The organism is Achromobacter spanius (genome assembly GCF_039673305.1).
Classification (GTDB): Bacteria; Pseudomonadota; Gammaproteobacteria; order Burkholderiales; family Burkholderiaceae_B; genus Achromobacter; species Achromobacter spanius_F.
Map to the genome: position 1 here is coordinate 335866 of NZ_JBDJLJ010000001.1, position 96398 is coordinate 432263.

Here is a 96398-nt window from a genome sequence, read left to right on the forward strand (position 1 = left end):
GAAATTGGCAACCTTTCCGGCGGCCAGAAGCAACTTCAGGCTGAACTCGGGAATCTGTCCAACGCCCATCAGCACTTGCAAAGAGAATTCAACGATATCGCCGGCGTCTATCAGCGCGGCAGCGTTCGTCTCGGCATGCGCCTGTTGAAGGCTGCGGCCCGGCGGCGTCTTGCGGCGACGCCTGTTGGCGACGTCGTGCGTCTTGCTCGCGGCCACAAGGCCAAGCAGCAGGCCCGGGCGAGATTGGATGTCGTTGCGCAGGCCGTGGCCCGCAATGATCAGCGCCTCGTGCTCGCATTTCCAATCATCAATTGGGACTTCCGTTGGCAGCGGCCGCAACACATCGTATCTGGACTGCGTGATCACGGTTACGCGGCCTGCTACCTATCGATGAATCTAGATCCTCTGGGCCGGAAGTTCGTCTCGGGCGCCGAGGCGGCAGGAGCGCTCGGAGTGGACGTCCTGGACAAGGATATTTTCCAGATCCGCTTGCAGTCGAGAGATCCGGTCAACGTTTACGCCAACGTGTTGGCCGGCGAGGATCTTGATAACCTGGTTACGTCGTTGACGCAACTTATCCGCCACGCCAAGCCCGCGTCCATTCATTATTTGGTCCAATTTCCGGGATGGTGGCCGGTCGCACAGCGTCTAAAAGAGTCGTTGGGGGGGACCGTCGTCTTTGATTGCATGGATGATCACGCGGGTTTCTTCACGAATACCGCGGATGCGATCAAGATGGAGCAGCAGCTCATCGAGGCGGCGGACCTGGTCGTCGCCTCGTCATTGCTCCTTCAGGACCGCTGTCATGTCTTGAACCCGCGGACTGTCCAGATCAAGAATGGCACGGAGTTCGAGCATTTCGCCGAACCTAAGCGCAATGGCCTGCTGGACAAGTATGCCGATCGTCCCATTGTGGGCTATTACGGCGCCATTTCCGATTGGTTCGACATGGACCTGCTTGCCCATTGCGCCCGTGCCAAGCCCGAGTGGAATTTCATATTGATCGGATCCACCATGGGTGCGAACCTGGAGCCCGTGGACGGACTGTCCAACGTACATTTGCTTGGCGAGATCCCATACGCGCAACTGCCGGGTTATTTCGCGTATTTTGATGTGTGCACGATTCCTTTCAAGCTCGTGCCGTTGACGCTGGCGACGAATCCGGTCAAGTTTTACGAGTACCTCAGCGCAGGAAAGCCGGTGGTCTCGATTGATCTGCCTGAGCTCGCCATTTATTCCGACGATTGCTACCTTGCCCATAACGGCAAGGAGTTTGTTGCGCAATTGGAGGCAGCCATGTCGCAAAAGGACGATCCCGAAAAGATCGCCCGACGCATCGCGCTCGCCAAGGAGAACTCATGGGATGCTCGCGTCGCGGCGTTGCTGCAAGCCGATGCGTTTGCAAAGCGCTAAGTCGAGTGCTCCGCGTAATCAGCTGCCCTTTATCCTGCGATTGACATGAAGAACGCTTCCATCATCGTTCTGGCTTATAACCACCTCGAGGAGACAACGGCACCTTGTCTGGAGTCGATACTCGAGCATACCGACCTGAACAGCAATGAGCTAATTGTTGTTGATAACGCATCTGCGGACGGTACGGCTGCGTACCTGCGCGAGTTCAAGTCAAAGCACCCAGAGGTACTGCTCTGCTTGAATGAAGTGAACAAGGGGTACGCTGGCGGCAACAACGACGGGATTCGGCTGGCGAGTGGGCGCGTTCTTGTCCTGTTGAACAACGACACCGTTGTCGGTCCAGGGTGGCTTGCCCCTTTGGTGGAGGCGCTGGAACAGGACCCAAGCGTGGGCATGGTAGGCCCGGTCACAAACTCAGCAGGCAACGAGCAGCGCATCGTCCTGCCCGATGTCGCGCCCGAGACATTTGTCAGAGCGACCTCGCCTTACCTGGCCCAGCAGGTCGGTGTGTATTCCGAAACGGAGAAGCTTGGCTTTTTCTGCGTCGCAATACGACGGGACGTCATCGATAAGATCGGACTGCTTGATGAGGCGTTCGGCATCGGGATGTTCGAGGACGATGATTTGTGCGTCCGCGCGATTCGGGCAGGATATCGTCTGCTTATCGCCGAGGGTGCCTTCGTGTACCACAAGGGAAGCGTTTCGTTCAGCAAACTGGGCGCAGAGAAATATCAGGGATTGTTCTTCCGCAATCTCGCATATTTCTTTGAAAAACACGATGCGGCGTGGACCTACACCGATATCGCAATGGCAGCCTGGAAGCGTCTCAAGCAAGATGTACAACAGGCCATGTCGGGAGATCAGGCTGCAGCCGCGAGGGTGCGCAGCAGGGTTTCGTTGATGGACGATACCTTGAGCCAGTCTCGGCGACAGGAGGAAGCGGCCATGCAGTCGTCGTCAGTCGAGCTATCAAACCGGATGGCGGCTAAGAAGCATGCAGAGCTTATGGAAATCTCGGATTGGGCAACGTCGCTCAAGGGGGAGAACGAGAGGCTGCGGCAAGAGCTGGATGAGTGTAAGCGCAAACTTGACCCTGACGATAAATCGCTGATGCGGGTGTTGGCGCGGAAGGTCAAGCGTCTGATCGGCTCCTGAGATTCCAATTTCCGAGCATGTTCTCATCCGGACCGTTCGCGGCGTGGGACGAGCCAGTGTTCGAACGCCTTGCGCAGCGGCGTCTAGTGAAGGGAACTATGAACCGACCCAAAAACGAAAAGCGTCCAATTGGACGCGCGTTCATTGATGTTGACCTGTTGTTGTTGAAGATCGAGATAGAGCCATGAAAATAATCCCCACCGCCATTCCTGAAGTTTTGCTCATCGAGCCCCGCGTTTTCGGCGACGATAGAGGTTTTTTCTTCGAAAGTTTCAACAGCCGGTTGTTCAATGAGGCCGTTGGTCGCGAAGTAAATTTCGTCCAGGACAATCACTCCCGTTCAGTCCAGGGTGTGTTGCGCGGCTTGCATTATCAGATCGTTCAGCCGCAAGGAAAGCTGGTGCGCGCGGTGATCGGCGCCGTGTTTGATGTGGCTGTCGATATGCGTAAGGGATCCCCTACATTTGGCAAATGGGTAGGCGAAGTGCTTAGCGCCGAAAACAAGCGCATGCTGTGGGTGCCAGAGGGTTTCGCGCATGGCTTCCAGGTGTTGTCTGAAACGGCTGACTTCCTCTACAAGACTACAGATTTCTACGCGCCGCAGCACGAACGGTGCGTTATCTGGAACGACTCCACACTCGCTATTGATTGGCCCGCTGATGTGACGCCGCGTCTGTCGCAAAAGGACGAGCAAGGTTTGACGTTCCATGAGGCGGACGTTTTTGCTTGATTTTGTGATCGCTAGCGCTTGCGTTGCCTGCGAATGCTGCCGGGGAGACGCCCTGCCATGAAGGCTTCCGTCATTATTCCGACCAAAAATCCGGGGGGCATTCTGCGATCCGTGCTTCCGGCCGTGTGTAATCAGAAGGCAGCCTTTGACTTTGATGTGCTGATCATCGATTCAGGATCCACGGACGGGACTGTGGAGTACGTGCGCCAATATGGCGATCAGCGCGTACGGCTGCATGAGATTGCGCCCGCGGAATTTGGTCATGGTAAGACGCGCAATTTGGGTGTTTCCTTGACCGACGGCGAGTTCGCCGTACTTATTACGCATGATGCTTTGCCCGCGAACGATGAGTGGCTGGCCGCCATGGTGAAACCAGCGGATGAGGATCCGGAGGTGGCGGGTGTGTTCGGGCGACATCTTGCTTACCCTGACGCATCTCCGTTCACCAGACGCGATCTGGAACGGCACTTCGCCCATTTCGAATCCACGCCCGTGGTGCGCCTGGATGACCCCGCACGCTATGAGCGCGACCCTGGTTATCGGCAATTTCTGCATTTCTTTTCCGACAATAACGCTCTGATTCGCCGCAGTGTCTGGCAAAAATTCCCGTATCCAGATGTGGACTTCGCAGAGGATCAGATTTGGGCTGAGACCATTATCAAACAAGGATGGAAAAAGGCCTACGCGCACAATGGTGTGGTGTATCACTCGCATGATTTCCCACCTTTTGAGTACTTGCAGCGTAGCTTCGACGAGTCGTATGCGCTGTTTCGTCTCTTCGGCTATACGCTTGTGCCTTCCTTGTACAGGCTTCTTCGCACCTGGGCTGGCGCCTCTTTGCTGGACTTCCGCTATGCGTGGGGGCAGGGACTGATCCGGCGCCAGCCACTAGCCGTATTGAGCATGCCGATTCGAAATCTGATGCGCGCATTGGGACATTATCTGGGCTCACGCGCTGAAAAATTGCCGGCCGGCTTGCGTCGTGGGCTTTCCCGAGATCGGCGCATGATGGCCGGGATGGCAGTTTCTGTAAGAGCGGAAGAGAAATCATGAATGTAGGCATCCTCAAGAAGCGCTCCGAGAGCGTATTGCGGTTTCGCCGTGATCACGGGACGAAAGCGCTGATTCTGCGAGTGCTGAACGCCTTGCTGAATCCGGACGCGTTCAAGAAACAAAAGGTGGTGGAATCACTCGCATTCACCAAATACCAACCCTTTGGTGAAAGGTCCAAGGGCGAAGAGGCTGCGTCCAATACCGTAAATTGGTTCATTCCGCGGCCTGGCCGAGGTTCGGGCGGCCACTTGAATATCTTTCGCTTCGTGCGCAATTTGGAAGCGCAGGGTTTCGAGTGTCGTCTTATTTCTACCGTCACCAATATTCCTGGCATGACACCGGAACAAATGGAGATGGATATCGCCAATTGGTTTTTTCCGCTTAAGGCCAAGGTTTATATCGGCGCAGAAAGTGCCCCTCCCGCAGCCATATCGATTGCGACGGGTTGGCATACCGCTTACGACGTGCGGAACTTCCAGTCGACGTTGCACAAGTGCTATTTCGTGCAAGACTTTGAACCTCATTTCTATCCCGTGGGTACCGACTATGCTCTGGCCGAGGAGACCTATCGATTTGGTTTCACGGGCATCACGGCTGGGGGCTGGCTGGCGACGAAGTTGGCGGCTGACTACGGAATGCGCGCTTATTCCGTCGGTTTTTCCTATGACCGCGACCTGTATAGGCCGATGCCTGTACCTCATGAGGGCCGTCGCGTCTTTTTCTATACCAGGCCTTCTACACCGCGCCGTGGATTTGAATTGGGGCTGGCCGTGTTGGCCGAAGTCGCCCGACGGCATCCCGATGTCGTTGCGGTGCTCGCCGGTGGGCGCCTGGGGCAATGGGAGATTCCGTTCAAGCACGTCGACAGCGACATCGTCGATCTTGGCAAGCTGAGCGAGCTGTACAACAGCTGCGATGTGGCCTTGGTGCTGTCGTTCACCAATCTATCCCTGCTGCCGCTGGAGTTGATGGCGTGCGGCGTTCCAGTGGTGAGCAACCGCGACGCGTGTACCCAATGGCTCTTGACCGACGAAAATGCTCGTCTGGAATCACCCACTATCGACGCACTTGCGGATGCGATCTGCTCTATCCTGGAGGACGCTTCAGAAGCCGCGCGGCTGCGTGAAGGCGGCTTGCGGCTCGCGGCGTCTACGGACTGGGCGATCGAAGGGAATCGTATGGCGGAGATTCTGCGCCGGATTGCGGATCAACCGGAGAGCGCCACTGCCCCTCCGTCAATGGCGGCGCCAACATGACCGAACTCTCGCAATCTCGTTGCGCGATCCTGGGCGGAGGGGGCTTTATTGGCACCAACCTTTGCCGTGCACTGAATGGTCGCGTTGCGGCTTTGAAGATGTTCAGCCGCCGCCTGTCTTTTCCCCATGCGGTTTCGGGCATCGAGTGGATTTCGGGCAATTTCGAGGACACCGACAAGGTCGAGCAGGCGGTGGCCGGCTGCGACACGGTTTTTCATCTGCTGACGGCGACGACGCCCGCTAGTGCGAACCTCGATATGGTTGGCGACTTGAATGCCAACGTAGCAGGGACGTTGCGTCTGCTGGATGCATGCCGGGCACAGGGGGTTCGTCGCATTGTCTATGTTTCTTCGGGGGGGACCATATACGGAATTCCCGAACAAATTCCCACACCGGAATGCGCGCCGACATCACCCATCACGGCTTATGGTGTGACGAAGCTCGCTGTGGAGAAATATCTACATCTCTATCAGCATCTTTATGGCCTGGAGTATCGAGTGCTCCGCGTCGCCAATCCGTTCGGCCCCTATCAGACCGCCGTCAAGAATCAAGGCGTGATTGCAGCGTTCATGCGCCAAGCGTTACAAGGCGAGCCGATCAATGTTTGGGGAGACGGATCGGTCGTTAGAGATTACATCTACATCGACGATGTAATCTCGGCTATGCTCGCGGCGGCGGCGCATGAGGGCCCCTCGCGGGTCTTCAACGTTGGCACGGGAGAAGGGCGCAGCTTGTCTGAGATCGTGGAAGCGATCGAAGAAGTCTCAGGGCTGGCGGTTCCCGTCAGGTACGGAGCTGGTCGTCCAATTGATGTGCCGCGCAGCATCCTCGACATTACGCTGGCCCGGCAGGAATTGGGTTGGCGGCCACAGGAAGACTTCTTGTCCGGGGTGCAGTTGACATGGGACTGGATACGTAGCCTGTCTCAAGCCCGACGATAGAATTCGACTGAAAAAATGAAGAAGTACTTTCGTGCGTTGCGGACCATGGGAGCCCTGGGTGTATCCGAGGGCGGGCTCAGGGGTTTGCTCCAAAAAAGCGTCCGCATGTATCGCAGCGAGGGCGTACGCGGTTTCAAACGTCTGTTCTCTGCGGCGGCCGGGGGCCACGTTCGTTCCGGCCCGATCCCCAATCGCCCTCGAGACAAGGACGACTTCGCATTCGAAATTCCCTTCAGCTATCCCGTCACCCGAGATCCCTCATTGCGCGCTTGTGCAGTCGTCCATGCCTTCTATCCCGAACTAGTGCCGCAGATTCGGAGCTACCTGGAAAGGGTGCCGGGCCAGCTCGATGTGTACATATCGACGACATCCGATGAGAAGCGACATATCATCGAGTCGGCGATGCAAGGCTACGCGGGGGGGCAGGTCGAGATTCGGGTTTTCCCAAACCGGGGACGGGACATTGCTCCCAAGTTGGTTGGCTTTGCGGACGTCTACAGCAAGTACGACGTCGCACTCAGCCTGCACACGAAGAAATCCCCGCATGGGGGAGAGATGTTGGCGCCTTGGCGCGACTATCTGTACGATCATCTGCTGGGATCCCCGGAGATAGTTGCTTCCATTTTTGAGCTCCTGCGCCAGGATCGGATCGGCATGGTATTTCCTCAACATTTCTTCCCCTTGCGCAGCCACCTGGCCTGGGGACCGAACTTTGAATCCACGCTTGCGTTGCTGGAACCGCTGGGTGTCACGATCGAACCAGACGCGTACTTGGAGTGTCCATCGGGATCCATGTTTTGGTGTCGGACCGACGCTCTGCAACCTTTGCTGAGTCTGCAACTGAGCTTTGACAGTTTTCCCGAAGAGGCGGGCCAGACAGACGGGACATTCGCCCATGCGATAGAACGCGCCTTCCTCTACAGTATCGAGGGGGCGGGCTACAAATGGGCTAAGGTGGTGTTGCCCAATTCTTATCCTTTACCGTCGACGATCCTTCCGGTTCGCAGCGTCGTCGATATTGAGCAGGGTATGTCACGAGTATACCGACCGTTGTTGGGGTCGGAAGTGCCTGCAGTTAGGCGGAAATTCTAAAAATGTGATTTGGAACAGAGTGAGAAAATGAACTGGCTTGCGGACTATCTGCGCGATTCTAGCGTGAGGGATATTAATGTCGACGGTAGTGATCGCCTGCTGATTCACAGTCAGATTTTGGCGCGAAAACCCATGCTGCAATCGGTCTTCAATAGTTTTCACCACACTTTTGAAAGATTGGATCGTCGCTTCCTCACGGCTTCCGGCTTGCGCGTCGAGCTAGGTGCCGGCGTTGCGCCCATTAGAGACAGCTATCCTGACGTTCTCGCCACGGACATCGTCCATGGTCCGCACCTGGATCGCGTGGTGAATGCAGAAGAGATGGATTTCCCCGATCTCTCCGTCAGAACGATATTTGGCCAAAATTGTTTTCATCATTTCCCCCATCCCGATCGATTTTTTAACGAGTTGGTCAGGGTGCTACCTGAAGGGGGGGGGTGCATTCTGCTCGAGCCGTATTACGGTCCGGCAGCGGCTTTCACGTTCAAGCGCTTGTTCAGTACCGAAGGCTACGACAAGGATTTCCCGTCATGGGAGACGCCGGTCGCCGGACCGATGAACGGGGCCAACCAAGCCTTGAGCTATATAATTTTTAAACGCGATAGAAAGATGTTTGAACAGAAATTTCCACAACTGCGCATTGTCCATGAGGAGGTGTGCAATAACTATTTGCCCTATCTCCTTTCGGGTGGCCTGAACTTTCGCCAGCTCTGGCCGAACCGGGCGCTTCCGCTGCTTTCCGGGATCCAGGGTGCATTGAAGCCGTTCTCGCGCGTGCTCGGATTGCATCACGTCATTGTTTTGCGTAAAGAGGCCTGATGCGTTTTGCTCGTTACGTATCGGTTCAGATCGGTGCATATGTCATAGATATGGGCGGCTTCATACTGCTCAGCAAATACCTGCTAACGCCGCTGCTGGTGGCCAACATCATAAGCAAGCTGTGCGCCGGTCTATTCGGGTTTTTTGTACATCGGGTGTTTACGTTTCAGGTAAGCGGTTCGGAACGGACCTTCAGGCAGGCGGTGACCTATTTCGCATTGCTGGCTTTGAATTTGCCGCTGTCCGCCTTCATCTTGCACGGTGTGCTGCAGGTCATAGCGTGGCCGGTGGTCGCGAAGTTTATCTCTGATGTAATTTGCGTATTCCTTAGCTATTGGCTGAGCAAGCGATTCGTTTTTCTGTGAAAACGTGCCAGCTTTGTATGTGCCAGAGTCGTTGGCCCCTGGGGACCATTCAATGAAGTTGTTGATTACTGGAGCGACCGGCTACATTGGACGGCGCTTGGTCGCGTCCGCGGTGGTACGAGGGCACCAGGTGGTGGTCGCAGGTCGCAAACGCCCCGCGGGGATGGACGTCGAATGGACACACTTCGACTTGGCGAATCCTCAGACGGTCGAGTTGCCAAACGGTCTGGATGCCGTGGTGCATTTGGCGGTGATGACGTCGCCGAGCGCTGAGACAGAGAAATCGGAAGTGGCGGCCGCGGAGTCACTGCTCAGTGCGACGGCGCGTGCCAAGGTTCCTATTTTGTTCGTGTCAAGCCAAACCGCGCGCGCGGATGCGCCTACCGCATATGGCCGGAACAAATGGCAAATCGAGCAATCGGTGTTGGCACAAGGCGGATGGGTGGTGCGTCCGGGGCAAGTATATGGTGGGTCGGAAGCCGGTCTGTTCGGTGTTCTCGTGAATGTCGTGCGGCGGCTCCCCATGCTTCCCGCGTTTGTTCCCGCGCCGCGCGTCCAACCGGTGCACGTTGACGATCTGGTGGGCGCGCTGTTGAGCTGTCTTGAGCGTCGACCGAAGTCGGGCATATTTCAAATCGCGGAACCTGACCCGGTCAGCTTCACCACCTTCCTCTCTGCGATCGCACGCGGCCGTGTAAGGCGCAGACGCGTGTTTGTTCCCGTTCCCGTATCGCTGGTGAGGACCGTCCTCAAGGCATTGGGTCCGGAGCGGAGCCGTCGGATAGGGCTGGATCGTCTGCTCTCCCTGTTTGCGCTGCCCCCAATGCAGACGGCGAACGACCTTGATCAGCTAGGGGTCGTGCCCAGGCCTTTGTTTGGCGGAATGGCTTGCGCAGGTTCCACGCGGCGCCGTTGGCTGATACAGGAAGGGCGAGCTATTTTGACGTATGTGCTGCGCGAGGAACCCGGGTGCGAATTGATTCGTCGATATGTGCGCGGTGTGGAGAGTTTGCGCCCAGTGGGCGCCCTGGATTTGCCTTCCTGGTCGCTGCGCTTCCCCTCGCTGATTGCTCTGGTTGAAGGCGGTGCGTTGTTGCAGGTTGACCTTCGGCCGGAGTTGGCATGGCGGCTAAATGCGGCCGTGGCGTTGGCCGAAGCAACGCCACAAGGGGCTCGTCGTTTCCTGTGGCTGGGCGACCGAAGTCAGGGTGGGTTGATCAAGGCTGTCTATGTGTGCCGCGCTCTGGCGGGCGAGGTCCTAGCCCGAATCGGAAGATTGTTGGTGATTCCTTTGGTCGTTAGTCTGAAGGGAAAGAGGGGCGAGCGAGAGTGAATCAGGTTTTTGACGTCGTTATTGTGGGCAGCGGTCCCGCCGGTGTCTCGGCAGCCTTCCCGTTGCTGGATGCGGGATTGCGCGTCCTGATGGTCGACGGTGGAAAAACTTCGCCAGTCCCTGCGCCCACCGGGCAGTATTTGGATTTACGCCAGCATCAACGTGATCAATCCGATTGGATGATCGGCTCGGGTTTTCATGCGTTGCGCCATGATGGCGCGATATCTCCAAAATTTCGAACACCCACCCAAGCCTATGTTTTCGAGGACTATGCCAGTGTCAATCGAATCGAGGCTGAATCCTTCGTAGCCGTCGGCTCTTTGGCCAGAGGAGGGTTGTCCAATGCTTGGGGGTGTGGTGTCGCCAAGTTATCCGCAGACGAGTTGTCGGAATTCCCATTCCCGCCTCAGGACCTTGACGCTTCCTATGAAGCGGTTGCCTTGAGGATGGGGGTAAGCGGCGCGGTGCAGGACGACCTGTCTTTCGAACTTGGGCTGGACCAATACGCACAACCTCCGGTGCCTCTGGATCCCCTGCAGAGCAGGCTTCTTTCGGGGTACGAAACACATCGGAAGATTTCGGTCGCCGCAGGATTTCGCATGGGGCGGGCACGGTCCGCCGTTTTGACTCAGGCCAAAGGCGAGAGACAGGCGTGCGACCTGTCAGGCTCATGTATGTGGGGCTGTGCTCGACGAGCCTTGTATTCCGCGACCGAGGATGTACGCCTTCTGCAACGGTATGCCGGGTTTACGTATCGCCCCGGTTTTGTGGTCGAGCGGGTTTTGCGTGATGCGGAACACATGGTTGTGCAAGGCGACGACGGCAGCGGCAAGACGACCTGGCGTGCGCGCCGTGTCTTGCTTGCGGCGGGAACCATCGCATCCACGCGTTTTGCTTTGATGGCGATGGACAAACCGTTGACGATCGGGATGCAGTCCTGCCCCACGGCGGCGTTCATGGTTTGGGTGCCCCGCGCATGGGGAAGAAGCCGCGTGGCTGCTTTTGGGCTGGGACAACTGGCGTACACACTTGACCTCGGCGCGGGTCAATACAAAGGCTACGGCGGCCTGTTCGATACTACGGGAATCCCTGTGGCTGAGTTCTCGAAATTCATGCCGCTGGGAAAGCGCTTTGGAGTCGACCTTTTGTCGTCTCTGTTGAGTTCTTGCGCCGTGGGCAATCTGTTCTTGCCGGGACACCTTACGAAAGCCGCACTTTCCTTGCGACATCATGATGTCTTGCACATCAGTGGACAGTACGACGACGAAGTGCCAAATCTGATGGCGGAAGCTGCCAAGAGGCTGCAGGCGGCTTTTCGCCGGATTGGAGCCTGGGTGTTACCCCGAAGCTTTACCGCAGGGCGTCCGGGTTCCGATATTCACTATGCAGCCTCGTTTCCCATGCGCCATCGTCCAGATCCTGGGCAGACCGATGCATGGGGCGAGGTTTGCGGTGTACAAGGACTGCACATTGTTGACGGCGCGAGCCTGTCCAGCCTGCCGGCCAAGCCGCATACGCTTACGATCATGGCTAACGCCGACCGCATCGGAAGGCATTTGGCCGCTAGTCTCGTGGGCAACACGCGTTCCTAGACTTCCTTCGCGGGTGCCGGCGTGTAGTCATAAGTCCGCAACGTATGCGAAAACCTGCGGACCCAGGCATCGAGAGTCGTTGAGGATTCCGCATTGACGACGCGTAGAATTTTGCGCATGGTGTTGCGTCGGTTGAACCACAACAATATGCTGGTCCATAGGGCTGCGCCCGATATCGGCGCGAACGATTCCTCGGCGTCGAAGTCGTAGGGGTGGCAATATGTCCAGAGACATGACGCATCTGACGCCTGGCGTAGCAGCCTGTTGATCACGATTTGCGGCACATATCTAAGGTAGAAGCCTCCCAGGTAGGGCAAGGTGGCGCCCGCCAGATTGCCCACGGGGCACGGAAGTTCGACCAAGCCGTTCGGCCATTTGAAGGGGTCTTGCGGCGTGTTTGGAAAACCGTACAAGGGAGTCCTCGTCGGCATGACGCTAGAAGAATAGGTGAAGCCAAGCTGGCGAAGGTCGTCCACGAACCAAGCCGTGCGTTCGACCAGGGAAAAAATGGGTGCGCGAAATCCCGTGACCTCTTTGCCAACACAATCTTCCAGAATACGCTTGGCACGCGCCGTGCTCTCACGCAGCTCTCTGGGTGTTTGCTTGTCTAGAGGTACATGGTCCAGGCTATGGCAGGCGATTTCGTGACCCAGTGCGGCAATTTCCCGCAACAATCCTGGTTCCGTTTCGGCTATGCGGGCAACGGTGAAGACTGTTCCTCTAATGTTTCGCTCCGCGAGCGTTTCCAGCACCTGACGGGTCACGTGCGGATACCTGCTAGTACTGTCGTATCGGCCGAGATGGTCTTCCAGGTCGAGCGTAAAGAGGACTTGCTTGGGCATCATCAAAAAAAGGTGGGGTCTAAGGAGCTCTGACTTCGAGCAGTCAATATGCGTCGAAATCGAGAAATTCGAATGTGCCGAAGGCTATTTCTTCCGGGCCAGGCATTGAGTCGTTCAGGCGCCGGTAAATGAGATTCAGCGGTGAGGGCAACAGCCGGCGTGGAAGAGGTAGTCCGCGAGGCGACGCTTGAGCATTGAACCCCGAATAAACGAAAAATGGGCTGCGGTGAAAGCCGGCGGCCTTGCGCAGCAGCGCCTTGCTATCCACCTGCCCAGAAGGGGAATGCGGAAAGAACTTCAGCGCGACGACAGCCGGTATGCCGGCTGCCAGCGGAGCTGCTGTCGTGACAAGGGTGCCCGTACGGTGCGTGTGAATCGCATATTTGGCGCGGGGGCTTGATAGCCTCCAACGCAGCTTGTCGCTGGTCCAGTTCTGACATACGCCGTTCGTAGTCTGACCTGCCTCGATTGACCCGCAGATCGCACCGAATTCTTGACTCTGCAAGAACTGCGATGTGACAAGGTGGGATGTTGCGTCACCCCGACCCTTGGGTAATACGGCACCGGCAACGACGGGTAGCGGGCAGACGAGTTTGAAGCCAAGCCGCCGCAGAAATCCAGGCGTTGAGTTGGCATTGGCCACCCCGATGATCGCCTGAATGCCCTGTTCGGCAGCTTTCGCATAGGACTCTTCGGCCTGCTTCGTAAACAGTCCCTTACCCCGCGCCTTCACATGAACCGCGGTATTGAGAGAAAGCGCGAGAGGTTTGATAGTCTGCCCGAATCGCCAAGCTTGGGGCACAACCGTGTAATGCCCTAGAAGCTCCCCGTCTTCGACGTAATCGCTAGGGACATGGCGACCGTCTGGCGCAGCGTAATAAAGCCACTCTAAATAATCGTAAGAAAATGCACTTTCAGGGAACACGAGGTTCAGAAGTTGCATTTGGCTTTGAAGCGTAGGAATCTTGTCGGTCATATTAATTTAATTCGCCAAAAAGGGCGGTATCGAGACATGTCCGAAAAATTGACCGCCAATCTTGTTCTAGGCGGTATTCAGGCTGTGCGTACGATGACCGGTCTTTGTCGTCTAAAAAAGGAAAATCTCTCTCGACCTACGCGAGCCGCGATTGGTATGGAACATCCGTTTGGCCAGTGGATCCCCAGGTCAAGATGTGGCTGGCTATAGATTGTGATGTCATTGAATCCCGCTGCTATCAGTTCTCTTATCAAGGACGCTTCGGAGAAAAGTCTCATTTCTAGCGTAGTCCCAGGCCCACCATGGAAACAAAGATCCTCAAATTTTTCGTGTTCACCTTGGCGAGTGATATTGTGCAACACCCATTTTCCGTCAAGCTCTTCGAGCCGCCAATCATGCAGGTTAGGGAACCACTCTCTAGTTTCTGCATTCGCCTCTCCAGGGCGGTCAAACGGAACCGAAATAATGAAGACACCATCTTTTTTCAATAGTCGTCTAGCGTTTGTGAAGGCCGTGGAGATTGGAGGAGCTACGTGCTCAAACACGTCAGTTGATACCACGAAGTCTAGTGACGCCACCATTTTTCTGTCTATGTTGGTGATGTCCAAGAAAGGCTCTTGGTGATAAAAAGTATTGATGTATTTTATTTTGTGCGCTAGGCGATTCGCATACCCGTCCCAGCAACTCATCCCGATTCCTACAATGTCTGGCCGTGGCGGTGATATGTCGTCGATAGACATGCTCTTGCCAAAAAGTTCGGCGGTCAAGATTTGAACCATTGCGCGCATGCGTACCGTTGAGCCGCAATCAGAGCAGGAGGCCTCTTCGCGACTGAGGGCGCTGGAGGGTACTTCGTTCACGGAACTGCAGATATTGCACCTAAATTTTACTCTCTGGTCAAGCTTTGGCATGTTCATTTTAATGGTCCCATTAAATATGTCATACGAAAAAGCGACGCCACAGAAACTAAAACTTCGCGCGAAGTAGAAAACCCTCCTAAGCCAAAAATTGAACTTTCAGATCATTTTTTTTCGCCATTCCGCAGCTTCCTGCTTTTTGAAAAGCGGGTTTGGCGATGAATGACTCTCCTAGGTACTTGAGCTACATCGTGGCCGACAAATGCGAGCAGGAATTGCACTCCCATTAGGAGAGAGACGGTCGCGATCATGATGGTTCCGACGGGGGACGAAACGTTGTGATGGGCTGACGAAATCCAGTGAGATCCACCAAAAAATATAGAGAACAGAAGAAGCGATATGCCCATCGGCAGCTCGAGCGAAGCAAGCGACATGTCGCGAAGGTAATAGTTGTAGGCAATGCGCTTGAAAGCATTTCGCATATGCTTTGCCATGAACTCGCCAATGATCTTGGAGACTTTCAGATTGCTGACTTCATCGCCATAGCTGGCATCCATGGGGACATCCACCACCACGGCGCGCACTATATTCAGGCGGAACAGGATGTCGGTCTCGAAGAAGTAGCGTTCGCTGAGCTTGTGAAGGGGGAGTCGGCGCAGCACGTTCACGTGAACCGCGGTATAGCCGTTTGTGGGATCGAAAAGGTCCCAATAACCGGATGAAAATTTGGCCATGAAGGAGAGCATCGCGTTGCCGAACAGTCGAACTTTCGGCATGCCATGGATTTCTTCAAGATCGTAGAATCGATTTCCCTTTGTGTAGTCCGCCTCGCCGCTGACGATGGGCTCGACAAAGTCGGGCAAGAGTGCTGGATCCATCTGTCCATCGCCGTCGATTTTGACTACGATATCCTGGTCCTCTTCGATCGCAGCGCGGTATCCGGTGATGACCGCGCCTCCGACACCCTTGTTTTTCTCGTGGAAAATAACACGCACCCGCGAGTCCGTGCAATTCTCTTCGACATATCGGCCGCTGCCTTCCGGGCATGCGTCGTCCACGACGTAAATACGATTGCATTCCGGACCGATGCGGGAAATTACGTCTAGAACGTGACGCGTCACTTTGTACGAAGGGATGACGACCGCAATGCGCGGTTCGACTGGGGTCTGGATCATATCAATTGAGTTCCACATGCAAATCCTCCACGATTGCGGAGGCGCCATCACGGGTAGTAATGTAAGGTTGCCCTTGCCGCGCATTCACCGGCACTACGACCGCTTCGGAGAATGTAAAGGTCTTCGTGCGGCAGGCAATAAGTCGATAATAGGGAGTGCCGGCATCCCAGTTCACTTGGGCAACAAAGTACCCTGTATCGCTCGTGCAGCGTAGTTGTACTGTGTACTTGATCTGGTTTGCAATGCCTGTCGAGAACCAGTCAAACGGTCTTGGCTGGGTGGTGGCTTCTATTGTCCGCTTTGAGGTTTGCGGATGTTCGGCCTCAGAGACAGCGAGTGCGGCTTGGAGATCGAATCCATCGTGATGGCGAATGGTCTCCGTGGCGACGCGGTACAAGGTGAGCGGTCCTACCTGGGCAACGGCGCGGCCCTGGTTGGCGAGATACTCACGCAGGATTGCCGCAGGGGTGGCGTCCGCCTCCGTGTTTGCCTGATTGGTGATGACGAAATCGACTTTTTCCTTGGCTAGGAAGGCAGCAACGTCCTGGCTGCTTTTGATCGCCTGATACTGTGCTGCGCGGCCGGGTGTGTACCAGTTCACATATAAGGGGGTGCCATGCAGCGTGGCGCCATACGGTGTCTCGAACGGATAAAGGACCCGCGAACCCGGGGCCGTGGCATTGATCTTGTCGTTCAGCTTAGCCGCGGGCGCGTAGGTGGTGACAAGTCGATCGCGTCCCGCATCGGTATAGGCGGCCTGTGCCGAGCCTTGCATGAGCCAGACAATGCCACGGAAGGCATACAGGTTCAGAGCCACGCAGATAAGCACAAATAGAACGAACAGCAATCGCAACGCGCGGTGCCGGCCCATGAACAGTCCAGCCATGACCACGATGGCGAGAGGCATCACCGGGAAAAGATATCGCCAATACTGGATGGCGGAAAACATGATGATGCCGAACCCCAGCATTGGAATGAGAGCGAGGCGCAGAAGTGGGGATGAGCCCCTGAACGCAAGGGCTACCAGCGCGAAAGGCAGGATGAATAGATATTGCCAGCCCGCCACATAATTCGTCGATTCGAAGTATTCCGACGTGTTGAAGAACGCATTCACGTAACTATGAAACGAAAACCCCTTCGTCCAAGTCGTATCAATGAAATTTTCCGGGCTGAATAAAGGGGAGCGAAAAATTGCGTTATAGAGCGGGAACACTGGATTGCCGGTGATGCGCCATGCAAAGGCATAGTTATGCAGCGCCGCAAAGCTCAAGATCAACAGCGCGAGCAACGCCCAAAGGGCGCCTTCTCGTCGTGGCACCAACTCGCGCACACCGGTGCGCAGGATCAGCGTCATGATGCAAAGTACGCCCAGCGCGGCGGCAGGCAGTTTCACTGCCGCGCACAATGCCGCGCAAGCCAGAATGCCCCAAATGTGCGTGGCCCGTCCTTCACCTGCACTGCATATGAGAGCCATGGCGACCATTGCGATCACGGCCAACGCCAACTCGGTCTGCAGCGAAAGCAGGAGCACGCCAAGCATTGGTGTGCTGGCCATGAGGACAAGAAGCAGCCATTGAATTAGCGGACGAACGCGGGCTAGATGCAGCACGTCCGCGATCAGGACTAGGAGCGACAACGCAAGCCCTAGATTCCAGGCGCCGCGGATGTCGGCGCCGGCCATGAGCGACAGCGCGGCGTGCACCAAATCAGAAGCAAAGGGAGCGAGCGACCAGATTTGGTTCAACGGGTCCAGTTCCGCCTTGTGCAGCGTGGCAAAGCTGGTCCATAGGCGAAGTCGCGTCGCATGATCGTCGAACATCACACTCGGAAAGCTGCTCCAGCGCAGGACCCAACCAATGGCAGCCAGGCCGGGCAGCCACGCCCAGGCAGGGACTGACTTTATCCATCCTCCGGCAATCTGGATCCGAGCGCCGATCGCATGGCGGTATTGGTCGGCGGAATACCGGAACAAGGGAATCAGCGCAATGACGCACAGACCCCAATAGATGCCTCGATAATTGATTCTGTAGTGAAGCATCAAGCTCCACAAACCAATCCATATCGCGACGCCAAGTACGATTGACTCTAACGGATGGCGTAGCGCGTAACCAGGGTCTTTGTGAATGCGATCTAGCAAGAGGCCACCCAGCGTCCAACCGCTGACCGCCCAAATGCTGACGACGGCCAGATTGCCTAATCCCACGCCCAGCCCCAGCCATCCGAGGACGACGACGAGTGTTAGGGATTTGGCGTGCTGGCGCTTCAATATGGAGAGCAGGATGCCTGTGGCCACGACGCCTGCAGCCCATATCGCTCCGTCGTATTGGACGGGCGACGACCAGGCTGCTTCTTGCCATAAATAGCGTGGCGCAAGAAATATCAACGCGCAGAGTATCGGCCAGGCAAAAATCTTGGCAATACTGATAAATGGGCTTTGCACTAGCGGTCTCTTTAGTTAGACGGTGCGAGCGGCGTGGGAGAGCCGCTCACTTGGTACAGCATGTAGGGTCCCGTCTGATCAATGAGACGGCCCCGGCTGACCATGTATTCGCGGATCAGGCCGTTCGGTATTTTTGTCGGGCCCGTGTCCGTTTGGTTGGCAATGACAAAGTCGGGACGCTCCCTGGCAATGAAATCCGCTGCGTCTTGAGCATCACGGATTCCTTGGAAGCGAAGGGAGCGCGCAGGGGCATACCACGGCGTATAAATTGGCTGGCCACGGAGAGTTGCGCCGGCGGGGGATTCAAATGGGTAGAGCACGCGCGCGCCCGGGGCGAGATTATTGACCGTATTGGTCAGGGCGGCGACGGGAGCGAAACTGCGCAGCATCCATTCACGTCCGGTTGAAGTAAATGCACTTTGTGCAGGCACCTGCATCAAACCAGATATGTTGCGGTAGAAGCGCAAGTTGAATCCAATGCAAAGCAAAGCCAGCAACATGATGAAGATGCGCAGCCTCGGGCGTTCGTCGATGAAAAGAGCACCCATCAATACGATAGCCAATGGCATGACCGGGAAGAGATATCTCCAGTACTGCACGGCTGCAAACATCGCAATGCCGAAGCCCAACATTGGAAATAGGACGATACGAAATTGCCGAGCCGGCCCCGGAAGCAAGGCCGCAATCACTGCAATAGGCAACAGTATCAGGTACTGCCAGCCGGCTGCATAATTGCCAGACTCGAAATATTTAGATGTCTGGAAGAAGGCGTCTATATAGCTGCGCAAGGTAAAGCCAGCCGACCACGTGGTGTCACGGAAGTCTTCCGGGGGGAAAAAAGGCGATCGGAAAATGCTGTTATAAAGCGGGAAAACTGGGTTCCGTGTGAAATGCCACGAGACTCCGTACGCATGCAGAGCGACGAAGGTCACCATGAGTAGCGTCAGCCAGCTAGCCGCATTGGGCCAATGTCTTGGTATGAGTGGTCGAATGCCGATACGTTTGGCCAGGGCTAGCATGCACATAGCACCAAGTACTGCGCCAGGAAGCTTGATAGCGACGCACAGGCCGGCGCAAGCCAACACTCCAATAATGTGGGTTGGTCCGGTGCGAGTGGCGCGAATGATCAACAATAGCGCCGTCAGCGCCACGACCGCGAGTGCCAACTCTGTTTGCAGCGATAGCAACAGATTTCCGAACATCGGAGTGCTGGCCAGCAAGATCAACAAGAGCCATTGCCAGCGTGGGCGTATGCTGGTGTATTGCAGAATGCTTGCCGTCAGTCCCAAGGTCATCAACGCGAGCGTCAGATTCCACGCTCCGCGAATGTCGTCGCCCACCATCAACGACAATGCGGCGTGCAACAGGTCGGAAGCAAAGGGGGCCACCGACCAGATCTGATCGGCTGGGTTGAATTCCGCGCGATGTAGATGCTCAAACGTGGTCCACATCCGAAGGTGCAGAGCGTGGTCGTCGAACATCACGCTGGGAAGGCTGCTCCAGCGCAGCATCCAGCCAATTATCGCGATGCCTGGCACCCACATCCATAAAGGAATGGAACGAGCCCACTCTTCAAAAGCAACTAGCCGATTGGCTATCGTCGAGCGGAGTGCGCCTTCAGGTAGCGACGTCAAGTGGACGAAGGGCAACAGGCACAGTCCCCAGTACACGCCTCGATAGTTGATTTCAAAGTGGAGCATGACGCCCCAGATGGCAAGCCAAGCGGTGATGCCCACCATAGTGGCTTCTATCGGAAATTTCAGTGCGTAGGTTCGATCTCTGTGTATGCCACCAAGCAATATTCCGCCCATCGACCACGCAGAAGCGAGCCACACTGGGATCACTGCCAGATGGCGCAAATCCACGCCCAGGCCAACCCAGCCAAGCGCAAGGGTGAGTAGCAGCGCATGGGCGTGGCGACGGGACACGATAGCAAAAGCCAATCCTGCCAGCACGATTCCCGTTGCCCAGATCGCGTCGTCGTGCATGCCGCGTAACGGCCAAGCAGATTCGTGCCACAGGTAGCGCATGCCGAGCAGCACCAATCCACAAAGCAGTACCCCGCCCAGACCCTTTGCTGTGTTGTTATAAGCGTTTTGCAATGGCTTCTCTTTAGCCGATAAATGCCAACAACTGTCTTCGACCTTTCTCCGCCAGTTCGGCAAGTCGTTCGAGCACAACGAAGTTGCTGTCAACCATATGCATATATTCATCGCCCACCGGCAAGCGGCGCTCGGAAAGAGCGTCCATGGACGCGTAGCTCATTCCAAGGTCGACGAAATCGCCTACTTCTGGCGTTCCCATGATGGGCAAAAGACCGAAACTGAGATATTCGATCAGTTTGGTCGGGCATGCGACGCGGTTTAGAACGTGGGGCTCGCGGCAGAGGATGCCATAACTGCTATCGGCATAAACAGCCCTGACTTCCGCCGGGCGCGCTGCATAGATGGAAAGTCTCACGTCGTCAACCGGGCAGCCTCTGGCAAGAAACTTTTGACGGAAAACGTCGGGTTCGTGTGTCAATATCTTTGTCGTGTAAACGGACAAGGATGCGTGGACCGATTCCACAATGCGGTCCACCATTTGCCACGCCTGGGCGCCACCCGCGTAAACCACCTTTCCATTGGGTTGACGGCCCGCAGGCCCGCTTTTCCGACTCTCCGGAAATATCGGGCACACGATACTCAACCCGTGAGCCCATGGATACTTGGCGCTGAAGTGTGTCGACATTCGGCGTGTGACATATATTCGAGCGTCTGCCTCGAGCACCGCCCACGATTCAAGTTGACCAAGAACCTGGGCGTGGTCATCGTCACCCATGAATGCCGTTTCTTCGGGCACCACTCCGTGCATGTCCACAATGAACTTGCCACCCCGCAGGCTTGCCAGGTTGCGGATCTGAGGGAAGGCTAAAGGGAGAATGCTGTGTGAATAGAGCGCGACGGCGCGCCTAAACAGTTGAACGGTCGAGGTACTATATTGGTGCCCGATCTCGAGTTCCAGGCAGCCAACTCCCAGGCGCCGAATATACTGGGCGGATCCGAGCGAGGGGTTTACTTTTACATATATGCGATTGTATGCGCCGAGGTAGGAGTCAACGGTAGCGACGCGCTGGTGATATCCCTCGCGCGGCTTATCGTCCAGGGGATTAACGCCATTCGCTAAAACGATGACCGGATCTTGTATCTGATGCAGAATGTCTTGCATACCATCGGATCGTATTCAGGCATGCCTGGAGATTTGCGTGAGATCCCAGTCCGCGACAGCTGATAGGCCCCCAGGGGTCTCGAAGAGGGCGGCGTGCGCGGCGGCAACGATTCGGGCACTGGCTTGGCCATCGCCGTAGGGCGAATCGCCGCGGCTCATCTGTCGGAAGTAATCTGCATCCTGAAGCAGGCGAGTTGCCTCTCCGACAATGTTCGCCGTTTCGGTGCCGACAATTTTGACGACTCCGGCGGCGACCGCTTCGGGACGTTCGGTCACTTCACGCACGACGAGTACCGGTTTACCCAGTGCTGGCGCCTCTTCTTGAATGCCCCCGCTATCGGTGACGACAAGCGTGCAGCGTTTGAGCAAGCCCACCATTTCGCGATAGCCGACTGGTGGTATGAGCTTTACACGTGGCAGGTCGCCGAGCAGCCCCGATACGACATCATGAATGTTGGGGTTTGGATGGACCGGGTAAACCAGTGTCAGGTCAGGGAATTGATCGTGCAGCTGGCGCAGTGCAGCGCAGATGCGCTTCAACGGCTCTCCAAAGTTCTCCCGCCGATGCACTGTCACGAGAACCAACGGACCCGGGCTACCGAAATCCGCCGGCGCCGTGCGCTTTGCCATGCTCAGGAGCGCGTCGACGACGGTATTGCCGGTGATCTTCACAGACGCTGCATCAATGCCCTCGGATTCCAAGTTGTGCTTCGACAACTTGGTCGGTGCGAAATGCAATGCGGAAATCCGGCCGGTGACAATGCGGTTGAATTCCTCGGGGAACGGATGGTGCAGGTTTCCCGTGCGCAATCCGGCCTCGACGTGGCCGAACAGGATGCGCCGATAGAAGCAGACCACCGAAGCGACCATCACGGTCGTCGTATCGCCCTGCGCGAGCACCAGATCGGGGGCGAGGCTCTCCAGCGCGGCATCAAGCTGAATGAAGAGGCGGCCGGTCAAGGCGGCCAGACTCTGGTTGGCCTGCATGATGTCCAGATCCTGATCCACCTGTACGCCGAAGTCGCTTAACGTCTGTGCCAGGATCTGTCGATGCTGGCCGGTGGACAGCACGATAGTCTCGGCCCAGTCGCAATTTTGGAACGCCTGGATGACAGGCGCCATCTTGATCGCTTCGGGACGCGTGCCTACAATGCAAACGACCCTTTTTTTAAGTTTCATATAGTTACCTTGGCGTTGTGCACGTAGGCTGCGTCAAACGCAGCCATGGGCGCCTCTATCAGCTCGGTTGTTCGCAACAGGAGGGAAAAAGCCTGGGCTACAGCGGGGAGATGCGTTGCCGATTTCTCGGGTGCAATGTTACCATCCTGCTATCTATATCCGCATTTTTATTCAAGGTTTGCGGCACGATCAGGCCTCTCGGCTTTTTTATTTTTGTAAGCGCACAACAGGCGTCGAACTTGAAAAAAAGGGGCGCAGTCGGGCGCTGACAACTCGCGGATTCAAAATTGTCAATTCCCCATAACGAAACTCACGAAATAACGGACGATAGTGACGATCGTTTAAAAAAATCGGTGGCTGCCGAAGTTTTCTATCAAATAGCTATCGATAACCTGCCGCATTGGTTCGTACGGAAAATCCGTAAAGATTCGGCGTCGTCCTGTGACTGGATTTGCGCAACTGGGGAAGGCACAGACCTGCTCGCACAGCGGCTGAATGTTGATGTCACGGGTGTGGATGCAGCGATCGATTTGATCGATGCTGCCCGCAGCAAGTATGTAAAGCCGAATTTCCTGGTGGCTGATGTGGATTCCGTTGGCGACCCCGCCGTCACGGAATATGACGTATTTTTCGTCATCAACAAACTACAGCGATTTTCCAGGCCTGAGCGCGTTCTCGAGAAAATCGCCGCTAGCGCGCGGAAGTATCTGGTCGTGCTGGTCCCCTATCGCGCGTATCGGCGGCCAGTGGGCCATGCCTCGACCTTCGATTCAGGAAATATACCGACTTCGGTGGCAGGTCGTTTTTCGCTCGTTTACTCGCGGGTGATTGCGGGCTATAAGCCGGGCAGCGGGGATGCCGACGGCGAACATATTATTCTTCTATACGCGGCGGACCAAGAAATACCGACGCTCGCCCTTTCTCTGGACGATTTGGAAATTGGGAAGAAGCCACTCTGCCAAGAACTTCAGTTGCAGCGTTTGCGCGACGAACTCAAGTCCGCCAATCAGTTGTTTCTTGATCGCACTTACCTGTTGGAAGGGAAACTTCGCGAGCAGGAAGCAGAGGCGATTCAACGCGGTCGGGAGAACGCCGCCCTCAGGCAAAGCACTTCATGGAGGGTGACCGCGCCGATACGCAGCCTGGGCCGAGCTGCCAGTCATAGCAAGAAGATGATGCGGACTGCGGCGCGCTTGACGTATCGCCACGCGCCCTTGCCGACGGCCTGGAAGCAAGCCTTGAAGCGCTCGTTGGTTGGGAAGGCGGATGCATCGAATCCCTTGGCGGGGGGCGAACCGCAGGTGGCGACAGAAGGCGCGCCAAACATTGTGCCGCGGTTCATTCCGCCGCTTCGAGGCCCCAAGGACCGAGCAGACGTCTTTGTTTGGGGAGCGGCAGATTGGAATGCCCCGCATTTTCGCGACCAACGGATCGCGCTGGACATGGCGCGACTGGGTCACCGGACCTATTTTTTCTCAACGCGATTCGCTGATGAGGAGCAGCCGGGTTTCCGGCTGGAAGCGGTTTCTCGGGATGGGTTACTGAACGTTGTCTACCTGAATGTGGCTAGTCCGCGGTCGATTCATGACGTAAACGCCAGTTCGGAGATGGATGCCTCGTTGCGAGCGAGCTTGGCACTGTTCCTGGTTCAGGCCGCTCCGACTTCCATTATTTCGATGCTGCAGCATCCGTTCTGGTTGACCTTGGCCGACCAGGTGCCGAATCGCCATCTGATCTATGACGTGATGGCCGATTGGGCCGAAGACGAGGACACCGAACTTGGTAAGCTGCACGCGCGTGCCATTCGGACGGCCGACCTCGTTCTGGTTCAGACGGAAGGCCTTGCCTGGTCGGCTCGCGATCAGGGTGGCCAGGTTCTGCTCCTGCCGGGCGAGGGAGAGCAGGATGGCGGTGGGCGGGCACGCGCCATCAGCCTCCATGTGGACCAATACGTCCCGCCGCTAATAACGCTAGTGCTTGTCTCTTACAACAAGCTGGAGCTGACCGACGCCTGCCTGCACAGCTTGGAGAAAAATACGCACTACAAGAATTTTGAGGTAATCGTCGTTGACAACGATTCGCGTGATTCAACGCCTGAATACCTGCGAGAGTGGGCAAGTCGCGGCGAGAATCGACGCATAATTCTCAATGCGGATAATCGAGGATTTGCTGCTGCGAATAATCAGGGGTTGCAGATCGCACGCGGCGAGTACCTGGTGTTGCTCAATAACGATACTTACGTGACGCCCGGCTGGTTGGGAACATTGGTTCGCCACTTGAAACGAAATCCGGCTGCCGGCATCGTTGGTCCCGTCACAAATAACATCGGCAACGAATCCAAGATCCAGATCTCCTATGATTCAATGGCGGAGATGGAGTACGCGGCGCGGGTGTATACGTCCAGCCACATGGGCGAATTCATACCGCTACATACGGCGGCATTCTTCTGCGTTGCATTTACCCGGGAGATATACGAAAAGGTCGGCGACCTCGACGAGGCGTTCGGTATTGGGATGTTCGAGGATGACGATTATTGTCGTCGGGTTCAGCAGATTGGTCGCACTGTTATTTGCGCGGAGGATGCGTTCATCCACCACCATCACTCGGCTTCTTTCAACTTGATGGGTATGGAGCGGCGGATCAAGCTGTTTAACGAAAACCGCGAGGTATACGAAAAAAAATGGGGGCCTTGGGTGCCTCACGAATACCGCGAGGGCTTGAAGGAAAAGAACTGACGTACCCATTTTTGTATTGAAAAGCGCGTGTTCGAACTGTCACGAACACGCGCTTTTCAATTTATTGGTTGTCGATGCAGATCTTGTCAGCAGGCACGGGCTTTATTCTTCAATATACCGTTTCTACGAGCAGGCGCCGCAGATATTTACCATAACCGCTCTTTGCCAGCGGTGCGGCCAGCGTTTCCAGTTCTTCTGGTGTGATCCACTTGTTGCGGAATGCGATTTCTTCGGGGCACGCAACTTTCAGGCCTTGCCGATTTTCCAGCGTGGAAATGAACTGGCTGGCTTCCAACAGGGATTCATGGGTGCCCGTATCGAGCCAGGCGTAGCCGCGCCCCATGATTTCGACGCTTAATTTGCCTTGCTGGAGATAAACGCGATTCAAGTCGGTAATCTCCAATTCGCCGCGAGCCGATGGTTTGATTTGTTTGGCGATTTCGACGACGTCCTGATCGTAGAAATAGAGGCCAGTGACCGCGTAATTGGATTTTGGCTTGGTTGGCTTTTCTTCCAGCGACAGGACAGTGCCATTAGCATCGAACTCCGCCACCCCGTAACGTTCCGGGTCGTGTACGTGATAGGCAAAAACGCTGGCGCCTTGGGCGCGAGCATTGGCGTTGGCCAGCAACTGATGGAAGTCGTGGCCGTAGAAAATATTGTCCCCCAGCACAAGCGCCGAGAGATCGTTCCCGAGGAACGATTCACCGATGAGGAATGCTTGGGCCAGACCGTCGGGCGACGGCTGGACGGCATACTGCAGATTCAACCCCCACTGCGATCCATCGCCGAGCAGTTGTTGGAATCGGGGTGTATCTTGGGGCGTCGAAATGACCAGGATGTCTTTGATACCAGAGAGCATAAGTGTGCTCAACGGGTAATAAATCATCGGCTTGTCGAACACTGGCAGCAATTGCTTGCTGATTGCCAGGGTGGCGGGGTGCAGCCGGGTGCCCGAGCCGCCGGCCAATATGATGCCTTTGCGTTTCATGCGGGAAGTTCCAATGACGTAAGTTGATCTACCGTGCGGTCGACATGAATGGTCCAGTCTGGCAGCTGCAATTTCAGCGGGGCAGTGAGGGCGGTGGTGTTCAGTCGAGAATTCTTGGGTCTTGCTGCAGGCACAGGATACTGCTCGGTCGTAATGGGTTTGATGTTGGCCTCTTCGGCCTTCAAAGCCATGCCATTCTGACGAGCTCGCGCGACCACATGCGTGGCAAGTCCATGCCAAGTCGTATGACCTGACGCCGTCAAGTGATAGACGCCCGTCGAAAGCCGCCCTTGCCGATAGCCGGCAAGGGCCAGGGCTGTGACATCTGCAATCAGTTCGGCCGATGTGGGCGCGCCGTGCTGGTCGGCCACGATATTTAAGGCTTCCCGCTCTTTGGCGAGCCGCAGAATAGTCTTGATGAAATTGCCGCCGTGGGCGGAGAAAACCCAGCTCGTGCGCAGGATAAGAGCATTGCAACCGCTGTCGGCGATGGCGGTTTCGCCCGCGAGCTTTGTTGCCCCATATACGCTCTGCGGATTTGTGGAGTCATCGATATCGTAAGGTGCATCCTTCCGGCCATCAAAAACATAGTCGGTGGAGTAGTGCACCAGGAGCGCGTTGTTTTTTTTCGCATACGCGGCCAGCTGGGCCACGGCATCCGCATTCACAAGCTTTGCGGCGTCCTGATTGGTTTCGGCTCTGTCCACTGCGGTATACGCTGCCGCATTGACGATGATCTCGGGGGCTTGGCTATGCAGCAACTGGCGCAGTCCTTCCAGATCCTCCAGATTCGCGCCTTGGCGGCCGAAGGCCCGCGTGTCTCCCAGCGGCAGCAAAGTGCGCTGTAGTTCATGGCCGACTTGACCATCTTTGCCGAGTAGCAGAATTTTCATAGCGGTAGTCATATTCGGTTGGAAATCGCGGCGGCCACTAGTCCCAGATTACCCAGTGTGGTCTGGCGGTATATGCCCGACCTTTTGATACCCACAATGCGTGGAATCAAACTCCGTTCGCGGGCTGATACCAAGCAGTCGAAAATCCGGCGGTTTGCGGGCGTGAGCTTTGGCAACAGAGGTACAAGCGCTTGGATATGCTGATTTGTCCACGCTTTGAGGTGGCCTTGAAATAGCATGCGGATCCGCAGCAGCCGGGCACCGAGCCCGGCATTTGCCCCGATCAGGTTACCGCCATGCTGGCGGTACCTGAGGGATGGCCGGCTGTCGTAGTGTACGCGGCCCCCGCAGGCGCTGACTACGATGTAGACCCACCAATCATGCGCCACTACGTCGATGTCGCAGCCGGCCGCAATGAGCAAACGCCTGGCCGCGTTGTTGAACACCATGGTATTGCCGCCGGCCACGTTCTGCACCAGAGCATTGGCGAATGAAGGGGGGCGTGTAAATAGTGGAGAACAGCCCAGCGTTGCGCCTTGTTCATCGATCAATTCAGTGCGCGAACAGTACAGTGCGGGCACCTCTTCGGGAACAGAATCCAGCCATTCCACTGCGCGCTGCAGCTTGTCTGGATACCAGATGTCGTCCTGATCCGACATGGAATAGTAGCCGGCCTGGACTTCGGGCCGGCAGATCAATGACATGAAATTCGCGACGAAGCCCTTTCTAGGGCCGTCGCATATCATCAACCGATCCGGTTCCCAACGCGTTTGGTAGTCGGCCAGCACGCGACGGGTGGCGTCGTCAGGGCTGTCGTCCGAGGCCCATACCTTCCAGTGCGGATAGGTTTGAGCGTCAAACGAGTCCAACTGTTCCGGCACGTATTTCTCACCCTGGTACGTGCAAAGAAGAATAGCGACTTGCTGGCTCAATGGCCTACCCATATAAAGGGATGACTGTATGGCAATGCGGGGAAAGGCGCGTGCGCGCCTTCGAAGGCCGCCCGAATAATCAAGCGGAGTATTGGGTGTCGACCCATTCTCGATATGAGCCGCTGGTGATATTGGCGACCCATTGCTGGTTTTCCAGATACCACTGCACCGTTTTCCGAATACCCGACTCGAAAGTCTCAGCGGGCTTCCATCCCAGCTCACGCTCCAGGCGCGAGGCGTCGATGGCGTAACGCTGGTCGTGGCCGGGCCGGTCTTTGACGAAGGTTATCTGGTTCTTATAGGGCTGGCCATCCGCTCGGGGGCTGAGCTCGTCAAGAAGCGCGCACAGGGTGTGGACTACGTCGAGGTTCGCCTTTTCATTCCAGCCGCCTACGTTATAAGTCTCACCAAGCTGGCCGTCAGCCAGCACGCGCCGGATGGCAGTGCAGTGATCCTTCACATATAGCCAGTCGCGGATTTGCTGCCCGTCGCCGTAGATCGGCAATGGCTTGCCAGCCAACGCATTGTGAATGACGAGAGGAATCAGCTTCTCAGGAAAATGGTAGGGACCGTAATTGTTGGAACAATTGGTCGTCAGTACCGGCAGTCCATAGGTATGGTGATAAGCCCGGACCAGATGGTCGCTGGCCGCTTTGCTGGCCGAATACGGGCTGTTGGGCTCGTAGCGATTGGTCTCGCTAAAAGCTGGATCTTCCTTCTTCAACGAACCATAGACCTCGTCCGTGGACACGTGCAGGAAGCGGAAGCTGGCGCGTTCGGCCTCCGATAGCCCATTCCAGTATGCTCGTACGGCTTCCAGCAGGTTGAACGTGCCGACGATGTTCGTCTGGATGAATTCGCCAGGACCGTGGATAGAACGGTCAACGTGCGATTCGGCCGCGAAGTTCAACACGGCGCGTGGCTTGTGCTTGGCCAGCAGTTCGGCAACGAGCTTGGTGTCGCCGATGTCGCCATGGACCAACTGATGGTTGGGGTTGCCAGCCAGCGAAGCCAGGTTTTCGGGGTTGCCTGCGTAGGTGAGTTTGTCCAGCGTGATGACCGGCTCGTCCGTAGTGCCGAACCAGTCCAGGACGAAATTCGAACCGATGAAGCCGGCGCCGCCGGTGACAATAATACTCATTCTCTATTAAATCCTTGAGCAGTGAGCGCGGTGCGCAAACCCGCTCGTTAACCCTCAATTATGCCGCAACTGCGTCGGATCGAACGAATAAATGAAACAGAGTGTCGGATGCGATATTTTAATTCCCAACGGCAACGCGCGTTGGCGGGTTTGCAATTTCTCGCAGTGGTTACGTCGATTGACGAGAGTTCGGACTCGCCCAGAGGGTGTCCCCGATATTCAGCGTCTTGTTTAGGTAGCGCGCCAGCACGAACATCAAATCCGACAGGCGGTTCAAGTATTGCCTGATCGGCGCATTGACACCGTCCACGTTCGCCAGCCCCACCACCGCGCGCTCGGCGCGGCGGCATACGGTGCGCGCCACGTGCGCCAACGCCGCCGGCCGCGACCCGCCAGGAAGGATGAATTCCCGCAGCGGCGGGAGCGTTGCGTTGTAGTGAGCCAGACGGGCATCAAGGTGTGCGACCTGTTCGGTGCTGACCGCGACGTGGCCCGGTATGCATAGCTCCGCGCCCATGTCGAAGAGATCGTGCTGGATGACGAGCATGTCGGCCGCCACGTCCAAGGGCAGCGCTTCTGTCAGCAGCAGGCCGATGACGCTATTCAACTCATCCACGTCGCCCAGCGCGGCCACCCGAGGGGCGTCCTTGGGCAGGCGCGATCCGTCCCCAAGGCCGGTGGTGCCATCGTCTCCCGTGCGGGTGGCAATAACGGATAAGCGGTTGGCCATGGAAGTCCTGGTTCGGTGAGTAGAAGTAAGGGGCTTGCGTCCGACGGTAAGCGCGGCGGACGGATTGGGCGGCGTTCGCAATCAACCGTCAGAATTGTTGCGTACTGCGGCCGGAACTGTTGCATTCGCGCAGTATCCTAGCACTGTAGGAAGCGGACTGGGCCCGGCCCGGTAGCGGCTTCCGCTGCACATGGAGGTTACCCATATGGCTTTTTCCCGCAAGTATGCCGTGCCCATGCCTGTCGCCGCCGCGATGGCTGTCGTAATGATCGCCGCGCCGGTGGCGTTTGCCCAGCAGGCCGACGCCACCGGGGAAGTGCGGCGTGTGGATCCCGCCGCGGGCAAGGTCACGATCAAGCACGACGCCATCAAGGCGCTGGACCTGCCGGCCATGTCGCTGGTCTACCAGGCGGACCCGGCGCTCCTGGCCAATATCAAGGCAGGGGACAAGGTGCGCTTTACGGCTACCCGCAAGGATGGCAAGTACGTGGTGACTGCGATCGCGAAATAACGCGACGTGTCGCGCCCAAGCGCGCGCCCGTGGTGCGCGTCGCGGGGACGCCTTTCCGGTTGGCATTTGAAAAAGCCCCGCCGCAATCGCTTGCGGCGGGGCTTTTTGCATCCGTCCCGGGATCAGGGGCCCGGACGGCGCATTACAGCACGTAGCGCGCCAGATCCTGGCTGCTGGCGGCTTCCGCCAACTGCGAATTGACGTAGGCGGCGTCGATCTTGACGTGCTTGTCCTGGCTGGACGTGGCGTCGAATGACAGTTCGTCCAGCAGCTTCTCCATGACCGTGTACAGGCGGCGGGCACCGATGTTTTCGGTGGTTTCGTTGACGTCGAAGGCCAGTTCGGCCAGGCGGCGCACGCCTTCCTCGGTGAATTCGAGCTGGACGTCCTCGGTGGCCATCAGGGCCGTGTACTGCTTGGTCAGCGAGGCATCCGTGTCGGACAGGATGCGCACGAAGTCTTCGGCGGTCAGGGATTCGAGTTCGACGCGGATCGGGAAGCGGCCCTGCAGTTCGGGAATCAGGTCCGACGGACGGGCCAGATGGAATGCGCCGGACGCGATGAACAGGATGTGGTCGGTGCGCACCATGCCGTAGCGCGTGTTGACGGTGGTGCCCTCGACCAGCGGCAGCAGGTCGCGCTGGACGCCCTGGCGGGACACGTCGGCGCCGCCGGCTTCCTGGCGGGCCGCGATCTTGTCGATCTCGTCCAGGAACACGATGCCGTTCTGCTCGACGTTGTTGATGGCCACGGTGCGCAGGTCTTCTTCGTTGACGCGCTTGGCGGCCTCTTCGTCGATGATGAGCTTGAAGGCTTCGCGCACCTTCATCTTCTTGGGCTTTTTCTTGTCGCGCGCCATGCCGGCGAACATGCCGCGCAGCTGCTCGGCCATTTCTTCCATGCCCGGGGGCGTCATGACGTCCATCTGCGGGGCGGCCTGGGCGACCTCGATCTCGATTTCGAGGTCGTCGATCTTGCCTTCGCGCAGGCGCTTCCTGAAGGTCTGACGGGCGCTGTTGTCTTCGCCGCGGTCCGGTTCGCCGGAGGCGTTGCGGGCGGGCGGCACCAGAGCGTCCAGGATGCGGTCTTCGGCGGCGTCCTCGGCCTGGGTGCGCACGCGGCGCATTTCCAGTTCGCGGGTCTGCTTGATCGAGTATTCAGTCAGGTCGCGGATGATGGTGTCCACGTCGCGGCCCACGTAGCCCACTTCGGTGAACTTGGTGGCTTCGATCTTGATGAAGGGCGCGTTGGCCAGCTTGGCCAGGCGGCGCGCGATTTCGGTCTTGCCGACGCCGGTCGGGCCGATCATCAGGATGTTCTTGGGGTGGATTTCGTGGCGCAGCGGTTCCGCGACCTGCTGGCGGCGCCAGCGGTTGCGAAGCGCCACCGCGACCGCGCGCTTGGCGCGATTCTGGCCGACGATGTATTTGTCGAGTTCGGAGACGATCTCTCCGGGCGTCATGTTGGATGCGGACATGAGGGCGGATCCTTGAAGCTAGGGCGGGCTGGGAGGGCGCCGCGGCGCAGGGTGCGCCGCGCGGCAGGCGTCAGTCGCCCAGCGTTTCGATGACGTGGTTCTGGTTGGTGTAGATGCACAGGTCGCCGGCGATCTCCAGCGATTGCTTGACGATCTTTTCGGGAGGCAGTTCGGTGTTGCGCAGCAGGGCCAGGGCGGCGGACTGGGCGTAGGCGCCGCCCGAGCCGATGGCCGCCAGGCCGTGTTCGGGTTCGAGCACGTCGCCGTTGCCGGTGAGCACCAGGGTGTGCTCGGCGTCGGCCACGATCAGCATGGCTTCCAGGCGGCGCAGGACGCGGTCGGTGCGCCAGTCGCGGGTGAGTTCGACCGCCGCGCGCATCAGGTTGCCCTGGTGCTTTTCGAGCTTGGCTTCGAAGCGTTCCTGCAGCGTGAAGGCGTCGGCGGTGGCGCCGGCGAAACCGGCCAGGATCTTGTCGTGGTACAGCCTGCGGATCTTGCGGGCCGTGCCCTTGATGACGATGTTGCCCAGGGTGACCTGGCCATCGCCGCCGAGCGCGACGCGGTTGCCGCGTCGCACACACACGATGGTGGTGGCGTGAAATTGTTCCATGCGTTCCTTCCTTTGAAAGAAGTAGCTGGGGGCATTCGCGGGGAAATCAAGGTCGGCGTTTCAAGGCCGCGCCTCGGGCGTCTGCATCGGAAGCGGCGCGCGAGGCGGGTTAGGCCCTGTGGACGAGAAAAAAGGCCATGCCGGAGAGCAGCATGGCCTTTCAGGGACGGTGCGAATGCGGGACGGATCAGTCGCCGTAGAGCTTCTGGCGCATCTCGCGGCGTTCCTGGGCTTCGAGCGACAGGGTGGCCGTGGGACGGGCCAGCAGGCGCGGGATGCCGATGGGTTCGCCGGTTTCTTCACACCAGCCGTATTCGCCGCTGTCGATGCGGGCGATGGACTGCTGCACCTTCTTGAGCAGCTTGCGCTCGCGGTCGCGGGTGCGCAGTTCCAGGGCGTGCTCTTCCTCGATGGTGGCGCGGTCGGCGGGATCCGGCACGAATTGCGTCTCGCGCAGGTGCTCGGTGGTTTCGCCGGCGTTGGCCAGGATGTCCTGTTCGAGTTGTTTGAGCCGTTCCTTGAAGAAAGCCAGCTGGCGTTCGTTCATGTAGTCGGACTCGGGCATGGCCAGCAATTCCTTTTCGCTGGGCAGATCAATCGCCGTATCGCTCGTCGACTTGCTTGATTTTTTGGTTGCTGCCTTGGTAGCCATGTAAACACTCCACTATGAATCGATCCTGGCGCGGGCGTCCATTCCCGGTCCGTGTTACTTGTTGCCTACGCTATCCGTACCTCACAGTACTGCCTTCGTCGCATCGCGTCACGCAGGAATGGGGATTACCCCGCCAGGCACTGCTCCAAGCCCCGGGTAAAAATCTCCTGGGGCAGCTTACGTCCGATGAACACCATCTTGGTGGACGGTTTTTCGGCCGCGGTCCACGGCTTGCCGGGTTCGGCGCCCATCATCATGTGCACACCCTGGAACAACATGCGGCGGTTGATGCCCTTCATGTACAGGATGCCCTTGTAGCGCATCAGGTCGGGGCCATAGACCTGAACCACGCCGCCCAGGAATTCCTCAAGGCGCGCGGGATCGAACGGCTTGTTGGAACGGAACACGAACGCGCCGATTTCGTCGTCGTGCTTGGGGTGGTGGTGATGGGCATGATTGCAGTGCGCGCCGCACTCGCCGTCGTGATCATGATCGTGATCATGGCCATGGTGGTCATGATCGTGGCCGTGATCGTGCCCGTGGGCATGGCTGTGTGCGGCGTCCGGATGTTCATCGGCCAGGAATTCCGGGTCGATGTCCAGAATGGAATTCAGGTTGAAGCCGCTGATGTCGATGATGGACTTGAGGTCGACGTCGCCGAAATTGACGGCGGTGATCGGCGCGCGCGGGTTCATGTGAACCAGGCGGTGGCGCAGCGCTTCGTAGTCGACTTCGTTGACCAGGTCTTTCTTCGAGATCAGGATGCGGTCGGCGAAACCGACCTGCTTCTGGGCTTCGGGTTGTTCGTCGAGCGTGGACATGCCGTGCTTGGCATCGACCACGGTGACCACCGCGTCCAGGCGGTAGTACTCGGCGATGTCGTCGTCCATGAAGAACGTCTGGCAGACGGGGCCAGGGTTGGCCATGCCGGTCGTTTCGAGGATGACGCGTTCGAAAGTCAGTTCGCCGGCCTCGCGCTTGGCGCGCAATTCCGACAGTGTGCGCATCAGGTCGCCGCGCACCGTGCAGCAGACGCAGCCGTTCGACAGTTCGATGATTTCTTCATCGCTGTCCTGCACCAGCAGGTCGTTGTCGATGCTTTCCGGCCCGAATTCGTTTTCGATGACCGCGACGCGGCGGCCGTGGAATTCGGTCAGGATGCGTTTGAGCAGGGTGGTCTTGCCCGCACCGAGAAAGCCGGTGAGGATGGTGACGGGAACCATTTTGTCCAAACTGCGCGGGGTATTCATGGCGAAGCTGCTAGCGTGAGGTCAAGGCGTGAAACACGGGGCCTGACAGGGTTTTCAACCACCGATGAATGATGATTGACACAGGCTGCGAAGGCCGCCGATAGCGGCCGGACGCAGGATTACAGCACAGTCGGGGGCAGGGGGCAAACCCCGGGCCAACCCGGGGGGCCATAGCCGCCAGATCGCGGCTGTACGCCGTGAAGTATCGGGCGATACCACTATTTTGGGGCTGTTTCCCCGTTTTCAAGGGCGGGGCGCGCGGAAGGCGGCCGGCGCCTGGTCCGGTTGGGTGCGCCTAAAAGATGAGGCCGGATGAGACCCGCCCGACTGGACCGGGCTCAGTGATGGTGATGATGGTGGCCCGCGTCGGCGGGCTGCTTCTGCTGGCACTGCGGACACAGCGCCCGGATCTCGGTTTCGTGGGTGGCCAGCGCATAGCCGGTCTGGGCGACGCGTTCAGCCAACTGCCGGCTCATGGCCGGGTCGGACACTTCGGCCACGGCGCCGCAGCCGGTACAGACCACGAGCAGGTCGTGCGGCGCGCCGCCGGCGTCGTGGCAGGCGCTCCAGGCGTTGACGGCGTCAAGGCGGTGGATCAGGCCTTCGTCCATCAGGAAGTCCAGGGCGCGGTACACCGTGGGGGGCGCAGCGCCGGGGTGGACAGCGCGCATGGCGTCCAGCAGCTCGTAAGCCTTCAGGCTGCGGCCGTGGCGCAGCAGCAGCTCCAGGACTTTGCGGCGGATGGGGGTCAGGCGGCGTCCGCGCTGCGCGCACAGCGTTTCGGCGACGCTGAGCTGAGCGCCTACGGTATCGCTGCGGGGAGGACGGGACGGAGCGGACATGGCGGGCTTTATCTGAATGGGAAACGCGCGTGACGCGCGCGCGAGATGCCTGGAAGGTAGCAGAAAACCTCCGGGCGCGGGAACTGGCGCCGACGTCCGGCCGATTTAGTTATGATATAACATAATAAATATTCGTCGCCGCACTTCGTTTCTGCCTGCCATGTCCCATTTCACGCTGCTCCCCCGACGGCCCGGCGCCGCGCCCGGTCGGAGCGCGCCGCCGCGTTCCGCTTTCCTCGTTTCCGCCTGGCGCCGCATGGCAGTCGCGCTGGCCGCTGCTGCTGCGCTCTGGGTGCTGACCGGCTGGGCAATGGGTTGGTGGCCGCGATGAGCGTCGCTTCTTGCTCCGTCGAACTGAACGATGCGTCATTCGGCTGGCGCGGGCGGGCCGCGCTCAGGTCGGTGTCGGGCAGCTTCGCCGCCGGCGGCATGACGGCAGTGGTCGGCCCCAACGGTGCCGGCAAGTCGACCCTGATCAAGGGCATCATGGGCGTGCTGCGCCCCATGACGGGCAGCGTGCGTATCGGCGGTGCCGGAAGGTCGGCGCTAGCGTGGCTGCCCCAGGCGGCCGAACTGGACAGGTCGTTTCCCATGTCGGTGCTGGATCTGGTTGCCATGGGCGCGTGGCGCCGCGTGGGCGGATGGCGCGGCTACGGCCCCGATGAACTGGACCGCTGCATGCACGCGCTGGAAACCGTGGGCCTGGCGGACGCCGCCGGCCGCGGCGTGGATGCGCTGTCGGGCGGGCAGATGCAGCGCGTCCTGTTTGCGCGCATGTTGGTGCAGGATGCGCCGGTGTTGCTGCTGGACGAACCCTTCGCCGCCGTGGACAGCCATACGGCCGACGATCTGATGGCGCTGCTGTGCGGACTGCATGGCCAGGGGCGCACGGTGATCGCGGTGCTGCACGACCTGGATCTGGTGCGCGATCACTTTCCCGAATGCCTGCTTCTGTCCGGCGCGGTCGTGGCGTGGGGCGACACGGCCTCGACCCTGAGCGACGCGCACCTGAAGGCGGCGCGGCAATGGCATGCAAGGTCCTGGGAATGACGCTCGCGCAGTGGGTGGTTTCGCCCTTCCTGGACTACGGATTCATGCGGCGTGCGCTGGCCGGCGCCTGCGCCCTGTCGCTGGGGGCGGCGCCGCTGGGCGTGTTCCTGGTGCTGCGGCGCATGAGCCTGATGGGCGATGCCATGTCGCACGCGATCCTGCCTGGCGTCGCCGCCGGCTTTCTGCTGTCGGGCCTGTCATTGGGCGCGATGATGCTGGGCGGCATCGCCACCGGCCTGGCGGTGGCCTTGCTGGCCGGACTGGTCGCCCGCCTGACGCCGCTGCGCGAGGACGCCAGCTTCGCGGCGTTCTATCTGATATCCCTGGGACTGGGCGTGCTGCTGGTGTCGTTGCGCGGCTCGAACATGGACCTGCTGCATGTGCTGTTCGGCACGGTGCTGGGCCTGGACGATGCGTCGTTGCTGCTCGTGACGGCCACGGCCAGCGCGACGCTGCTGGTGCTGGCGGCCATTTACCGCCTGCTCGTGGCCGAATGCCTGGATCCGGGGTTCCTGCGCGCCAGCGGCGGGCGGGGCGCGGCGGTGCACATGGGCTTCCTGGTGCTGGTGGTGGTGAATCTGGTGGCGGGATTCCAGGTGCTGGGCACGCTGATGGTGGTGGGCATCATGATGCTGCCCGCCGCCGCGGCACGCTTCTGGGTCCGCAGCGCGGCCCGCCAGATCCTGCTTGCTGCAGCGTTCGGGGTAGCGTCCTCCGTGGCCGGCCTGCTGGTGTCCTATCACTTCGATGTTCCCGCGTCGCCCGCCATCATCCTTGCGGCCGGCGCCTGCTATCTGTTTTCCATCGTGGGCGGCCCGCAAGGCGGGCTGCTGCGGGCGCCGCGCCGCGCGCGCCCCGCGCCCCAGACTTTCTAAGGAGATCCGCTATGCATTCGATTTTTTCGGCCCGCCGCCGCGCGCTGCTGGCCATTGCCGGCCTGTGCCTGACAGCCGTCATCGGGACCGCGCATGCCGCCGAGCCGTTGAAGGCGGTAGCCAGCTTTTCCATCCTGGGCGATATCGTGCGGGAAGTCGGCGGCGCCGACGTCAGCCTGACTACGCTGGTCGGACCGGACGGCGATGCGCATGGCTACGAGCCGACGCCCGGCGACGCGAAGAAGCTGGCCGATGCGCGCGTGCTGTTCGTGAATGGCCTGGAGTTCGAAACCTGGCTGCCCAAGCTGGCGAAGGCTTCGGGTTTCGCGGGCCAGACCGTCACGGCCTCGCAAGGCGTCAAGGCGCGCAAGTTCGCCGGCCACGGCGACGACCACGACCACGACCACGACCACGGCGATGATCATGGTCACGGCCATGGACACGGCGGCGAGGGCGGCCATCACCACCATGGGGATGCCGATCCCCATGCCTGGCAGAGCCTGGCCAATGGCGTGATCTACGCGCGCAACGTGGCCGAAGGCCTGGCCGCCGCCGATCCGGCGCGGGCGCAGGCCTACCGGACGCGCGCCGATGCCTATATCGCGCGACTGGAGGCGCTGGACGCCAGCGTGCGCAAGACCTTCAAGGCCATTCCCGCCGAGCGCCGCAAGGTCGTTACCTCGCACGATGCCTTTGGCTATTTCGGCGACGCATACGGCGTGACTTTCATTGCGGCGATGGGCGTGTCGACCGACGCCGAACCTTCGGCGCGCGAGGTGGCGGGCATCATCGAACAGGTCAGGCGCGAGAAGGTCCCGGCGGTGTTCGTGGAGAACATCAGCAGCCCCAGGCTGGTGGAGCAGATTGCCCGGGAGACCGGCGCCAAGGTGGGTGGTACGCTCTATTCCGACGCGCTGTCCAAGCCCGGACAGCCCGGCGCCACCTATCTGGAAATGTTTGAATGGAACGCACGTCAGCTTGCCGCGGCCTTGCAGCCCTGACCGCCGCGACGGCACTGCTGGCGGCGGGCGCCGCCAGCGCGCATCCGCACATGTGGATCGACGCCCGCGCGCAGATCGACATCGACGCGCAGCAGCGCATCACCGCCGTGCGGCAGGTGTGGCTGTTTGACGAGATGTTCGGCGCCTATGCCACGCAGGGGCTGAAGAAGGGCAAGGACGGTTCCCTGCCCGCCGATACGCTGCGCGGCATGGCGCAGGACTGGATGAAGGCGCTGGGCGAGCCGATTTCCCACTACTTCACGAGGGTAACGGTGGACGGCAAGAGCGCGGCGTTTGGCGCGCCGCGCGATGCGCGCGTCGACTGGAATCCCAAAACCACGCGTCTGACGCTGTCCTTCACCCTGCCGCTGGCGGAGCCCGTCGCGCCGGGCGCGCAGGGGGCCCAAGTGGACATCTACGACCCCACCTATTTCGTGGCCTACGCATTTGACGAGAAGGGCGCGGTATCGCTGGGCGGTCAACAGGGCGCAGCCTGCACGTCCGCCTATCGCAAGCCCAAGGAACTGGATTGGAAAACCATGCAGCAACTGGCCGCGATCCCGGCCGACCCGGACGCGTTGCCGGACGAGCTATTCGCCATCACCAAGGGACTCACGCATCGCATCGAGGTGCGTTGCCCGCCTCCTGCTGCACAAGCGGGCTGATCGCGCTGTTCCTGATGCTGGGCGGCATGGCCTGGATGTCCGCCGCCGCCGCGCAGGGCGCGCATCCCTTCGGCGTGCCGGAAAGCGGCGCCGGGATGGGCGGTCCGGGCTGGCTGTCCAGTTTTTTCGGCAGCGTTTCGGTCTGGCAGTCGCATTTCTACCGGCAGTTGACGGGCGCGGTGCGCGCCTGGCAGGCGGACGGCGGGGCGGCATGGGCGCTGATCGGCCTGTCGTTCGCCTATGGCGTTTTTCATGCGCTGGGCCCAGGCCACGGCAAGGCGGTGATTTCCTCGTATGTGCTCGCCAACCGCCAGACCGCCCGCAATGGGGCGTTGCTGGCGCTGGCGTCGGCGCTGATCCAGGCGCTGGTGGCGGTTGTGCTGGTGGCGATCCTGGCCCTGGTGTTCAACGCCACCGCCGCAACGATGAACCAGGCCACGCGCTGGTTGGAGCTGGCCTCGTACACCCTGGTGACGCTGCTGGGCGTCTGGCTGGTGTGGGTCAAGGCGATCCGGCCGTTGACGCGGCGCGCGGCCGTTGCACCGCCCGTCGCCGTCGCGCCGGCTCCCGCCTTGAAGGGAGCCGCGGCGCTGCGGGCGATTGCCGTGCACGCGCCATCGACCGCCCCCGCGCACGATCACGCGCATGTGCATGACGACGATTGCGGCTGTGGACATGCGCACGCGCCCGCGCCGGAGCAGGTGGCCGGGCCGTTGAACTGGCGCCGGGCCTGGTCGGCCATTCTTGCGGTGGGCCTGCGGCCGTGCAGCGGCGCGCTGATCGTGCTGGTGTTCGCGCTGTCGCAGGGTTTTTTCCTGGCGGGCGTGGCGTCGGCGCTGGCGATGGGCCTGGGCACCGGCCTGACGGTGGCCGTGCTGGCCTGCCTGGCCGTGGCGGCGGGGGGCGTGGCGACGCGCCTGGGCCGCCGATTGTCCGGCGCGGGCGCCGCGCGGCTGCGCTACGCCGTGGAGGCGCTGGCGGCGATTGCCGTGCTGTTGCTGGGCGTGACGCTGCTGGGCGGCGTGGCGGCCGGCGGCTAGCGGCTGGTCAGGATTTCCGGCCGGCGCGCGGGTGGGCCTGGTCGTAGGCCTTGGCCAGGTGCTGGAAGTCCAGCCGCGTGTAGATCTGGGTGGTCGAGATATTCGCGTGGCCGAGCATTTCCTGCACGGCGCGCAGGTCCTGCGCGGATTGCAGGACGTGGCTGGCGAAGCTGTGGCGCAGTACATGCGGATGCACATGCGTGGGCACGCCGGCCGCCTGCGCGATGCGCGCCAGCTGCAGCTGCACGACGCGCGGGGAGACGCGGCGTCCGCGTGCGCCCAGGAACAGCGCGGCGGCGTCTTCGGGGCGCGGCGCGGGTGCGGCCAGTTGCGGGCGCGCGCCGATCCACTTGCGCAGGGCAGCCAGGGCCTGCTGGCCGACCGGCACGGAGCGGCGCTTGCCGCCTTTGCCCAGCACCACGACTTCCGCGTCGTCCAGGTTCAGCCAGCCGCGCGATTCGTAGTCGGAAGAACGCTCGTAGCGCAGGTCCAGCCCCACCAGCTCGGACAGCCGCAGGCCGCTGGAATAAAGCAGTTCGAACATGGCCTGGTCGCGCAGCGCGGCCGGTTCGGTGGCGACGCGCGCGGGCGCGCTGTCCAGCAATGCCTGGGTCTGTTCGACCGACAGCGCCTTGGGCAGGCCGCGCGGCGCCTTGGGGGCGCGTACGCCCGCCACCGGGTTGCCGGCCAGCTCCGCCGCGGGCGCCCACCATTGGTAGAAACCGCGCCAGGCCGCCAGGGTGCGCGCCAGGCTGCGCGGACCGCGGCCCTGCGCGTGCAGGCGCGCCACGAACTGGCGGATGTGGCCATTGCCGAGCTTGTCCAGCGGCAGGCGCGCCTTGTCGGCAAGTTCGCGCAGGAAATGCAGTTCACGCCGGTAGCCGTCCAGCGTGTGCGGTGAATAGCGGCGGTTGGTTTCCAGATGGCGCAGCCACGCGGTCATCGGGTCGGGCAGGGCCGCGGGGCGGGGATCGGCGTCCTGGTCGCGCATCGCGTTGTCCCTGTGCATCCCGGGCGCCTAGGCCTTGGGCGAGGCCGGATTCAGGCGGTGCAGCGCCGCCGAGGCCAATTGGCCGATGGACTCCAGGAACGTCGTGCCCATTTCGGGGGTGAAGCGTTCCGCGTCGTCGGAGCCCAGGACCAGCAGGCCCACGGCGGGGCCGTCGGCCTGGAGCCGCAGCGGCACCAGCGCCAGCGACTTGGGCTTGGCGTCCAGCCAGGCGACGGCTTCAAAGGCCGTGTCGGTGCCGCAATATGGCGCCTTCAGGCTGTCGGTGAAGGTGCGTACGTCCTGGGACACCGGTTCGCCGTAGCCGTGATCGGGGAGTTCGGACAGGTTCCACAGGCGCAGCGCCACGTGGTTCACGTCGAATTGTTCGGCCAGGCCCAGCGCGATTTCCCCCGGCACCAATTGAGGGTCGCATTCGGACAGCAGACGGCAGCACCACTTGGCGACGTGCGAGCCGATGGTCTCGTTGGCGGTGGCGTTGCGCACGAGTTCGTTCAGGCGCCATTCCAGTTCGCGGTTGCGTTCGCGCAGCGTGAGGATCTGGCGCTCGCCCAGCGAAATGGCGCGCGAGCCGTGCGGGTGCGGCACCTGCAGGGTGGCGAAGACTTCGGCGTGCTCGTCGAAGAAGCCGGGGTTCTCTTGCAGGAAGCCTGCGATGTCTTGGGCGGTGAAAGCGGTATCGGTCATAGGGTTATCGGTTCAGCGCCATGGAGAAGACGAGCTTGTCGATGTCGACCTGGCCCGTGAAGACGGATTCGGCGGGGCCGGTCATGCGCAGTTGTTCGCCGTTCCAGGCGACGGTCAGCACGCCGCCGCGCGTTTGCACCCGCACGGGAGAATTCAGCAGGCCGCGGCGGATGCCGGCTGCGACCGCGGCGCAGGCGCCCGTGCCGCAGGCAAGGGTTTCGCCGGCGCCGCGTTCGAAGACGCGCAGGCGGATGTTGTGGCGGTCGACGACCTGCATGAAGCCGGCGTTGACGCGGCGGGGAAAGCGCGGATGCGTTTCGATCAGGGGGCCCAGCACCGAAACGGGCGCGGTGTCGACGTTGTCGACCACCTGCACGGCGTGCGGATTGGAAATCGCGACCGCGGACACGGCGACCGTGCGCGGCATGCCAGCGGGCGCGTCCAGGTCCAGGTCCCAGAGCGTGTCCTGGCCCTGGACGCGCGAGGCGAGGCCGGCGGTGTCGAACGGCAGGGCGGCGGGGTCGAAACGGGTGCTGCCCATTTCCACGGTGACCTGCTCGTCGTCGCCTTCGTCCAGCACCAGGATGCCCGTGGCGATCTCGGCGCGCAGCGGATTGCGGTCGGACAGGCCCTGTTCGTGCACGAAGCGCACGAAGCATCGGGCGCCGTTGCCGCAGTGTTCGACCTCGGATCCGTCGGAATTGAAAATGCGGTAGCGGAAGTCGGCGTCCGGCCGCGTGGCGCGTTCGACCAGGAGGATCTGGTCGGCGCCGATGCCGAAGTGCCGGTCGCCCAATGCGCGGGCGCGCTCGGGCGTCATTTCGATGGCCTGGCGGACCCCGTCGAGCACAACGAAATCGTTGCCCGCGCCATGCATTTTGGTGAAGTTCCAGTTCATCACCGGATTATCGCCCATTATTGCGGCGCGGACCGGGCGTCAATAGAGTTTGGCCTCGCCCTCGGGCCGCGTCTTGAAACGGCGGTGGACCCAGTAGTACTGGCTGGGGCAGCGCCGCACCCAGGATTCGAGCTCGCGGTTCAGGCGGGCGGTGGCGACCTCGAGCGAATCCTCGCCCGGAAAGTCCTCGAGCGGCGGCAGCACGTCCACGTGATACCGGCCGGTATCCGGGTTCCAGAACCCCACGATCGGCAGCACGGCGGCGTTCCATTTCTGGGCGAGCTGGGCGGTGGCCACGAGGGTTGCGGCCTGGACGCCGAAGAACGGCACGAAGACCGAGCCCTGGCGGCCGAAGTCCATGTCGGGCAGGTAATAGACGGGGCGGGGCGCGCGCAGGTGCCGGATCAGGTCGCGCACGCCATCCTTGCGGCTGACCAGGAAGACTTCGTTGAAGCGCGCGCGGCCGGCGGCGACGACCGCATCGATGTGCGGATCGCTTTGCGGTGTGTACATGGTGGCGGCGCTGGGCACTTCCATGGTCAGACGGGTGGCCGCCGCGTCCAGGGCGATGAAATGCGGCGCCAGCAGGATCACGGAGCGGCCTTCGGCCGTCAGCGCATTGATCTGGTCGGCGCCGTTTTGCGTGACCATTTGCTTGATGGCTTCCGGGGTGCCGTACCAGAGCACGCCGCGGTCGACGATGGATTGCGCCAACGCGCGGAAATGGTCGGCCACCCATTGTTCGCGCACGGACTCGGGCTGATCGGGGAAGCACAGCTCCAGGTTGCGGCGCACGATGCGGGCGCGCGACCGCGCCAGGCGCGGCGCAAGCCAGCCCAGGCAGGCGCCGATGCGCTGGCGCGTCGACGGCTTGATGCGGCCGAACCATTTCAACAGGGAAACCAGCGTGCGCGTTTTTCTATCGTTCATGGATGTGGAATAAGACCGGGCGGCGGGATCGGCGTGGCCTCAGGAGGCCGGGGGCGCCGGTTCGGCGGTGGGCGCCGGGGTGGCCCCGCGCGGGGTCTTGTAGCGGTTGTAGCTCCAGAGGTACTGGTCGGGGCAGCGCCGGATCAGCGTTTCCATCGCGGCGTTGATCAGGGCGGCCTGCGCCTCGGGCTCGGCCGGCAGGGGTTCGGGCACCCGGACGTAATGGATGCGCCAGCCGCGGCCCTTGGGCAGGCGTTCGCCGGCGGTGAGGATGATCGGAACGTTGGTTTGCGTGGCCAGCTTGCCGGGCAGGGTCATGGTGTAGGCCAGACGTCCGAAGAACGGAACCCACACGCCGTCGCCGACGCTGGGGGCCTGGTCGGGCAGCATGCCCACGGATTCGCCACGGCGCAGGGCGCGCACGAACTCCCGGACGCCCTGCATGGTGGCGGGCACGGCGTTGACGTCCGAACTATTGCGCGCCGTTTCCAGCAGGGGGGCCAGGACGTCTTTGCGCGGGGGGCGGAACATGACCGTCATGGGCATCTGGCGGGCCAGGTACCGGGCAGTGATCTCGAAGCAGCCCAGGTGCGGGGTCAGGAACAGGATGCCGCGCTTTTCGGCCCGGGCGGCGGCGACTACGTCATTGTCGTCCGACACCACCTGAGCCAGGCTTTCCTTGTTGCGGAACCAGACCCGGGGATTCTCCAGGATCATCGCGCCGGTTTCCCCCGCAGCGCGTCGGGCAAAGGCCGTGCCCGGGTAGCCGGCCTGCGCCGCATTGGCTTGCAGGCGCCGCCGGTATTTGCCCGGCCAGGCGTAGACGGCGCGCCCGGCAAGGCGCCCGATGGCGTGCGCCACTGGTAGCGGCAGGGCGGCAAAGAGTCGGAACAGGGGCAGCAGCATTCGTCAAAAGGGTGAGAACGGGCAGGGTAATGCCGCTGCTCGGGGAATTTGCTTACACCCCGGGCGCGAGCGTAAGAACGGCATTTTCGCTTAAAATGCGACCAGTCGCCGAGTTAACCGACAACTTGCGGGGCGACGGCAAGGGCGCGGCGCATTGCGCGGCCACTGCCAAATCCGCTAAAGCGTCGCGCCCAGTTGGCATATGCCATGCAGACCGGGGTGCAACGCGCCTCGTGAACCTAAGTGCCGGCACTGCCGGACAAGCAAGGACGCATCTGTGGCCAACAACGATTTTCTCTTCACTTCCGAATCCGTCTCTGAAGGGCACCCCGACAAGGTTGCCGACCAGATTTCCGATTCGATCCTCGACGCCATCTTCACGCAGGACCCGAACGCGCGTGTCGCAGCCGAAACGCTGTGCAACACCGGTCTGGTCGTGCTGGCGGGCGAAATCACCACCACCGCCAACGTCGACTACATCCAGGTCGCGCGCGACACCATTCGTCGCATTGGCTACGACAACACCGAATACGGCATCGACTACAAGGGCTGCGCGGTGCTGGTCGCCTACGACAAGCAATCGCCGGATATCGCCCAGGGCGTGGACCGCAGCTCGGAAGACTACCTGAACCAGGGTGCGGGCGACCAGGGCCTGATGTTCGGCTACGCGTGCGACGAAACGCCCGACCTGATGCCGGCTCCGATCTGGTACGCGCACCGCCTGGTGCAGCGCCAGAGCGAACTGCGCAAGGACGGCCGCCTGGGGTGGCTGCGTCCCGACGCCAAGTCGCAGGTGACTTTCCGCTATGTCGACGGCCGTCCCGCTGAAGTCGACACCGTGGTGCTGTCGACCCAGCACTCGCCCGAGGTTTCGCAGGAAACCATCCGCGAAGCGGTCATCGAAGACATCATCAAGCCCAGCTTCCCCGAAGGCCTGATCACGCCCAAGACGAAGTTCCTGGTCAACCCGACCGGCCGTTTCGTCATCGGCGGCCCGCAAGGCGATTGCGGCCTGACCGGCCGCAAGATCATCGTCGACACCTACGGCGGCGCATGCCCCCATGGCGGCGGCGCGTTCTCGGGCAAGGATCCGTCCAAGGTCGACCGCTCGGCCGCCTATGCCGCCCGCTACGTGGCCAAGAACATCGTGGCCGCCGGCCTGGCGCGCCAGTGCCAGGTGCAGGTCAGCTACGCGATCGGCGTGGCTGAACCCATCAACATCACCGTCTACACCGAAGGCACCGGCGTCATCCCCGACGATCAGATCGCCAAGCTGGTGCGCGAGCACTTCGACCTGCGTCCGAAGGGCATCGTGAACATGCTGGACCTGCTGCGCCCGATCTACACCAAGACCGCCGCCTATGGCCACTTTGGCCGTTCGGAGCCGGAGTTCTCGTGGGAAGCCACGGACAAGGTCCAGGAACTGAAGAAGTCCGTGTAACGCGGCCTGATTCGATGAAAAACGCCCCGTCACGGGGCGTTTTTTTTCGCCGGTGGCTCAGAGACCCCGGGCTGACAGGTCCGGCAGCGCCAGGGCCCGGCTGGGCCGCGACGCCGCGTAGGACGCGGGCCTAGGCCAGGCCAAGCCCGGCTAGGCGCCCAGATAGGCGCGGGCCAAAGCGCCGTCCTGCGCGATGTCGGCCGCCGCGCCGTGCGCCGCGACCCGGCCGGATTCCAGCACATAGGCGCGGTCGGCCAGGGACAGCGCCAGCGCAGCCATCTGGTCCACCAGCAGGATGGTCATCGATTCCGCGCGCAGCCGGTCCAGGGCCTCGAACAGCTCGTCGATGATTTTCGGCGCAAGGCCCAGCGACGGCTCGTCCAGCAGCAGGATCACGGGCTTGGACATCAGGCCGCGCGCGATCGCCAGCATCTGCTGCTCGCCGCCCGACAACAGGCCGGCGCGCTGGTGCAGGCGCTCGCGCAGCCGCGGAAAGCGCGCAAGCATTTCCTCGACCCGGGCGTCGCAGTCCTGCGGATGCAGGAATGCGCCCAGGCGGATGTTGTCCAGCACGCTCAGGCCCGGGAACACCTGCCGGCCCTCCGGCACCAGCACCAGGCCGCGCGCCACGATGCGGTCGGCGGGCAGGCCCTGCAGCTCCTGGCCCTGCAGGTGCATGCCGCCCTGGGCGGGCCGGTGCAGCCCCGCCAGCGTGCGCATCAGCGTCGACTTGCCTGCGCCGTTGGCGCCCAGCAACGCCACCATTTCGCCGTGCCGGACCTGCAGGTCGATGCCGTGCAGCACGGGGTTGGCGCCATAGCCGGTGGTGAGATTGCCCACGCCCAGCACCTCGGGCGGCAGCGTTTCGCCCGCTGGCCGGGGGCGCGCGGCGGGGGCGCGGCGCGCCGCCTCGTCGCCCAGGTAGGCCTGGCGCACCGCGGGCGACTGCTGGATCTCGGCGACGCTGCCCTGCGCCAGTTCGCGGCCGGCGTCGATGGCGACGATGTGGTCGGACACGCCCATCACCAGCGTCATGTCGTGCTCCACCAGCAGCACGCCCGCGCCCGCTTCGGCGATGCGCCGCAGCAGCCCGGCCAGCCGCGTCTTGTCTTCGCGCGACAGGCCGGCCGCGGGCTCGTCCATCAGCAGGATGTCGGCGTCGGTGGCAAGCGCGCGCGCGATCTCCACCAGCCGCCTGTCCACGTGCGGCAGGTCCGCCGCCGGGATGTCCAGCGCGCCTTCGTAGCCGCAGAACCCCAGCAGCGCGCGCGCCCGTTCCCGCGCGTCGGCGGCAAGATAGCGGCGCGAGGACAGCAGCCCGCCCAGGCGGCCGCGCAGCATGCCCAGCGCGACGTTGTCTTCGACGCTCAAGGTGTCGAAGAGCTGCGAGGTCTGGTAGGTGCGGGCAATGCCGCTGCGCGCCACGCGGTGGGCGGGCAACGCCGCCAGCGCCTCGTCTCCCAGCGCCACGGCGCCGCTGGTCGGCTGGTAATAGCCGCTGAGCATGTTGATGACGGTGGACTTGCCCGCGCCGTTGGGGCCGATCAGGGCCGTCACGGCGCCGGGCGGCACGGCGAAGGAAACCGCCTGCACGGCGCGCACGCCGCCGAAGGTCATGGTCAGCGCGTCCGCCCGCAGGGTCCGCCGCGGCCGGCCGGTGACCGGCTTGGCGCCATGCCGAGGCGCGAGCGCATGGCTGCGCGCGCCGCGCCGCCAGCGCGCCACGAGGCCCGCCGCGCCCTCGGGCGCGGCCCACAGCACCACCAGCAGGAAGGCGCCGAAGAACAGCAGGCGGTATTCCTCCAGGCTGGAGAGCAATTCGGGCAGCAGGCCCACCACCACCGCGCCCAAGATGGGCCCCGCCAGCGAGCCGGCGCCGCCTATCGTCACGGCCAGGACGAACAGGATGGACTGCATGAAATTGAAGTTGTGCGGCGTGATCATGCCGGTCTGCGGCGCGTAGAGGCCGCCCGCCAGGCCGACCACGGCGGCCGACACCATGAACGCCACGGCCTTCACGATCAGGGGGTTGATGCCGATGGATTCGCTCGCTGTCTCGCTGTCCTTGACCGCGCGCATGGCGGCGCCCCAGGCGCCGCGCGACAGCAGGGCATAGCCGGCCAGCGCCACGAACACGGCAACGATGGCCAGCATGGCGACGCCGCGGTCGCCGCCGATGCCGCCGATCGCGGGCTGCGCGATGCCCATCAGGCCGTTCTGCCCGCCGGTGACCGAGCCGCCTTCGATCAGCCCGTGCTCCACGATGAAGCCGAACGCGATGGTGATCATCGCCAGGTAGGGGCCCTTTACGCGCAGGGCGGGCAGGGCCAGCAGCAGGCCGAAGGCGCCGCACACCAGCGCGGCGGCCGGCCAGGCCAGCCAGAAGCTCCAGCCCGCCTGTCCGGTAAGGATCGCCACCGTATAGGCGCCGATGGCGTAAAAGCCCGCGTGCCCGAACGACATCTGGCCGGTCAGGCCCAGCAGCACGTTCAGGCCGATGCCGGCCAGCGCCAGGAGCGCCACGTTGCCCAGCACGAACACGTAATAGCCGTTGACCGTGGCGGCCAGGACCAGCGCGGCGGCGGCCAGCAGGGTATAGAGCGCCAGCGGCAGCCAGCGCGATGCAGATTGCTTGTCCATCAGACCTTCCTCACATCCGCGCGTCCGAACAGGCCATTGGGCAGCACGGCCAGCATGACGATCACCAGCGTGAAGCTGATGATCTGCGTGTATCCGGAGCCCAACGCGACGGTGATCAGCGCTTCGACCACGCCGAACAGCAGGCCCGCGATCATCACGCCCCAGGCGCTGGTGATGCCGCCCAGGATCGCGACCACGTAGGCCTTGAGTCCGAACAGCGTGCCCATGTCGGCCTGCACGTTGAACAGCGGCGCGACCAGCGCGCCGGCGACGCCGGCGAACAGCGTCGACACCGCGAACGCGGCCATGATGGCGCGGCGCACCGGGATGCCCATCAGGCGCGCCGCGTTGGGGTTCTGCACCACCGCCAGCAGCGCTACGCCCCACCGGGTGCGGCGCGACAGCGCATGCAGCGCGGCCGCCAGCGCCAGGCCGACCAGCGGAATCAGCAATTGCAGCGGATAGATGCCCAGGCCCAGCCCGCCGATCTCCAGCGGCGCCTGGGCCAGCGGCGAAGGCAGGCTGCGCGGCTCCTTGCCGAACGTGAACATCACCACGTTGTCCAGGACGATGCCCAGCGCGACGGTGGACATGAGCCAGGCGTTGGAGCCGCGGCTGGCGAAGGGCCGCACGGCCAGCCGCTCCACCACCAGGCCATAGAGCGCGCACAGCGCCAGCGCCAGCGGCAGGGCGGCCAACAGTGGCCAGCCCAGCGTCTGGGCAAACGTAAACGTCAGCACGGCGCCCAGCATCATGGAACTGCCCTGGGCGAAGTTCACCGTGCCCGATACGGCATAGGTCAGGTAAAAGCCCAGGGCCATCAGTCCGTACATGCTACCCAGACCCAGGCCGCTGACAATGGCGGACATCAACAACATGCGCGTCTCCCGCGTGATCCGGCCGGCTTACTGCGCGCCCTTGACGGGCAGGATCCGGTTGTCGATGAACTGCGTCCACACGTAGTCGTCCTCGCGCAGCGCGTCGTGCGAGGCCGGCGTGAAGGGCTGCTCGTAGGTCTTGATCAGGCCTTCGTACTTGCCGATCTTGTAGAAGCCCTGGCGCACCGCGTCGCCGTCGGTGGAGCCCGCCTGGGTGATCGCCAGCGCGGCCAGCTGCATGCCGTCATAGGCGTTGGCCACGCCCACGGCCGGCGTGATGTCCTGCGGACCCTTGATGTCGGAATACTTGGTCTTGAGCGCCTGCATGACCTTGTCGCCCACCGGTCCCTGCTTGCCGAAGAAGCTGTAGGTCTGCACGAAGTGCACGTTCTTGGCGTTGGGGCCGGCCAGCTCCGTGAAGCGGCCGCCCGCCGGGCCCCAGTGCGACACCACCGGCACCTTCCAGCCCATGCGGTCCAGCGATTTGACGACCTGGGCCGACGGCCCCACGTTGCCCACCAGGAACAGGGTGTCGGCGCCGGCGGCCTTCAGGCGGCTCAGCTGCGGCACGATGTCCAGATCGTTCGGCTGGAATTTCTCGACGCCGGCGGGCGTGACCTTGGCCGTCGCCAGTGCGGCGTTCAGGCCCTTTTCATTGGATTCGCCCCAGGGATTGTTCACCAGGATCATGCCGGGCTTGGCGCTCTGGAAGGTCTTCTGCGCGTACTGCACCATCGCGCTGTCGACGATCTCGTCCATCGCCGACACGCGGAACACGAAGTTGGGATTGCCCTTGTTCTGCGTGATGGCGGTGCCGGCGGCCCAGGGGCCCATGAAGGGCACCTTCTCCTGGTTCACGATCGGCACGATGGCCATGGATACCGGGGTATCCAGGCCGCCGAACAGCACGGCCACCTTTTCCTTGTAGATGAGCTCGCGCGCGGCGGCCATGCCCTTGGCGGGATTGCCTTCGTCGTCGCGCCGCACCAGCACCACCTGGCGGCCGCCCAGCAGGCCGCCGCGCGCGTTGATTTCATCGATGGCGACGGTCATGCCGCGCGTCAGCGCCTCGCCGGCGCGCGCGGATTCTCCGGACAGCGCGGTGATCAGGCCAATCTTGATCGGGTCCGCGGCCAGCGCCGGCTGCGAGGCGAGGCCCGCGGCGAAGAGGGCGGCGGCGGTCGCGCGGAGCATGAAGGAACGGCGGGTCGGGGTCATCGGGCACTCCTGAAAAAAGTGGAATGAATCTTGCATGGGGTTAAGTGCTGCTCCGTTACCCCATGCAAGATCCATGCCACCTGATCCGCGCCGCCCGCCAGACGGCGCACCAGCCCTGTCACAGCGAGGTCGGCGCGGAACAGGGTGCGGTCCGGCATGGTTTGTACACACCGATTTCTATTTTTGTCGCCAAAGCGTCAGCGTTTTTGTTCACAATAATGCATCAGGATTTGCACCAAAATGAATCCATCCTCGCTTCAAAGCACTAAACCGGGGCGTGAACCCGCGTCTCCCTGGACCCCGGAGCCCCTTGCCTGCCACGGGCGCTTTCCGTACCAGCCGATCGCCGGCCGAGCGGACTATTCCTGGCCCAACGGCGCCCGCCTTGCCGTGTACCTGGGCTTCAATATCGAGCACTTCGCGTTCGGGGAAGGCCTGGGCGCGGAGCTGGGGCCGGCGTCGCCGCATCCGGACGTGCTCAACTACGCCTGGCGCGAATACGGCAACCGCGTGGGCGCCTGGCGCTGCCTGGAACTGTTCGACGAATTGCGCCTGCCCGCGGGCGTGCTGATCAACACCGCGCTGTATGAGCATTGCCCGGAGCTCGTGGACGCCTTCCTGGCGCGTGGCGACGAACTGATCGGGCACGGCTACAGCAACGCGCACCGGCAGGGCGGCTTGCCAGAGGCGGACGAACGCGCGCTGCTCGCGCATTGCCGCGACCGCATCCTGCGGCACGCGGGCAGCGAACCCGCCGGCTGGCTGTCGCCCTGGATTTCCGAGAGCCGCGCCACGCCCGACCTGCTGGCCGAGGCGGGCTACCGCTATACGCTCAACTGGTGCCACGACGATCAGCCCATGCGCATGCGCACCCGTGCGGGCGACCTTTGGGCGATTCCGTATCCGCAGGAGCTCAACGACATCCCCATGATCATGGGGCGCAAGATGGATGCGCGCGATTTTGCCGATATGATTCTCGACCAGTTCGAGGAGATGCGCGCGCAGGCCGTCCGCCAGCCCCTGGTCATGGGCATCGCGCTCCATCCCTACATCGTCGGCCAGCCCTATCGCTTGCGGCACCTGCGGCGGGCCCTGGCCCCGCTGGCCGCTGCCCGCGACCGCGGCGAGATCTGGTTCACCACCCCGGGCCAGATCTGCCGGCATGTGGACGGCCTGCCGCCCGGCGTGATCGCCTAGCGCCGTTACGATCGTTCCTGTCACTCCCGCTGAACCGAGTTCCCCCATGTCCACCCGAAGCCCCGCCCAACCCCGCAATCCCCGCACGAAAGCCGCCGGGAAGCCCGCCGCCGGCTTGCGCAAGACCGCCGCGTCCGCAGGCGATGCCCCTGGCGCCGGTACGCCCGACGTAGGTGCGCCAGACGCCGCGCCGGACGCGGACATGGAGCGCCGGATCTGCGAAGCGGTCTACGAAAGCGTGATGAGCCAGCGCCTGACGCCCGGCACCAAACTGCCCGAGGCGGCGATCTGCGAGCTGTTCGGCGTGTCCCGGTCGGTCGCGCGCAAGGCCTTGCAGCGACTGGCGCATGAACACGTGGTGGATCTTCACCACAACCGCGGCGCGGTGGTGGCCGAGCCCACGCCCGAGGACACGCGCCAGATCTTCCAGGCGCGCCGCGCGCTGGAGGCCGCCCTGGTGCCGCTGGCCGCGGCGCGCGCCACCAAGGCCGACTATGCCTCGCTGCGCAAGCAGCTGCGCGACGAGCATGCGCTGCTGCACCGGGCCGGCCAGCCCGCCTGGGCGCGCCAGGCCAGCGCCTTCCACGTGCGGCTGGGCGAGCTGTCCGGCAACACCATCCTGCACGGCTACCTGGCGGAACTGGTGTCGCGCTGTTCGCTCATCGTGGCCCTGTACGAGCCGCCGGGCAACGCCGCATGCGAACACGGCGAGCACGTGCTGATCGTGGACATGATGGAACGCGGCGACGTCGCCGAAGCCGTCAGGATCAATGACAACCACCTTGCGGACCTGGAACGGCGGATCAGCCTGGAACGTCCGCAACCCGCTCAAACCCTTGCCCAGATGCTGGGACTGGCCTGACATGGAAATCGATTTCGACGCCATTACCGAATATCAGCGCTACAAGCTGATGGCCAGCCTGATCGTGCCCCGGCCGATCGCGCTGATCACCACCCTGTCCGAAACCGGCGTGGTCAACGCCGCGCCGTTCAGCATGTTCAACATGCTGGGCGAGGATCCGCCCATCGTGATGGTCAGCATCAACCGCCTGGAAGACGGCGGCCTGAAGGACACCGCGGCCAACATCGTGCGCGGCAAGGAGTTCGTGGTCCACCTGACCGACGAGGCCATGGCGGAAAAGATGCACCGCTGCGGCGACCGGGTGCCGTCGGACGTCAGCGAACTGGCGCACGCCGGCCTGGACGCCGCGCCCAGCCATCGCGTGGCGCCGCCGCGCATCGTGCAGGCGCCCGTGGCGTTCGAGTGCACGCTGTTCGAGACCATGGAGACCGCCAGCCGGCAGATCTTCATCGGACAGGTGCGTTGGCTGCACGCGCGCGACGGACTGATCGACACGGACACCTGGCGGGTGCGCCTGCAGGATTACTTTCCGGTGGGGCGCTTCGGGGCCAGCTTCTATGTCACGACGCGCGACCGCTACGCCATCGGCGCGGACGGCGCGCCGGCGGCGGGCGCCGCCGCCAGCACGCCCATCGACGAAATCTGACGCGTCACCAGACCGTGCCGTCCGTGCCCGGGGCGCGCACGTGGCGGGCAAAGCGGCGCGACAGGAAGTCGACGAACGCCAGCGTCTTGGCTGGCAGGTTCAGCCGTTCGGGATACAGCGCGTGGATGTCGGCGGGCGGCGTGCGCCAATCTGCCAGCACTTCGCGCAGCCGCCCCGCGCGCAGGTACGCCGCCGTTTCCCATTCGGACCGCATGACGATGCCGTGGCCGTCCAGCGCCCATTCCAGCGCGCTCTGCCCGTCGTTGGAGCTGACCGGCCCGCGCACCTTCACGGTTTCCGCGCGCGCGCCCGATTCCAGCCGCCAGGTGCCGTAGGCCACGTCGTTCTCGCGCACGACGATGCAGCGGTGGCGCTGCAGGTCGCCCGGCGCGCGCGGTTCGCCTTGGGTGTCCAGATAGCGCGGAGAGGCGCACAGCAGGCGCCGGTTGGACGCGATCTTGCGCGCGGTCAGGCGCGCGTCCGGCAGGTCGCCGAACCGCACCGCCACGTCAAAGCCTTCCTCGATCAGGTTCAGCGGCCTGTCGGTCAGCCGCATTTGCACTTCGACGTCCGGGTACTGGCGGCAGAAGTCCGACACGGCGGGCACGATGTGGGCGCGCCCGAACCCGAACGTCGCGTTCAGGCGCAAGAGGCCCTGGGGCTGCGCGCGCGCACTGGACACCGAGCGCTCCAGCGCCTGCAGGTCCGCCAGGATGCGGCTGCCCTCGGCCAGGTACAGCTCGCCTTCCTGGGTGACGCTGACCCGCCGGGTGGTGCGGTTCAGCAGGCGCACGCCCAGGCGCTGCTCCAGCTTGGCCAGGCGCGTGCTGACGGCCGGGGGCGTCAGCCCCAGTTCGCGCGCGGTGGCCGACAGGTTGCCGTGCTTGACCACCAGCGAGAAGAAGGCGAGATCGGAAAGGGCGTCCATGGCCTTATTTATAAATCAGATTAAACAAAGCTTTATTTTTTTGAAGAATTATAAGAACTGAACCGGCCTATACACTGGTCTCACCGATACAGAGCCGCCCGACGCGGCCATATGAGGAGACCAGGAAATGAAGATAGCCAAAGGGGCCGGCGCATTGTGCGCGGCCATTGCCGCATCCTGTTGGACCCATCCCGCCGCCGCCGCCAACGCCTTTCCCGAACGCGCCGTGACGCTGGTCGTTCCGTTCGCGCCCGGCGGCAGCGTGGACATCGCCGCGCGCCTGATTTCTGACGCCTGGGGCCGCGCGCTGGGCCAGAGCGTGATCGTGGAGAACCGCGCCGGCGCCTCGGGCAACATCGGGATGGCGGCCGTGGCGCGCGCCGAACCCAACGGCTACACGCTGGGCATCAACACCATGTCGCTGGCCATCAATCCGGCGCTTTTCAAGTCCATGCCGTTCGACACGGCGAAGGACCTGCGCTCGGTGGGCACGGTGGGCACTTCCCAGCACGTGCTGACGGTGACCAACGCGCTGCCGGTGGCCTCGGTGAGCGACCTGCTGGCCTACGTGCGCGCGCGCCCCGCCAACGAATTGAGCTTCGGTTCCGCCGGCACCGGCAGCACCTTCCACATGGCGGCTGAACTGTTCAAGTCCGTGTCCAAGACGCAGATCCTGCACGTGCCGTACAAGGGCGGCGGTCCGGCCATGGTGGACACCATCAGCGGCCAGGTGCAGATGAGCTTTCCGGTGCTGTCCGCCGCCAAGCCGCAGGTCGACGGCAAGAAGCTGCGCGCGCTGGGGGTGACCGGCACGACGCGGTCGCCGCTGCTGCCGGACGTGCCGACCATCGCCGAATCGGGCCTGCCGGGGTACGAGTTCAACACCTGGTTCGTCGTCAGCGCGCCCGCCGGCACGCCGCAGGCGGTGATCGACACGCTGAACGCAAAGCTGGGCGAGGCGCTGCGCTCGCCCGAGCTGGCGCAGCGCATGCAGAAGGAAGGTTTTGATCCGCTGGTCACCGCGCCTGACAAGACCGACGCCATGGTCGCCGCGGAAATGACGCGCTGGGCCGGCATCGTCAAGGACGCAGGCATCGAGGCCAACTGAACTTCGGCAAGACACGCCCGCGCGGGTCTCAGGCGCATGTGCGGGCGCATTCATCATCCAAGGAAGCAAGACATGCCCGGCATGACGCTATACGACAAACTGGTGGCCAGCCACGAGGTGGCCCGGATCGACGACGAGCACATCCTGCTTTATGTCGATCTGCACATCATGAACGAATACACCAGCCCGCAGGCCTTCAGCGGCCTGGCCGCGCGCGGCCGCGGGGTGCTGCGTCCCGGGCAGCAGATGGCGGTGGTGGACCACATCATCCCCACGCATCCCGTGCCGGCGGCGCTGCGGGTGATCGCCGACGACGCCTCGTCGCGCCAGGCGCAGAACCTCAAGCGCAATTGCGACGCGCAGCGCATCGCGCTGTTCGACACCACCGATCCGCTGCAGGGCATCGAGCACGTCATCGCGCCGGAGCACGGCATGATCCTGCCTGGCATGGTGGTGCTGTGCGGCGACAGCCACACCACCACTTACGGCGCGCTGGGTGCGCTGGGGTTCGGCATCGGGACGTCCGAGGTCGAGCACATTCTGGCCACGCAGACGCTGGTTTACCGCGTCGCGCGCAACATGCGCATTCGTGTCGACGGCGCGCTGCCGGCGGGCGTGTCGGCCAAGGACCTGGTGATCTACATCGTGCACCGCATCGGCGCGCAGGGCGCGCGCGGGCACGCGGTGGAATTCTGCGGCGCGGCGATCGATGCGCTGTCCGCCGAGGCCCGCATGACGTTGTGCAACATGACCGTCGAGGCCGGCGCGCGCGCGGCGCTGATCGCGCCGGACGCCGTCACCGACGCCTATGTCGCCGCGCACGCGCCGCAACTGCGTGGCGACATGCTGGACGCCGCGCGCGCTTACTGGGCCACGCTGCGCACCGACGACGGCGCCCGCTTCGATGTCGAGCACGTGTTCGACGCGGGACGGATCGCGCCCTTCGTGACCTGGGGCACCAGCCCGGACCAGGCAGTGCCGGTGGATGGCGCGGTGCCCGATCCGGCCGACGAGCCCGATGCGCTGGCCCGGCTGGCGCTGGAAAAGGCCATGGACTACATCGGACTGGCGGCCGGCGCGCCGATCGCCGGGGTTCCGATCGACCGCGTGTTCATCGGTTCCTGCACCAATGGCCGCATCGAAGACCTGCGCGTGGTGGCGGGCCTGGCGCGGGGCAGGAAGGTCGCCGCCGGCGTGCGCGCCATGGTGGTGCCGGGGTCCGGCGCCGTGCGCGCGCAGGCGGAAGCCGAGGGCATCGCCGCGCAGCTGATCGAGGCGGGGTTCGAATGGCGCCAGCCCGGCTGTTCGATGTGCCTGGCCATGAACGACGACGTGCTGCGTCCGGGCGAGCGCTGCGCGTCCACGACCAACCGGAACTTCGAGGGACGCCAGGGACGGGCAGGGCGCACGCACCTGATGAGCCCGGCCATGGCCGCCGCCGCCGCGCTGGCGGGCCGCATCGTGGATGTGCGCGCATGGGGAGACGCCAAATGAATTCAATGATCGAAGGCGTTGCCGCGCCGCTGCCGTATTCCAATCTGGACACCGACCAGATCATGCCCAAGCAGTTCCTGCGCATCATCGACAAGGCCGGCCTGGACAAGGGCCTGCTGTACGACCTGCGCTTTGACGAACAGGGCGCGCCGCGGCCGGATTGCGTGTTGAACCAGTCGGCCTACGCGGGAACCTCGATCCTGGTGGCGGGGCCGAACTTCGGCTGCGGTTCCAGCCGCGAGCACGCCGTCTGGGGCCTGCAGCAGTTCGGCATCCGCGCGGTGATCGCTTCCAGCTTTGGCGAGATCTTCTACTTCAATGCGCTCAATAATGGCCTGCTGCTGGTGACCCTGCCGCCCGCGGCGGTCGACGCATTGCTGGCGCGGGTGTCCAATACGCAGGTCGCCGGCGGCAACCGCGTCGGCATCGACGTGCTGGCCGGGCAGGTGCGCGCCGCCGACGGCTGGAGCGCAGGCTTCGACCTGCCCGAGCGGCATCGCCGGATGTTCGCGCAGGGCCAGGACATGGTGGGCGCGACGCTGCAGCAGTTGCCCGAGGTGGAGCGTTTCGAGGCCCGGCATTGGGCACGCTTTCCCTGGATGAAGGACGTCGCGCGCCAGGTGCGCGACCGGCTGGATGCCGCCTGACGCGGGCGATTCCGCCAACACGAAGATTGGAGACGACGCAGATGACCGCCTTTTTCGACCTGCCCGTGCGGCGCATCCAGGCCAACGGCGTGGAGATCGCGGCCCGCATCGACGGCTCGGGTCCGCCCCTGCTGCTGCTGCACGGGCATCCGCAAACCCACGCCATCTGGCATCGGGTCTGGCCCGAGCTGACGCGGCGCCGCACCTGCTTGGCCGCGGACCTGCGCGGTTATGGGGACAGCACCAAGCCCGCGGCCAGCGCGGACCACGCCGCGCATTCCAAGCGGACCATGGCGGCGGACATGGCAGCGCTGATGCGCGGGCTGGGCCATGCGCGCTTCGAGGTGCTGGCCCACGACCGGGGCGCCCGGGTGGCGCACCGCCTGGCGCTGGACCACCCCGATTCCGTCAGCCGCATGATGCTGCTGGACATCGCGCCCACGCTGGATATGTACGAGGGCACGACCCGCGCCTTCGCCCAGGCCTACTTCCACTGGTTCTGGCTGATCCAGCCAGCGCCCGTGCCGGAGACCATGATTGAGCATGACCCCGTTTTCTACCTGAGGTCGGTGATGGGCGGGCGCCCCGGCGGACTGGCGCACTTCTCCGCCCAGGCCATGGCGGAATACGAACGTGCCGCGCGCCAGCCCGGCTGGGCCACGGGCATCTGTGAAGACTACCGCGCGTCCGCCACGCTGGACCTGGAGCACGACCGGGCGGGCCGCGCGGGGGGCGAGCGCCTGTGCATGCCGGTGCGCGCGCTGTGGGGCGAACGCGGGGCGGTGGGCCGGAATTTCGACGTGCTGGCCCTGTGGCGCGCGGTGGCCGACGACGTGACGGGCGGTCCGTTGCCGGGGGCGCACTACCTGGCCGAGGAAACGCCGGACGCCTTGCTCGCCGAGGCTGCGGATTTCTTCGGCTGGCGTTGATCGGCCGGACCGGCGGGAGCTGTTCCCGCCTGTCAACCAAGCCTCGGCGCAGGGTAGGGCTATCCAAAAAGGGACGCACCGCCGGTGTTAACCTTCGCCCCATGAATCGCTACTTCGCCGATCTTTCCGAACTGCCTGATGCCGAAGACGCGCAACGCGCCTTCAAAGCCACCGATTCGCCCTGCGTGGCGGTGTGTTCCACCCTGTTCGACGACATCTGCCGCGGCTGCGGCCGCACCGCCATGGAAGTCGCCAACTGGGTGTTCATGACGGAAGAGGAAAAGCGCGAAGTCTGGATCCGCATCAAGGCGCAGGGGTATCCGCGGCGCAACAACTGAGCGCTCGCGCAAGGATTTCGGCGCGGCGCAAGGCCGCCGTCTTGGGCATGTCACATGGCGCAGGCTGAATAGCGCCATTGCCCACTTCCGGCTCCATCATGCGCATCGTTCTGGTTACGGATGCCTGGCATCCGCAAGTCAACGGCGTCGTCCGCACCTGGACGACCATGCAGCAGATCCTCGGCGAATGGGGCCACGAGCTGATCGTGGTGAGTCCGCAGGGCAGCCGAACCATTCCCGCCCCGTCCGAACCCGACCTGCGGCTGTGCCTGCAGCCCGGCCGGCAGTTGCGGCGCATCCTGGGCGATACCGTCCCCGATGCGCTGCATATCGCCACGGAGGGTCCGCTGGGCCTGGCCGCGCGCCGGATGGCGCTCAAGCGCGGCTGGCGCTTCACCACGTCCTTCCACACCATGTTCCCGGACTACCTGCAGGCGCGCATGGGCATCCCCGCCGCTTTGCCGTGGCGCTATCTGCGCTGGTTCCACCGGCCGTCGCAGTGCGTGCTGGTGCCCACGCCCACGGTGCGCGACATCCTGGTGCGGCGCGGGTTGGCCAATCTGCGGGTGTGGTCGCGCGGCGTCGATCCCCGGAAATTCCAGCCTGTCCCCAGCCAGGCCTTCGAAGACCTGCCTCGGCCCGTGTGGCTGAGCGTCGGCCGGGTGGCGCGGGAAAAGAACCTGGATGCTTTCCTGTCCCTGGATCTGCCGGGCAGCAAGGTTGTTGTGGGCGCGGGGCCAGATGAGGCCCGCCTGAAAAAGCGCTTTCCGGACGCGGTCTTTCTCGGCATGCGGCAGGACGACGCGCTGCCGGGCTACTACGCGGCGGCCGACGTCTTCGTGTTTCCCAGCCTGACCGATACCTTCGGCCTCGTCATGCTGGAGGCCATGGCCTGCGGCACGCCGGTGGCGGCCTTTCGCAGCGAGGCGCCGCTGGCGGTGGTCCAGGAGGGCGTGACGGGCTACCTGGACGACGATCTGGGGCGCGCCTGCCGGGCGGCCCTGCCGCTTGATCGCGCCGGCGTGCGAGCGCACGCGCTGACGCGCAGCTGGGATTCTGTGGCCGCGGACCTGCTGGACGCACTGGTGCCGCTGACACTGGGCGATTCGCAGGGCGCGGCGAATGCCTGGGCCATGACGCCCTGATATCGCCGCGGGGCGCGGATTCGCTATCCCACGGACGCGGCAACCTTGTACAATGCCCGGCAATCCTGAGGAGCGTTGCGACGACCCTGCGGTTCCGACATGTGGCCACCCCCGGCGGCCACCCCCATGCGGACCCCGGCTCGCCAGGCTCAGGAATCCTTGTTCAAGCGCCGCGCCTCGCGCGTCGCTGCAGCAACGGCGCTCACCTTTGTCGCATATGGCGGGAAAGGCGAGCACTCGACTGTCGTGGTGTATTCGCGTTGTCCGGCCATATCGTGCGCCGTTCGTCATTTACGTGGAGCCTACACACCATGAACGCTGTGACTGATAAATCCTTCTCCGACTACCTCGTTGCCGATATGTCGCTGGCCGGCTGGGGCCGTCGCGAACTCGCCATCGCCGAAACCGAAATGCCCGGCCTGATGGCCATCCGCGAGGAATTCGCCGCATCGCAGCCGCTCAAGGGCGCGCGCATCGCCGGCAGCCTGCACATGACCATCCAGACCGGCGTGCTGATCGAGACGCTGGTGGCGCTGGGCGCGGAAGTGCGCTGGGCCTCGTGCAACATCTTCTCCACGCAGGACCACGCCGCCGCCGCGATCGCCGCGTCCGGCACGCCGGTCTTCGCCGTCAAGGGCGAAACGCTGGAAGAGTACTGGCAGTACACCCACAAGATCTTCGAATGGCCCAACGGCCAGAACGCCAACATGATCCTCGACGACGGCGGCGACGCCACGTTGATGCTGCACCTGGGCACCAAGGCTGAAAAGGACATCTCGGTCCTGGCCAACCCGGGCAGCGACGAAGAGCGCATCCTGTTCGCCGCCATCAAGGAAACGCTGCAGCGCGATCCCAAGTGGTATTCGACCCGCCTGGCGCTGATCAAGGGCGTGACGGAAGAAACCACGACCGGCGTGCACCGCCTGTACCAGATGTCGCAAAAGGGCGAGCTGGCGTTCGCCGCCATCAACGTCAACGACTCGGTCACCAAGTCCAAGTTCGACAACCTCTACGGCTGCCGCGAATCGCTGGTTGACGGCATCAAGCGCGCCACCGACGTGATGGTCGCCGGCAAGATCGCCGTCGTGGCCGGCTACGGCGACGTGGGCAAGGGCTGCGCCCAGGCGCTGGTCGCCCTGCGCGCCCAGGTGTGGGTCACCGAAATCGATCCGATCTGCGCCCTGCAGGCCGCCATGGAAGGCTTCAAGGTCGTGACGATGGAAGAAGCCGCCGCCCACGGCGACATCTTCGTCACCGCCACCGGCAACTACCAGGTCATCACGCGCGAACACATGAACGCGATGAAGGACCAGGCCATCGTCTGCAACATCGGCCACTTCGACAACGAAATCGACGTCGCCGGCCTGGCCGACTGCCAGTGGGAAGAGATCAAGCCGCAAGTCGACCACGTCATTTTCCCGGACGGCAAGCGCATCATCCTGCTGGCGCAGGGCCGTCTCGTGAACCTGGGTTGCGCCACCGGCCACCCCTCGTTCGTGATGTCGTCCTCGTTCGCCAACCAGACGATCGCCCAGATCGAACTGTTCACGCGCAACGAAGCCTACAAGTCCGGCGAAGTCTACGTGCTGCCCAAGCACCTGGACGAGAAGGTTGCCCGCCTGCACCTGAAGAAGCTCGGCGTGAAGCTCACGACCCTGCGCCAGGACCAGGCCGACTACATCAGCGTGCCGGTCGAAGGCCCCTACAAGCCCAACCACTACCGCTATTGATTGATGTAGCACAATAGGAAAACGCCGCGCCATGTCGGCGCGGGTTTTCCGGTCTGCGGGTCACGCCAGGTTTCGCCTGGCGATGACAAGTCCGCGGAGCGTCAATACAGGAGTTCGAACATGGTGACACTGATACTCGTCTGGATCCTGAACGCAGTGGCCCTGCTGGCCGTTGCCTACCTGCTGCCCGGCATCACGGTGGCCAGTTTCGGATCGGCGCTCATCGCCGCGCTGGTGCTGGGCCTGGTGAACATGCTGGTCAAGCCGGTCCTGGTGCTGCTGACGCTGCCCATCACGATCGTCACCCTCGGTCTCTTCCTCATCGTCATCAACGCCTTGTTGTTCTGGTTCGTGGGCTCCGTGCTCAAGGGCTTCCAGGTCAACGGGTTCTGGTGGGCCGTGGGCGGTGCGATCCTGTACAGCATCATCTCCGGCCTTCTTACCAAATTGATCCCCTGAATAGGACCCTCCCCCGAAGCGCTGCGCGCTTCCTCCTCAAGGGGGCATGCCTGCGGACCGGCTAAGCCGGCTCCGCGGCATCGCGATGGGGCGACGCCTGTTTTGCGCGACGCATAGCGCCATAAATCACTGACATGTCCGAATCGATCTCTCCCGCTTTTAGTCTGGAATTCTTTCCCCCGCGCGACCTGGCCGGCCAGGAGCGGCTGGTGCGTGCGGCCAAGCAGATGCTGGCCATCCAGCCCAAGTACGTCAGCGTGACGTTCGGCGCGGGCGGTTCCACGCGCGCCGGCACGGCCGATGCCGTGCGCACGCTGAGCAACCTGGGCTGCGACGCGGCGCCTCACCTGTCGTGCGTGGGCGCCACCCGCCAGGACCTGCGGGACATCCTCCAGGCCTACAAGAACGAAGGCGTGCGGCGCGTGGTGGCCCTGCGCGGCGACCTGCCTTCGGGCATGGGCGGCGACGCCGGCGAACTGCGCTACGCCAGCGAACTGGTGTCGTTCATCCGCGAGGAAACCGGCGACTGGTTCCACATCGAAGTGGCGGCCTATCCCGAAATGCATCCCCAGGCAGCCAGCCCGTCGGCCGACCTTAACCATTTCGTGTCCAAGGTGAAGGCCGGCGCCGATGCCGCCATCACGCAGTACTTCTTCAATGCCGACGCCTACTTCGACTTTGTCGACCGGGCCCGGGCCAAGGGCGTGGACGTGCCGATCGTGCCGGGCATCATGCCCATCACGAACCACACGCAGCTCCTGCGGTTCTCGGAAATGTGCGGTGCCGAAGTGCCGCGCTGGATCCGCCTGCGCCTGGCCGAGTTCGGCGACGACAAGGCCTCCATCCGCGCCTTTGGCGTCGATGTGGTGACCGAGCTGTGCCAGACGCTGCTGGACAATGGCGCGCCGGGCCTGCATTTCTACACCCTGAACCATGCCGAAGCGCCGCTCGCGATCTGGAAGGAACTGTCGGTGTAGGCGCCCGCGCCCGACATCTGGCGTTGCAAGCAAAAAGGCCGGCGAATTCGCCGGCCTTTTTTCATGCGCGCGGAATGCTCAGTCCGCGTAGACGCCCGCCTTGCGGATAACGCCGCCCCACTTGTCCACTTCGGACTTCAGCCAGGTCTGCAGGCCTTCCGGCGTCTGCTTGGCGTCAGGCACGATCTCGGCGCCCAGCTCGGCCATCTTCTGCGTGAAGGCGGGATCCTTCAGCGCGGCGCGCAGCGCGGCGTTGAACTTGGCGACGGCTTCCGGCGGCGTGCCCTTGGGCGCATAGACGCCGTGCCAGACCTTGACTTCAAAGTCCTTCAGGCCGCCTTCCTGCAGGGTCGGCGCTTCAGGCAGCGCCTTGATGCGGTCCAGTGTGGTGACGCCGTACAGCTTCACGCGTTCGGCCTTGATCTGCGGAATGGTCTGGGTGGTCTGGTCGCACAGCACGTCCACCTGGCCGCCCAGCAGCGCGGTCATGGCGGGCGCGGTGCCCGCGTACGGAACGGTCGTGAACTGCACGCCCAGCGATTCCTGCAGCAGCATGCCGCAGAGCTGGGACACGGCGCCCAGGCCGGCGTTGGCCAGGTTGATCTTGTTGCCGTTTGCCTTGGCGTACTTGATGAAGCCTGCCATGCCGTCGGCCGGCAGGTCCTTGCGGCCGAGCAGGGTCATCGGCACGTCCGCGACCTGCCCGACATAGGCGAAATCCGTCAGCGGATTGAACGACAGCTTGCGGTACAGCGCGGGCGCGGTCGCCATGCCGTTGTGGTGGATCAGGAAGGTGTAGCCATCGGGCGCGGCGCGCGCCACGTGCTGGGAGGCCAGCGTGCCGCCCGCGCCCGTGCGGTTTTCGATGACGACGCTCTGCCCCAGCGTCTTGGCCATGGACGCGCCCAGGCTGCGGGCCACGACGTCGGTGGGGCCGCCCGCGGCGAACGGCACCACCAGCGATATTGGATGATTCGGGTAGGTTCCCTGCGCGCCGGCATTGCCAAAGGCCAGGCAGGACAGGGCCAGCATGGGCCAGGCTGCGCGCTTGATTGCGCGCGCGTATCGGTGGGACATGTCTCGCTCCTTGTAGTCGCTTTGGCCCGCGATGCCGCGCATGGCGGGCAGGCATCGGCAGTGTGGCGCGAGAAGGGCGAGGTTGGGAATTCGCGGATTCGCAAGCCGGGTTTCGGCACGCAAAAAGGAGGGTTTACGCGGACTTGGCCGCAGAAGCGCTAAAAAGCGGGCGTGTAGCGTCTCAAGTGGGTAGAGGACGTTGCCCGATGGCACGGCAGGCCTGGGTCAGAGGCTTTCCCATCTGCCGCCGGACTAAACCCTCGCCAAGCCATCACGGCTCCGGACTAGCGCCAGGCTAAACCTTCGCCCAGCCATCACGGCTCGGGAATGTTTTCCCGGAAAATCACCTGCAGCCGCGGCAGGTAGCTGGGTTCGGGCGCGCCTTTCACGGCCGCCACCAGCAGCTTGACGATCTCGCGTGCCTCGACGCGTGGGTTCTGGTCGATCACGGCGTCCATGGTGCGATCGAGCAACAGGCGGCGCGTGGCTTCGGTGAGGTCGTGGCCGACGAAGACAATGCGAGGGGCGGTGGCAGCCTTGCTTGAGCGAGGCTCATTCGGCCACGCCTCAGCCGGCCGCGCCTCTTTCAGCGCCCGCGCGATGCCTTGATTGCCCGCGCCGATGTTGTAGATCGCGTGCGGCGGGTCTTTGCGCAGCAGATCCTGCGTGACGGCAAAGGCGCGGTCGCGGTCGTCGCCGATCTCGAGCGTGTGGGCGATGCGCAGGTGCGGAAACTCTTCGCTCAGCAGCGAGCGAAAGCCCATCTCGCGCTCTTCGTGGCCACGATAGGCCAATGACCCCACGAACACCGCGACCTTCCGTTCGGTGTGCTGTGGCAGAAACCGGCCCAGCAACAGCGCGGCCAGGCGGCCCGCCGCCCGGTTGTCGATGCCCACGTAACCCAGGCGCGCCGAGATCGGAATGTCCGACACCAGGGTGCTCACGTGCACGCCGCTGTCACGCAGCGCCATGATGGCGTCGCGCACCTGGGGATGGTCAAGGCCGACCAGGCCGACGGCCTGCGTCTGCTCGCGCAGTTCGTAGAGCTTTTTCGCGAGCTTGTTGGCGTCGAATCCCTCGATCAGATGCAGACGGGCCTGCACGTCGGGGCGGGCGGCGGCTTCTTCGAGCAGGCGCCGGCCCAGCGCGGTCATGAAGCTGTTGGTGCCGGCGGGCAAGACGAAATCGACTCGCACGTCCTGACTGGCGGCCTCGGCGCCCGGGACGAAATAGCCCAGGCGATTGGCAATCGCCAGCACGCGGTCGCGTGTCTTGCCGCGCACACCGTCGCGGTCGTTCAGTACCCGGTCCACGGTGGCGGTGGACATGCCGGCTTCGCGGGCAATGAGGGAAATGGTGGGGCGCATGCGGGATCAGGCTCTCGATACACCATCAGGACGATGGCGGTGCGGCCATCATAAGCCATCATTTGCAATCATTCGAGATCAAAAAAGTAACTTGATGGCCCTATGAGCGCCGGCCGCCTTTACCACTGATTGTTTTGATGTGATTATCGCGGCTCAATACATCAAACACAGCACGGCGGGATGCCAGGCAGTCGACAGTGCATACCAGGCCGGCAGGAGGAGCACATGTCGCACCCAACCCTGGTGCCCGACCCGCCCGTCCGGGAACGGCGCTTTCGCATCGGCTGTATCGGCGCCGGCATGATCATGGCCGAGTGCCATTTGGCGGCCTATCAGCAGGCCGGCTTCACGGTGGCGGCGATCGCGTCGCGTACCCGCAGCAAAGCGGCCGAGGTCGCCGAACGCTACGGCATCCCGCGAGTACATGACGATCCCCTGGCCCTGATCGCCGATCCGCAGATCGAGATCGTGGACATCGCGTATCCACCCGACCTGCAGCCCGCGCTGATCCGCGCCGCACTGCGCGCCCCGCACGTGCGCGGCGTGCTCGCGCAGAAGCCCCTCGCCCTGTCGCTGGATGAAGCCCGCGCCCTGCGCGACGACGCACGGGCCGCGGGCAAGATCCTGTCGGTGAACCAGAACATGCGCTACGACCAATCGATGCGCACGCTCAAGCAGCTGCTCGAACAGGGCGTGCTGGGCACGCCGGTGTTCGCGCAGATCGACATGCACGCGATCCCGCACTGGCAGGATTTCCTGCGCGGCTATGACCGGCTGACCCTCTCGAACATGAGCGTGCATCACCTCGATGCCCTGCGCTATCTGTTTGGCGAGCCCACCGAGATCACCAGCATCACCCGGCCCGATCCGCGCACCGAGTTCGCGCATCAGGATGGGCTGGTGACCACCATGCTGCGCTTTGGCAACGGCCTGCTCGCGCTGTCGCTCGAAGATGTGTGGTCGGGGCCGCGGGCCGAGGGATACCCCGACGATCAGCACATCCGCTGGCGCGTGGAAGGCACTGACGGCGTCGCGCGCGGCACCATCGGCTGGCCCACCGGCGAGCCGTCGACCTTGAGCTACGCCTCGCGCGCGGTCGAGGGCCATACCGATGGGCGTTGGGTGACGCCCACCTGGGACACGATGTGGTTTCCGCATGCCTTCATCGGCGTGATGGAGCAGTTGCAGTACGCGCTGGCCAGCGGCACCGAGCCTGCGTTGAGCGTGACCGACAACGTACGCACGATGGCGCTGGTCGAGGCCGCGTACACGTCCATCGCCGAAGGCCGCACAGTACGGCTGCCGGCTGTTGAATAACCAGACAGAAAAAACAGACGGAGACAACCATCATGATCCAGACCGGAATCTTCTCGGGCTACTTTCCCTATGAGCTGGAGCGCACCGCCAAGGTGATCCGCTCGCACGGCTTCAACACCGTGCAGCTGGACCTGCATTTCAAGGACATGGAGCTCGGCCCGGGGCAGTTGACCGCGCAGAAATGCACGCAGATCCGCGACACCTTCCGCAACTACAACCTGCCGGTGTCCTGCATTTCGGCCTATACCAATATCGTCCATCCCGATCCCGCCGAGCGCCAACGCCGCAACGGCTATCTCAAAGAGATCCTCACGCACGCACGCCAGTTGGGATCCCCTTACGTGATCTCCGAAACCGGCACGTTCGCCACCGATAGCGACTGGGTGCATCACCCCAGGAACAAGACCGAGGAAGGCTGGGACCAGTGCCGCGCGGTGATCGCCGAGCTGTCGCAACATGCCTATGACCATGGCGCGGTGTTCCTGCTGGAGACCTACGTGAACAACGTGGTGGGATCGGTCGAGGAAACGCTGCGCATGTTCGCCGAGGTGGATCACCCAGGCCTGGGCCTCCTGATGGATCCGACGAACTACTTCGAAGCGCACAACATCGACCAGATGGACCGCACGCTCAATCAGGTGTTCGACGCACTCTCCGACAAGATCTGCATCGCGCATGCCAAGGACGTGAAGCGTTCGGGCGATGACAAATCGGAAAAGCACAGCGACATCGGCGACGAGGGGGCGGCCGAAAGCCATACCTTCCGTGGGGTGGGTGAGATCGAGTTGCCGGCGCCGGGCCTGGGCGCGCTCAATTACGACCTGTACCTGCAGCGCCTGGCCAAGAAGCACCCCAACATTCCCATCATCATCGAACACCTGACCGAAGACGACGTGCCGCGCGCCAAGAGTTTCCTGGACGAGCGGCTGCGCGCGAACGGTCTGTAGGCCGGCGCCGCAAGCAAATCAGGCGCACCGCGAAGTCATCATCTAACCGGGCCCGCGGCGCGCCTCTCGAACACGTTTCTGAACACCGACACCGGCAGACGCGCGCCCGCGCATCCGCCAGGGAGAACTCATGCCTGACATTTACGGGACCTGGATGACGCGCCGCGACGTAGAGGCGCGCACCGGACAGCTTGCGCAGTTTGCCGGCGTACGCCTGATGACGCTGGACGACGGGCTGGAGCGCGGTATCCGCATGCTGGAGTTCCGCAGCGGCACGGGCCTGCGCTTCACGGTGCTGGTGGATCGCGCGATGGACATCGCCGACTGCGAATACCGCGGCTTCGCCTTGGGATGGCAATCGCCGTCGGGTTTTCGTCATCCCGGACTGCATGACTACGAAGGCGAGGGCGGACTGGGCTGGATGCGCTCGTTTTCGGGGCTCATGATCACCTGCGGGCTGGACCACATCCTGTTCATGTACGACGCGCCGGCCGACAACTATGTGTACGGACCACGCAAGACGGCCAGGCAATCCATCCATGGCCGCGTCGGCACCATTCCCGCGCGGCTGACCGGCTACGGCGAACGCTGGGACGGCGATCGCTGCGTGCTGTGGGCCGAAGGCGTGGTGAGCCAGGGGACCGTGTTCGGCGAGCATCTTGAACTGCACCGCCGCATCGAGATCGAGGTGGGCACCAACGACATCAAGCTGTCGGATCGGGTCGTGAATCGCGGCTTTTACCGCACGCCCCATATGCTCTGCTATCACATCAACCTGGGCTATCCGGTGCTGGACGCCGACTCGCGTTATCTGGCGCCGATTCGCGATGTGGTGTGGGCCGCGCACGAGGAGGACTACCACAAGCAGGGCGTGGGCTACCGCCGCATGCCGGCCCCGCAGCTTGGCTTTCATGAGCAGGTGTGGCAGCACGAGATGGCGGCCGCGGCCGACGGCAGCGTGCCGGTAGCCCTGGTGAACGATGCGCTGGGTCTGGGCATGCAGGTCAGCACCTACAAGCATCAATTCCCCTGCCAGTACCAATGGCAGAACCTGCAATCCGGCCAGTATGCGATGGGCATCGAGCCTTCCACCAACCATGTGCTGGGCCAGGGCGCGGCGCGCGAGCGCAACGAGCTCATCTGGCTCGAGCATGGCGACGAGCGCCGCTACGACACCACGTTCAGCGTGCTGGGCTCGGCCGCGGACATCGCGGCCTGCGAGGCACGCATCCGCGCGATCGCGGTGCAGCCGGAGACCGACTATCCGCCGTTGTCGGGGCGCTTTGCACCCATCGCGGGGCGCACATGAGCGCGCGCTTCTCATTGCAAGGCCGCCGCGTGCTGTACACGGGCGCGGCGGGCGGCTTTGGCGTGGAAACCACGCTTGCGTTGCTGGAAGCGGGCGCAAGCGTCATCGCGCTCGACAACCACCCCGGGCATATCGATCGCTTGCGCAGCACCGTGCCGGCGCAGTTTGCCGGCCAGCTTCAGATCCTTCAGGCCGACCTCGCCGATGCCAGCGCGCTGCAATCGCACCTTGAGCGGTTGACTGCCGAGCGTCCGATCGATGTGGTCATCAACAACGCGGCGATCTATCCCTCGCGCCCGTTCGAGGAATACAGCGATGCCGAGCTGGCGCGCGTGCACCGCGTCAACGTGGAGGCGGCCGTGCAGATCGTGCGCGCGGCGCTCCCGGGCATGCGCGAGCAGCAATGGGGCCGCGTGATCAACATCTCGTCGATCACGCTGTCGGGCGGGTGGGAAAACCTGCTGCCCTACGTGCAGTCCAAAGGCGCGATGGTGGGCGTCACGCGCGCCTTCGCCCGCGAATTCGGCAAATGGGGCATCACGGTCAACGCCATCTCGCCGGGCGCGTTTCCGACGGATGCCGAGAAGATCCATCCCGATCCCGAGGGCTACAACCGCATGGTGCTCGAACGCCAGTCGGTGAAGCGCCGCGGGCACGCCGGCGACATCGCCGCGGCCATCTTGTTCCTCGCCTCGGACGAGGCGGGTTTCATTTCCGGACAGACGCTGGCGGTGGACGGCGGCTGGGTCATGCATTGAGGCGCATTGGCGCACGCAAAGGGTAGAAGCATGGGTATTCTTTCTGGCTACAAGGTTCTGGACTGCTCCATCGCCATGGCGGGGCCGTTCGCGGCGCAGCGCCTGGGCGACCTGGGCGCCGACGTGATCAAGATCGAGCCGCCCACCGGCGAATGGCAGCGGCACGCGCCGGCCGGCGGCATCACGGGCAACAAGATCAACGTGTCGTTCCTTTCGCTGAACCGCAACAAGCGCTCGCTGGCGATCGATCTGAAGAGCGCCGGCGGCAAGGAGATCATTCATAAGCTCGCGGCGCAGGCCGATGTGTTCATTCAGAACTATCGGCCGGGTGTCGCCGGCCGCCTGGGCGTGGACTACGAAACCCTGTCGGCCCTGAACCCGCGCCTCATCTATGTATCGATGTCGGGTTTCGGCGAAGACGGCCCGTATGCCACGCGCCCGGGTCAGGACCTGCTGCTGCAGGCGATGTCGGGCGCGATGCTGTCGTCGGGCCGGGCCGGCGAAGCGCCCCGCGCGGCGGGCCAGTATGTGGTCGACGCGGTCACTGCGTATTGCGCCTTCGAGGGCGTGCTGGCCGCGCTGCTGCACCGCGAGCGCACCGGCGAAGGCCAGAAGGTCGAGGTCAACATGCTGGATGCGATCACCACGATCCAGATGCAGGAGCTCTCGGTGTATACCGTGGGGCACAAGCCGCAGGTGCGCAGCGCCGAGCCGCATGCCCATGTGTACATCCGCGCGCCCTATGGCACCTTCGCGACGACCGATGGTTATCTGGCGCTGGCCATGCCCGACATGAAAGTGCTGGCGCGCGTGACCGAGGAGCCGCGCCTGGCGGACTACACCGAGCGCGATGGTTGGGAGAAGCGCGACGAGATCTACGCGCTCGTGCGTGACACATTGGCAAAGGCCTCGACCGCCGACTGGTTCGCCAAACTAGATGCCGCCGGCATCTGGTGCAGCCCCGTATATGGCTACGCCGATCTGGTCGAAGATCCGCAGATCGCGCACAACGGCACGTTCGTCGAGTATGAGCATCCGACCGAAGGCCGGATCAAGACGCCGGGCTTTCCGATCCGCTTTTCCAAGACCCCCAGCCAGGTGGTGCGCGGCGCGCCACTCACCGGTCAGCATACCGAGGAGGTGCTGCGCGATTTTGGCTTCAGCGCCGACGAGATCGCCGCGCATGCGGCCTCGGGCGCGGTGCTGCGCGGGGTCTCGGAATGAGCGAGCGCGCGCTGCCCTATCGCGGCCTGACCTGGGATCATCCGCGCGGCTTCAACGCCCTGCACGCGGCCAGCGCCCACACGCCGCTGGTGCACTGGGACAAGCAATCACTCGAGGGCTTCGAGTCGGCGCCCATTGCCGAACTCTGCGCCCGCTATGACCTGGTGGTGCTGGATCACCCCCATCTGGGCGAAGCTCTGGCGCACGATTGCCTGCAAGCGCTGGACACCGTGTTCGCGCCCGACGAGCTGGCGCGGATCGCGCGCGACAGCATCGGTCTGTCGTACGACAGCTATCGCATGGCCGATCGCCAATGGGCGCTGCCGCTGGACGCGGCCACGCAGGTGATGGCCACGCGCGCGGATCGGCTCGACGGCCCTGTGCCGCGCACCTGGCACGAGGTGCTGACGCTGTCGCAACGCAGCGGCTCGGTCGCGCTCAGTTGGGGCGGTCCGCATCCGCTTCTGTCGCTGCTGTCGATCGCCGCCGCCATCGCGCCCGATGCCGACCTGCGGCCGCACGGCGCCTGGCACGACGAGGCGACGCTCGCCCACGCGTGCGACGTGCTCACCGAACTGGCGCGGCTCACGCCCGCGCAAGCCCTGGCTTACAACCCGATCGCCCTGCTGGGCCACATGAGCTCGCGCGATGACATCACACTCTGCCCGCTGGTCTATGGCTATGTGAACTACGCCACGTCCGCGGTCGCCAAGCCGCTCACGTTCCGCGACGCGCCTCAGGGCGATGCCGGCCGGCCCGGCTCGATCCTCGGCGGCACCGGCATTGCGATATCGCGGCGCTGCATCGTGGGCCCGGAATTGCGCGCGCATCTGTTGTGGTTGCTGGCAGCCGATACCCAAAGCCGCTTCATCCCGCAGCACGAAGGACAGCCCAGCCATCGCGGCAGCTGGGCCGATGCAAACGTGAATGCGGCCAGCGGCAACTTCTATGCCAACACGGCCCGCACGGTCGAAGCCGCCTCGATCCGGCCGCGGCACGACGGTTACATCGCCTTCCAGAGCGAGGCCTCGCAATTCCTGCGCGACGGCGTCGCCGCCCGCGCATCCACCCACGCATTGGCGCGCGGGCTGACCCAGCGTTTCCAGGCCAGCCTGGGCGCCGCGCCCATGAACACCGCAGCATAAGGATTCCCACGTGAGCGCACTCGTCAATCTCAGTATCGATGGCCATGTCGCCATCATCGAACTCAATCGTCCCGAAAAACTGAACGCGATGACGCCCGAGATGGCCGACCTGCTGATCGCGGCGGTGGAAGAATGCAATGCCGACGCGCAGGTGCGCGCGGTGATCCTGACCGGCGCGGGTCCCAAGGCCTTCTGCGCCGGCTCGGACATCACCGAGCTTGACCGCTACGCCACGCCCTGGGATTTTCGCAATCGGCTCGACTACTGCGACTGCGTGCGCATGTTGAAGAAGCCCACGGTGGCGGCCATCAACGGCTACACCTTCGGCGGCGGCCTGGAGATGGCATTGGCCTGCGATATCCGCATCGCCGCCGACAACGCGCGCCTGGGCGCGCCCGAGATCAAGCTGGGCTGGATCGGCGGCGGCGGCATGACGGCGCAGCTTGTCCACGCGATCGGCCCGAGCAACGCCGCACTGATGGTGCTGACCGGCGATCCCATCCGCGCCGAGCAGGCGCTGGCCTGGGGCCTGGTGAGCGAGGTGGTGCCGCAGGAGCAGTTGCGCGAACGCGCGCAGGCGCTTGCCGCCACCATCGCCTCGCGCGCCCCTATCGCGGCCGAGACGGCACGCGTCAATCTGCGCGCCGCGCTGTCGATGCCGCTCGAGAAGGCCGTGGAATACGAGCGTGATCTGCAGGCGATCTGCTTTGCCACCGCCGACGCCAAGGAAGGCCGCAAGGCATTTGAAGAAAAGCGCGCGCCGAAGTTCGAGCGGCGCTGACGCGTGGGGGGCGGCCCCACGCGGTCGGAGGCGCCTCAGTTGGGCTGGTCCTTGCCCGGGTCTTCGGCCAGCACCTGGGGCGTCACGTAGGGGGTGTGGGCAGTGTTGACGGGTTCCATGCGCAGCGGCTGGTGGACGCGGGTGGCCGGCACCAGCGAATCGGGCGCATCCGGATTGGTCCACATCGGGTCGGGGATTTCCGCAAACACCTGGCGCAGGCGTTCGCCCCAGGTGCCGCGGATCATGCGGAAATACTCGTTGTGTTCGTCGATGCTGGCAAAGTGCGTCACGCGCAGGGAATTGGCGTCATACACCAGCAGGTCCAGCGGCAGGCCCACCGAGATATTGGAGCGCAGCGTGGAATCCATCGAGATCAGCGCGCATTTGGCGGCCTCGTCCAGCGAGGTGTCCGGCTGCAGCACGCGGTCCAGGATGGGCTTGCCGTACTTGGCCTCGCCGATCTGGAAGTACGGGCATTCCTGGCCCGCTTCGATGAAATTGCCCGCCGAGTAGATCTGGAACAGGCGGCAGCGTTCCGCGCCGATCTGCCCGCCGAAGATCATGCTGACATTGAAGTCCACCCCTTGCTCGTGCAGCGCATGCGCCTCGCTGCGGTAGACCTCGCGCACCGCGGCGCCGATCAGGCGCGTGGCTTCGAACATGTCGGGCGCGTTCCAGATGGTTGCCGCGCCTTCGTCGCGCGGGCGGGTCAGCGCGTTGATCACCGCCTGGCTGACCGCCAGGTTGCCGGAGGTCATCAGGACCATGACGCGCTCGCCGGGGAGTTCGAAGACGGTCATCTTGCGGAAGACGCTGATCTGGTCGACCCCCGCATTGGTGCGGGAATCGGACAGGAAAACCAGGCCGGAGTCGAGGCGGGCTGCTACGCAGTAGGTCATGATCGGAAATAAGGGAAAACCACCACGCATTGTATTGCGGCGCGGCGGGCCGGGTGTTACTGCTGCGCCGCGTTCTGGACCTGCACGCTGATTTCCATGGATTCCTCGCCGCCGCCGGTGCGCACGCCGCGCACTGGCGAGGCCGAGTCGTAGTCCCGTCCCACCGCCAGCCGGCAATGGCATTCCGACGCGAACTGGCGGTTGGTGATGTCCACGCTGGTCCAGCCGACATCGGGCAGCCAGACGTCGGCCCAGGCGTGGCTGGCCGCGTGCTCGGCGGTGGTGTACAGGTAGCCGCTGACGTACCGGGCGGGCACGTTCAGGCCCCGCACGCAGGCCAGGAACAGGTGCGCGTGGTCCTGGCACACGCCGTGGCCCATGGCCAGCACCTGGTCTGCGGCGGTGGTGACGTCCGTGGTGCCCGGTTCGTACGCCACCCGTTCATGGATCGCGCCGGCCAGGGCAAGGATGTCGTCCGACGTGCTCAGGCCGCCCGGCAGCACCTCGCGCACGAACGCATGGATGGTGTCGTTCGACTGCGTCAGCGGGGTCTGCACGCAATAGGCATGCACCGGCAGCCGGCTGTCTTCGCTGCCCAGCACCCCGCGCGTCAGCGGCGCCACCAGCACCTGTCCGGTCACGCGCAATTCGATGTCCGAGTGCGGGCGGTTCAAGGTCAGCGTGTGCGTGATGTTGCCGTACGCGTCGACCTGCTTTTCAAGGTCGCCGGGCGCTTCTATGTTCCAGCGCAGCACGCGCTGGTGCTCGTCGTCGCGCGGTGTCAGCCGCAGGGTCTGGATGCTGTAGTTGACGGGCGCGGTGTAGCGGTAGTGCGTGACGTGCGTGATGATCTGCTTCATTGCTGCCTCCGTGTTATGCCGACAGCGGCACCAGGAAGTCCTGGCTGATCCGGTTGCCCAGGTCGTTGATGCGGTCCAGGAAGCGCTCCAGGTACTGGTGCAGCCCGCTGCCCAGGATGTCTTCGACGCGGCCGTACTGCAGTTCGGCGCACAGCATGCCGGCGCGCCGCTCCGTTTCGGTCGAGCGCTGGTTCGACACCCGCGCCAGGTCGTCGGCCACCGCCTGCATCGAAGCCAGCAGCGAACGCGGCATGTCGCCGTGCAGGATCAGCAGTTCCGCCACCCGATCCGGCGTGATGACGTCACGGTACACCTTGCGGTAGATCTCCAGTCCGGAAACCGAGCTCAGCAGCGCCGACCAGCGGTAGAACTCGCTTTGCACGGCGGCCGCGCCGGCGGGCTCGGGGCGGCCGTCCGGCGCGCTTGCGCCGCCGCGTTCATGGAACTTCACGTCCAGCATGCGGGCGGTGTTGTCGGCCCGTTCCAGGTGCATGCCGATGCGCAGGAAATACAGCGCCTCGTCCTCGAGCATGGTGCCGATGGTGACGCCGCGCGCCAGGTGCGAACGGAACTTCACCCATTCGAAGAACTCGCCCGGATTGCGCTCCAGCAGGCCGGTATGCAGATGCTTGAGCAGTTCAAGCCAGGTGGTGTTGTAGGTTTCCCAGACTTCGGTCGTGAGGCTGCCGCGCACGGCGCGCGCGTTCTCGCGGGCGGCGCGCATGCACGAGTAGATCGACGAAGGGTTTTCGGGATCGCGCACCATGTACTGCAGCACGTCATGGGGCGAGATCGACGCGTATTTGCTCTGGTACAGGCCCTGCAGTTCGGAGATGCGCAGCACGCCCAGCCAGGAGCCTTCGCGCGTGCGGGTGTCCTGCGGCAGCAGCGACATCTGCAGGTTCACGTCCAGCATCCGGGCCGTGTTCTCGGCGCGCTCGGTGTAGCGGCACATCCAGAAGAGGTTGTCGGCGGTTCGGCTCAGCATGTCTATTCCTCCAGTACCCAGGTGTCCTTGGTGCCGCCGCCCTGGCTGCTGTTGACCACCAGCGAGCCTTCGGTCAGCGCCACGCGGCACAGGCCGCCCGGCACGGTGCGGATGTCCTTGCCGCACAGCACATAGGGACGCAGGTCCACGTGGCGCGGCGCGACACCGGATTCCACGTAGGTGGGCGTGGTGGACAGCGCCAGCGTGGGTTGCGCGATGTAGTTGGAGGGATTGGCGCGCACGCGCTCCTTGAACGCCTCGACCTGCGCGCGCGACGCCGACGGCCCGACCAGCATGCCGTAGCCGCCGGCGCCGTGGACTTCCTTGACCACCAGGTCCTGCATGTGGGCCAGCACGTGGGACAGCTCGTCCGGCCTGCCGCAGCGCCAGGTCGGCACGTTCGACAGGATGGGCTCCTCGCCGAGGTAGAAGCGGATCATGTCGGGCACGTACAGGTAGGTGGACTTGTCGTCGGCGATGCCCGTGCCGATCGCATTGGCAAGCGTGACGCGGCCGGCGCGGTACACGGACAGCAGGCCGGGCACGCCCAGCGCGGAATCGGCGCGGAACGACAACGGATCGAGGAAGTCGTCGTCCAGCCGGCGGTAGATCACGTCGACCTTGCGCGGTCCGCGCGTGGTGCGCATGTAGACGGTGTTCTGTTCCACGAACAGGTCCTGCCCCTCGACCAGCTCCACGCCCATCTGCTGGGCCAGGAAGGCGTGTTCGAAGTAGGCCGAGTTGTACATGCCGGGCGTCAGCACCACCACCGTGGGGTCGTCTCCGCCGTGCGGGGCGACTTCGCGCAGGTTGTCCAGCAGCAGGTCGGGATAGTGCGCGACGGGTTCGACCTTGATGCGGCTGAAGGCATCGGGCATGAGCCGCATCGACATCTTGCGGTTCTCCAGCATGTAGGACACGCCTGACGGGACGCGCAGGTTGTCTTCCAGCACATAGAATTCGCCCGCGCCGGCCCGCACGATGTCCACGCCCGCGATGTGGCAGTAGATGTCCTCGGCCACGTCCACGTCCTGCATTTCGGGGCGGTACTGGGCGTTCAGGAACACCTGTTCGGCCGGAACGATGCCGGCGCGCACGATGTCGTGGCCGTGGTAGATATCGTGGATGAACAGATTCAGCGCGCGCACGCGCTGCTTCAGGCCGGCTTCCAGATGCCGCCATTCCTCCGCCGGAATGATCCGGGGGATCAGGTCGAAGGGGATGAGGCGTTCCGTGCCGGCGGCGTCGCCGGCCACTGAAAACGTGATCCCCACCCGGCGAAAACTCAGGTCCGCTTCCAGCCGGCGCACGGCCATGGCTTCGGCGGATTGCTCGTTGTGCCAGCGCTCGAAGGCCTGGTAATGGGAGCGTACGCCGTTCGCGCCATCGCGCATTTCGTCATAGGCGGATGGACGGGATGGTCTGTCCTTCATGGCTCCTCCGATGCAGGTGCTTGCGGCCGGCTTGCACGCGGCCGTTGTCCGGCCAATGGCTGGCCGGTCCAAGTCAACAAGCAACCCGCATGCCAGGTTTGGCGGCAGGCGGGCGCCTGCAAGCCAATATCCCCTGAAGGCTGGCGGATGGCCATCCCCGCAGCGGACTACCCTGGGAGTCCAATCATGACGACGACCAGCCAGCGGGCCGCCATCGCTACAGTATGCACCATATTGGTGCGTATTGCCGGGCGAGACTGGTGCGTCAGTTCATCCGGTAGGAGTGCAGCGTCGTGCCGCCCGTTCCGCCTTGCTCCAGCGGAGCCTGCGGCACCCAGCCGTCCTGGGTCAGCACCGCGTCCAGCTGGACATCGTGCGGGGCGGGGGCGTAGCCCACGTCCAGTTCGCCGCAGCTCCAGGCGATGCCGATGGCGGTGAAGGCATGGCCACGCTCGCGCAGCGCCGCCAGGGTGCGGTCGTAATAACCGCCGCCATAACCCAGCCGGTCGCCCCGTTCCGTATAGCCCAGGGTCGGAACCAGGACCACGTCGGGCAGCAATTCGGGCCCGGCGACGGGTTCCTGGATGCCGTAGGGGCCCTTGCGCAATTCGGCATCGGGCGTCCAGGGCAGGAACGCCAGGGGCGCGTTGCGTTCGCGCACCACCGGCAGCGCGACCGTCATGCCGTTTTCGCTCCATTGCGTGAGCAACGGGCGCAGATCGGGCTCGTCTTCCATGGGCCAGAAAGCGGCAACCGTAGTGGGGGCCGGATGACCCGCCTGGACGGCCTGGTCGCGGGCCACGTTCAGCCAGGTGAAGAGCCGTGCGCGCATGAGCAGGGCGCCGCGGCTGCGCTGGTCTTCCGGCAGTTCGGCGCGCAGTTTCCGTAATCGCGTGCGGTGCTGGACTGCGGTATCCTCTGGAGTATTTTGCGTAGTCATGCGGTGGCTGTAACCGGGGGGTTGAAGATGAAGGCAAACATGCTGAAGACAAACATGCGGATGTTCAGCATGCGGGTGCGCGGCAAGACGCAATCCCTGCAACCCCGACGGTATCAGAATTCCTCGCAGCAAGCCGCCACGGCCGAAGTCCGCGCTGAAGTACGTGGCGAAGCACGTGCCGAAGCTCGTGCCGACATGCGCGCCGGCCTGCGCCGCTGGCTGCCCCTAGTGGCCCTCTTCACCGCCGCCTGTGCGCCGGTCGACGCGCAGCAGCGCAGCGCCGCCCTGAATCCCCCGCCCCAGCCGGCCGCGCAGGCCGCGCAACCCGTGATCGCGGTGCCTCCCGTCGTGCTGGCAGGCCTGCCGCCCACTGCCGACACGCCCGCGCTGGCTGCCGTGGTGGCCGCCCGCGAAGCCATGACCCGCAAGCAATGGTCCATCCTGGGCGCGCTCGTCCCGCAGGCAAAGGGCGACCCCCTGGGCATGTACCCCGAATACTGGCTGCTGCGCTACCAGCTGTGGACGCCGCCCGCCACCGGCCGCCCCACCGCCGCCCTGCAGCAGTTCATCAGCAGCAATGGCGACGCCTATCTGGCCGACCGCTTGCGCGGCGACTGGCTGCTGGCGGCCGCCCGCAGCGGCGACTTCGAAACCGTGCGCAAGCTGGCGCCCGTCAAGAACTCCAATGCGCAGATCGAATGCGCCATCCTCGACGGCCGGCACATGACCGGCCAGCGCGCCACCGCCGCGCAGGCGATGGCCGTTTTCGCGCCCGGCGGCGCCTGCTGGGCGCTGTACGACCAACTGGTGGCGGACGGCATCCTGGGCTGGGACCAGCTCGAGCCCCAGTTGCGCGACGCCATCGAGGCCAACAAGACCACCGACGCGCGCAAGTTCGTGCAGTACATGTTCGAGCCGCGCGACGTGAAAACCTACGACGTCCTCATGAAGGACCCCATGAAGTGGCTCACGCGGCAAGACCGCATGCCCGTGGGACGCAACGAAAAGGAACTCGTCACCATCGCGCTGGCCCGGCTGGCGCGTTCGGACATCGGCGTCGCGGACTCCTACTTGCGCCGCGAATGGGCCAAGTCCATGTCCAAGCCGAATCTGGCCTGGGTGCGCGGCCAGTATGCGCTGGCCGCCGCGCTGAACCTGGATAGCCGCGCCAACGACTGGTATCGCGAGGCCGGCCATATCCGCATGACCGACTACAACGCCGGATGGAAAGTGCGCGCCGCCTTGCGCCAGCCCAAGATCGACTGGAAGTGGGTCATCGAATCCATCGACGAGATGCCCGCGTCGCAGCAGGCGGAAACGTCGTGGGTGTACTGGAAGGCGCGCGGCCAGGCCGCGCTGGGCCACAAGGAAAGGGCCGAAGCCGCCTACGCCGGCATCGCCGACCGTTTCGATTTCTACGGCCAGCTGGCTGCCGAGGAACTGGGCCGCCGCATCAAGGTGCCGCCGCGTCCCGCGGCTATCAGCGACCGCGAGATCGCCGAGGCGCGCGCCAATCCCGGCCTGCAGCGCGCGGTGCTGCTGTTCCGCCTGGGCTGGCGTGCCGAGGCCGTGCCGGAATGGAACTTCACCTTGCGCGGCATGAGCGACCGCCAGCTCATGGCGGCGGCCGAACTGGCCCGCGCCGAGAACATCTACGACCGGGTGGTCAACACCTCCGACCGCACCGAGAAAGAGTTCGACTTCAGCCAGCGCTTCATCGCGCCCTTCGAGGGCCGCGTCACCGCCAAGGCCAATGCCATCGCGCTGGATCCGGCCTGGGTCTACGGGCTGATCCGCCAGGAATCGCGGTTCATCATGGATGCGCGCTCCCACGTCGGCGCTTCCGGCCTGATGCAGCTGATGCCGGCCACGGCCAAGTGGGTCGCGGGCAAGATCGGCATGAGCAACTTCACGCCCGACAGCGTCAATGACTTCGACACCAACACCGAGCTGGGCACCAACTACCTGAACATCGTGCTGCGCGACCTGAACGGATCGCAGATGCTGGCCAGCGCGGGATACAACGCTGGTCCGGGTCGTCCGCGCAACTGGCGTTCGACCTTCACCCACCCGGTCGAGGGCGCCATCTTCGCCGAGACCATCCCGTTCACCGAAACGCGCACGTACGTCAAGAACGTGATGTCCAACGCCGTCTACTACGCAGCGATGTTCAGCGGCCAGCCCCAATCGCTGAAGGAACGGCTGGGCAATGTCGTGCCGCAGGGCGTGGAAACCGCGGCCGCTCCATGACGCGGGATCCGGCTACCGAAGGCCTGCGCGTCTACATTGTCGGCGGTGCGGTGCGCGATGCGCTGCTGGGCCTGCCCCCGGGCGACCACGACTGGGTCGTGGTGGGCGCCACGCCCGAAGACATGGCGCGCCGTGGCTTCATCCCGGTCGGCGGCGATTTTCCGGTATTCCTGCATCCCCGCACGAAAGAGGAATACGCCCTGGCCCGCACCGAACGCAAGTCGGGGCGCGGCTACAAGGGCTTCACCTTCTACACGGGCGCGGACGTCACGCTGGACGAAGACCTGCGCCGCCGCGACCTCACGGTCAATGCCATCGCGCAAGAACAGGACGGATCGCTTGTCGATCCGCTCGGCGGCGCCCAGGACGTGCGCGACCGGATCTTCCGGCACGTGGGCGAGGCCTTCGAAGAGGATCCCGTGCGCATCCTGCGGCTGGGTCGTTTCGCCGCGCGCTTTCCCGACTTCACCGTGGCGCCCGAAACCCTGGATCTGTGCCGCCGCATGGTCGAGGCCGGCGAGGCCGATGCGCTGGTGCCCGAACGCGTCTGGAAGGAGCTTTCCCGCGGCCTGATGGCGGGCGCGCCGTCGCGCATGCTGGCCGTGCTGCAGTCCTCGGGCGCGCTGGCGCGCGTGATGCCGGAACTGCAGGGGGTGGACGAGGTTGGCGCGGATATCGATCGCGCTGCCGGCCTGGGGCTGGCGCTGACCGGCCGTTACGCGCTGCTGTGCCGGCTGACGCCCGAACGCGAGGCCATGGGGCGTCGCCTGCGCGTTCCCACCGAATGCAATGACCACGCGCGCCTGCTCCCGCAGGTGCTGGCCGCGCTGGATGGCGCGCCGGACGGCGGGGATGCCGCCGACGCGCAGCTCGCGCTGATGGAGCGCGCCGACGCCCTGCGCAAGCCCGAGCGTTTCCTGGATCTGCTGGATGCCGCCGCGGTGCTGCGGCCGGTGGACAAGTCCGCCTGGCAGTCCCGCGTGGCCGCCGTGCGCGGCGTGGATGCGGGCGCGATCGCCAAGGCCTGCGCGGGCGATCCGGCCCGCATCAAGGACAGCGTGCGCCAGGCGCGGCTCGAGCGCCTGCAGGCCGGCTGAGCGGGCGCGGGGCGCGCCCCGGGGCTCGTCGCTACAGCTTGCCCAGCCTGTCGCCGCGCGAAAAGCCGGACAGCGGTTCCGTCATGCCGCGGCCGATCGCCAGCACCTTGAACAATTCGCCCATTTCCGCTTCGGACAGCAGCTTCTGCACGGGCGCCACGGCCTGCGCGTAAGCCTGCGCATCCGACGGATCCAGCCGGGCCAGCAGGTCCATCAGCCCCGCATTCATCAGGAAGCGGGCCTGCGACGTGTAGCCCAGCACCTGCATGCCGGCTGCCAGCGCGGCATCCGCCATGGCGGTGAAATCCACGTGCGCGGTGATGTCCTGCAAGCCCGGCGCGGTGAACGGATCGCCGTGCGCGTGGTGGCGCAGGTGGCACATCAGCGTGCCGCCCGCGCGTTGCGGGTGGTAGTACTCGCTGCGCGGAAAGCCGTAGTCCACCAGCAGGGCCGCGCCCCGCTCCAGCCAGCTGCCGAGGGCGGCGATCCAGGCCTCGCCCTGCAGATTGATTTCGGACACATAGCCGGGCAGGGCCGGCATGCGGGCGGCGACGGCCGCGGCCAGGGGCTCGGGCGCCGGGCGGTCTTCCCAGGCGAACGCGCCGCTGGCGTCCACCGTCACGCCGCGTTCGAGCACGGCGCCTTCCGCGCTCCAGGCAAAGAGCGAGACGGGCATCGCGTCGAGCACCTCGTTGGCCAGCACGCATCCCGCGAACGCATTGGGCAGGGCGTCCAGCCATTGCACGCGGTCGCCGAATGCCTTCAGCCTGTCGGCCTGGCGGGCGCGCAGGTCGGCGGACACCTCCAGGATCAGGTAGCGGGTGTCCTGCAGTCCCAGCGCGTCCAGTTCGAGCAGCACCCCTTCGGCCAGGGCGCCGGTGCCGGCGCCGAACTCCAGGACGGTCTGCGTTCCCGTCTGGCGCAAGACCTCGGCGGCCTGCCGCGCCAGCGTGCGCGAGAACAGGGGCGTGAGCTGGGGCGCGGTGACGAAGTCGCCAGCAGGCGTCCTGGCGTCATCGTCGGCATCGGCCAGCTTGACGTTGCCCGCGGCGTAGTAGCCCAGCCCGGGCGCATACAGCGCCTCGGCCATCCAGTGATCGAACGGCAGCCAGCCGCCATTCGCGGCGATCGCGGCGCGCAGATGCGCGGCGGCGGCCTCGCTGTGTTCGAGCGCGGCGGGGGCGAGGGGAGGCAGATTGGCGGGGGCGGGGCGTTGCATGGGCGGATGGGGCGTGGGCAATGCGGCATTTTCCCAAAAAAACGGCCGCGACGCCGTTGCCCGAGCGCGGCTGCGGGGCACGGCCATAAAAAAACCCCGCGCCAGGCGCGGGGTTTTTCGGTTCAGGCCGAAGGATCAGCCGCGGCGATCCGACGACTTGGCAAAGCGCTTGGCGGGACCGCCGGGGCGCTTGTCGAACGAGGGCTTGGCACGGAAACCGCCTTCGGGACGGTCGCCGCCGCGGAAGCCGCCTTCGCGCTGGGGACGGTCGCCGAAGCTGGGGCGATCGCCAAAGCTGGGACGCGAGTCACGGTCGCCGCCGCGGAAACCGCCTTCACGCGGAGCGCGTTCGCTGAACGGGCGGGCATCGCGCTGGGGGCGGTCGCCATAGCTGGGACGGTCGCCGAAGCTGGGACGGGAATCGCGGTCGCCGCCGCGGAAGCCGCCTTCACGCTGGGGGCGGTCGCCAAAAGGACGATTGCCCTGGTAGCCGCCTTCGCGCTGGGGACGATCACCGAAGCTGGGACGGTCGCTGAAGGAACGCTGGGGGCGGTCGCCGAAGGGGCGATTGCCTTGGTAGCCGCCCTCGCGCGAAGCGCCGTCGCGATTACCTTGGTAACCGCCTTCACGCGGCTTGAATTCGCCACGCGGGCCGCCGAAAGAACGGCCATCGCGCGGAGCGCCGTCACGGTTGCCCTGGTAGCCGCCTTCATGGCGCGAACCGCCAAAACCGCCGGGACGCTTGCCGAAGGGCTTGCCAAACGGCTTGCCGCCGCCGGTCGACGGACGCGGGGTGCGCTTGGGCTCCAGGCCGGCGATCACTTCAGGCGTGATCGACTGGCCGATGTAGTGCTCGATGCGGCGGACCTTGTGGCGTTCGGAATGCGTAGCCAGCGTGAACGCCAGGCCGTTGCGGCCGGCGCGGCCGGTACGGCCGATACGGTGCACGTAGTCCTCGGCCTGCATCGGCAGGTCGAAGTTGACGGCGTGGCTGATGCCTTGCACGTCGATGCCCCGGGCGGCCACGTCGGTGGCGACCAGGATGCGCAGCTGGCCGCGTTGCAGTTGCGACAGGGTGCGGGTGCGCTGGCGCTGGTTCATGTCGCCGTGCAGGGCGGCGGCGGCAAAGCCCTGGTCGGCCAGGCGGTCAGCCAGGTCGTCCGCGCCGCGCTTGGTCGACGTAAAGACGATGGCCTGATCCAGCGTGGCGTCGCGCAGCACGTGATCCAGCAATTGCATCTTGTGGCTGGCATCGTCCGCGTACAGCAGGCTTTGCGTGATGTTGGTGTGCTTTTCCTTGCTGCCGGCCATTTCGATGCGCTGGGGATCGCGCATCATGCGGGCAGCCAGCTTGGCGATCGTGCCATCCAGCGTGGCCGAGAACAGCAGCGTCTGGCGGTCTTCAGGCAGTCGGCCGACGATGGTCTCGATATCTTCGATGAAGCCCATGTCCAGCATGCGGTCGGCTTCGTCCAGCACCAGCGTGTGCACGGTGTTCAGCTTGACGCGGCCCGATTGCAGGTGGTCGATCAGGCGGCCGGGAGTGGCGACCAGCACGTCCACGCGGCGCGACAGCGCCTTGAGCTGCGCGCCGTAAGGCATGCCGCCCACGACGGTGGCGGTGCGCAGATCGGCCAGCTTGCGGCCGTAGGTGGCGGTGGCGTCGGTGACTTGCAGGGCCAGTTCGCGGGTCGGGGTCAGCACCAGCACTTGCACGCCGACGCCCTTGTTGGCGGGCATCTGGGCGATGCGGTGCAGGGCAGGCAGCATGAAGGCGGCGGTCTTGCCGCTGCCCGTCTGCGAGGACACCATCAGGTCATGGCCGGCCAGCGCCTGGGGGATGGCGGAGGCTTGGACGGGAGTGGGGGTGCTGAAGCCAGCTTCTTGAACGGCCGACAACAGGGCGGGCGCGAGACCCAGGGTTTCGAAAGACATTACTTTCCCTTGCCGCAATCAATGCGACGCAGTGCTTGGTCGGGCCAGGGGATTAGGCGGCCGGATCCAGGCGACGGTTGATGGAGCATCGTGCCGACCGGATCAACCATGCGCGTGGCGCGTTCTCTTGTACAGACTGGAACGCAGGGCGAAAGGAAAGGGGTCAGGAATCGATGATAGTTCGGCATGAGGCCGGGGTTGGACTTCCCGGCGGACTGCAAAAACTTCCGCTAAATCAAGGCGGTAAATGCCGAACTCATTTTGTGCAGTGCGGCGATCATAACCCGAATTCGCCTTGCAAGGGAATTATTTTTTTGTCCAGCCCCCAATCAATAGGGTTTTTCCCTTGGTTCTTCAGCCACGTGTTGGCGGCCTGGAAGTGTCCGCATCCCAGGAAGGGCACGGGGGGCCGGCGGGCGGAAAGGGGAGAAGGATGGTTGGACATCAACACCAGGTGGCCGCTGTCGTCCGGGAGCAACAATCGCTTGGCCTGGGCATGGGCGCCCCACAGCATGAACACCTTGGGCACGGGGTCGCGCGCCACCAGTCCGATCAACGCATCTGTCACCGTTTCCCATCCGCGCTTGGCGTGCGAGGCCGGTTGGCCGTCTTCCACGGTCAGCGCTGTGTTCAGCAGCAGCACGCCCTGTTCGGCCCAGCCGCTCAGGTCGTTGCCGGCCGGTACGGGCGTGCCGGGAAACTCCTGGGCGATCTCATTGAAGATGTTGCGCAGGCTGGGCGGACGCTTGCAGTCGTCCGGAACCGAAAACGCCAGGCCCTGGGCCTGGCCCGGTCCGTGGTAGGGATCCTGTCCCAGGATGACGACCCGGACATCCGACGGCGCCAGGCCGTGCAGCGCCCGGAACGGCGTGGCGGGATAGATCACTGCACCCTCGGCCAGGCGCTTTTCCACGTGCGCCGTTGCCGCCGCGAGCGCGCCGGCGACGGCGGCAGGGGCGAAGGCGGCCTGCCAGGCGGCGGGAAGCTGCGCCGTCTGGTCGGCGAGGGCATGGGGGGTCAGTCGGTTATCGATGGGCATGGGCGCGATTTTGGCACAGGGTCAGCCCGCCGCGCGGTAGGCGGGGAAGGCTCGCGGCATCTCCGCCGCGCCGGTGTTTCCGAAACAGACCGTCGCCTGTTTCAGGGTTCGGATTCGGTTCAGAACACGGATGCAAAAGAACAGGGCGGGAAATCCTGCCCAGTCTTATGTATCTAGATGTTGCCGCACGGAATATAGTTTGCACGCAATAGCAAGTGCCGGGCACCCCCCGCCAACGTCCATGGCAGGGATGGCCTGGCAGATCATCTTTTTTGGAGTGCGCAGGACAATGTCGAACAGGTTGTTGTTTTCGTGCCGGCTGGCGGCCGCATCGATGCTGGCGCTGGCGCTGGCCGCATGTGCAAATAATCTCGCCTCCCAGGGCGCGCAGGATGGATCTGCCCAGTATCCACCGGCGTCGCCGGACGCGGCTCAGAACTTTCTGCGCAAAGGCCACGAAACGCGTCTGGCTCGCGCCATTCAAGACCAGACGCGCGCGACATCGCCACGGGACAAGGCTGAAGCAACCCGGAAGGTCGCCGCGCAACTGGACTCTCTGGGCCGATCGGATGAAGCATTGCGCCAGATAGACCAGGCGTTGACGCTGGTCGAGGCTGGCGGCAAGAAAGACTTTGTCGCGACGAAGGCGGCGATTCTCTTCAGCATGAATGACCCCGCGGGTGCGATGCGCCTGCTGGCGCCGCAGATCGAGCAGATCCGTACGCTGGCGGCCGCGAACGCCAAGCAGAAGGAAATCTACCTATCGATTTTCTCTCAAGGATTCCTGACGGCAACGTTCGCCCAGATGCAGCAGGAACAGTGGGCCGGGGCTCTCAATACGCTTGCCGACGCGCATTCGCCATTGGAGGGCGCCTCCTTTGTGGCGTACAAGAGCCTTCTTTACCGCTACATCATGGCGCGGGCGAATGACCCGTCACTGACCAACGCCGATCTGGAAAGCAGCGCAAAGCTCTATGCCGTGCGCGACAAGACGCAATACGGCGCGCTGCTGCGGATGTGGCAGGGCGAGGATACTTCGGGCGACCTGCGTGCGATTCTTGCAAGGAAGTCGGGGGCTGACCGCCAGGAGGCGCTGAGCGAAGTGTTGTTCCACACCGGCGCGTTCGAGCGATTCGTGCGCAATGACCCGGAAGCCGGCCGGCAAACGCTGGCCCGACTGAATCAGTTGGCGCCTTACGGCAGCGTTGAATGGATCTACGGCAGAAGAATCCTGCAATAGCCTGACCCTTTCCGGGAGCGAGGCAGGCGCGTCGAAGCACGCGCCTTGCCGGCGTTACGCGTCAGACCGGCCAGCCGGCCTGACGGTGGGCGGAATCCCAGAACATCCATTCAAGCTGGGCGGCGTGGGTGTAGGCCTGGTGCATCGCTTCGAGCGTCTGCGCCGACGCGCCCTCCGCGGCGCGGTCCACCGATGCGATCACGGCGCGCACCAGCGCGTGGAATTCGTCGCCGGCGTAGGTGTCGATCCATGCCGCGTACGGGTTGGGGCGCGTGGCGTGCGCGTGGATGTCGCGGCCGATCTCGGCATAGATCCAGAAGCAGGGCAGCAGCGCCGCCAGCGCGACCGGGTAGGGTGCGCTCCATGCGGTGGCGATCAGGAAGCTGGTGTAGTGGTGGCTCGCGGGGGTCAGCGGCGTGGCATCGAAGGTGGCGGCGTCGATGCCGAACTGCTGCATGAAGCCCGCATGCAGCGTGCGTTCGGCGACGACCGCGCCCTTGGCCGCCTCGGCGAACTGCACCACGCCGTCGGCGTCGTCCGCCTTGGCGGCGGCGATGGCCAGCGCGCGGCCGAACGCCACCAGGTAGTGCGCGTCCTGGATCATGTAGTGCTTGAAGGCGCTTTCGTCGAGCCGGCCGCTGGCCAGCTCTTGATTGAACGGCATGTCGCGCGTCTTTTCGTAGAGCGCGGCATTGCGGGTCCAGGCGTCGGAACTGAAGGACATAAGGGATTCCTTGTAGGCATGCTGCGCGGCGCGCCATCGTGCGCGGCGCTTGCGGAGCCCAAGGGTATCAAGCCTGCGCAATCACGTCAGGGGCGACAAGCCAGAAGCGACGGGCGAGAAGCGACTGTTCAGGCTGCACGCTTGCGGTGCAGGCGGGCGTAATCGAGCAAGGCGTCGCGCAGCACGATGGCCTGGTTGTGCTCGGTGTTGCGCGCCCCATACAGCAAGGTCAGGGGGCGTTCGCCGGCCGCCTGCAGCAGGGCCGCCATGCGCGCCTGCTGCTCGGGCGTGGCCAGTTCGGCCAGGTACCTGGCGCGGAACTCCGGCCAGCGCTCGTCAACGTGGCTGAACCATTTGCAGAGATCGGCAGTGGGGGCGATGTCGCGGGCCCACTCGTCCAGTCCCAGGTCCGCGCGCCGCAGGCCGCGTGGCCACATCCGGTCAACCAGGGCCAGATAGTGCCCCTGCGGTCCGGTGCCTTCATAGATCCGCTGCACCACGATGCTGGACGCTTTCATGCCGGCTCCTGCTGAAAAGGTGCCATCAAGTCTACTGCAACCCGGGCGCAGGCCGAGTCAGTGCTGGTCCGATTTCCTGGGCGACGCGCCGGCGGCGCGCAGCAAGATGAATCCGACAACCGCGGATGCCAGCGATCCGGTCAGCACGCCGATCTTGGTCGCGTCGATGGTGGCGGCATCGGTGAAGGCCAGGGCGCCGATGAAGAGGCTCATGGTAAAGCCGATCCCGCAGAGCAGCGCAACGCCGTACAGCTGCGTGAAGGTGGCGTGGCGGGGCAGGCTGGCGATGCCGCTCTTGATGGCGAGCCAGGCGAAGCCGAACACGCCCAGCTGCTTGCCCAGGAACAGCCCCAGCGCCACGCCCATCGGAACAGGCTGAGCCAGGCTCGCCAGCCCCATCCCGGCGAACGAGACGCCCGCGTTGGCGAAGCCGAATATGGGCACGATCAAGAGGGCCACCGGCTTGTGCAGCGCGTGCTCCAGCGCATGCAGGGGGGAGTGGCCGTGGGCGCCTCCCTGGTTCTGGCGCCGCAGCGGAATCGCCAGCGCCAGCGCGACGCCGGCCAGCGTTGCGTGCACTCCGGACTTGAGCACGAAATACCACAGCACCGCGCCGAGCAGCAGGTAGGGCGCAAGACGCAGTACGCCGGCACGGTTCAGGCAGAACAGGCAGGCCAGCAGCGCGCCCGCCATGCCCAGCGCGAACAGGTTGAGATCCGCCGTGTAGAAGAGCGCGATGATGACGATGGCGCCAAGGTCGTCCAGGATGGCCAGCGCCGTCAGGAAGATCTTCAGCGACGTCGGTACGCGGCTGCCGAGCAGCGCCAGGATGCCCAGGGCGAAGGCGATATCGGTGGCGGCCGGGATGGCCCACCCGCGAAGCGTGTCGGGACTGCCCAGGTTGACCAGCACATAGATGGCCGCCGGCACGGCCATGCCGCCTATCGCTGCGATGCCTGGCAGCACGATGCGGGCCGCGCCGCGGAGTTGGCCGTCCAGCACCTCGCGTTTGATTTCCAGGCCCACCAGCAGGAAGAAGACGGCCATCAGGCCGTCGTTGATCCAATGGAGCACGGTTTCCTTGAGCAAGACCGGGCCGGCCTCGAAGCCGAGCTTGGCGCCCAGAACGTCGAAATACAGCGGCGCGACAGGGGTGTTCGCGACCACCAGCGCCGCGACGGCGGCCAGCATGAGCACGTATCCGCCCAGGGCTTCGGACTGCAGGAACGCCTGGAGGAAGGAGGAGGGGCGCACGTCATTCGGGCGCGCGGAGGTGACGGAATGGTCCTTCATTGGCAACGGAGACTGTGGTTCGTACGCAAAGCTGAATGGTACCTGAACAATATCCGTGTCATGCCGTACTTCGTCTAATTGCCGGCAAAATTTCAAGAATCTGCGGCAATTGCATTGAATATCGCGTTTTGCGCCTGGCCTCGGCCCCGACCGACCCGCGGCGTCATGCCGACGCAGCCATGGGACAGCGCGCTAGTGCCAGAGCAGCGCGTTCATCGCCTCGACCAGCCGGTCGCGGTAGCGGGGCAGCAATGACCGCACCCGTTCCTGCCGCGCTTGCCATTCCTGGGGCTCGGCGCCTGCCGCGATACGGGGCGCCGCCCAGATCGGATCGGGAAAATGCCTGTCGCCGCGCCAGCGCGGGATCACGTGCCAATGCAGGTGCGGCACCATGTTGCCCAGCGAAGCCAGGTTGATCTTGTCCGGCGACAGGATCGCCTGCTGCGTTTCCTCGACCACGTACACCGCCCGCATCAGCAGGTCGCGTCCATGGGTGGACAGGCTGGTCATTTCCGCCAGGTGGCCATTCCAGATCACCCGGGTAAAGCCGGGATAGTCCGCGTCGTCGACCTCGATGATGCGCAGGTGCGGCCCGCGCCACAGCAGGGCGCCGCCGTCTTCCTGGCACAGCGGGCAGTTGGGATCGCGAGCGCTCAAGCCATCACCTTGCGATACTGGATGAAGCCGGAACGGTCGGCAATGCGGTCGTAGAGCTGCATGGCGGTGGCGTTGGTTTCGTGCGTCAGCCAGTACACGCGCGCGCAGTTGGCGGCGGCGGCTTCGGCGTACACGTGTTCGATCAGCTTGCGGCCCGCGCCGGTGCCGCGCACGTCCGGGTCCACATACAGGTCCTGCAGGTAGCAGTAGTCGCCGGCCGTCCAGGTGGACCGGTGGAAGATCCAGTGCACCATGCCGATCGCGCGCCCGCTTTCATAGGCCAGCGCGGCGTGCATGGGTTCGGCGGGGTCGAGGAACCGCGCCCATGTATTGCGCGTCACGGCGTCGTCGATGTCGACGCGGTAAAAGTCCTGATAGCCCTTCCACAGCGGCAGCCACGCGTCGAAGTCGGCGGCAACGATGGGACGGATTTCTGCGGTGCTCATGGCGCAAGGCCTCCTGGCGGTGTTCAGAGTTGGTTTTCCAAGGCTTCGACGATATGCCGCAGCACTTGCAGCCGAGCGTAACGCTTGTCGTTGGCGGACACCAGATGCCAAGGCGCATGCGCGACGTCGGTGCGGGTCAGCAGTTCGTTGGTGGCCGAGGCGTAATCCCGCCACTTGTCGCGGTTGCGCCAATCCTCGGGGGTGATCTTGAAATTCTTGAAGGGCGATTTTTCGCGCTCGCGGAACCGTTCCAGCTGCACGTCGGCGGTGATTGCAAGCCAGAATTTCAGCACCAGCGCGCCGCTCGCGACGAGCTGCTCTTCGAAGTCGTTGATCTCGGCGTAAGACCGGCGCCATTTGGCGGGCGGGATCAGCTTTTCGACGCGTTCGACCAGCACCCGGCCATACCAGGAGCGGTCGAAGATCGCGATGCGTCCGTGGCGCGGGATGCGGCGCCAGAAGCGCCACAGGTAGGGGCGGGCCAATTCCTCGGTGCTGGGCGCGGCAATGGGGGTGATGTCGAATTGCCGGGCGTCCAGCGCGTGCGTCACGCGGCGGATGGCCCCGCCCTTGCCGGCAGCGTCCTGGCCCTCGAATACCAGGATCAGCGAACGCTGCTGGAATTTGTCGGACCGGGCCACGCGGGCAAGCCGTCCCTGGAGCAGGCCCAGTTCGGCCTCGTAGTCCTGCTTGTCCACCTTGGCTTCGTAGTCCAGCTGGCCCAGGCGGTCGACGATGCGCGTGGCACCGGAATGCGCCACGAAAGCAGGCGGAATGCGGGGAATGCCGCGCTGGCGCATCGCGGCCAGCACGGCTTCGGCCGTGCGCGCGGCGCGCATGTTTTCGTCGGCGCTGGGTATCACCACCCAGGGAGCATGGCCGCAGTCCGTGTGGTTCAGTACGACGTGTCCGCCCGAGCGGATGCGGTCGAACCGCTTGTTGACCTTGAGGTCGACGGGGCTGACCTGCCAGGCGGTCTCCGGGCTGGCCAGCAGGCGCTGCGTGCGGGCCTTCTGGGCCTTGGCGGACAAGTGGAACCAGAGCTTGATGATCTGCACGCCCTCGGCCGCCAGCATGGCTTCGAAGCGCATGATCGCGGCGGCCTGCGCCTCGATGGTTTCCGGATTCGGCTTCTTGCGGGCCGCTTCGATGATCAGCGGCGTGTACCAGGAGCCGAAGACGATGCCGGTGCTGCCCTTGGGCGGCAGGTCGTTCCAGTAGCGCCAGAGCGGCGGGCGGTCCAGTTCGTCGCCTTCGCGCGGACCATAGGCCAGCGTCCGGATATGGCGCGGATCCATCCATTCGTTGAGCAGGTTGATGGTGGCGCCCTTGCCGGCCCCGTCGATCCCCGCCACGACCACCAGCAGCGATTTCTCTGCCTTCCTGAGGCGCTCGTACTGCGCGTTCAGCAGGGCGACCCGCAGCCGTTCTTCGAGCGGCTTGAACTCGTCTTTGGACAGGATGGGGTCGGCTTCAGCTTCGGCGAACATGGGGATGCGCGGATCGGGTGGAATTTCGATCGGGCGATCTTGCGGGATATGGCCGTGGCGCGCAAGTGCCGCGCGCCCGCGATTCACAGCGCGTCGACGGGAATCTTGAGATAGCGCACGCCATTGTCCTCGGGGGGCGGGAAATGGCCGGCCCGGATGTTCACCTGGATCGCGGGCAGGATCAGCGTGGGCATGGACAGCGTGGCGTCGCGGCGGGTGCGCATGGCGACGAATTCCGCTTCGCTCACGCCGTCGCGCACGTGGATGTTGGCGCGGCGCTGATCAGCCACGCTGGTTTGCCAGCAGGCGTCGCGGCCCGCGGGCGGGTAGTCGTGGCACATGAACAGCCGCGTGCCGTCCGGCAGGCTCAGCAGCCGCTGGATCGAGCGGAACAGCAGATGGGCGTCGCCGCCCGGGAAGTCGCAGCGCGCGGTGCCCACGTCGGGCATGAACAGCGTGTCGCCGACGAACGCCGCATCCCCGATCAGGTAGGCCATGTCGGCGGGCGTGTGCCCGGGCACGTGGATGGCGGTGGCGGTGAGCGCCCCGATGCGGAAGGTCTCGCCATCGGCGAAAAGATGGCCGAACTGCGAGCCATCCAGCTGGAATTCCGGTTCCAGGTTCAGGATCTTCTTGAAGACGCCCTGCACGGTGCGGATGCTCTGTCCGATGGCGATCACGCCGCCCAGCAGCCGCTGCAGATAGGGCGCGGCCGACAGGTGATCGGCGTGGGCGTGGGTTTCCAGCAGCCAGACGGTGTTGAGTTCGTGCTCGCGCACGTAGGCCGCCACCTTGTCCGCGCTGGCCGTGCTGCTGCGGCCCGACTTGGGGTCGTAGTCCAGCACCGAGTCGATGATGGCGCAGGCGCCGCCGCGTCCGGCCTCGTGGACGACATAGGTGATGGTGGCGGTGGCGGGGTCGAAGAAGGCCTGGATTTGCGGATTCATGAGCGCTGGCGTGGGAGCCGCGTGTCGCGGCGCAATTCCATCAATATACGTAATAAAATAATATTTGCATATAGTTTATATAAAAATATAATGATTCCATCATCCGCCAATCGATCGAGCCATCATGGATACCCACCTTACCGACTGCGAGGTCTCCGCCCTGCGCGAATCCGCGTCGCAGGCCTGCGCGCTGCTGAAGGCGCTGGCCAACGAAGACCGCTTGCTGCTGCTGTGCCAGCTGGTCCAGAATGAACGCAACGTGGGCGAGCTTGAATCGCTGACCGGCATCCGCCAGCCGACACTGTCCCAGCAACTGGGCGTGCTGCGCGACGAAGGGCTGGTCGCCACGCGGCGAGACGGCAAGTACGTCTACTACCAGATGGCCAGCTTCGAGGTCAGTCAGGTGATGAAAACGCTATCGAGTTTGTACTGCGGACGGGCGCTGGAGTCACTCAAGTGAACGTGGACTGGTCCGCCTTTACTCCGCTCGCCGGCGCGGTCGGCGGTCTGCTGATCGGTCTCGGCGCGGTGGTGCTGATGCTGGGCGCCGGACGCATCGCGGGGATCAGCGGCATCCTGGGCGGGCTGCTCGGGCCCGAGCGCGGCGCCGGCTGGCGGCTTGCCTTCTTGTTGGGGCTGTTCGCCGCGCCCTGGCTGTACCGCCTGTTTTCCGAGCTGCCGTCCATCACCGTGCAGGCAAGCACGCCGCAACTGATCGTGGCGGGCCTGCTGGTGGGCATCGGCACCCGCTACGCCTCGGGGTGCACCAGCGGCCATGGCGTCTGCGGCCTGTCCCGCGGATCGCGCCGGTCGCTGGCGGCCACCGCGATCTTCATGGCGGCAGGGTTTGTCACCGTCTACCTGTTGCGTCACGTGTGGGGAAATTGACATGGCCGGCATCTACGCATTCGCGGCGGGCCTGGTGTTCGGGCTGGGCCTGATCGTGTCGGGCCTGGCCGATCCCGCCCGCGTGCTGGGCTTCCTGGATCTGGCCGGCCTCTGGAATCCGACGTTGGCGTTCGTGATGGGGGGCGCGGTCCTGGCGGCCAGCGTGGGCTTCGCAGCCTTGCGGCGCCGCCGCACCAGCCTGTCGGGCGAACCCATGCACTGGCCGCAGGCCACGCGGGTGGACTTGCGGCTGGCCGGCGGCAGCCTGGCTTTCGGCGTGGGCTGGGGGCTGGCGGGCTTCTGCCCGGGGCCCGCGCTGGTCGCCGCGGCGGCCGGCATCTGGCAGGCGCTGGTCTTCGCGGGCGCCATGATCGCGGGGATGGCCATCCACGCCGTCATCGAGCGCGGCAGGCGCGCCTGATTCTGACCTGCTGGACGGTGGCGCGGCCATCCGCCCCGGCGGACTATTCGTAGGTCCGGATGTCGTCGATGACCTTGCCGTCGTTCGGCAAGCCGCCCGCGTCCGCCCATTCGACATCGGCGCGCAGCTTGGTCACGTCGCGCACCGAATCGGCGATCCGCTTGGCCAGGTCTTCGTCGCGTGCTTGCGATTCCACCTTCAGCACCATGCGGTCCGATCCGGTGCTGCCGCTGATGACCAGGCGCGCCCGCAGGATCTCGGGGTGCCGCCGCGCCACGTCGGCCACCTGGGACGGATGCACGAACATGCCGCGCACCTTGGTGGTCTGGTCCGCGCGGCCCATCCAGCCCTTGATGCGGGTGTTGGTGCGGCCGCAAGGCGAGATGCCGGGCAGCACCGCGGACAGGTCGCCCGTGCCGAAGCGCACCAGCGGGTAGTCGGGGTTCAGCGTGGTCACCACGACCTCGCCGACTTCGCCGGCAGGCACGGGCTCGCCGGTGCCCGGGCGCACGATCTCGACGATGATGTCTTCGCCCAGCACCAGCCCCTCGCGGGCGGAGGTCTCGAACGCGATCATGCCGAGATCGGCGCTGCCATAGGCCTGGTAGCCTTCGATGCCGCGGGCGGCCAGCCAGTCGCGCAGCGACGGCGGAAAGGCTTCGCCCGACACCAGCGCGCGGCGCAGCGAATCGAGCCTGACGCCCAGCTCGTCGGCCTTCTCCAGGATGATCTTCAGGAAGCTTGGCGTGCCGGTGTAGCCGCTGGGCGCCAGGTCCTGGATGGCCCGCACCTGCTGCTCGGTCTGCCCCGTGCCGCCCGGAAACACGGTGCAGCCCACGGCATGCGCCGCGGTTTCCATCATGGAGCCGGCCGGCGTGAAGTGATAGGAAAAGCAGTTGTAGGCCAGTTCGCCGGCGCGAAAGCCCGCCGCGTACAGCGCGCGGGCAAAGCGCCAGTAGTCCGCGCGCGCGCTTTCGGGTTCGTAGATCGGGCCGGGCGAGGCAAATACGCGCATCGCCTCGCCCCAGCCGATGGCGGAAAAGCCGCCGAAGGCCTTGCCGGGCCCCGCGGGCGCCGCGGCGTCGTCGCGGCTGTGCTGCTGGCGTTCCAGCAGTTCGTGCTTGCGCAGCACGGGCAGGCGCGCCAGCGCCTCGCGCGACGTGACCGCGGCGGGATCGATGCCGCGCAACTGTTCGGCGATGGCGGGCGCCCGGGCGATGGCCCGCGCAATCGCGCCCGGCAGGGCCGCCATCAATTCGCGCTCGCGCTGCTCGGGCGCACGGGTTTCGAGTACATCGAAAAACTCGGACATGGGATCGCACCTTCTCGTGTGCCGTATAGCGGTGCCGTTGCCGGCGGCATGCGGCAAGCCTGGCTTGCCCGCTTCAGGAATCAGGCCAGCCAGCGCTTGCGGCGGCGGTAGAACTTGTTGTCTCGGAAACTCTTGCGCTCGCCGCTGGATATGCCCAGGTAGAACTCCTTGACGTCCTCGTTCTGCGCCAGGTCGGACGCGGCGCCGTCCATCATCACGCGCCCGTTTTCAAGGATGTAGCCGTAGTCGGCATAGCGCAGCGCGATGTTGGTGTTCTGTTCGGCCAGCAGGAAGCTCACCCGTTCGCGCTGGTTCAGGTCGCGCACGATCTCGAAGATCTCTTCGACGATCTGCGGGGCCAGGCCCATGGACGGTTCGTCCAGCAGGATCATGTTGGGATTGGCCATCAGCGCACGGCCGATCGCGGTCATCTGCTGTTCGCCGCCCGAGGTGTACCCGGACTGGCTCGTCCGGCGCTGCTTGAGCCGGGGGAAGTACTGATAGACCTTTTCCAGCGCGGCGGTGGTGTCGCCGCGGCTCATGCTGCGGGTGTAGGCGCCCGTCAGCAGGTTTTCCTCGATGGTCAGGTGGGCGAAGCAGTGCCGGCCTTCCATCACCTGCACGACGCCGCGCTTGACCAGTTCGGCCGGCGACAGGCGCTCGATGCGCTGGCCGCGGTACTGGATGTGGCCCTTCGTGACGTCGCCGCGTTCGCCCTTGAGCAGGTTGGAGATCGCGCGCAATGTGGTGGTCTTGCCCGCGCCGTTGGCGCCCAGCAGGGCCACGATCCTGCCTTCCGGCACCTGCAGGGACACGCCCTTGAGCACCAGGATGACGTGGTTGTAGATCACCTCGATGCCGTTCACATCGAGCAGCACATTGGCGGCGCCGGGGGATACTTCGGAATGCGTTGCAGCGGTCATGGCAAATCCTGCGCGTGGTGGCGGCCGGGGCGCGCCGGGCGGGCGCCGGGGGGCCTGCCGAGGGGGC

General features: G+C 64.0%; 90 protein-coding genes and 1 riboswitch (1 of these 91 running past the window's edge). Of the genes, 44 read left to right on the forward strand and 46 right to left on the reverse strand.

All coding sequences use genetic code 11. From position 1 onward, the window contains the following. From ABE485_RS01620 to ABE485_RS01670, 11 genes are all read left to right on the forward strand, one after another. A protein-coding gene (locus ABE485_RS01620) for a methyltransferase domain-containing protein (RefSeq protein WP_346512970.1) crosses the window boundary here: on the forward strand, nucleotides 1–1413 show its 3' end. 1422 nt of this gene lie to the left of the window's left edge; 1413 of the gene's 2835 nt are visible here — the last part of the coding sequence; its start codon lies off the left edge, out of view; its stop codon occupies nucleotides 1411–1413. Nucleotides 1414–1458: 45 nt separating this feature from the next. Next, the gene (locus ABE485_RS01625) at nucleotides 1459–2568 is read left to right on the forward strand and encodes a glycosyltransferase family 2 protein (RefSeq protein ID WP_346512972.1); all 1110 of its coding nucleotides are present in this window, start codon (nucleotides 1459–1461) and stop codon (nucleotides 2566–2568) included. A 184-nt stretch (nucleotides 2569–2752) separates the two neighbouring features. Then, on the forward strand, nucleotides 2753–3298 hold the full coding sequence (gene rfbC, locus ABE485_RS01630) for a dTDP-4-dehydrorhamnose 3,5-epimerase (protein WP_346512973.1): 546 nt from the start codon (nucleotides 2753–2755) through the stop codon (nucleotides 3296–3298). 57 nt (nucleotides 3299–3355) lie between these two features. Beyond that, nucleotides 3356–4351: a glycosyltransferase family 2 protein gene (locus tag ABE485_RS01635; RefSeq protein ID WP_346512975.1), complete on the forward strand. Its 996-nt coding sequence runs from the start codon at nucleotides 3356–3358 to the stop codon at nucleotides 4349–4351. Continuing rightward, on the forward strand, nucleotides 4348–5607 hold the full coding sequence (locus ABE485_RS01640; RefSeq protein WP_346512977.1) for a glycosyltransferase family 4 protein: 1260 nt from the start codon (nucleotides 4348–4350) through the stop codon (nucleotides 5605–5607). Before ABE485_RS01635 ends, ABE485_RS01640 begins: the two co-directional genes overlap by 4 nt. Continuing rightward, entirely contained in the window at nucleotides 5604–6548 is a 945-nt protein-coding gene (locus ABE485_RS01645; RefSeq protein ID WP_346512979.1) for an NAD-dependent epimerase/dehydratase family protein, read from the forward strand. Before ABE485_RS01640 ends, ABE485_RS01645 begins: the two co-directional genes overlap by 4 nt. A 15-nt stretch (nucleotides 6549–6563) precedes the next feature. Beyond that, on the forward strand, nucleotides 6564–7640 hold the full coding sequence (locus tag ABE485_RS01650; protein WP_346512980.1) for a rhamnan synthesis F family protein: 1077 nt from the start codon (nucleotides 6564–6566) through the stop codon (nucleotides 7638–7640). 27 nt (nucleotides 7641–7667) lie between these two features. Continuing rightward, a complete protein-coding gene (locus ABE485_RS01655; protein ID WP_346512982.1) occupies nucleotides 7668–8459 on the forward strand; it encodes a class I SAM-dependent methyltransferase in 792 nt (263 codons plus the stop codon). Beyond that, nucleotides 8459–8824: a GtrA family protein gene (locus ABE485_RS01660; RefSeq protein WP_346512984.1), complete on the forward strand. Its 366-nt coding sequence runs from the start codon at nucleotides 8459–8461 to the stop codon at nucleotides 8822–8824. The genes ABE485_RS01655 and ABE485_RS01660 overlap by 1 nt, the downstream gene beginning before the upstream one ends. 52 nt (nucleotides 8825–8876) lie before the next feature. Continuing rightward, entirely contained in the window at nucleotides 8877–10157 is a 1281-nt protein-coding gene (locus ABE485_RS01665; protein WP_346512985.1) for an NAD-dependent epimerase/dehydratase family protein, read from the forward strand. After that, on the forward strand, nucleotides 10154–11749 hold the full coding sequence (locus ABE485_RS01670; RefSeq protein ID WP_346512987.1) for an FAD-dependent oxidoreductase: 1596 nt from the start codon (nucleotides 10154–10156) through the stop codon (nucleotides 11747–11749). The genes ABE485_RS01665 and ABE485_RS01670 overlap by 4 nt, the downstream gene beginning before the upstream one ends. Here the strand turns inward: ABE485_RS01670 and ABE485_RS01675 are convergent. The 8 genes from ABE485_RS01675 to wecB all read right to left on the reverse strand — a co-directional run bounded on the left by ABE485_RS01675 (nucleotide 11746) and on the right by wecB (nucleotide 22425). Then, nucleotides 11746–12594: a polysaccharide deacetylase family protein gene (locus tag ABE485_RS01675; RefSeq protein WP_430795379.1), complete on the reverse strand. Its 849-nt coding sequence runs from the start codon at nucleotides 12592–12594 to the stop codon at nucleotides 11746–11748. The genes ABE485_RS01670 and ABE485_RS01675 overlap by 4 nt on opposite strands. 40 nt (nucleotides 12595–12634) lie before the next feature. After that, nucleotides 12635–13567, reverse strand: a complete 933-nt coding sequence (locus ABE485_RS01680) for a GNAT family N-acetyltransferase (protein WP_346512989.1) — start codon at nucleotides 13565–13567, stop codon at nucleotides 12635–12637. 77 nt (nucleotides 13568–13644) lie between these two features. Further along, nucleotides 13645–14307: a class I SAM-dependent methyltransferase gene (locus ABE485_RS01685; RefSeq protein ID WP_346512990.1), complete on the reverse strand. Its 663-nt coding sequence runs from the start codon at nucleotides 14305–14307 to the stop codon at nucleotides 13645–13647. 281 nt (nucleotides 14308–14588) lie between these two features. Further along, nucleotides 14589–15617 carry a glycosyltransferase family 2 protein gene (locus ABE485_RS01690; protein ID WP_346512992.1) on the reverse strand — a complete coding sequence of 343 codons (1029 nt, stop codon included), beginning with the start codon at nucleotides 15615–15617 and terminating at the stop codon, nucleotides 14589–14591. Further along, entirely contained in the window at nucleotides 15601–18039 is a 2439-nt protein-coding gene (locus ABE485_RS01695; protein WP_346512993.1) for a hypothetical protein, read from the reverse strand. Before ABE485_RS01695 ends, ABE485_RS01690 begins: the two co-directional genes overlap by 17 nt. Before the next feature lie 11 nt (nucleotides 18040–18050). After that, a complete protein-coding gene (locus ABE485_RS01700; protein WP_346512994.1) occupies nucleotides 18051–20141 on the reverse strand; it encodes a hypothetical protein in 2091 nt (696 codons plus the stop codon). A gap of 10 nt (nucleotides 20142–20151) precedes the next feature. Beyond that, nucleotides 20152–21246 carry a hypothetical protein gene (locus ABE485_RS01705; RefSeq protein WP_346512995.1) on the reverse strand — a complete coding sequence of 365 codons (1095 nt, stop codon included), beginning with the start codon at nucleotides 21244–21246 and terminating at the stop codon, nucleotides 20152–20154. Nucleotides 21247–21261: 15 nt separating this feature from the next. Continuing rightward, on the reverse strand, nucleotides 21262–22425 hold the full coding sequence (wecB, locus tag ABE485_RS01710) for a non-hydrolyzing UDP-N-acetylglucosamine 2-epimerase (RefSeq protein WP_346512996.1): 1164 nt from the start codon (nucleotides 22423–22425) through the stop codon (nucleotides 21262–21264). 287 nt (nucleotides 22426–22712) lie between these two features. Between wecB and ABE485_RS01715 the strand changes: the two genes are divergently transcribed. Continuing rightward, the gene (locus tag ABE485_RS01715; RefSeq protein WP_346512998.1) at nucleotides 22713–25160 is read left to right on the forward strand and encodes a glycosyltransferase; all 2448 of its coding nucleotides are present in this window, start codon (nucleotides 22713–22715) and stop codon (nucleotides 25158–25160) included. 109 nt (nucleotides 25161–25269) lie between these two features. On the opposite strand, the gene rfbA is transcribed toward ABE485_RS01715, so the two are convergent. The 5 genes from rfbA to ABE485_RS01740 form a co-directional block, all read right to left on the reverse strand. After that, complete coding sequence (rfbA, locus tag ABE485_RS01720; RefSeq protein ID WP_346512999.1) at nucleotides 25270–26151, reverse strand: glucose-1-phosphate thymidylyltransferase RfbA; 882 nt, start codon at nucleotides 26149–26151, stop codon at nucleotides 25270–25272. Beyond that, a complete protein-coding gene (rfbD, locus tag ABE485_RS01725) occupies nucleotides 26148–27044 on the reverse strand; it encodes a dTDP-4-dehydrorhamnose reductase (protein WP_346513000.1) in 897 nt (298 codons plus the stop codon). Before rfbD ends, rfbA begins: the two co-directional genes overlap by 4 nt. A gap of 8 nt (nucleotides 27045–27052) precedes the next feature. After that, nucleotides 27053–27976, reverse strand: coding sequence for a glycosyltransferase family 2 protein (locus ABE485_RS01730; RefSeq protein WP_346513001.1), 924 nt, complete (start codon nucleotides 27974–27976; stop codon nucleotides 27053–27055). 79 nt (nucleotides 27977–28055) lie between these two features. Further along, complete coding sequence (rfbB, locus tag ABE485_RS01735; protein WP_346513002.1) at nucleotides 28056–29117, reverse strand: dTDP-glucose 4,6-dehydratase; 1062 nt, start codon at nucleotides 29115–29117, stop codon at nucleotides 28056–28058. A 169-nt stretch (nucleotides 29118–29286) separates the two neighbouring features. After that, complete coding sequence (locus ABE485_RS01740) at nucleotides 29287–29847, reverse strand: cob(I)yrinic acid a,c-diamide adenosyltransferase (protein WP_346513003.1); 561 nt, start codon at nucleotides 29845–29847, stop codon at nucleotides 29287–29289. 205 nt (nucleotides 29848–30052) lie between these two features. On the opposite strand from ABE485_RS01740, the gene ABE485_RS01745 reads away from it, so the two are divergent. Continuing rightward, nucleotides 30053–30358, forward strand: a complete 306-nt coding sequence (locus tag ABE485_RS01745; protein WP_346513004.1) for a copper-binding protein — start codon at nucleotides 30053–30055, stop codon at nucleotides 30356–30358. A gap of 142 nt (nucleotides 30359–30500) precedes the next feature. Here ABE485_RS01745 and hslU read toward each other — a convergent pair whose 3' ends face one another. The 5 genes from hslU to ABE485_RS01770 form a co-directional block, all read right to left on the reverse strand. Then, nucleotides 30501–31835 (reverse strand): ATP-dependent protease ATPase subunit HslU, encoded by a 1335-nt coding sequence (gene hslU, locus ABE485_RS01750; protein WP_346513005.1) that lies wholly within the window; start codon nucleotides 31833–31835, stop codon nucleotides 30501–30503. 70 nt (nucleotides 31836–31905) lie between these two features. Next, the gene (hslV, locus tag ABE485_RS01755) at nucleotides 31906–32445 is read right to left on the reverse strand and encodes an ATP-dependent protease subunit HslV (RefSeq protein ID WP_346513006.1); all 540 of its coding nucleotides are present in this window, start codon (nucleotides 32443–32445) and stop codon (nucleotides 31906–31908) included. 187 nt (nucleotides 32446–32632) lie between these two features. Further along, nucleotides 32633–33097 (reverse strand): RNA polymerase-binding protein DksA, encoded by a 465-nt coding sequence (dksA, locus tag ABE485_RS01760; protein ID WP_006389752.1) that lies wholly within the window; start codon nucleotides 33095–33097, stop codon nucleotides 32633–32635. Nucleotides 33098–33222: 125 nt separating this feature from the next. Continuing rightward, nucleotides 33223–34347, reverse strand: coding sequence for a CobW family GTP-binding protein (locus tag ABE485_RS01765; protein ID WP_346513007.1), 1125 nt, complete (start codon nucleotides 34345–34347; stop codon nucleotides 33223–33225). A 338-nt stretch (nucleotides 34348–34685) separates the two neighbouring features. Further along, nucleotides 34686–35189, reverse strand: coding sequence for a Fur family transcriptional regulator (locus ABE485_RS01770; protein ID WP_346513008.1), 504 nt, complete (start codon nucleotides 35187–35189; stop codon nucleotides 34686–34688). A gap of 327 nt (nucleotides 35190–35516) precedes the next feature. On the opposite strand from ABE485_RS01770, the gene ABE485_RS01775 reads away from it, so the two are divergent. The 5 genes from ABE485_RS01775 to ABE485_RS01795 are packed head-to-tail and all read left to right on the forward strand — an operon-like array spanning nucleotide 35517 to nucleotide 39820. Then, nucleotides 35517–36239: a metal ABC transporter ATP-binding protein gene (locus ABE485_RS01775; RefSeq protein WP_346513009.1), complete on the forward strand. Its 723-nt coding sequence runs from the start codon at nucleotides 35517–35519 to the stop codon at nucleotides 36237–36239. Then, nucleotides 36236–37114, forward strand: a complete 879-nt coding sequence (locus ABE485_RS01780) for a metal ABC transporter permease (protein ID WP_346513096.1) — start codon at nucleotides 36236–36238, stop codon at nucleotides 37112–37114. The genes ABE485_RS01775 and ABE485_RS01780 overlap by 4 nt, the downstream gene beginning before the upstream one ends. 11 nt (nucleotides 37115–37125) lie before the next feature. Further along, complete coding sequence (locus ABE485_RS01785) at nucleotides 37126–38115, forward strand: metal ABC transporter substrate-binding protein (protein WP_346513010.1); 990 nt, start codon at nucleotides 37126–37128, stop codon at nucleotides 38113–38115. Then, nucleotides 38076–38780, forward strand: coding sequence for a DUF1007 family protein (locus tag ABE485_RS01790; protein ID WP_346513011.1), 705 nt, complete (start codon nucleotides 38076–38078; stop codon nucleotides 38778–38780). The genes ABE485_RS01785 and ABE485_RS01790 overlap by 40 nt, the downstream gene beginning before the upstream one ends. Before the next feature lie 14 nt (nucleotides 38781–38794). Continuing rightward, entirely contained in the window at nucleotides 38795–39820 is a 1026-nt protein-coding gene (locus ABE485_RS01795) for a nickel/cobalt transporter (protein ID WP_346513097.1), read from the forward strand. A gap of 7 nt (nucleotides 39821–39827) precedes the next feature. Here ABE485_RS01795 and xerC read toward each other — a convergent pair whose 3' ends face one another. The 5 genes from xerC to ABE485_RS01820 are packed head-to-tail and all read right to left on the reverse strand — an operon-like array spanning nucleotide 39828 to nucleotide 44250. Further along, a complete protein-coding gene (gene xerC / locus ABE485_RS01800; RefSeq protein WP_346513098.1) occupies nucleotides 39828–40811 on the reverse strand; it encodes a tyrosine recombinase XerC in 984 nt (327 codons plus the stop codon). 27 nt (nucleotides 40812–40838) lie between these two features. Beyond that, complete coding sequence (locus tag ABE485_RS01805) at nucleotides 40839–41516, reverse strand: DUF484 family protein (RefSeq protein WP_346513013.1); 678 nt, start codon at nucleotides 41514–41516, stop codon at nucleotides 40839–40841. Nucleotides 41517–41520: 4 nt separating this feature from the next. Then, entirely contained in the window at nucleotides 41521–42432 is a 912-nt protein-coding gene (gene dapF / locus ABE485_RS01810; RefSeq protein ID WP_346513014.1) for a diaminopimelate epimerase, read from the reverse strand. Between the two features lie 21 nt (nucleotides 42433–42453). Further along, a complete protein-coding gene (locus ABE485_RS01815; RefSeq protein WP_346513015.1) occupies nucleotides 42454–43344 on the reverse strand; it encodes a lysophospholipid acyltransferase family protein in 891 nt (296 codons plus the stop codon). A 39-nt stretch (nucleotides 43345–43383) separates the two neighbouring features. Continuing rightward, a complete protein-coding gene (locus ABE485_RS01820) occupies nucleotides 43384–44250 on the reverse strand; it encodes a lysophospholipid acyltransferase family protein (RefSeq protein ID WP_346513017.1) in 867 nt (288 codons plus the stop codon). 277 nt (nucleotides 44251–44527) lie between these two features. On the opposite strand from ABE485_RS01820, the gene metK reads away from it, so the two are divergent. Then, on the forward strand, nucleotides 44528–45691 hold the full coding sequence (gene metK, locus ABE485_RS01825) for a methionine adenosyltransferase (protein ID WP_346513019.1): 1164 nt from the start codon (nucleotides 44528–44530) through the stop codon (nucleotides 45689–45691). Between the two features lie 150 nt (nucleotides 45692–45841). On the opposite strand, the gene ABE485_RS01830 is transcribed toward metK, so the two are convergent. The 3 genes from ABE485_RS01830 to ABE485_RS01840 are packed head-to-tail and all read right to left on the reverse strand — an operon-like array spanning nucleotide 45842 to nucleotide 50427. Further along, entirely contained in the window at nucleotides 45842–48331 is a 2490-nt protein-coding gene (locus ABE485_RS01830; RefSeq protein ID WP_346513021.1) for a branched-chain amino acid ABC transporter ATP-binding protein/permease, read from the reverse strand. After that, nucleotides 48331–49209: a branched-chain amino acid ABC transporter permease gene (locus ABE485_RS01835; RefSeq protein WP_346513023.1), complete on the reverse strand. Its 879-nt coding sequence runs from the start codon at nucleotides 49207–49209 to the stop codon at nucleotides 48331–48333. The genes ABE485_RS01830 and ABE485_RS01835 overlap by 1 nt, the downstream gene beginning before the upstream one ends. Nucleotides 49210–49236: 27 nt before the next feature. After that, nucleotides 49237–50427, reverse strand: coding sequence for an ABC transporter substrate-binding protein (locus ABE485_RS01840; RefSeq protein ID WP_346513024.1), 1191 nt, complete (start codon nucleotides 50425–50427; stop codon nucleotides 49237–49239). Nucleotides 50428–50667: 240 nt separating this feature from the next. On the opposite strand from ABE485_RS01840, the gene ABE485_RS01845 reads away from it, so the two are divergent. Genes ABE485_RS01845 through ABE485_RS01855 form a run of 3 tightly spaced genes read left to right on the forward strand, consistent with a single transcriptional unit; the run spans nucleotide 50668 to nucleotide 53132 of the window. Continuing rightward, nucleotides 50668–51624 (forward strand): polysaccharide deacetylase family protein, encoded by a 957-nt coding sequence (locus tag ABE485_RS01845; RefSeq protein ID WP_346513025.1) that lies wholly within the window; start codon nucleotides 50668–50670, stop codon nucleotides 51622–51624. Between the two features lie 46 nt (nucleotides 51625–51670). Beyond that, nucleotides 51671–52486, forward strand: coding sequence for a GntR family transcriptional regulator (locus tag ABE485_RS01850; protein ID WP_430795380.1), 816 nt, complete (start codon nucleotides 51671–51673; stop codon nucleotides 52484–52486). Between the two features lies 1 nt (nucleotide 52487). Beyond that, entirely contained in the window at nucleotides 52488–53132 is a 645-nt protein-coding gene (locus ABE485_RS01855; protein WP_346513026.1) for a flavin reductase family protein, read from the forward strand. A gap of 4 nt (nucleotides 53133–53136) precedes the next feature. On the opposite strand, the gene ABE485_RS01860 is transcribed toward ABE485_RS01855, so the two are convergent. Continuing rightward, nucleotides 53137–54060, reverse strand: coding sequence for a LysR family transcriptional regulator (locus ABE485_RS01860; protein ID WP_346513028.1), 924 nt, complete (start codon nucleotides 54058–54060; stop codon nucleotides 53137–53139). A gap of 127 nt (nucleotides 54061–54187) precedes the next feature. Here ABE485_RS01860 and ABE485_RS01865 point away from each other — a divergent pair, with 127 nt between their 5' ends. The 9 genes from ABE485_RS01865 (at nucleotide 54188) to metF (ending at nucleotide 62887) form a co-directional block, all read left to right on the forward strand. Then, a complete protein-coding gene (locus ABE485_RS01865) occupies nucleotides 54188–55168 on the forward strand; it encodes a tripartite tricarboxylate transporter substrate binding protein (protein WP_346513029.1) in 981 nt (326 codons plus the stop codon). Nucleotides 55169–55240: 72 nt separating this feature from the next. Next, entirely contained in the window at nucleotides 55241–56662 is a 1422-nt protein-coding gene (gene leuC, locus ABE485_RS01870; RefSeq protein ID WP_346513030.1) for a 3-isopropylmalate dehydratase large subunit, read from the forward strand. Beyond that, entirely contained in the window at nucleotides 56659–57309 is a 651-nt protein-coding gene (gene leuD, locus ABE485_RS01875; RefSeq protein WP_346513032.1) for a 3-isopropylmalate dehydratase small subunit, read from the forward strand. The genes leuC and leuD overlap by 4 nt, the downstream gene beginning before the upstream one ends. Nucleotides 57310–57350: 41 nt before the next feature. Next, a complete protein-coding gene (locus tag ABE485_RS01880) occupies nucleotides 57351–58238 on the forward strand; it encodes an alpha/beta fold hydrolase (protein WP_346513033.1) in 888 nt (295 codons plus the stop codon). A 101-nt stretch (nucleotides 58239–58339) separates the two neighbouring features. Further along, nucleotides 58340–58576, forward strand: coding sequence for a DUF1289 domain-containing protein (locus tag ABE485_RS01885; RefSeq protein WP_346513035.1), 237 nt, complete (start codon nucleotides 58340–58342; stop codon nucleotides 58574–58576). Between the two features lie 98 nt (nucleotides 58577–58674). Further along, nucleotides 58675–59721 carry a glycosyltransferase family 4 protein gene (locus ABE485_RS01890; RefSeq protein WP_346513036.1) on the forward strand — a complete coding sequence of 349 codons (1047 nt, stop codon included), beginning with the start codon at nucleotides 58675–58677 and terminating at the stop codon, nucleotides 59719–59721. Nucleotides 59722–59782: 61 nt separating this feature from the next. Beyond that, nucleotides 59783–59932, forward strand: a riboswitch (S-adenosyl-L-homocysteine riboswitch). 100 nt (nucleotides 59933–60032) lie between these two features. Next, nucleotides 60033–61451: an adenosylhomocysteinase gene (gene ahcY / locus ABE485_RS01895; RefSeq protein ID WP_346513037.1), complete on the forward strand. Its 1419-nt coding sequence runs from the start codon at nucleotides 60033–60035 to the stop codon at nucleotides 61449–61451. A gap of 123 nt (nucleotides 61452–61574) precedes the next feature. After that, nucleotides 61575–61910, forward strand: a complete 336-nt coding sequence (locus tag ABE485_RS01900; protein ID WP_056327402.1) for a phage holin family protein — start codon at nucleotides 61575–61577, stop codon at nucleotides 61908–61910. Nucleotides 61911–62044: 134 nt separating this feature from the next. After that, entirely contained in the window at nucleotides 62045–62887 is an 843-nt protein-coding gene (gene metF, locus ABE485_RS01905) for a methylenetetrahydrofolate reductase [NAD(P)H] (protein ID WP_346513038.1), read from the forward strand. 78 nt (nucleotides 62888–62965) lie between these two features. Here the strand turns inward: metF and ABE485_RS01910 are convergent, their stop codons facing one another. Both ABE485_RS01910 and ABE485_RS01915 read right to left on the reverse strand, forming a co-directional pair. Then, nucleotides 62966–63964 (reverse strand): tripartite tricarboxylate transporter substrate-binding protein, encoded by a 999-nt coding sequence (locus ABE485_RS01910; RefSeq protein WP_346513040.1) that lies wholly within the window; start codon nucleotides 63962–63964, stop codon nucleotides 62966–62968. A gap of 314 nt (nucleotides 63965–64278) precedes the next feature. Next, nucleotides 64279–65331 carry a LacI family DNA-binding transcriptional regulator gene (locus tag ABE485_RS01915; RefSeq protein WP_346513041.1) on the reverse strand — a complete coding sequence of 351 codons (1053 nt, stop codon included), beginning with the start codon at nucleotides 65329–65331 and terminating at the stop codon, nucleotides 64279–64281. A gap of 225 nt (nucleotides 65332–65556) precedes the next feature. Between ABE485_RS01915 and ABE485_RS01920 the strand changes: the two genes are divergently transcribed. From ABE485_RS01920 to ABE485_RS01950, 7 genes are all read left to right on the forward strand, one after another. Beyond that, entirely contained in the window at nucleotides 65557–66648 is a 1092-nt protein-coding gene (locus tag ABE485_RS01920) for a Gfo/Idh/MocA family protein (RefSeq protein ID WP_346513042.1), read from the forward strand. Between the two features lie 32 nt (nucleotides 66649–66680). After that, nucleotides 66681–67595 carry a sugar phosphate isomerase/epimerase family protein gene (locus ABE485_RS01925; protein WP_346513043.1) on the forward strand — a complete coding sequence of 305 codons (915 nt, stop codon included), beginning with the start codon at nucleotides 66681–66683 and terminating at the stop codon, nucleotides 67593–67595. Between the two features lie 130 nt (nucleotides 67596–67725). Beyond that, nucleotides 67726–68904 (forward strand): aldose 1-epimerase family protein, encoded by a 1179-nt coding sequence (locus ABE485_RS01930; RefSeq protein WP_346513044.1) that lies wholly within the window; start codon nucleotides 67726–67728, stop codon nucleotides 68902–68904. After that, nucleotides 68901–69662: an SDR family NAD(P)-dependent oxidoreductase gene (locus ABE485_RS01935; RefSeq protein ID WP_346513045.1), complete on the forward strand. Its 762-nt coding sequence runs from the start codon at nucleotides 68901–68903 to the stop codon at nucleotides 69660–69662. The genes ABE485_RS01930 and ABE485_RS01935 overlap by 4 nt, the downstream gene beginning before the upstream one ends. Nucleotides 69663–69692: 30 nt before the next feature. Further along, nucleotides 69693–70886, forward strand: coding sequence for a CaiB/BaiF CoA transferase family protein (locus ABE485_RS01940; protein WP_346513046.1), 1194 nt, complete (start codon nucleotides 69693–69695; stop codon nucleotides 70884–70886). Next, complete coding sequence (locus ABE485_RS01945; protein WP_346513047.1) at nucleotides 70883–72031, forward strand: hypothetical protein; 1149 nt, start codon at nucleotides 70883–70885, stop codon at nucleotides 72029–72031. Before ABE485_RS01940 ends, ABE485_RS01945 begins: the two co-directional genes overlap by 4 nt. A 10-nt stretch (nucleotides 72032–72041) precedes the next feature. Further along, nucleotides 72042–72812, forward strand: a complete 771-nt coding sequence (locus ABE485_RS01950; protein WP_346513048.1) for an enoyl-CoA hydratase/isomerase family protein — start codon at nucleotides 72042–72044, stop codon at nucleotides 72810–72812. A 35-nt stretch (nucleotides 72813–72847) separates the two neighbouring features. On the opposite strand, the gene ABE485_RS01955 is transcribed toward ABE485_RS01950, so the two are convergent. The 5 genes from ABE485_RS01955 to ABE485_RS01975 form a co-directional block, all read right to left on the reverse strand. Beyond that, nucleotides 72848–73711 carry a proteasome-type protease gene (locus ABE485_RS01955; RefSeq protein ID WP_346513049.1) on the reverse strand — a complete coding sequence of 288 codons (864 nt, stop codon included), beginning with the start codon at nucleotides 73709–73711 and terminating at the stop codon, nucleotides 72848–72850. A 56-nt stretch (nucleotides 73712–73767) separates the two neighbouring features. Next, entirely contained in the window at nucleotides 73768–74571 is an 804-nt protein-coding gene (locus ABE485_RS01960; protein ID WP_346513050.1) for a transglutaminase family protein, read from the reverse strand. A 13-nt stretch (nucleotides 74572–74584) separates the two neighbouring features. Further along, on the reverse strand, nucleotides 74585–75559 hold the full coding sequence (locus ABE485_RS01965; RefSeq protein ID WP_346513051.1) for an alpha-E domain-containing protein: 975 nt from the start codon (nucleotides 75557–75559) through the stop codon (nucleotides 74585–74587). Nucleotides 75560–75561: 2 nt separating this feature from the next. Beyond that, nucleotides 75562–76992 (reverse strand): circularly permuted type 2 ATP-grasp protein, encoded by a 1431-nt coding sequence (locus ABE485_RS01970; RefSeq protein WP_346513052.1) that lies wholly within the window; start codon nucleotides 76990–76992, stop codon nucleotides 75562–75564. A gap of 265 nt (nucleotides 76993–77257) precedes the next feature. Further along, nucleotides 77258–77932, reverse strand: a complete 675-nt coding sequence (locus ABE485_RS01975) for a 5-formyltetrahydrofolate cyclo-ligase (RefSeq protein ID WP_346513054.1) — start codon at nucleotides 77930–77932, stop codon at nucleotides 77258–77260. Between the two features lie 195 nt (nucleotides 77933–78127). Between ABE485_RS01975 and ABE485_RS01980 the strand changes: the two genes are divergently transcribed. Together ABE485_RS01980 and ABE485_RS01985 are read left to right on the forward strand one after the other, a co-directional pair. Continuing rightward, a complete protein-coding gene (locus tag ABE485_RS01980; RefSeq protein ID WP_346513100.1) occupies nucleotides 78128–80182 on the forward strand; it encodes a lytic transglycosylase domain-containing protein in 2055 nt (684 codons plus the stop codon). Beyond that, nucleotides 80179–81279, forward strand: coding sequence for a CCA tRNA nucleotidyltransferase (locus ABE485_RS01985; protein ID WP_346513056.1), 1101 nt, complete (start codon nucleotides 80179–80181; stop codon nucleotides 81277–81279). The genes ABE485_RS01980 and ABE485_RS01985 overlap by 4 nt, the downstream gene beginning before the upstream one ends. Before the next feature lie 31 nt (nucleotides 81280–81310). On the opposite strand, the gene ABE485_RS01990 is transcribed toward ABE485_RS01985, so the two are convergent. The 3 genes from ABE485_RS01990 to ABE485_RS02000 form a co-directional block, all read right to left on the reverse strand. Beyond that, entirely contained in the window at nucleotides 81311–82498 is a 1188-nt protein-coding gene (locus ABE485_RS01990) for a class I SAM-dependent methyltransferase (protein WP_346513058.1), read from the reverse strand. A gap of 135 nt (nucleotides 82499–82633) precedes the next feature. After that, nucleotides 82634–84433: a DEAD/DEAH box helicase gene (locus tag ABE485_RS01995; RefSeq protein ID WP_346513060.1), complete on the reverse strand. Its 1800-nt coding sequence runs from the start codon at nucleotides 84431–84433 to the stop codon at nucleotides 82634–82636. Between the two features lie 277 nt (nucleotides 84434–84710). Beyond that, nucleotides 84711–85472 (reverse strand): uracil-DNA glycosylase, encoded by a 762-nt coding sequence (locus tag ABE485_RS02000; protein WP_346513062.1) that lies wholly within the window; start codon nucleotides 85470–85472, stop codon nucleotides 84711–84713. 250 nt (nucleotides 85473–85722) lie between these two features. Between ABE485_RS02000 and ABE485_RS02005 the strand changes: the two genes are divergently transcribed. Further along, nucleotides 85723–86712: a hypothetical protein gene (locus ABE485_RS02005; RefSeq protein WP_346513064.1), complete on the forward strand. Its 990-nt coding sequence runs from the start codon at nucleotides 85723–85725 to the stop codon at nucleotides 86710–86712. Nucleotides 86713–86773: 61 nt separating this feature from the next. Here ABE485_RS02005 and tenA read toward each other — a convergent pair whose 3' ends face one another. The 7 genes from tenA to ABE485_RS02040 all read right to left on the reverse strand — a co-directional run bounded on the left by tenA (nucleotide 86774) and on the right by ABE485_RS02040 (nucleotide 92787). Next, the gene (gene tenA, locus ABE485_RS02010; RefSeq protein WP_346513066.1) at nucleotides 86774–87436 is read right to left on the reverse strand and encodes a thiaminase II; all 663 of its coding nucleotides are present in this window, start codon (nucleotides 87434–87436) and stop codon (nucleotides 86774–86776) included. Between the two features lie 128 nt (nucleotides 87437–87564). Then, nucleotides 87565–87954 (reverse strand): DUF488 domain-containing protein, encoded by a 390-nt coding sequence (locus tag ABE485_RS02015; protein ID WP_346513068.1) that lies wholly within the window; start codon nucleotides 87952–87954, stop codon nucleotides 87565–87567. Between the two features lie 57 nt (nucleotides 87955–88011). Further along, nucleotides 88012–89247, reverse strand: a complete 1236-nt coding sequence (gene nhaA, locus ABE485_RS02020; protein WP_346513070.1) for a Na+/H+ antiporter NhaA — start codon at nucleotides 89245–89247, stop codon at nucleotides 88012–88014. Nucleotides 89248–89439: 192 nt separating this feature from the next. Next, nucleotides 89440–89904 carry an HIT family protein gene (locus ABE485_RS02025; protein ID WP_346513072.1) on the reverse strand — a complete coding sequence of 155 codons (465 nt, stop codon included), beginning with the start codon at nucleotides 89902–89904 and terminating at the stop codon, nucleotides 89440–89442. After that, nucleotides 89901–90350 (reverse strand): GNAT family N-acetyltransferase, encoded by a 450-nt coding sequence (locus ABE485_RS02030; protein WP_346513074.1) that lies wholly within the window; start codon nucleotides 90348–90350, stop codon nucleotides 89901–89903. The genes ABE485_RS02025 and ABE485_RS02030 overlap by 4 nt, the downstream gene beginning before the upstream one ends. A 23-nt stretch (nucleotides 90351–90373) precedes the next feature. Then, nucleotides 90374–91840 (reverse strand): polyphosphate:AMP phosphotransferase, encoded by a 1467-nt coding sequence (pap, locus tag ABE485_RS02035; protein WP_346513075.1) that lies wholly within the window; start codon nucleotides 91838–91840, stop codon nucleotides 90374–90376. Nucleotides 91841–91923: 83 nt separating this feature from the next. Then, on the reverse strand, nucleotides 91924–92787 hold the full coding sequence (locus ABE485_RS02040; RefSeq protein WP_346513076.1) for an MBL fold metallo-hydrolase: 864 nt from the start codon (nucleotides 92785–92787) through the stop codon (nucleotides 91924–91926). 124 nt (nucleotides 92788–92911) lie between these two features. Between ABE485_RS02040 and ABE485_RS02045 the strand changes: the two genes are divergently transcribed. From ABE485_RS02045 to ABE485_RS02055, 3 genes are read left to right on the forward strand one after another with little or no spacing between them, the layout of a single operon-like run. Then, nucleotides 92912–93247 carry an ArsR/SmtB family transcription factor gene (locus ABE485_RS02045; RefSeq protein ID WP_346513077.1) on the forward strand — a complete coding sequence of 112 codons (336 nt, stop codon included), beginning with the start codon at nucleotides 92912–92914 and terminating at the stop codon, nucleotides 93245–93247. Next, nucleotides 93244–93675: a YeeE/YedE family protein gene (locus ABE485_RS02050; RefSeq protein ID WP_346513078.1), complete on the forward strand. Its 432-nt coding sequence runs from the start codon at nucleotides 93244–93246 to the stop codon at nucleotides 93673–93675. The genes ABE485_RS02045 and ABE485_RS02050 overlap by 4 nt, the downstream gene beginning before the upstream one ends. A gap of 1 nt (nucleotide 93676) precedes the next feature. Then, nucleotides 93677–94096, forward strand: coding sequence for a DUF6691 family protein (locus tag ABE485_RS02055; RefSeq protein WP_346513079.1), 420 nt, complete (start codon nucleotides 93677–93679; stop codon nucleotides 94094–94096). Nucleotides 94097–94139: 43 nt separating this feature from the next. Here the strand turns inward: ABE485_RS02055 and ABE485_RS02060 are convergent, their stop codons facing one another. Both ABE485_RS02060 and ABE485_RS02065 read right to left on the reverse strand, forming a co-directional pair. Beyond that, the gene (locus ABE485_RS02060; RefSeq protein WP_346513080.1) at nucleotides 94140–95408 is read right to left on the reverse strand and encodes a phenylacetate--CoA ligase family protein; all 1269 of its coding nucleotides are present in this window, start codon (nucleotides 95406–95408) and stop codon (nucleotides 94140–94142) included. Between the two features lie 80 nt (nucleotides 95409–95488). Next, a complete protein-coding gene (locus ABE485_RS02065; protein ID WP_346513081.1) occupies nucleotides 95489–96331 on the reverse strand; it encodes an ABC transporter ATP-binding protein in 843 nt (280 codons plus the stop codon). Nucleotides 96332–96398 lie beyond the last annotated feature (67 nt).

Bases quoted from the DNA above. Each gene is read 5' to 3' on its own strand.
- ABE485_RS01740 (WP_346513003.1), bottom strand. From the start codon at position 29,847: ATGGCCAACCGCTTATCCGTTATTGCCACCCGCACGGGAGACGATGGC.
- ABE485_RS01850 (WP_430795380.1), top strand. From the start codon at position 51,671: ATGTCCACCCGAAGCCCCGCCCAACCCCGCAATCCCCGCACGAAAGCC.
- ABE485_RS01980 (WP_346513100.1), top strand. From the start codon at position 78,128: ATGCGCGCCGGCCTGCGCCGCTGGCTGCCCCTAGTGGCCCTCTTCACC.
- wecB (WP_346512996.1), bottom strand. From the start codon at position 22,425: ATGAAACTTAAAAAAAGGGTCGTTTGCATTGTAGGCACGCGTCCCGAA.
- ABE485_RS01765 (WP_346513007.1), bottom strand. From the start codon at position 34,347: ATGAATACCCCGCGCAGTTTGGACAAAATGGTTCCCGTCACCATCCTC.
- rfbD (WP_346513000.1), bottom strand. From the start codon at position 27,044: ATGAAAATTCTGCTACTCGGCAAAGATGGTCAAGTCGGCCATGAACTA.
- ABE485_RS01770 (WP_346513008.1), bottom strand. From the start codon at position 35,189: ATGTCCGCTCCGTCCCGTCCTCCCCGCAGCGATACCGTAGGCGCTCAG.
- ABE485_RS01925 (WP_346513043.1), top strand. From the start codon at position 66,681: ATGATCCAGACCGGAATCTTCTCGGGCTACTTTCCCTATGAGCTGGAG.
- ABE485_RS01865 (WP_346513029.1), top strand. From the start codon at position 54,188: ATGAAGATAGCCAAAGGGGCCGGCGCATTGTGCGCGGCCATTGCCGCA.
- dapF (WP_346513014.1), bottom strand. From the start codon at position 42,432: ATGGGCGATAATCCGGTGATGAACTGGAACTTCACCAAAATGCATGGC.
- hslV (WP_346513006.1), bottom strand. From the start codon at position 32,445: ATGGAACAATTTCACGCCACCACCATCGTGTGTGTGCGACGCGGCAAC.
- tenA (WP_346513066.1), bottom strand. From the start codon at position 87,436: ATGTCCTTCAGTTCCGACGCCTGGACCCGCAATGCCGCGCTCTACGAA.
- dksA (WP_006389752.1), bottom strand. From the start codon at position 33,097: ATGGCTACCAAGGCAGCAACCAAAAAATCAAGCAAGTCGACGAGCGAT.
- metF (WP_346513038.1), top strand. From the start codon at position 62,045: ATGTCCGAATCGATCTCTCCCGCTTTTAGTCTGGAATTCTTTCCCCCG.
- ABE485_RS01915 (WP_346513041.1), bottom strand. From the start codon at position 65,331: ATGCGCCCCACCATTTCCCTCATTGCCCGCGAAGCCGGCATGTCCACC.
- ABE485_RS01830 (WP_346513021.1), bottom strand. From the start codon at position 48,331: ATGGACAAGCAATCTGCATCGCGCTGGCTGCCGCTGGCGCTCTATACC.
- leuC (WP_346513030.1), top strand. From the start codon at position 55,241: ATGCCCGGCATGACGCTATACGACAAACTGGTGGCCAGCCACGAGGTG.
- ahcY (WP_346513037.1), top strand. From the start codon at position 60,033: ATGAACGCTGTGACTGATAAATCCTTCTCCGACTACCTCGTTGCCGAT.
- ABE485_RS01835 (WP_346513023.1), bottom strand. From the start codon at position 49,209: ATGTTGTTGATGTCCGCCATTGTCAGCGGCCTGGGTCTGGGTAGCATG.
- ABE485_RS01665 (WP_346512985.1), top strand. From the start codon at position 8,877: ATGAAGTTGTTGATTACTGGAGCGACCGGCTACATTGGACGGCGCTTG.
- ABE485_RS01880 (WP_346513033.1), top strand. From the start codon at position 57,351: ATGACCGCCTTTTTCGACCTGCCCGTGCGGCGCATCCAGGCCAACGGC.
- ABE485_RS01650 (WP_346512980.1), top strand. From the start codon at position 6,564: ATGAAGAAGTACTTTCGTGCGTTGCGGACCATGGGAGCCCTGGGTGTA.
- ABE485_RS01685 (WP_346512990.1), bottom strand. From the start codon at position 14,307: ATGTCTATCGACGACATATCACCGCCACGGCCAGACATTGTAGGAATC.
- ABE485_RS01840 (WP_346513024.1), bottom strand. From the start codon at position 50,427: ATGACCCCGACCCGCCGTTCCTTCATGCTCCGCGCGACCGCCGCCGCC.
- xerC (WP_346513098.1), bottom strand. From the start codon at position 40,811: ATGCGCGACCAGGACGCCGATCCCCGCCCCGCGGCCCTGCCCGACCCG.
- ABE485_RS01920 (WP_346513042.1), top strand. From the start codon at position 65,557: ATGTCGCACCCAACCCTGGTGCCCGACCCGCCCGTCCGGGAACGGCGC.
- ABE485_RS01680 (WP_346512989.1), bottom strand. From the start codon at position 13,567: ATGACCGACAAGATTCCTACGCTTCAAAGCCAAATGCAACTTCTGAAC.
- ABE485_RS02045 (WP_346513077.1), top strand. From the start codon at position 92,912: ATGGATACCCACCTTACCGACTGCGAGGTCTCCGCCCTGCGCGAATCC.
- ABE485_RS01785 (WP_346513010.1), top strand. From the start codon at position 37,126: ATGCATTCGATTTTTTCGGCCCGCCGCCGCGCGCTGCTGGCCATTGCC.
- ABE485_RS02015 (WP_346513068.1), bottom strand. From the start codon at position 87,954: ATGAAAGCGTCCAGCATCGTGGTGCAGCGGATCTATGAAGGCACCGGA.
- ABE485_RS01705 (WP_346512995.1), bottom strand. From the start codon at position 21,246: ATGCAAGACATTCTGCATCAGATACAAGATCCGGTCATCGTTTTAGCG.
- ABE485_RS01985 (WP_346513056.1), top strand. From the start codon at position 80,179: ATGACGCGGGATCCGGCTACCGAAGGCCTGCGCGTCTACATTGTCGGC.
- leuD (WP_346513032.1), top strand. From the start codon at position 56,659: ATGAATTCAATGATCGAAGGCGTTGCCGCGCCGCTGCCGTATTCCAAT.
- ABE485_RS01845 (WP_346513025.1), top strand. From the start codon at position 50,668: ATGAATCCATCCTCGCTTCAAAGCACTAAACCGGGGCGTGAACCCGCG.
- ABE485_RS01990 (WP_346513058.1), bottom strand. From the start codon at position 82,498: ATGCAACGCCCCGCCCCCGCCAATCTGCCTCCCCTCGCCCCCGCCGCG.
- ABE485_RS01975 (WP_346513054.1), bottom strand. From the start codon at position 77,932: ATGACTACGCAAAATACTCCAGAGGATACCGCAGTCCAGCACCGCACG.
- ABE485_RS01775 (WP_346513009.1), top strand. From the start codon at position 35,517: ATGAGCGTCGCTTCTTGCTCCGTCGAACTGAACGATGCGTCATTCGGC.
- ABE485_RS02005 (WP_346513064.1), top strand. From the start codon at position 85,723: ATGGCCTGGCAGATCATCTTTTTTGGAGTGCGCAGGACAATGTCGAAC.
- ABE485_RS01690 (WP_346512992.1), bottom strand. From the start codon at position 15,617: ATGTGGAACTCAATTGATATGATCCAGACCCCAGTCGAACCGCGCATT.
- ABE485_RS01745 (WP_346513004.1), top strand. From the start codon at position 30,053: ATGGCTTTTTCCCGCAAGTATGCCGTGCCCATGCCTGTCGCCGCCGCG.
- ABE485_RS01780 (WP_346513096.1), top strand. From the start codon at position 36,236: ATGACGCTCGCGCAGTGGGTGGTTTCGCCCTTCCTGGACTACGGATTC.
- hslU (WP_346513005.1), bottom strand. From the start codon at position 31,835: ATGTCCGCATCCAACATGACGCCCGGAGAGATCGTCTCCGAACTCGAC.
- rfbC (WP_346512973.1), top strand. From the start codon at position 2,753: ATGAAAATAATCCCCACCGCCATTCCTGAAGTTTTGCTCATCGAGCCC.
- ABE485_RS01910 (WP_346513040.1), bottom strand. From the start codon at position 63,964: ATGTCCCACCGATACGCGCGCGCAATCAAGCGCGCAGCCTGGCCCATG.
- ABE485_RS01995 (WP_346513060.1), bottom strand. From the start codon at position 84,433: ATGTCTTTCGAAACCCTGGGTCTCGCGCCCGCCCTGTTGTCGGCCGTT.
- ABE485_RS01815 (WP_346513015.1), bottom strand. From the start codon at position 43,344: ATGAACGATAGAAAAACGCGCACGCTGGTTTCCCTGTTGAAATGGTTC.
- ABE485_RS01640 (WP_346512977.1), top strand. From the start codon at position 4,348: ATGAATGTAGGCATCCTCAAGAAGCGCTCCGAGAGCGTATTGCGGTTT.
- ABE485_RS02065 (WP_346513081.1), bottom strand. From the start codon at position 96,331: ATGACCGCTGCAACGCATTCCGAAGTATCCCCCGGCGCCGCCAATGTG.
- rfbA (WP_346512999.1), bottom strand. From the start codon at position 26,151: ATGAAACGCAAAGGCATCATATTGGCCGGCGGCTCGGGCACCCGGCTG.
- ABE485_RS01885 (WP_346513035.1), top strand. From the start codon at position 58,340: ATGAATCGCTACTTCGCCGATCTTTCCGAACTGCCTGATGCCGAAGAC.
- ABE485_RS01940 (WP_346513046.1), top strand. From the start codon at position 69,693: ATGGGTATTCTTTCTGGCTACAAGGTTCTGGACTGCTCCATCGCCATG.
- rfbB (WP_346513002.1), bottom strand. From the start codon at position 29,117: ATGAGTATTATTGTCACCGGCGGCGCCGGCTTCATCGGTTCGAATTTC.
- ABE485_RS02030 (WP_346513074.1), bottom strand. From the start codon at position 90,350: ATGAGCACCGCAGAAATCCGTCCCATCGTTGCCGCCGACTTCGACGCG.
- ABE485_RS02060 (WP_346513080.1), bottom strand. From the start codon at position 95,408: ATGTCCGAGTTTTTCGATGTACTCGAAACCCGTGCGCCCGAGCAGCGC.
- ABE485_RS01890 (WP_346513036.1), top strand. From the start codon at position 58,675: ATGCGCATCGTTCTGGTTACGGATGCCTGGCATCCGCAAGTCAACGGC.
- ABE485_RS01970 (WP_346513052.1), bottom strand. From the start codon at position 76,992: ATGAAGGACAGACCATCCCGTCCATCCGCCTATGACGAAATGCGCGAT.
- ABE485_RS01625 (WP_346512972.1), top strand. From the start codon at position 1,459: ATGAAGAACGCTTCCATCATCGTTCTGGCTTATAACCACCTCGAGGAG.
- ABE485_RS01660 (WP_346512984.1), top strand. From the start codon at position 8,459: ATGCGTTTTGCTCGTTACGTATCGGTTCAGATCGGTGCATATGTCATA.
- pap (WP_346513075.1), bottom strand. From the start codon at position 91,840: ATGTTCGCCGAAGCTGAAGCCGACCCCATCCTGTCCAAAGACGAGTTC.
- ABE485_RS01805 (WP_346513013.1), bottom strand. From the start codon at position 41,516: ATGACCGATACCGCTTTCACCGCCCAAGACATCGCAGGCTTCCTGCAA.
- ABE485_RS02040 (WP_346513076.1), bottom strand. From the start codon at position 92,787: ATGAATCCGCAAATCCAGGCCTTCTTCGACCCCGCCACCGCCACCATC.
- ABE485_RS01860 (WP_346513028.1), bottom strand. From the start codon at position 54,060: ATGGACGCCCTTTCCGATCTCGCCTTCTTCTCGCTGGTGGTCAAGCAC.
- ABE485_RS01935 (WP_346513045.1), top strand. From the start codon at position 68,901: ATGAGCGCGCGCTTCTCATTGCAAGGCCGCCGCGTGCTGTACACGGGC.
- ABE485_RS01655 (WP_346512982.1), top strand. From the start codon at position 7,668: ATGAACTGGCTTGCGGACTATCTGCGCGATTCTAGCGTGAGGGATATT.
- ABE485_RS01930 (WP_346513044.1), top strand. From the start codon at position 67,726: ATGCCTGACATTTACGGGACCTGGATGACGCGCCGCGACGTAGAGGCG.
- ABE485_RS01945 (WP_346513047.1), top strand. From the start codon at position 70,883: ATGAGCGAGCGCGCGCTGCCCTATCGCGGCCTGACCTGGGATCATCCG.
- ABE485_RS01635 (WP_346512975.1), top strand. From the start codon at position 3,356: ATGAAGGCTTCCGTCATTATTCCGACCAAAAATCCGGGGGGCATTCTG.
- ABE485_RS02000 (WP_346513062.1), bottom strand. From the start codon at position 85,472: ATGCCCATCGATAACCGACTGACCCCCCATGCCCTCGCCGACCAGACG.
- ABE485_RS01820 (WP_346513017.1), bottom strand. From the start codon at position 44,250: ATGCTGCTGCCCCTGTTCCGACTCTTTGCCGCCCTGCCGCTACCAGTG.
- ABE485_RS01645 (WP_346512979.1), top strand. From the start codon at position 5,604: ATGACCGAACTCTCGCAATCTCGTTGCGCGATCCTGGGCGGAGGGGGC.
- ABE485_RS01855 (WP_346513026.1), top strand. From the start codon at position 52,488: ATGGAAATCGATTTCGACGCCATTACCGAATATCAGCGCTACAAGCTG.
- ABE485_RS01960 (WP_346513050.1), bottom strand. From the start codon at position 74,571: ATGAAGCAGATCATCACGCACGTCACGCACTACCGCTACACCGCGCCC.
- nhaA (WP_346513070.1), bottom strand. From the start codon at position 89,247: ATGAAGGACCATTCCGTCACCTCCGCGCGCCCGAATGACGTGCGCCCC.
- ABE485_RS01675 (WP_430795379.1), bottom strand. From the start codon at position 12,594: ATGATGCCCAAGCAAGTCCTCTTTACGCTCGACCTGGAAGACCATCTC.
- ABE485_RS01955 (WP_346513049.1), bottom strand. From the start codon at position 73,711: ATGACCTACTGCGTAGCAGCCCGCCTCGACTCCGGCCTGGTTTTCCTG.
- ABE485_RS01965 (WP_346513051.1), bottom strand. From the start codon at position 75,559: ATGCTGAGCCGAACCGCCGACAACCTCTTCTGGATGTGCCGCTACACC.
- ABE485_RS01795 (WP_346513097.1), top strand. From the start codon at position 38,795: ATGCTGGGCGGCATGGCCTGGATGTCCGCCGCCGCCGCGCAGGGCGCG.
- ABE485_RS01790 (WP_346513011.1), top strand. From the start codon at position 38,076: ATGGAACGCACGTCAGCTTGCCGCGGCCTTGCAGCCCTGACCGCCGCG.
- ABE485_RS02055 (WP_346513079.1), top strand. From the start codon at position 93,677: ATGGCCGGCATCTACGCATTCGCGGCGGGCCTGGTGTTCGGGCTGGGC.